The organism is Kitasatospora sp. NPDC097605, assembly GCF_040302725.1.
Classification (GTDB): domain Bacteria; phylum Actinomycetota; class Actinomycetes; order Streptomycetales; family Streptomycetaceae; genus Kitasatospora.
Genome location: NZ_JBEOSF010000004.1, coordinates 227,087 through 340,863, shown reverse-complemented (window position 1 = coordinate 340,863; position 113,777 = coordinate 227,087). Strand labels below are relative to the sequence as shown.

The 113,777-nt window shown below is 74.6% G+C and carries 93 protein-coding genes and 1 pseudogene (2 of these 94 running past the window's edge); 44 read left to right on the top strand and 50 right to left on the bottom strand.

All coding sequences use genetic code 11. The features are described from left to right. Positions 1-312 carry the 3' end of a hypothetical protein gene (locus tag ABTX81_RS07050; RefSeq protein ID WP_350542174.1) on the top strand. It extends 471 nt beyond the left edge of the window, so 312 of the gene's 783 nt are visible here — the last part of the coding sequence; its start codon lies off the left edge, out of view; the stop codon is at positions 310-312. 24 nt (positions 313-336) lie between these two features. Here ABTX81_RS07050 and ABTX81_RS07045 read toward each other — a convergent pair whose 3' ends face one another. From ABTX81_RS07045 to ABTX81_RS07035, 3 genes are all read right to left on the bottom strand, one after another. After that, complete coding sequence (locus ABTX81_RS07045) at positions 337-813, bottom strand: ATP-binding protein (protein WP_350542172.1); 477 nt, start codon at positions 811-813, stop codon at positions 337-339. 128 nt (positions 814-941) lie between these two features. Continuing rightward, the gene (locus ABTX81_RS07040) at positions 942-1,337 is read right to left on the bottom strand and encodes an STAS domain-containing protein (protein ID WP_350542170.1); all 396 of its coding nucleotides are present in this window, start codon (positions 1,335-1,337) and stop codon (positions 942-944) included. Between the two features lie 116 nt (positions 1,338-1,453). Further along, positions 1,454-2,326: a SigB/SigF/SigG family RNA polymerase sigma factor gene (locus ABTX81_RS07035; RefSeq protein WP_502892716.1), complete on the bottom strand. Its 873-nt coding sequence runs from the start codon at positions 2,324-2,326 to the stop codon at positions 1,454-1,456. 262 nt (positions 2,327-2,588) lie between these two features. On the opposite strand from ABTX81_RS07035, the gene ABTX81_RS07030 reads away from it, so the two are divergent. Continuing rightward, the gene (locus tag ABTX81_RS07030) at positions 2,589-6,044 is read left to right on the top strand and encodes a HAMP domain-containing protein (protein WP_350542168.1); all 3,456 of its coding nucleotides are present in this window, start codon (positions 2,589-2,591) and stop codon (positions 6,042-6,044) included. A 32-nt stretch (positions 6,045-6,076) separates the two neighbouring features. Beyond that, entirely contained in the window at positions 6,077-8,572 is a 2,496-nt protein-coding gene (locus ABTX81_RS07025) for a SpoIIE family protein phosphatase (protein ID WP_350542166.1), read from the top strand. Between the two features lie 90 nt (positions 8,573-8,662). Here ABTX81_RS07025 and ABTX81_RS07020 read toward each other — a convergent pair whose 3' ends face one another. Both ABTX81_RS07020 and ABTX81_RS07015 read right to left on the bottom strand, forming a co-directional pair. Next, positions 8,663-9,760, bottom strand: coding sequence for a baeRF3 domain-containing protein (locus ABTX81_RS07020; RefSeq protein WP_350542164.1), 1,098 nt, complete (start codon positions 9,758-9,760; stop codon positions 8,663-8,665). A gap of 114 nt (positions 9,761-9,874) precedes the next feature. Further along, positions 9,875-10,375 (bottom strand): YfbM family protein, encoded by a 501-nt coding sequence (locus ABTX81_RS07015; RefSeq protein ID WP_350542162.1) that lies wholly within the window; start codon positions 10,373-10,375, stop codon positions 9,875-9,877. 151 nt (positions 10,376-10,526) lie between these two features. Between ABTX81_RS07015 and ABTX81_RS07010 the strand changes: the two genes are divergently transcribed. Further along, a complete protein-coding gene (locus ABTX81_RS07010; protein WP_350542160.1) occupies positions 10,527-10,865 on the top strand; it encodes a hypothetical protein in 339 nt (112 codons plus the stop codon). Here the strand turns inward: ABTX81_RS07010 and ABTX81_RS07005 are convergent. Then, complete coding sequence (locus ABTX81_RS07005; protein WP_350542158.1) at positions 10,823-11,302, bottom strand: flavin reductase family protein; 480 nt, start codon at positions 11,300-11,302, stop codon at positions 10,823-10,825. The two genes, ABTX81_RS07010 and ABTX81_RS07005, sit on opposite strands and share 43 nt — an antisense overlap. A gap of 228 nt (positions 11,303-11,530) precedes the next feature. Here ABTX81_RS07005 and ABTX81_RS07000 point away from each other — a divergent pair, with 228 nt between their 5' ends. Beyond that, positions 11,531-12,352, top strand: coding sequence for an alpha/beta fold hydrolase (locus tag ABTX81_RS07000; RefSeq protein ID WP_350542156.1), 822 nt, complete (start codon positions 11,531-11,533; stop codon positions 12,350-12,352). 216 nt (positions 12,353-12,568) lie between these two features. Here the strand turns inward: ABTX81_RS07000 and ABTX81_RS06995 are convergent, their stop codons facing one another. Beyond that, complete coding sequence (locus tag ABTX81_RS06995) at positions 12,569-12,820, bottom strand: hypothetical protein (protein ID WP_350542154.1); 252 nt, start codon at positions 12,818-12,820, stop codon at positions 12,569-12,571. A 53-nt stretch (positions 12,821-12,873) separates the two neighbouring features. After that, positions 12,874-13,362 carry an isochorismatase family protein gene (locus tag ABTX81_RS06990; RefSeq protein ID WP_350542152.1) on the bottom strand — a complete coding sequence of 163 codons (489 nt, stop codon included), beginning with the start codon at positions 13,360-13,362 and terminating at the stop codon, positions 12,874-12,876. A 213-nt stretch (positions 13,363-13,575) separates the two neighbouring features. On the opposite strand from ABTX81_RS06990, the gene ABTX81_RS06985 reads away from it, so the two are divergent. The 3 genes from ABTX81_RS06985 (at position 13,576) to ABTX81_RS06975 (ending at position 15,166) form a co-directional block, all read left to right on the top strand. Next, positions 13,576-13,989: a VOC family protein gene (locus tag ABTX81_RS06985; protein ID WP_350542150.1), complete on the top strand. Its 414-nt coding sequence runs from the start codon at positions 13,576-13,578 to the stop codon at positions 13,987-13,989. Between the two features lie 84 nt (positions 13,990-14,073). Continuing rightward, complete coding sequence (locus tag ABTX81_RS06980) at positions 14,074-14,730, top strand: hypothetical protein (RefSeq protein ID WP_350542148.1); 657 nt, start codon at positions 14,074-14,076, stop codon at positions 14,728-14,730. A gap of 67 nt (positions 14,731-14,797) precedes the next feature. Beyond that, positions 14,798-15,166 (top strand): cupin domain-containing protein, encoded by a 369-nt coding sequence (locus ABTX81_RS06975; protein ID WP_350542146.1) that lies wholly within the window; start codon positions 14,798-14,800, stop codon positions 15,164-15,166. Between the two features lie 16 nt (positions 15,167-15,182). Here the strand turns inward: ABTX81_RS06975 and ABTX81_RS06970 are convergent, their stop codons facing one another. Beyond that, positions 15,183-16,670, bottom strand: coding sequence for an FAD-dependent monooxygenase (locus ABTX81_RS06970; RefSeq protein WP_350542144.1), 1,488 nt, complete (start codon positions 16,668-16,670; stop codon positions 15,183-15,185). 96 nt (positions 16,671-16,766) lie between these two features. On the opposite strand from ABTX81_RS06970, the gene ABTX81_RS06965 reads away from it, so the two are divergent. The 3 genes from ABTX81_RS06965 to pntB all read left to right on the top strand — a co-directional run bounded on the left by ABTX81_RS06965 (position 16,767) and on the right by pntB (position 20,607). Further along, positions 16,767-17,420 carry a TetR family transcriptional regulator gene (locus ABTX81_RS06965; protein ID WP_350542142.1) on the top strand — a complete coding sequence of 218 codons (654 nt, stop codon included), beginning with the start codon at positions 16,767-16,769 and terminating at the stop codon, positions 17,418-17,420. A 155-nt stretch (positions 17,421-17,575) separates the two neighbouring features. After that, positions 17,576-19,144, top strand: a complete 1,569-nt coding sequence (locus ABTX81_RS06960) for a Re/Si-specific NAD(P)(+) transhydrogenase subunit alpha (RefSeq protein WP_350542250.1) — start codon at positions 17,576-17,578, stop codon at positions 19,142-19,144. 5 nt (positions 19,145-19,149) lie between these two features. Beyond that, positions 19,150-20,607, top strand: a complete 1,458-nt coding sequence (pntB, locus tag ABTX81_RS06955) for a Re/Si-specific NAD(P)(+) transhydrogenase subunit beta (protein WP_350542140.1) — start codon at positions 19,150-19,152, stop codon at positions 20,605-20,607. 70 nt (positions 20,608-20,677) lie between these two features. On the opposite strand, the gene ABTX81_RS06950 is transcribed toward pntB, so the two are convergent. Further along, complete coding sequence (locus ABTX81_RS06950) at positions 20,678-21,385, bottom strand: DUF3152 domain-containing protein (RefSeq protein WP_350542138.1); 708 nt, start codon at positions 21,383-21,385, stop codon at positions 20,678-20,680. Between the two features lie 162 nt (positions 21,386-21,547). Further along, positions 21,548-22,285: a class I SAM-dependent methyltransferase gene (locus ABTX81_RS06945; RefSeq protein WP_350542136.1), complete on the bottom strand. Its 738-nt coding sequence runs from the start codon at positions 22,283-22,285 to the stop codon at positions 21,548-21,550. A 284-nt stretch (positions 22,286-22,569) separates the two neighbouring features. On the opposite strand from ABTX81_RS06945, the gene ABTX81_RS06940 reads away from it, so the two are divergent. From ABTX81_RS06940 to ABTX81_RS06930, 3 genes are all read left to right on the top strand, one after another. Then, positions 22,570-23,781, top strand: coding sequence for an FHA domain-containing protein (locus ABTX81_RS06940; RefSeq protein ID WP_350542134.1), 1,212 nt, complete (start codon positions 22,570-22,572; stop codon positions 23,779-23,781). 31 nt (positions 23,782-23,812) lie between these two features. Then, positions 23,813-24,205: a hypothetical protein gene (locus ABTX81_RS06935; protein ID WP_350542132.1), complete on the top strand. Its 393-nt coding sequence runs from the start codon at positions 23,813-23,815 to the stop codon at positions 24,203-24,205. A gap of 81 nt (positions 24,206-24,286) precedes the next feature. Beyond that, complete coding sequence (locus tag ABTX81_RS06930) at positions 24,287-24,490, top strand: hypothetical protein (RefSeq protein WP_350542130.1); 204 nt, start codon at positions 24,287-24,289, stop codon at positions 24,488-24,490. Between the two features lie 185 nt (positions 24,491-24,675). Here ABTX81_RS06930 and ABTX81_RS06925 read toward each other — a convergent pair whose 3' ends face one another. After that, positions 24,676-26,955, bottom strand: a complete 2,280-nt coding sequence (locus tag ABTX81_RS06925; RefSeq protein WP_350542128.1) for an MMPL family transporter — start codon at positions 26,953-26,955, stop codon at positions 24,676-24,678. 174 nt (positions 26,956-27,129) lie between these two features. On the opposite strand from ABTX81_RS06925, the gene ABTX81_RS06920 reads away from it, so the two are divergent. Together ABTX81_RS06920 and ABTX81_RS06915 are read left to right on the top strand one after the other, a co-directional pair. Then, positions 27,130-28,302 (top strand): sensor histidine kinase, encoded by a 1,173-nt coding sequence (locus tag ABTX81_RS06920; protein WP_350542127.1) that lies wholly within the window; start codon positions 27,130-27,132, stop codon positions 28,300-28,302. After that, positions 28,277-28,939: a response regulator gene (locus ABTX81_RS06915; RefSeq protein WP_350542125.1), complete on the top strand. Its 663-nt coding sequence runs from the start codon at positions 28,277-28,279 to the stop codon at positions 28,937-28,939. The genes ABTX81_RS06920 and ABTX81_RS06915 overlap by 26 nt, the downstream gene beginning before the upstream one ends. 96 nt (positions 28,940-29,035) lie before the next feature. On the opposite strand, the gene ABTX81_RS06910 is transcribed toward ABTX81_RS06915, so the two are convergent. The 5 genes from ABTX81_RS06910 to ABTX81_RS06890 all read right to left on the bottom strand — a co-directional run bounded on the left by ABTX81_RS06910 (position 29,036) and on the right by ABTX81_RS06890 (position 36,621). Beyond that, positions 29,036-29,719, bottom strand: a complete 684-nt coding sequence (locus tag ABTX81_RS06910; RefSeq protein ID WP_350542123.1) for a pyridoxamine 5'-phosphate oxidase family protein — start codon at positions 29,717-29,719, stop codon at positions 29,036-29,038. A 191-nt stretch (positions 29,720-29,910) separates the two neighbouring features. Further along, a complete protein-coding gene (locus ABTX81_RS06905) occupies positions 29,911-31,887 on the bottom strand; it encodes an NHL repeat-containing protein (protein ID WP_350542121.1) in 1,977 nt (658 codons plus the stop codon). 184 nt (positions 31,888-32,071) lie between these two features. Beyond that, positions 32,072-33,271 (bottom strand): PP2C family protein-serine/threonine phosphatase, encoded by a 1,200-nt coding sequence (locus tag ABTX81_RS06900; protein WP_350542119.1) that lies wholly within the window; start codon positions 33,269-33,271, stop codon positions 32,072-32,074. 91 nt (positions 33,272-33,362) lie between these two features. Continuing rightward, positions 33,363-34,622: an MFS transporter gene (locus tag ABTX81_RS06895; RefSeq protein WP_350542117.1), complete on the bottom strand. Its 1,260-nt coding sequence runs from the start codon at positions 34,620-34,622 to the stop codon at positions 33,363-33,365. 163 nt (positions 34,623-34,785) lie between these two features. Beyond that, positions 34,786-36,621, bottom strand: coding sequence for a CocE/NonD family hydrolase (locus tag ABTX81_RS06890; protein ID WP_350542115.1), 1,836 nt, complete (start codon positions 36,619-36,621; stop codon positions 34,786-34,788). 354 nt (positions 36,622-36,975) lie between these two features. Here ABTX81_RS06890 and ABTX81_RS06885 point away from each other — a divergent pair, with 354 nt between their 5' ends. The 4 genes from ABTX81_RS06885 to pflA all read left to right on the top strand — a co-directional run bounded on the left by ABTX81_RS06885 (position 36,976) and on the right by pflA (position 43,824). After that, complete coding sequence (locus tag ABTX81_RS06885) at positions 36,976-37,836, top strand: universal stress protein (RefSeq protein ID WP_350542113.1); 861 nt, start codon at positions 36,976-36,978, stop codon at positions 37,834-37,836. 215 nt (positions 37,837-38,051) lie between these two features. Next, positions 38,052-40,700, top strand: a complete 2,649-nt coding sequence (adhE, locus tag ABTX81_RS06880; protein WP_350542111.1) for a bifunctional acetaldehyde-CoA/alcohol dehydrogenase — start codon at positions 38,052-38,054, stop codon at positions 40,698-40,700. Positions 40,701-40,726: 26 nt separating this feature from the next. Next, positions 40,727-43,003, top strand: coding sequence for a formate C-acetyltransferase (gene pflB, locus ABTX81_RS06875; RefSeq protein ID WP_350542109.1), 2,277 nt, complete (start codon positions 40,727-40,729; stop codon positions 43,001-43,003). A 65-nt stretch (positions 43,004-43,068) separates the two neighbouring features. After that, positions 43,069-43,824: a pyruvate formate-lyase-activating protein gene (gene pflA, locus ABTX81_RS06870; RefSeq protein WP_350542107.1), complete on the top strand. Its 756-nt coding sequence runs from the start codon at positions 43,069-43,071 to the stop codon at positions 43,822-43,824. Positions 43,825-43,988: 164 nt separating this feature from the next. Here pflA and ABTX81_RS06865 read toward each other — a convergent pair whose 3' ends face one another. Together ABTX81_RS06865 and ABTX81_RS06860 are read right to left on the bottom strand one after the other, a co-directional pair. Continuing rightward, positions 43,989-44,363, bottom strand: coding sequence for a VOC family protein (locus tag ABTX81_RS06865; RefSeq protein WP_350542105.1), 375 nt, complete (start codon positions 44,361-44,363; stop codon positions 43,989-43,991). Between the two features lie 119 nt (positions 44,364-44,482). Further along, a complete protein-coding gene (locus ABTX81_RS06860) occupies positions 44,483-45,418 on the bottom strand; it encodes a LysR family transcriptional regulator (RefSeq protein ID WP_350542103.1) in 936 nt (311 codons plus the stop codon). A gap of 127 nt (positions 45,419-45,545) precedes the next feature. On the opposite strand from ABTX81_RS06860, the gene ABTX81_RS06855 reads away from it, so the two are divergent. From ABTX81_RS06855 to ABTX81_RS06830, 6 genes are all read left to right on the top strand, one after another. Next, positions 45,546-46,847, top strand: coding sequence for an MFS transporter (locus tag ABTX81_RS06855; RefSeq protein WP_350542101.1), 1,302 nt, complete (start codon positions 45,546-45,548; stop codon positions 46,845-46,847). Next, positions 46,844-46,984, top strand: coding sequence for a hypothetical protein (locus ABTX81_RS06850; RefSeq protein WP_350542099.1), 141 nt, complete (start codon positions 46,844-46,846; stop codon positions 46,982-46,984). The genes ABTX81_RS06855 and ABTX81_RS06850 overlap by 4 nt, the downstream gene beginning before the upstream one ends. A gap of 191 nt (positions 46,985-47,175) precedes the next feature. Next, entirely contained in the window at positions 47,176-49,395 is a 2,220-nt protein-coding gene (locus ABTX81_RS06845) for an MMPL family transporter (RefSeq protein ID WP_350542097.1), read from the top strand. Positions 49,396-49,446: 51 nt separating this feature from the next. Next, positions 49,447-50,994, top strand: coding sequence for a streptophobe family protein (locus ABTX81_RS06840; protein ID WP_350542095.1), 1,548 nt, complete (start codon positions 49,447-49,449; stop codon positions 50,992-50,994). A 58-nt stretch (positions 50,995-51,052) separates the two neighbouring features. After that, complete coding sequence (locus ABTX81_RS06835; protein WP_350542093.1) at positions 51,053-51,796, top strand: response regulator transcription factor; 744 nt, start codon at positions 51,053-51,055, stop codon at positions 51,794-51,796. A gap of 23 nt (positions 51,797-51,819) precedes the next feature. Continuing rightward, a complete protein-coding gene (locus tag ABTX81_RS06830) occupies positions 51,820-53,352 on the top strand; it encodes a sensor histidine kinase (protein WP_350542091.1) in 1,533 nt (510 codons plus the stop codon). A 91-nt stretch (positions 53,353-53,443) separates the two neighbouring features. On the opposite strand, the gene ABTX81_RS39620 is transcribed toward ABTX81_RS06830, so the two are convergent. Further along, the gene (locus tag ABTX81_RS39620; RefSeq protein ID WP_502892715.1) at positions 53,444-55,081 is read right to left on the bottom strand and encodes a carbohydrate binding domain-containing protein; all 1,638 of its coding nucleotides are present in this window, start codon (positions 55,079-55,081) and stop codon (positions 53,444-53,446) included. Between the two features lie 271 nt (positions 55,082-55,352). Here ABTX81_RS39620 and ABTX81_RS06815 point away from each other — a divergent pair, with 271 nt between their 5' ends. The 4 genes from ABTX81_RS06815 to ABTX81_RS06800 all read left to right on the top strand — a co-directional run bounded on the left by ABTX81_RS06815 (position 55,353) and on the right by ABTX81_RS06800 (position 59,591). Then, positions 55,353-56,657 (top strand): hypothetical protein, encoded by a 1,305-nt coding sequence (locus ABTX81_RS06815; RefSeq protein WP_350542089.1) that lies wholly within the window; start codon positions 55,353-55,355, stop codon positions 56,655-56,657. A 10-nt stretch (positions 56,658-56,667) separates the two neighbouring features. Next, positions 56,668-57,960 carry a hypothetical protein gene (locus ABTX81_RS06810; RefSeq protein ID WP_350542087.1) on the top strand — a complete coding sequence of 431 codons (1,293 nt, stop codon included), beginning with the start codon at positions 56,668-56,670 and terminating at the stop codon, positions 57,958-57,960. Positions 57,961-58,080: 120 nt separating this feature from the next. Then, complete coding sequence (locus ABTX81_RS06805; protein WP_350542085.1) at positions 58,081-58,602, top strand: pyridoxamine 5'-phosphate oxidase family protein; 522 nt, start codon at positions 58,081-58,083, stop codon at positions 58,600-58,602. After that, complete coding sequence (locus ABTX81_RS06800; protein WP_350542083.1) at positions 58,599-59,591, top strand: ROK family protein; 993 nt, start codon at positions 58,599-58,601, stop codon at positions 59,589-59,591. Before ABTX81_RS06805 ends, ABTX81_RS06800 begins: the two co-directional genes overlap by 4 nt. A 4-nt stretch (positions 59,592-59,595) precedes the next feature. Here the strand turns inward: ABTX81_RS06800 and ABTX81_RS06795 are convergent, their stop codons facing one another. The 7 genes from ABTX81_RS06795 to ABTX81_RS06765 all read right to left on the bottom strand — a co-directional run bounded on the left by ABTX81_RS06795 (position 59,596) and on the right by ABTX81_RS06765 (position 68,369). After that, positions 59,596-61,119 carry a GMC oxidoreductase gene (locus tag ABTX81_RS06795; RefSeq protein WP_350542081.1) on the bottom strand — a complete coding sequence of 508 codons (1,524 nt, stop codon included), beginning with the start codon at positions 61,117-61,119 and terminating at the stop codon, positions 59,596-59,598. Further along, the gene (locus tag ABTX81_RS06790; RefSeq protein WP_350542079.1) at positions 61,116-62,597 is read right to left on the bottom strand and encodes an FAD-dependent oxidoreductase; all 1,482 of its coding nucleotides are present in this window, start codon (positions 62,595-62,597) and stop codon (positions 61,116-61,118) included. The genes ABTX81_RS06795 and ABTX81_RS06790 overlap by 4 nt, the downstream gene beginning before the upstream one ends. Continuing rightward, positions 62,594-63,022, bottom strand: a complete 429-nt coding sequence (locus ABTX81_RS06785; protein ID WP_350542077.1) for a hypothetical protein — start codon at positions 63,020-63,022, stop codon at positions 62,594-62,596. Before ABTX81_RS06785 ends, ABTX81_RS06790 begins: the two co-directional genes overlap by 4 nt. Then, entirely contained in the window at positions 63,019-64,449 is a 1,431-nt protein-coding gene (locus ABTX81_RS06780) for an aspartate aminotransferase family protein (protein WP_350542075.1), read from the bottom strand. The genes ABTX81_RS06785 and ABTX81_RS06780 overlap by 4 nt, the downstream gene beginning before the upstream one ends. Beyond that, positions 64,446-65,849 (bottom strand): NAD(P)/FAD-dependent oxidoreductase, encoded by a 1,404-nt coding sequence (locus tag ABTX81_RS06775; RefSeq protein ID WP_350542073.1) that lies wholly within the window; start codon positions 65,847-65,849, stop codon positions 64,446-64,448. Before ABTX81_RS06775 ends, ABTX81_RS06780 begins: the two co-directional genes overlap by 4 nt. Continuing rightward, on the bottom strand, positions 65,846-67,078 hold the full coding sequence (locus tag ABTX81_RS06770) for a DegT/DnrJ/EryC1/StrS family aminotransferase (protein WP_350542072.1): 1,233 nt from the start codon (positions 67,076-67,078) through the stop codon (positions 65,846-65,848). The genes ABTX81_RS06775 and ABTX81_RS06770 overlap by 4 nt, the downstream gene beginning before the upstream one ends. 61 nt (positions 67,079-67,139) lie before the next feature. Further along, positions 67,140-68,369 (bottom strand): GNAT family N-acetyltransferase, encoded by a 1,230-nt coding sequence (locus ABTX81_RS06765; protein WP_350542070.1) that lies wholly within the window; start codon positions 68,367-68,369, stop codon positions 67,140-67,142. On the opposite strand from ABTX81_RS06765, the gene ABTX81_RS06760 reads away from it, so the two are divergent. From ABTX81_RS06760 to ABTX81_RS06750, 3 genes are all read left to right on the top strand, one after another. Beyond that, the gene (locus ABTX81_RS06760; RefSeq protein ID WP_350542068.1) at positions 68,368-68,745 is read left to right on the top strand and encodes a hypothetical protein; all 378 of its coding nucleotides are present in this window, start codon (positions 68,368-68,370) and stop codon (positions 68,743-68,745) included. The genes ABTX81_RS06765 and ABTX81_RS06760 overlap by 2 nt on opposite strands. Next, positions 68,742-69,053: a hypothetical protein gene (locus ABTX81_RS06755; RefSeq protein ID WP_350542066.1), complete on the top strand. Its 312-nt coding sequence runs from the start codon at positions 68,742-68,744 to the stop codon at positions 69,051-69,053. The genes ABTX81_RS06760 and ABTX81_RS06755 overlap by 4 nt, the downstream gene beginning before the upstream one ends. A gap of 175 nt (positions 69,054-69,228) precedes the next feature. Next, on the top strand, positions 69,229-72,300 hold the full coding sequence (locus ABTX81_RS06750; protein WP_350542064.1) for a non-ribosomal peptide synthetase: 3,072 nt from the start codon (positions 69,229-69,231) through the stop codon (positions 72,298-72,300). A gap of 104 nt (positions 72,301-72,404) precedes the next feature. On the opposite strand, the gene ABTX81_RS06745 is transcribed toward ABTX81_RS06750, so the two are convergent. Continuing rightward, on the bottom strand, positions 72,405-73,346 hold the full coding sequence (locus tag ABTX81_RS06745) for a GlxA family transcriptional regulator (protein ID WP_350542062.1): 942 nt from the start codon (positions 73,344-73,346) through the stop codon (positions 72,405-72,407). A 71-nt stretch (positions 73,347-73,417) separates the two neighbouring features. On the opposite strand from ABTX81_RS06745, the gene ABTX81_RS06740 reads away from it, so the two are divergent. Together ABTX81_RS06740 and ABTX81_RS06735 are read left to right on the top strand one after the other, a co-directional pair. Then, positions 73,418-74,050 carry an HD domain-containing protein gene (locus ABTX81_RS06740; protein WP_350542060.1) on the top strand — a complete coding sequence of 211 codons (633 nt, stop codon included), beginning with the start codon at positions 73,418-73,420 and terminating at the stop codon, positions 74,048-74,050. A 294-nt stretch (positions 74,051-74,344) separates the two neighbouring features. Continuing rightward, positions 74,345-75,394: a polysaccharide pyruvyl transferase family protein gene (locus tag ABTX81_RS06735; protein WP_350542058.1), complete on the top strand. Its 1,050-nt coding sequence runs from the start codon at positions 74,345-74,347 to the stop codon at positions 75,392-75,394. A 6-nt stretch (positions 75,395-75,400) separates the two neighbouring features. Here ABTX81_RS06735 and ABTX81_RS06730 read toward each other — a convergent pair whose 3' ends face one another. Genes ABTX81_RS06730 through ABTX81_RS06720 form a run of 3 tightly spaced genes read right to left on the bottom strand, consistent with a single transcriptional unit; the run spans position 75,401 to position 79,517 of the window. Then, a complete protein-coding gene (locus tag ABTX81_RS06730; protein ID WP_350542056.1) occupies positions 75,401-76,354 on the bottom strand; it encodes an ROK family protein in 954 nt (317 codons plus the stop codon). A gap of 32 nt (positions 76,355-76,386) precedes the next feature. Next, positions 76,387-78,504, bottom strand: a complete 2,118-nt coding sequence (locus ABTX81_RS06725; protein ID WP_350542054.1) for a beta-galactosidase — start codon at positions 78,502-78,504, stop codon at positions 76,387-76,389. Then, the gene (locus ABTX81_RS06720; RefSeq protein ID WP_350542052.1) at positions 78,501-79,517 is read right to left on the bottom strand and encodes a zinc-dependent alcohol dehydrogenase; all 1,017 of its coding nucleotides are present in this window, start codon (positions 79,515-79,517) and stop codon (positions 78,501-78,503) included. The genes ABTX81_RS06725 and ABTX81_RS06720 overlap by 4 nt, the downstream gene beginning before the upstream one ends. 50 nt (positions 79,518-79,567) lie before the next feature. Here ABTX81_RS06720 and ABTX81_RS06715 point away from each other — a divergent pair, with 50 nt between their 5' ends. Beyond that, a complete protein-coding gene (locus ABTX81_RS06715) occupies positions 79,568-80,425 on the top strand; it encodes an SDR family oxidoreductase (RefSeq protein WP_350542051.1) in 858 nt (285 codons plus the stop codon). Here the strand turns inward: ABTX81_RS06715 and ABTX81_RS06710 are convergent. Genes ABTX81_RS06710 through ABTX81_RS06700 form a run of 3 tightly spaced genes read right to left on the bottom strand, consistent with a single transcriptional unit; the run spans position 80,414 to position 84,555 of the window. Then, positions 80,414-81,664, bottom strand: a complete 1,251-nt coding sequence (locus ABTX81_RS06710) for a hypothetical protein (protein WP_350542049.1) — start codon at positions 81,662-81,664, stop codon at positions 80,414-80,416. The genes ABTX81_RS06715 and ABTX81_RS06710 overlap by 12 nt on opposite strands. A gap of 9 nt (positions 81,665-81,673) precedes the next feature. Continuing rightward, positions 81,674-82,582, bottom strand: coding sequence for an inositol monophosphatase family protein (locus ABTX81_RS06705; protein WP_350542047.1), 909 nt, complete (start codon positions 82,580-82,582; stop codon positions 81,674-81,676). Next, positions 82,579-84,555, bottom strand: coding sequence for an aminotransferase class III-fold pyridoxal phosphate-dependent enzyme (locus ABTX81_RS06700; protein ID WP_350542045.1), 1,977 nt, complete (start codon positions 84,553-84,555; stop codon positions 82,579-82,581). The genes ABTX81_RS06705 and ABTX81_RS06700 overlap by 4 nt, the downstream gene beginning before the upstream one ends. Positions 84,556-84,885: 330 nt before the next feature. Here ABTX81_RS06700 and ABTX81_RS06695 point away from each other — a divergent pair, with 330 nt between their 5' ends. From ABTX81_RS06695 to ABTX81_RS06680, 4 genes are read left to right on the top strand one after another with little or no spacing between them, the layout of a single operon-like run. Continuing rightward, complete coding sequence (locus ABTX81_RS06695; RefSeq protein WP_350542043.1) at positions 84,886-85,728, top strand: PfkB family carbohydrate kinase; 843 nt, start codon at positions 84,886-84,888, stop codon at positions 85,726-85,728. Continuing rightward, positions 85,725-86,438: an HAD family hydrolase gene (locus ABTX81_RS06690; protein WP_350542041.1), complete on the top strand. Its 714-nt coding sequence runs from the start codon at positions 85,725-85,727 to the stop codon at positions 86,436-86,438. Before ABTX81_RS06695 ends, ABTX81_RS06690 begins: the two co-directional genes overlap by 4 nt. Continuing rightward, entirely contained in the window at positions 86,435-87,319 is an 885-nt protein-coding gene (locus ABTX81_RS06685) for a glycosyltransferase family 2 protein (protein ID WP_350542039.1), read from the top strand. The genes ABTX81_RS06690 and ABTX81_RS06685 overlap by 4 nt, the downstream gene beginning before the upstream one ends. 38 nt (positions 87,320-87,357) lie before the next feature. Next, on the top strand, positions 87,358-88,491 hold the full coding sequence (locus ABTX81_RS06680) for a MerR family transcriptional regulator (RefSeq protein ID WP_350542249.1): 1,134 nt from the start codon (positions 87,358-87,360) through the stop codon (positions 88,489-88,491). Between the two features lie 54 nt (positions 88,492-88,545). Here the strand turns inward: ABTX81_RS06680 and ABTX81_RS06675 are convergent, their stop codons facing one another. The 3 genes from ABTX81_RS06675 to ABTX81_RS06665 all read right to left on the bottom strand — a co-directional run bounded on the left by ABTX81_RS06675 (position 88,546) and on the right by ABTX81_RS06665 (position 95,687). Beyond that, positions 88,546-88,950: a peptidoglycan-binding domain-containing protein gene (locus ABTX81_RS06675; protein ID WP_350542037.1), complete on the bottom strand. Its 405-nt coding sequence runs from the start codon at positions 88,948-88,950 to the stop codon at positions 88,546-88,548. A 787-nt stretch (positions 88,951-89,737) separates the two neighbouring features. Then, a complete protein-coding gene (locus ABTX81_RS06670; RefSeq protein ID WP_350542035.1) occupies positions 89,738-90,775 on the bottom strand; it encodes a hypothetical protein in 1,038 nt (345 codons plus the stop codon). Between the two features lie 52 nt (positions 90,776-90,827). Beyond that, positions 90,828-95,687, bottom strand: coding sequence for an RHS repeat-associated core domain-containing protein (locus tag ABTX81_RS06665; RefSeq protein ID WP_350542033.1), 4,860 nt, complete (start codon positions 95,685-95,687; stop codon positions 90,828-90,830). Positions 95,688-95,945: 258 nt separating this feature from the next. Here ABTX81_RS06665 and ABTX81_RS06660 point away from each other — a divergent pair, with 258 nt between their 5' ends. Both ABTX81_RS06660 and ABTX81_RS06655 read left to right on the top strand, forming a co-directional pair. Further along, positions 95,946-97,184: a universal stress protein gene (locus ABTX81_RS06660; protein ID WP_350542031.1), complete on the top strand. Its 1,239-nt coding sequence runs from the start codon at positions 95,946-95,948 to the stop codon at positions 97,182-97,184. A 32-nt stretch (positions 97,185-97,216) separates the two neighbouring features. Beyond that, positions 97,217-98,089 carry a universal stress protein gene (locus ABTX81_RS06655; protein WP_350542029.1) on the top strand — a complete coding sequence of 291 codons (873 nt, stop codon included), beginning with the start codon at positions 97,217-97,219 and terminating at the stop codon, positions 98,087-98,089. A gap of 46 nt (positions 98,090-98,135) precedes the next feature. Here the strand turns inward: ABTX81_RS06655 and ABTX81_RS39615 are convergent. The 4 genes and pseudogenes from ABTX81_RS39615 to ABTX81_RS06640 all read right to left on the bottom strand — a co-directional run. Then, positions 98,136-98,279 (bottom strand): annotated as a pseudogene (locus ABTX81_RS39615) (ABC transporter ATP-binding protein); the annotation flags it as partial. Between the two features lie 174 nt (positions 98,280-98,453). Next, the gene (locus tag ABTX81_RS06650) at positions 98,454-99,413 is read right to left on the bottom strand and encodes a hypothetical protein (protein WP_350542027.1); all 960 of its coding nucleotides are present in this window, start codon (positions 99,411-99,413) and stop codon (positions 98,454-98,456) included. 61 nt (positions 99,414-99,474) lie between these two features. After that, positions 99,475-99,861: a DUF6508 domain-containing protein gene (locus ABTX81_RS06645; RefSeq protein ID WP_350542025.1), complete on the bottom strand. Its 387-nt coding sequence runs from the start codon at positions 99,859-99,861 to the stop codon at positions 99,475-99,477. After that, positions 99,854-101,044 carry a hypothetical protein gene (locus ABTX81_RS06640; RefSeq protein WP_350542023.1) on the bottom strand — a complete coding sequence of 397 codons (1,191 nt, stop codon included), beginning with the start codon at positions 101,042-101,044 and terminating at the stop codon, positions 99,854-99,856. Before ABTX81_RS06640 ends, ABTX81_RS06645 begins: the two co-directional genes overlap by 8 nt. Positions 101,045-101,399: 355 nt before the next feature. Between ABTX81_RS06640 and ABTX81_RS06635 the strand changes: the two genes are divergently transcribed. After that, the gene (locus ABTX81_RS06635; protein WP_350542021.1) at positions 101,400-102,101 is read left to right on the top strand and encodes an acetate uptake transporter family protein; all 702 of its coding nucleotides are present in this window, start codon (positions 101,400-101,402) and stop codon (positions 102,099-102,101) included. Between the two features lie 62 nt (positions 102,102-102,163). On the opposite strand, the gene ABTX81_RS06630 is transcribed toward ABTX81_RS06635, so the two are convergent. Next, complete coding sequence (locus tag ABTX81_RS06630; protein WP_350542019.1) at positions 102,164-102,718, bottom strand: Dps family protein; 555 nt, start codon at positions 102,716-102,718, stop codon at positions 102,164-102,166. Positions 102,719-102,939: 221 nt separating this feature from the next. On the opposite strand from ABTX81_RS06630, the gene ABTX81_RS06625 reads away from it, so the two are divergent. Then, on the top strand, positions 102,940-104,112 hold the full coding sequence (locus ABTX81_RS06625) for a low temperature requirement protein A (protein WP_350542018.1): 1,173 nt from the start codon (positions 102,940-102,942) through the stop codon (positions 104,110-104,112). Between the two features lie 19 nt (positions 104,113-104,131). Here ABTX81_RS06625 and ABTX81_RS06620 read toward each other — a convergent pair whose 3' ends face one another. From ABTX81_RS06620 to ABTX81_RS06585, 8 genes are all read right to left on the bottom strand, one after another. Next, positions 104,132-105,148, bottom strand: coding sequence for an AraC-like ligand-binding domain-containing protein (locus ABTX81_RS06620; protein ID WP_350542016.1), 1,017 nt, complete (start codon positions 105,146-105,148; stop codon positions 104,132-104,134). Positions 105,149-105,254: 106 nt separating this feature from the next. Then, positions 105,255-106,070: a carbohydrate ABC transporter permease gene (locus ABTX81_RS06615; RefSeq protein ID WP_350542014.1), complete on the bottom strand. Its 816-nt coding sequence runs from the start codon at positions 106,068-106,070 to the stop codon at positions 105,255-105,257. Positions 106,071-106,102: 32 nt separating this feature from the next. Next, positions 106,103-106,957: a carbohydrate ABC transporter permease gene (locus tag ABTX81_RS06610; RefSeq protein WP_502892718.1), complete on the bottom strand. Its 855-nt coding sequence runs from the start codon at positions 106,955-106,957 to the stop codon at positions 106,103-106,105. A gap of 34 nt (positions 106,958-106,991) precedes the next feature. Further along, complete coding sequence (locus tag ABTX81_RS06605; RefSeq protein ID WP_350542010.1) at positions 106,992-108,272, bottom strand: sugar ABC transporter substrate-binding protein; 1,281 nt, start codon at positions 108,270-108,272, stop codon at positions 106,992-106,994. Between the two features lie 114 nt (positions 108,273-108,386). Continuing rightward, positions 108,387-109,196, bottom strand: coding sequence for an alpha/beta fold hydrolase (locus ABTX81_RS06600; RefSeq protein ID WP_350542008.1), 810 nt, complete (start codon positions 109,194-109,196; stop codon positions 108,387-108,389). An 86-nt stretch (positions 109,197-109,282) separates the two neighbouring features. Beyond that, complete coding sequence (locus ABTX81_RS06595) at positions 109,283-112,027, bottom strand: helix-turn-helix transcriptional regulator (RefSeq protein WP_350542006.1); 2,745 nt, start codon at positions 112,025-112,027, stop codon at positions 109,283-109,285. A gap of 435 nt (positions 112,028-112,462) precedes the next feature. Beyond that, positions 112,463-113,083, bottom strand: a complete 621-nt coding sequence (locus ABTX81_RS06590; RefSeq protein ID WP_350542004.1) for a hypothetical protein — start codon at positions 113,081-113,083, stop codon at positions 112,463-112,465. Positions 113,084-113,136: 53 nt separating this feature from the next. Beyond that, positions 113,137-113,777, bottom strand: the final stretch of a protein-coding gene (locus ABTX81_RS06585) for a hypothetical protein (protein WP_350542003.1). It continues 1,594 nt past the right edge of the window; only the last 641 of its 2,235 coding nucleotides appear in the window; its start codon lies off the right edge, out of view; the stop codon is at positions 113,137-113,139.

The following is a 113,777-nucleotide window of genomic DNA, read 5'->3' as shown; positions in this document are numbered from 1 at the left end:
GTCGCCGAGCTCCGCGAGAGCCCGGACGTCCCGCCCGCCGACCTGCACAGCGTCCCCGGGCCCGACGGGATGGACGTCGAGGCCTGGCGCACCGTGGTCGCCGAGGGACTGGGTGTGCAGAAGCGGCTGCGGGGCGGCTACCGCGAGCTGGGGCTGCTGGCCCTGCGCGTGGCGCCGGGCTATCTCTCCGACCACGACTCCGAGGCGGTGCTGCATATGCTCGGCGAGGAGATCGGCAGCACCTGTGACGAGCTGCTGGCCTGCCGCCGCTACGCGCTGACCGGCGACGCCCGGGCGGTCGAGGGGCTCTGAGCCGGTGCGGCGGGCCCGGGGCGCTCAGTCGCCGCGCAGGAAGCGCGCGGTGTCGACCTCGGCCCAGATCGCCTTGCCCTGGGCGTGCGGCTCGGCGCCCCAGCGGTCGGCGGTCCGCTCGACGATGAACAGGCCGTGACCGCCGGGCAGCGCCGGATTGTGCGGCTGGCGCGGAGTGGGCATGACCGGACTGCGGTCGCTGACCTCGACCCGCAGCCGGGCCTCGGTGACGTCCAGGACCATCTCCAGCGGGCCGCCCCCGTGCAGCATCGCGTTGGCGACCAGCTCCGCCGCCAGCAGCACGACATCCTCGGCGACCTCGTCGCGGCGGCCGGCGGCGGCCGGGTACCAGTCGGCGAGCGCCCCGGCGGTGAACGTCCTGGCGTGGGCCACCGGCTTGGGGAGATCCGCGAGGGTCAGCCGGCGCCGCTGGCCGCCCGGGGGTGCCGCGGGTCCGGCCTGCTGGGGGTCTCCGTCCAGGGTTCCCCGGCTCAGCGTCATAGGAGGGCACCCTTTCGGATCGACGGCGTTTTCCGCATGGTCGGTTTCCCGGCGGTTCCGGAATTATGCCTGCCGCCGGGCCGGACAGCACCGGGCCGGCGCGTGTCCGGTCCGGCGGGCGTCCCGGCTCATTCCCGCAGGGCCGCGTCGACCGACTCGTGGATGGCGAACACCGTCCGCGCCCCGGTCAGGTCGAGGACCCTCATGACCGTGGCCGGAACGGCCGCCAGTCGCAGCTCGACGCCCGCCCGCTCCGCCGCCAGGCGGGTGCGCAGCAGGACGTTCAGGCCGGAGGAGTCGCAGAAGCCCACTCCCCGGAGGTCGATCACCACGGCCGCGGGCGCCTGGGCGACCAACGCGGCGAAGGCGTCGGCGGCCGGCGCCAGCGTCTCCACGTCGAGGTCTCCGGCGAGGGCGCAGACCACCGCGCCGTCGGGTCCGGAGCGGGTTTCCACCACCAGCTCCGGACGCGGTTGGGAGGCCGCCAGCACAGTCTCACCCCGGTCGTTGTCGGATGGCTTCATCGTCGTTCCCCTCCATGTCCGTGCCTTCCGACAATACGGAGATCACGCCCGTCGGCCAAGTGAGGGAGGGTGGGTCGGGGCTGTCGCACCCCTCGGAGCGGCACCGCGCGTCGCGGTCAGGCGGCTTCCATCCCCTGCCGCAGTTGTCGCAGCGTCCGGCTCAGCAGCCGGGAGACGTGCATCTGCGACAGGCCGAGGCGGGCGCCGATCTGGGACTGCGTCATGTCCTCGCAGAAGCGCATGGAGAGGATCAGCCGCTCGCGCTCCGGCAGGGCGGCCACCAGGGGCTTGAGCGCGACCAGGTCCTCCACGAGGTCGAGCTCGCGGTCGTCCTCGCCGAGGTGGTCGGCCAGAGCGCCGGGGCCGTCGCCCTCCTCGCCGCCGCCTTCCAGGGACCCCGCGGTGTGGCCGTTAGCCGCGGTCAGGCCCTCGACGACCTCCTCCTCGCTGATCCCGACGTGCTCGGCCAGCTCGGCCACGGTCGGGGCCCGGTCCAGGCGCTGCGAGAGCCGCTCCTGTGCCCTGGCCAGGGTGATGCGCAGTTCCTGGAGCCGGCGCGGGACGTGCACGGCCCAGGTGGTGTCGCGGAAGTGCCGCCGTATCTCGCCGAGCACGGTCGGCAGGGCGAAGGTGGTGAACTCCACGCCGACCTCGGGGTCGAAGCGGTCGATGGCCTTGATCAGGCCGAGCGCGCCGACCTGGAGGAGGTCCTCCTTGGGCTCGCGGTGCGAGTCGAAGCGGCGGATCGCGAACCGTACCAGGGAGAGGTTCATCTCCACCAGCGTGGAGCGGACGTAGGAGTACTCCCGGGTCCCCTCCTCCAGGGTCGCCAGGCGGCGCAGCAGCACCTTGGTGAGTTCGCGGGCGTCCGCGGGAGCGACCTCGCGGGGATCGTCCACGGCCGCCAGTTCGGGCGGCAGCAGGTCGCGAAGTCCGCTCGGGGACGACGCAACGGCGGAGACGAGCATGTCACCGGTGGTGGCCACCATGGGATTCCTTCCGTCGTGTCGGCACGGTCCTGCCCCCGCTACCCCGGATGCGCGAAAGGATGCAGTCGCCGTCTGTGAAGGTTTCGCGGAGGCTGCCGGACGGCACCGGAGCGGCGGGACGCTTGGAAGGTTGCCTCAGGCACCAACCGTTTTTCAACCGCCGTAAGGGGTGGGGTAGCCTCCCTGGCGGTACACACCGCGCGCCCGCGGACCGGTCCGCCGACTCGTTCCCGCGGTGCCCAGGATCGGAGGCGAGCATTCGATGGCCGGCCCCACCACGTTCCACGGCCCGCAGCACGACCGGGACGGAGGGCCCGACACCGAGCACGTGGGCGAGCCCGAACTGCGGCTGCTGCTCGCCGGGTTGACGGCGGTGCGGGACGGCGACTTCGGCACCGAGCTGCCGGCCGACGCCGACGGGCTGCTGGGCGAGATCGCCACCGTGTTCAACGGCATGGTCGACCAGCTGTCCCGGTTCACCTCCGAGGTGACCCGGGTCGCCCGGGAGGTCGGCACCGAGGGCCGGCTCGGCGGGCAGGCCCAGGTGCCGGGCGTGTCGGGCTCCTGGGCGGACCTCACCGACTCGGTCAACGCGATGGCCGGCAACCTCACCACCCAGGTGCGCGACATCGCCCAGGTGGCCACCGCGGTCGCCAAGGGCGACCTCTCGCAGAAGATCACCGTCGACGCCCGGGGCGAGATCCTGGAGCTGAAGAACACCGTCAACACGATGGTCGACCAGCTGTCGGCGTTCGCCGGCGAGGTCACCCGGGTCGCCCGCGAGGTCGGCACCGAGGGCATCCTCGGCGGCCAGGCCGACGTCAAGGGCGTCTCCGGCACCTGGCGAGACCTGACCGACTCGGTGAACTTCATGGCCGGCAACCTCACCGGCCAGGTGCGGGCGATCGCCCAGGTGGCCACCGCGGTGGCCGGCGGCGACCTCTCGCAGAAGATCACCGTCAACGCGCGCGGCGAGATCCTGGAGCTGAAGGAGACCATCAACACGATGGTCGACCAGCTCAGCTCCTTCGCCGACGAGGTCACCCGGGTGGCCCGCGAGGTCGGCTCCGAGGGGCGGCTCGGCGGCCAGGCCCAGGTGGACGGCGTCTCCGGCACCTGGAAGCGGCTGACCGAGAACGTCAACCGCCTCGCCGGCAATCTGACCCGGCAGGTGCGCGCCATCGCCGAGGTGACCAGCGCCGTCGCCGCCGGCGACCTCACCCGCTCGATCACCGTGGACGCCTCCGGCGAGGTCGCCGACCTCAAGGACAACGTCAACTTCATGGTCCAGTCGCTGCGCGAGACCACCCGCGCCAACGAGGAGCAGGACTGGCTGAAGACCAATCTGGCCCGCTTCTCGGCGCTGATGCAGGGCCGGCGCGACCTGGTGGTGGTCGCCGAGTCGGTGATGGACGAGCTCGCCCCGCTGGTCTCCGCGCAGTGCGGCGCCTTCTACCTCGCCGAGGAGGGCCCCGAGGGGACGGTGCTGCAACTCGTCGGCTCCTACGCGTTCCCCGACGGCGAGCGCCCGACCCGCTTCCGGCTGGGCGAGTCGTTCGTCGGCCAGGCGGCGCGCAGCCGGCGGACCATCACCGTCGACTCGCTGCCGACCGGCTACCTGGCCGCCTCCTCCGGGCTCGGCCGCACCGGCTCGCTGTCCCTGGTGGTGCTGCCGATCATGGTCGAGGAGCAGGTCCTCGGCGTCATAGAACTGGCCTCCGTGCAGCCGTTCACCCAGGTCCACCGGGACTTCCTGGAACAGCTGATGGAGACCATCGGCGTCAATGTCAACACCATCATCGCCAACGCCCGAACGGATGAACTGCTCGGCGAGTCCCAGCGGCTCACCGCCGAACTCCAGGCCCGCTCGGAGGAGTTGCAGGCCCGCCAGGAGGAGCTCCAGGCCTCCAACGCGGAGCTGGAGGAGAAGGCCGAGCTGCTCGCCGCGCAGAACCGCGACATCGAGGCCAAGAACCTGCAGATCGAGCAGGCCCGCCAGGAGCTGGAGGACCGCGCCCACCAGGTCTCGCTGGCCTCCACCTACAAGAGCGAGTTCCTGGCCAACATGAGCCACGAGCTGCGCACCCCGCTCAACAGCCTGCTCATCCTGGCCCAGCTGCTCGCCCAGAACCCCACCCGCAACCTCACCGCCAAGCAGGTCGAGTACGCCGGCATCATCCACTCGGCCGGCTCCGACCTGCTCCAGCTGATCAACGACATCCTCGACCTGTCCAAGGTCGAGGCGGGCAAGATGGACGTCAACGTCGAGGCGGTGCCGCTGCGCGCGCTGCTCGACTACGTCGAGGCCACCTTCCGCCCGATGACCGGCCAGAAGAACCTCGCCTTCGCCGTCCAGACGGTCGACGGCGTGCCCGCCGAACTCGCCACCGACGACTACCGGTTGCGCCAGGTGCTGCGCAACCTGCTGTCCAACGCGGTCAAGTTCACCGAGCAGGGCCGGATCGAGCTGCGCATCGAGCCGGCCGCCGCGGCCGAACTCCCCGACGGCGTCCGGCGCGACGGCCCGGTGCTCGCCTTCCGGGTGAGCGACACCGGCATCGGCATCGCGCCCCAGCACCTGGAGACCGTCTTCGGCGCCTTCCAGCAGGCCGACGGCACCACCAGCCGCAAGTACGGCGGAACCGGCCTCGGCCTGTCCATCAGCCGGGAGATCGCCTACCTGCTCGGCGGCGCGATCACCGTGGAGAGCACCCTCGGCCGGGGCAGCACCTTCACCCTCTACCTGCCCGCCGCCCGGCCCGACGCGGCCGCCGCCGGCACCGATGGCGCGCCGCGCCGCGCGCCCGGCCGCGTCCCGGAGCCGTCCGGGGACGCGGACCGGCACCCCGACGACCGGACGGCCGCCGACGGGCCGCGCCGCCTGCTCGTGGTGGAGGGCCGGCCGAACGGGCTGCTGTCCCTGGTGGCGGAGAACGCCGTGGCCGACCTCGCCCGCTACGCCGGCGCGCGGCGCCAGGTGGAGATCGTCACCGCGGTCGGCGCCCAGGAGGCCGCCACCGCGCTGGCCACCTCCCCGTGCCACTGCGTCGTCCTCGAACTGGACCTGCCCGACGGCACCGCGGCGCGGTTCCTGGAGGAGATGGAGCGCGACCCGGCGCTGCACGCCGTCCCGGTGCTGGCGCACCACAACCGGGGCGTCGGCGCGCAGGACGAGCAGGCCGTCCACCGGGACGGCGGGCGCCCGCTGGAGTTCCTGTCCAGCCTGGACGAGCTGCGCGAACGCGTCGCGCTGCACATGAGCGCCGACCGGCCGGGTGCCGTGCTGCCGCTGGTGCGCGGCACCGGGCGGGACGCCTCCTGGAGCCCGCAGGCCGATCCGACGCTGGCCGGGCGCACCGCGCTGGTGGTGGACGACGACGACCGCAACCTCTACGCGCTCACCAGCATCCTGGAGCTGCACGGCCTCCGGGTGCTCCAGGCGGAGAACGGGCGGGCGGCGCTGGAGGCACTGGCCGCCCACCCCGGGATCGACGTCATCCTGATGGACGTGATGATGCCGGAGATGGACGGGTACACGGCCACTGCGGCGATCCGCGCGATGCCCGAGCACGAGGGGCTGCCGATCATCGCCGTGACGGCGAAGGCGATGATCGGCGACCGGGAGAAGAGCCTGGCCTCGGGCGCCAGCGACTACATCACCAAGCCGGTCGAGGCGGCCGAGGTGATCGGCCGCATCCGGCACCACCTGACCCGGTAGTCCACCCACCGCCCGACCCCCAGGAGTCCGCCGTGCAGCAGCCGCAGGATCCCCCGACCACGGAACGTCCCGCGCCGTCCGAGGACGGCGCCGCGCGGGTCGGGCCGCAGCGCGGGCCCTCCCGGGACGTCGGCCCGGCGGGCGGGGAGGCGACGGCGGTCGGCCGGCTGGCCGGCACCGTGGAGCGGCTGCGGCTGGAGCTGGAGCGCGCCCAGGCGCACTCGGCGGGCCGGGCCGTGGTCGAGATGGGCGTCGGCGTGCTGGTCGAGCGGCTGCGCTGCGGGCCCACCGAGGCCGCCGGGCAGCTGGAGAGCCTCGCCGAGCAGGCCGGGGTGTCGACCCTGGCGCTCGCCGCCGACCTGGTCAACCAGGCCGCGGCGGACCAGATCTCGGCGCTCGCCCGCGCCTTCGTGGAGGAGGCGGCCGTCCCCTCGGAGCAGCCCGGGCAAGCGGCTCGGCCGCGGCAGCCGGAGCACCCGGCCGAGCCGGTGGCGGTGCGGCTGCGGAGCACGGAGGCGGACGCCCTGGCGGGCGGCGATCCCGCGGCGGCGGCCCGCGCCATGCTGGACCACGCGCTGCGCCCCCTCGGCGTGGCGGCCGTCGCGGTCTGGGCGGCCCATCCCGACCTCTCGCTGTCGCTGGCCGGCAGCGCCGGCTTCCAGGAGGAGGAGGCCCGCCGCTGGCGCCATGTGCCGCCCGGTGTGCCGACCCCGGCCCGCCGCGCCCTGGACGAGCGGGCGGCGGTCGGCTACCCGACGCTCGCCGAGGCCTCGCTGCCCTCGGTCGGCCAGCACGAGGTCCGCGGCGGCCGGCTGGCCGTCCCGGCGGGCAAGGGCGGGCGGCTGATCGGCGTCCTGGAGCTCTGCTGGCACGAACGGCTGCCCGAGCAGTCCCAGCCGCTGCAACGACAGTTCGAGGCGCTGGCCGAGGTGGCCGCCGCCACCCTGGAGGCCGGCGGCGGGCGCGAGCCGCACCCGCCGGAGGCCGCCGACACCCGCTTCGAGGAGCTGCGCCGGCTGACCGACGGCCTGCTCGACCCGTGCATGGTGCTGCGGGTCGCGCCGGACGGCGACGACCTGCCGCCGCTGTTCGTGATCCGGCACGTCAACCCGGCCTTCGTCGACTTCGCCGGCCGGCCCACCGGCGCGATCGTCGGCGCCCGGCTGCTGGAGGCCTACCCGCTGGCGGCCGAGGAGGGCGGCCTGGCCGAGAAGGTCGAGCACGTCTTCGCCACCGGGGAGCCGTTCCGCACCCCGGCCCTGCGGCTGGCCGCGCTGGTCGACGGGGTGCCGCTGGTCACCCGGGCGCAGGTGAGCATCAGCCGCCACGGCGACCACCTGGCGGTGGTCTGGCGCCTGGACGACGGCACCCCCCGGGTGGCCCGGCTGCTCCAGCACGCGCAGCGCCTCGGGCGGATCGGCGGTTTCGAGGAGGACCTGCGCACCCGGCGGATCGCCTGGAACGACACCCTGTTCGAGCTGCACGGGCTGCCGTCCGGCGCCCCGCCGATCGCCCTCGACCAGCTCCCCGACCACGCCCACCCGGACGACCGGCACGCCCTCGGGCGGTTCCTGCGCACCCTGCTGCACCACCACCGCCCGGCGTCCACCGCCTTCCGGCTGCAGCGCCCCGACGGCGTCACCCGGCACATCAGGGTCGTCGCCGAGCCGGTGCACGAGCCCGGCAGTGGACTGCGCACCGTGCGCGGCGCCTACCAGGACATCTCCGCCCAGCACTGGACGGAGGTCGCGCTCGCCGCCACCCGCGACCAGCTCGCCCAGAGCGAGCAGCAGGCGGCCGAGCGCAGCCGGCTCGCCCTGCAGCTCCAGCACGCGATCATGCCCCCGGCGCGCGGCCCGCTGGACCTGCCGGACCTGCGGGTCGGGGTGCGCTACCGCCCGGCCGAGAAGGGCCACCTGGTCGGCGGCGACTGGTACGACGCGCTGCCGCTGCCCTCGGGGGACGTGCTGCTGTGCGTGGGCGACGTCGCCGGCCACGGCATCGAGGCCGCCACCGGGATGGTCGCCCTGCGCAACGCGCTGCGGGGCCTGGCCGCCACCGGGGCGGGGCCGGCCCAGCTGCTGGGCTGGCTGAACAGCGTCACCCACCACCTGACCGACAACGTCACCGCCACCGCCGTCTGCGGCCTCTACCGGCCCGGGTCGCGCCGCCTGCGCTGGGCGCGCGCCGGGCACCCGCCGCCGGTGCTGCTGCGCGGCGCGCGGGCGACCACGCTGCCGCAGCTGGGCGGCATCCTGCTGGGCGCCGTCGACCAGGCCGAATACGAGGAGGGCGAGCTGGTCCTGGCGCCGGGCGACGAGCTGGTGATGTACACCGACGGGCTGATCGAGCGGCGCGACGAGTCCGTCCAGGCGTCGCTGGCGGGCCTGATGGCGCTCGCCGAGCAGGCCTGCGGCACGGCGGCCGCGGGCGCGGACGGCCTGGAGGAGCACCTGGACCACCTGCTGCGCTACAGCAACGCGGACACGGACGACGACACCTGCCTGGTCGGGATCGCCGTCCGGTAGCCCCCGCCCCGGAACATGACGGCGCGCCGGGCGGGATGCCCGGCGCGCCGTCATGTCCGGCCGTCCGGTCGCCCGGCCGGCCGCGGGGCGTCAGTAGCGCAGCACGGCGGCGATCCGTCCGGCGTCGGAGAGGGTGCCGTCGGGCACGAAGCTGACCTGGCCGCCGGTGTCGAGGGTGCGCTCGACGACCTCGTCCACGATGTCCTCGCGCGCGCCGGGCTCCTCGGCCGCCGCCGGGACCAGGTGCTCGCCGTCGTCGCGGACGGTGGTGCGGAAGTTCTCCTCGACCACCAGCCGGGCGAGCCGCCCGTCACCGGCCGCCCGCCAGACCTCGTCCAGGCCGGCGGCGAAGGTCTGGCGGCCGCGCGAGGCGTCGAGCTGGACGAGGGCCTCGGTGGTCTCGCGCTCGGCGTGGGCGCGGACGGCGGGCTCGACCGCCTTGCGGACCGCCTCGGCGTCCGCCTGGGCGAGACCGCCGTGCGACAGCTGCTCGGTGGCCTCCTTGGCGATCGGGCCGACGGCGTCCAGCAGGGCGAGCGCGGCGGCCTCGCCGGTCACGTAGAGCGGGCGGCGGTCGGCGGCGAGCAGCTTGCCGACCGCCGTGTCGGCCTGCCGCAGGAAGGTCTTGGTCTCCTCGTCGCGGAAGGTGCTGGGGGTGTCGCCGATCTGCTCCTGCCGCTCGGGGTCGGGGTTGTCGAAGACCCGCACCAGCGGGAAGCCGTGGTCGCGGTCCTCGGTGACCCGCGCCTGGTCGCCGCCCCACAGCACCACCCGGTCGGCGGCGACCGCGAGCACCCAGTAGGGGCGCTCGGCGGCCTGGGCGGCGACCAGGTTGCGGGTGAGGAAGGTGTCCGACAGCACCACCCGGGCGGGCGCGCGGCGTCCGAGCGACCAGACCTGGTGCTCGCCCGGGGCGGCGAGGATCGCCAGGCCGTCCTCGGCGTGCACCAGGTCGACCTCGGTGAGGGCCCGGTCGAGCTGCTCCAGCACGTCGATCCGGTCCGCGCGGGAGACCTCGGGGTCGGCCTGGACCTTCTCCTTGGCCTCGGCCAGCAGGTTGCGCAGCCGGACCGGGTCCTGGGCGTTGTCCGGCTCCCGGCGGTGCGTGGGCATCAGGATGGACACCGCCGGGTACGGCCTCGGCCGGCGCAGCTCGGCGAGGACGGCGGGGCTGAGGGCGCGCTGCATGGAGACCCTTTCCGAAGGCGGCTCGGCCTTCTTGCGTGGACACGCTGGCCCGGGACTGCTCCCGAATGTCCTCAATGTACCGATATGCCTCCCGGCCCGCCGCCCGTCGTCCGGTCACTCGATCCAGACCAGCACCCCGTGCCGACGGGTCGCCACCGCCCGGAGGAAGTCCGCCAGGGCGCGGTACTCGGACGTCACCAGGTGCAGCGACTCCTCCTCCCTCCACAGGCTCCTCGGGTACACCCCCGCCGCGGCGAGGTCCGCCCCCGCGACCCCCTCGGTCAGCTCCCCCGGCCCGAGCAGCGCGAGCGCCCCGGCGGCCAGCCGGACCCGCTCCGCGGTGATCAGCGACGGCGGCCCGTAGCCCCAGTCCCCCGCGCCCGGCAGCTCCCGCTCGCCGTGCACCAGGTCGACCGGGAACTCCCGGCGCCGGAGCAGGAAGTCCAGCGCCTGCCACGCCTTCCCGGTCTCGTGCAGTCGCGCCCAACCGCCCGTCCGCGCCCCGTCGTCCGCCTCGTCCAGCTCCTCGACGAACGCCCGCACCCACTCCGGCTCCCGCGCCGCCCGCTCCAACTCCCCGGCGCCGAGCCGGAGGTACCGCCCGATCATGCTCATGGGCGGAGCCTAGGGTGCGCCGCCGACAACCCGCCCGACGCCCGCCACCGGGAGCGTGGCCCGGCGGGGCGGCCGCGTCCTGCGGCTGACGACTGATCATGTACCGTACAGTCGCGCACCGCAGCGGAGCGCGCGTCCGAAGGGGGAACAGGTGAAGGTCCGTGTCGCGGCGGGGCTGGCGGCCACCCGGGTCCAGGGCGCCGACCGGCTGGTGGCCCCGAAGAAGGCCGGCTGCCGGGTGGAGCTGCTGCACAACGGCGAGAGCGGCAACCTCGGCACCGCCGTGAGGAGCGCGCTCACCGGCACGCTCGACCTGGCGGCCCGCTGCCAGGGCACCGCGCCGAACGCCGACGGCACCACCCGCACCATCGGCATCCACTCTCAGGACCAGCGGCCACCGCACCGCCTGGTGAGCCGGGCCGCCCGGACCGGCGGCGCGCGCCGGGGTCAGGCCGGGTGGCCGGCGTCGATGCCGGAGACGTCGCGGTAGGAGAGCACGGGCACGGCGCCCACCGGCGGGGCGCCGACGGCCACCGGGGCCAGCAGCAGGCCGGTGTGGTCGCCCCAGTCGGCGCAGTCCAGCACCCGGCCGACGAACCACGCGGGGGCCTCCGCGAGCACCGGCACGCCGTACGGCCCGTGGTACCACTCGACGCCCGCGAACTTGTCGGTGTCGTCGCCGCTGCGCCCGCCGAACAGAGTGGCCAGCCCGTGCCCGTACGGCAGGAGGTGGACGCCGAGCGCGTCCGCCGCGAGGGCCGCGTCGTAGGTGTGGTTGGCCTTGGAGATCCACACCACGAACCGCGCGGGGGCGATCGAGCACTGGCCCGCGAACCCGACCAGGCACCCCGCCGGCGGCGGCCCGGGCGCGGTGACCACGTACACCGGATAGTCCAGCAGGGCCGTGAACGTGTCGAAATCGCCCATGCCACCAGCCTAGGAACGGGCCCGGCGGTTCGCATCCGGCCGGTTCCCCCGCCACCGGGGGAGCTGCCCCGGACCGCACTGCACTTGCCTGACGGTGCACGGAAGGCGCCGTGGCCGTGCCACCGGCCGTTCGGCCGGTCATGCTGGGAGTCAGCCGGCCGGAACGCCCACGATCGCGTCCCCGGCCCGACATCCTCCCTGCTCAACGAGCACGACCGAAAGGCCGTCATGCCCTTCATCACCCTCTCCGACGGTTCGCAGAAGTTCTACAAGGACTGGGGCACCGGACGGCCCGTCGTCCTGTCGCACGGCTGGCCGCTGAACGCCGACGCCTGGGAGAACCAGGCCGTGGCCCTCGCCTCGGCCGGCTTCCGGGTCATCGCCCACGACCGGCGCGGCCACGGCCGCTCCACCCAGACGTGGGACGGCAACCACATGGACCAGTACGCCGACGACCTGGCGGAGCTGCTCGACCAGCTCGACCTCACCGACGCGGTGCTGGTCGGCCACTCCACCGGCGGCGGCGAGGTCGCCCGCTACCTCGGCCGGCACGGGAGCGCCCGGGTCCGCAAGGCCGTGCTGCTGGGCGCCGTCCCGCCGCTCATGCTGCGCACCGACGACAACCCCGAGGGCACCCCGCTCTCCGTCTTCGACGGCATCCGCGCGGGTGTCGCCACCGACCGGTCGCAGTTCTACTACGACCTGAGCGAGGCCTTCTTCGGCTTCAACCGCCCCGGCGCCGCGACCTCCGAGGGCAAGCGCCGCGAGTTCTGGCTGCAGGGCATGCAGGCCGGTCTGAAGAACGCCCTCGACTGCGTCGCGGCGTTCTCGGAGACCGACTTCACCGAGGACCTCAAGAAGATCGACATCCCGGTGCTGGTCGCCCACGGCGACGACGACCAGATCGTCCCGATCGCGGCCGCCGCCGAGAAGTCCGTCAAGCTGCTCCCCCAGGGCACCCTGAAGGTCTACCCGGGCGCGCCGCACGGCCTGGTCGGCGCCTACGAGGCCGAGTTCACCAAGGACCTCGTCGCGTTCGTGGCCTCCTGAACCACCTGTCCCCGTCCGGCCCCGGCCGTCCGGCGGTCTCACCGCCGCCGTACGGCCGGGGCTCCGGCGCGCCCGCGTCACCCGTGGCCGCGGATCGCGCGGCGCGGCCGGGGTTCCCCGGTTCCCGGCCCCGCTGACGGTGACGCGGTCGCCGAACGTCCGGGCGCCGCCGCCGAGCGTGTGCGCCGGCCCCCTCCCCCGCGCCGGGCGGCGGGGTCAGCGGCCCGCCAGGCGCTCCGCCAGGGCCCGTACGGCCTCGGAGCCGCTCGCCCCCAGGTGGTCGAGCAGCGCCAGCACCGCCGCGTACTCCCCGCGGCCCAGGGTCACCGGGTCGCCCTCGGTGGCCAGCCCGGCCCCGATCGCGGCCTCGGCGGCCTCGTCGAGGACCGGCCCGGTCGACAGCCGGCCGGCCTGGACCACCCGGCCCGAGATGTGCACCGTGCCCGCGATGCTGTTGGTGACGTCCATCGTCGCTTCCCTCCTGATGAATCGTGATCGCCTCGGACCCACGGCGTGGATGCCTACCGGTGGTCCTGCGTCGTGGTGACCCGGCCGAAGCGCGGGAAGGTCCTCGCCACCGCGAAGTCGTGTTCCTCCGCGGCCGTGGCCGACATGGCGTCGGCGACGAACTCGACCCGGTAGCCGAGATCGCTCGCGGCCCTGGCGGTGGACTCCACGCCCATGGTGGTGACCAGTCCGCCCAGGACGACCGTGTCGACGCCCAGTTCCCGCAGCCGGGCGTCGAGGTCCGTGGTCGCGAACGCGCCGATGCTGCGCTTCACCAGGACGACGTCGCCCTGCTCCACCAGGCCGGGCGCGAAGTCGCTGCCCGGCGGCTGCTCGGCGACGTTCGGCCGGTCGACGCGGATCTGGACCACCGGCCGCCCCTGCGCGCGGAAGGCCTCGGCCAGCTCGCGGCATCGTTTCAGCACCTCGTCACCCGTGTGCGGGGCGAGGGGCAGCGCGATGATGCGCGGCATCAGATCGATCAACACCAGAGCGGTTGTCATACCGCCCGACCTTAGGACCTGTTCCGCGAGCTGTCCTGGAAAGGTGTCCAGGAGAGCCTCATCGCCTGCCCGGCCAGGGCGGCGGGGCCGACGGGGCCGGCGCCGACGGTCCGGCCGATGCCGAGCACATGGGTCGCCGGGGCGTCGAACGGCGCCCGGGCGCCGTTTTCCCTACGCTACGGAACGGACATTCCCCCACGAAAGGGATCACCCATGCCCTCCATCCTGAACCCCTACATCAACTTCACCGGCGATGCCCGGCCGGCCCTGGAGTTCTACCGGGACGCCTTCGGCGGCGAGTTGAACCTCAACACCTACGGCGAGTTCGGCGCCGGGGACGGCCCGGGCGCCGACCGGATCATGCACGGCATGCTGACGACCACCGCCGGCTTCACGCTGATGGCCGCCGACACCCCGCCCGGCATGCCGTACACGGCCGGCAACAACATCTCGGTCTCCGTCAGCGGCGACGACGACGCCGAGCTGCGCGGCTACTGGGAGCGGCTCTCCGGCGACGGCACCGTACTGGTCCCCCTGGAGCGGCAGATGTGGGGCGATGTCTTCGGCATGTGCACCGACCGCTTCGGCATCACCTGGCTGGTCAACATCAACCAGCCGCGCACCTGAGGCCCGCCGCCCCCGCCGCCCGACCCGGCGGCGGGGGCGGCCCGGCCGGGGCCGCTGACAGTGCCGCGTGGCACAGTTCCGCCCATGAACATCACGACCACACTGCACAGTTGGGACGAGTCCGTCGCCCTCTTCGAGCGCCGCGCACTGCCCGAGGACTCGTACGAGAACCTCTACGAGGAGGAGTACGACGTCCACGCCGGCGACCTCGCGATCGAAGGGCACTTCGACCTCGACGCCGCCGACCTGGAGGGCACCGGCTACATCGTCGACGGCGACCTCACCGTCGGCGGCGCGATCCTCAACATCGACGACGGCTGCCCCGCCCTGATCGTCCTCGGCGACCTGCGGGCCGCCGCCGTCTACCTGGAGGGCGACGCCAAGCTCCTGGTCCGCGGGGACGTCCGGGTCGGTGCCTTCGTCGGCAACATGACCGAGAAGCTGGTGATGATCAACGGCGATCTGCGCGCCCAGGTCACCATCCTGTCCTCCGAGTTCGGCCCGGACCTGATCGGCGGCACCCTGCACGGCCCGGTGCTCGCGCCCCCGTACCTGGCACCCGACCCGGACGCCGCGCCGGTCGCCCCCGAGAGCGTGCTCGTGCCCGAGGTGCTGCGCACCGAGGGCGAGGACGACAGCGACGAGCTGCGCCACTTCGACACCCCCGGCGTCCACGGCGGCCGGCTGCTGGAGCGGATCGAGGCCGGCCTTCCGGTCACCCTGGCCGGACCGCGGGGCTGACGACCCGTCCGTCCGTGGGGGCGCCGCCCCCGCGGACCCGGTCCGGACGGATGCGATGATGTCCGGCATGACGGATGCGGAGGCCCTCGGCGAGGGCGTGGTCCTGGACGCGTTGCTGCGGGAGGCCGCCGCCGACCGGGCCGGGGCGCTGTGGCGGCTGACCGGGGCGGAGCGCCAACTGGACGCCAACGTGGTGCGGCTGCGACCGGAGGCGGCCGTCGCCGAGCACGTCGAACCGGACCTGGACGTGCTGCTGCTGGGCATCGCCGGCCGGGGCACGCTGCGCTGCGGCGGCGTCGCGCAGCCGCTGGAGCCGGGCGTGCTGCGGGTGGTGCCGCGCGGCGCCGCGCGCGGCGTCTCGGCGGGGCCGGAGGGTGTCGTCTACCTGACGGTCCACCGCCGGCGGCCGGGCATGGCCATCCGCCCCCGCCCCTGACGCCCGGCCACCACCCTCAGGAACCGAGCCCGCCCAGGTACCCGAGCACCGCGCCGCCGTCGTCCGGCCGGGCGGTGAGGGCGAGGTGGTTGTCCGGCCGGACCAGGACCAGGGCGTCGCCGGTGATCCCGTACGCCCGGCGGACCGCGCCGTCGGGGTCGTCGAGCGGCACCGGGCGGACGTGGCCGGGCAGCGGCAGGCCGCCCAGCGCGGGGCGGGCGCCCGGGCCGAGGCCGAGCAGGGTGAAGTGGTCACCGGCGAAGCGGTCGAAGAGCCGGGCCGGGGCGCCGTCGGGCCCGGGGCAGCGGCTGTCCGGTGCCCGGTCCCCGGCCCGTACGGGGCCGCCGAGGCGGTCGGCGGCCAGGCTGCTCCAGCGGTAGGTCATCGCGAGGCCGGTGAGGTCGCCGACCCGCCCGGCCTCGACGCCGACGCCCGGGGTGACGCTCCCCTCGGTGACGGCCGCCATTCCGGCGCTGGTGACATCGAGCGTCCAGGCGGCGATCGGCAGCCGCTCCTCCTGGTAGGTGTCGAGCAGGGCCGGGCCGGCGAGGCCGCGCAGCACGTACCCGAGCTTCCAGGCGAGGTTCCAGGCGTCCTGGATCCCGGTGTTCATGCCGAGCCCGCCCGCCGTCGGATGGACGTGCGCGCAGTCGCCGGCCAGGAAGACCCGCCCCTCGCGGTAGCGCTCGGCCATCCGGACGTTGACCCGCCAGGTGGACAGCCAGGTGGCGTTGCGCAGCCGCAGGTCCGCGCGCCCGGTGTGCAGGGCGGCCAGCCGCTGGAAGCTCTCCAGCGACGGGGCCACCGGCCGGCCGTCGGCGCCGCTCTCCGGGCTCGACTGCAGCTGCCAGCGGCGGGTGCCGGTGAACGGGCAGAGCATGAACGCGCCCCGCGGCCCGAACCACTGGTGCCAGGCGGCCGGGTCCAGCCCCTCGACCTCCACGTCCCCGCAGACCATCACCGGCTCCGGGTCGCCCTCGCCGACGAACGGGATGCCGAGCAGCTTGCGCACCGTGGAGCGCCCGCCGTCACAGGCCACCAGGTACTCGGCGGTGATCCGTCCGCCGTCGGCGAGCCGGGCCTCCACCCCGGCGCCGTCCTGGCGGAGGTCCACCAGTTCGGTGCCGCGCTCGACCCGCACCCCGTTCTCGGCGAGCCGCTCGCGCAGCAGCCGTTCGACCCGCGTCTGCGGCAGCCACAGGCTCGCCGGGTACGGGGTGGTGACGGTGGGCCGGGCCCCGGCGAACGGCTCGGTCTCGTTGACGAACGCGCCGTCGAAGTACTTGCGGAACGGCAGATGGGTGCGGCCCGCGGCCGCCAGCCGCTCGCCGAGGCCGAGGTCGGCGAGCACCTCCAGACTGCGCGGGTTGAGCGTCTTGCCGCGCGAGCCGGTGGGGAACTCCCCCGCCCGGTCGATCACCCGGACCGCCACGCCCTGCCGGGCCAGCCCGCACGCCAGGGTCAGTCCGGTCGGTCCCGCCCCCACGATCACCACGGTCGCCATGTGTCTCGCCCCTTCCGGTCGGATACCCCTCCATGGAACAGCAACCGAGCAACGAACGCAACCGAGTAACAAACATTCCTGAGTTATGCTTGCCCCATGAAGCCGACCGAGCACACCACCGAGCACGACAGCGACCCGGGCCTGCGGACCCTGAAGAAGCAGCGCACCCGCCAGGCCATCGCCAACACCGCCATCTCCCTCTTCCTCAGCCGGGGCTTCGACGAGGTCTCGGTGGCCGAGATCGCCGCCGCCGCCGAGGTCTCCAAGCCCACCCTGTTCCGGTACTTCGCCAGCAAGGAGGAGCTGGTCCTGCACCGCTTCGCCGACCACCTGGGCGAGGCCGGACGGGTGGTGCGGGACCGGCCCGCCGGCGTCACCCCGCTGGACGCGCTGGAGCGCCACCGCCTGGACGGGCTGGCGGAGCACGATCCCAGCACCGGGATGACCGCCCACCCCCAGTCGATCGCCTTCCTCCGGCTGGTCTACGAGACCCCCAGCCTCTCCGCCCACCTGGTGGAGTACCTGGCCGCCGACACCCGCGCGCTCGCCGAGGCCCTGGACCCGGACGGCGGCCTGGCCGCCCGGCTGCTCGCCGCCCAGTACGTGGCCGTCCGCCAGGTGCTGGCCCGCGCCGTCTGGACCCGGCTCGCCGACGGCCAGGACGTCGAGGAGGTCGGCCGGATCGCCGCCGACGAGACCGCCACGGCCTTCGCCCTGCTGCGCGACGGGGCCGCCGCCCGGGGATTCTGAGCCCGGCCGGACACGAACCGGTGAAGCAGGTCACGGCCACGCCCCGTCGCCACGCGGGGCCGTGGCGGGTAGGTTCCTGCCTCCGAGGGAGCGAGACTCCCTGGGAAGGCGGATCCCGCCGTCAAACGGTTTCTCCGATGAGAGAGGCACGAATGATGACCGCACAGGGCTCCACGCACCACCCACCCCAGCGCATCGGCGTGGTCGCCGAGTCGACCCCCGGGGAGACCCGGGTCGCCGCGACACCCTCGACGGTCCGGGGCATCCTGGCCCTCGGCTACCGGGTCGTGGTCGAGTCCGGGGCCGGCGAGGCCTCCGGCTTCACCGACCTGGCCTACACCGAGGCCGGCGCGGAGACCGGCGACGCCTGGGCGGCCGACGTCGTCCTCAAGGTCAACGCCCCCTCGACCGCCGAGCTCGCCCGGCTGCGCGACGGCGCCACCCTGATCGGCCTGCTCGCCCCGGCGCAGCGGCCCGAGCTGCTGGCCGCGCTGGCGGCGCGCCCGGTCACCGCGCTCGCGCTGGACGCGGTGCCGCGGATCTCGCGCGCCCAGTCGATGGACGTGCTCAGCTCGATGGCCAACATCGCCGGATACCGGGCGGTGATCGAGGCCGCCCATGTGTTCGGGCGGTTCTTCACCGGCCAGGTGACGGCCGCCGGCAAGGTCCCCCCGGCGAAGGTCCTGGTGGCCGGGGCCGGGGTGGCCGGGCTCGCCGCGATCGGCGCCGCCTCCAGCCTGGGGGCGGTCGTCCGCGCGACCGACCCGCGGCCCGAGGTGGCCGACCAGGTGCGGTCGCTGGGCGGCGAGTACCTGGCGGTCGACGTCGCCCAGGAGGCGAGCGCCGACGGGTACGCCAAGGCGACCTCGGCCGACTACGACCGCGCGGCGGCCGAGCTCTACCACGCGCAGGCGCGGGACGTGGACATCGTGGTCACCACCGCGCTGATCCCCGGCCGGCCGGCCCCGCGCCTGCTCACGGCGGCGGACGTGGCGGCGATGAAACCGGGCAGCGTCATCGTCGACATGGCCGCCGCGCAGGGCGGCAACGTCGAGGGCACGGTCGCCGGCCGGACGGTGGTCACCGGCAACGGCGTCACCATCATCGGCTACACCGACCTCGCCTCCCGGCTGCCGGCCCAGGCCTCGCAACTGTTCGGCACCAACCTGGCCAACCTGCTGAAGCTGCTGACCCCCGGCCAGGACGGCCGGCTGGTGCTGGACTTCGAGGACGTGGTGCAGCGGGCGGTGACGGTGGCCCGCGCGGGCGAGGTCACCTGGCCGCCGCCGCCCGTGGCGGTCTCCGCCGCGCCCGCCCCCGCGGCCGCGCCCGCCGCGCCCCCCGCCGGGCCGAAGCGGCCCCGGCTCACCCCGGCCGCGCGGTTCGGCCTGATCGGCGCCGGGATGCTGGCGATGTTCCTGCTGGTCGCCTACGCCCCGGCCCAGCTCGCCCGGAACTTCACGGTGTTCGCCCTGGCCGTGGTGATCGGCTACTACGTGATCGGCAAGGTCCACCACGCCCTGCACACCCCGCTGATGTCGGTCACCAACGCGATCTCCGGGATCGTGGTGGTCGGCGCCCTGCTGCAGATCGGGCACGAGCGCGCCCTGGTCACCGTGCTGGCCTTCGTGGCGCTGCTGCTGACGAGCGTCAACATCTTCGGCGGCTTCGCCGTCACCCGCCGCATGCTGAGCATGTTCTCGACGTCCCCCGAAAGGCGCTGAGGCCGATGACCGCCACCACGTCAGCCCACGCCGCCGACCTGGTCGCCGCCCTGCTGTTCATCCTCAGCCTGGCGGGGCTCTCCCAGCACCGCACCTCGCGCGCCGGTGTCGGCTACGGCATCGCCGGCATGGCCCTCGCCCTGGTCGCCACCATCGTGGTGGCGGCGCAGAGCATCACCGCGGGCGCCGTCGCCCTGATCGTCCTCGCGATGGCGCTGGGCGCGGTGATCGGCCTGTGGCGGGCGCGGCAGGTCGAGATGACGCAGATGCCGGAGCTGATCGCCGTCCTGCACAGCTTCGTCGGCCTGGCCGCGGTGCTGGTCGGCTGGAACAGCTATCTGGAGGTCGAGGCGCACGGCTCGGCCCAGACCGCCGTCTCCGGCGACCTGCTGGGGATCCACCACGCCGAGGTGTTCATCGGCATCTTCATCGGCGCCGTCACCTTCACCGGCTCGATCGTCGCCTTCCTCAAGCTGTCCGCGCGGATCGCCTCGCGTCCGCTGATGCTGCCCGGCAAGAACGCGCTGAACATCGGCGCGCTGGGCGCGTTCGCGGCGCTGACGGTCTGGTTCACGGTCAGCCCGGGCCTCGGCCTGATGATCGCGGTGACGGTGCTGGCCCTCGTGCTGGGCTGGCACCTGGTCGCCTCGATCGGCGGCGGCGACATGCCGGTGGTCGTCTCCATGCTCAACAGCTACTCCGGCTGGGCCGCCGCGGCCGCCGGGTTCCTGCTCGACAACAACCTGCTCATCGTCACCGGCGCGCTGGTCGGCTCCTCGGGTGCCTATCTGTCGTACATCATGTGCCGGGCGATGAACCGCTCCTTCCTCTCCGTCATCGCCGGCGGCTTCGGCATCGAGGCGCCGTCGGGCGGCGGCGAGGAGCAGGGCGAGCACCGGGAGATCCGCGCCGAGGAGGCGGCCCGGCAGCTGGCGCAGGCCAAGTCGGTGGTCATCACGCCCGGCTACGGCATGGCGGTGGCGCAGGCGCAGCACCCGGTCGCGGAGCTCACCCGGCGGCTGCGCGAGCGCGGGGTGGAGGTGCGCTTCGGCGTGCACCCGGTCGCCGGGCGGCTGCCGGGGCACATGAACGTGCTGCTCGCCGAGGCGAAGGTGCCCTACGACATCGTCCTGGAGATGGACGAGATCAACGACGACCTCGCCGCCACCGGTGTCGTCCTGGTCATCGGCGCCAACGACACCGTCAACCCGGCCGCGATGGACGACCCCGCCAGTCCGATCGCGGGCATGCCGGTGCTGCGGGTCTGGGAGGCGGAGCAGGTGATCGTCTTCAAGCGGTCGATGGCCTCCGGCTACGCGGGGGTGCAGAACCCGCTCTTCTTCCGGGAGAACACCGCGATGCTGTTCGGCGACGCCAGGCAGAGCGTCGAGGACATCCTGCGCGCCCTGGACGCCGACCTCCCGGCGGGCGCGTCCCCGGCCGCCGACCGGGCCGGGGTGTAGCGGCGCGCGGACGGGTGTGCGGGAAGGTCCGCCGGGCGGGGCATCGGCCCGGCGGACCGTCCGGCGGGGGTCACGGCAGGGGTGTGGCCGCCGCGACCGGCGGGCCGGTGAGCAGGGTGCCGTCCTCGCCGTACGGGCGGCCGTTCGGCACGCAGCCGTGCAGGCCCTTGATCTGCTGCATCATCACCGGCGCGGGCGCCCCCGGAGCGGGGCAGTCGACGTGCCACTGCCCGAGGATGTGCCCGACCTCGTGGTTGACGGCGAGGGCGTGGTACTCCTCGGGCTGTCCGACGTAGAACTCCGACAGCTCGGTCCAGCGCTTGAGGTTGATGACCACCTGGCGGTTGGCCGCGCAGTTCACCCAGCCGCCGGTGTCCAGCCCGTACTGGCCGCAGATCCGGTCGGTGGACGCCGGGGTGGCGAGGTAGACGGTGAAGTCCACCGGGTCGGCGGCCACCCGCTGGAACGACCAGGCGCCGCCCGCCGCCCAGCCGCGCCGGACGTCCCCGAGGACCTTGTCCACCTCGGCGGCGAACTGGTCCGGGCCGATCTTCAGCCCGTCCTCCGCCCGCACCTTGTACCGGTACAGCTTCTCCCCGGTGCCGAACCGCTCGGAGCCGCCGGCCGCCGTCGTGAACGCCAGCGGCTTCGATCCCGGCGACCCGGCGGCCCACGGCTTCCACCACAGCAGGCCCGCCGTCACGGCGGCCACCACCGCCAGCGCGACCGCCGCGTACCCGGGACGGTCACCGAGGACGCCGAGGCGCGGGGCCCTCACCCGCTCCTCCGGGCGAGGGCGCCGGGTATCGCGGCGCCGGCGGGCGGCGCGGGGACACGGAACGGTGGGGCGGGCAGCAGAACAGTCACATCGGGAACGACGCGCGGATGCCCCCTCCCGGTTCACCGGACGCCGCCGACGAGCCGCCCGGCGCGGGGCGGCTCAGGCCGGCCGGGCGCCGTCCGGGGCCACGGCCACCCAGTGCGCCGGCAGCTCGATCCGCTCGCCCCCGGGAGTGAACTCCGTGGTGGCCAGCGGCAGTTCACCGGAGTCGAGGACGGTGAGACCGGACGCCCGGAGCAGGGCGCCGAAGGCCGCGTCGGCGACCTCGGCGGGGGCCAGGCCGTGCGCGAACACCGGGCGCAGCTTCGCGGGCGGGCCGGCCGGGTCGCGGGCGAGCGCGCCCAGGACGCCCTTGGCCGCCTCGGAGAGCTCGACCAGGAAGGCCCGGCCGCGGTCGCCGAGCAGGGTGGCGACGGCCTCGGCGACCTTGCGGCGGTCGGCCGGCTCGCTCTGGTGGATCACCCCGCGCAGGTAGACGTTGGCGTCGCCGAGGCGGTCGTGCAGCGCCCGGACGGCCGCCGGATCGGTGGCGTCCAGCTGGAGGTACCCGGCCCGCTCCGCCGGGTCCGAGCGCCGGGCGAGCCCGACGGCGGCCGCGGACAGGTCGGCGCCGAGGACGCGGGCGAAGCGCTCGGCGAGGAAGCGGGTCTGGGTGCCGTTGCCGCAGCCGAGGTCGACGACCGGCAGCTCCGGGTCGGCCAGGTGGGGGGCGAACAGCGCGAGGTGTCGCTCGGCGGTCAGGGCGGGCTCCGCGTCCCAGATCACCGCCCCCTCGCCCTCGGGCGCGTCCCGCCAGAAGCCCTCCCAGGCGTCCCGGTACCGGTTCGTCACGCTCATGGGAGACCTCCCGGTTCGTCACGCTCAGTACGGGCATCGTACCGCTGTGTCGGTGCTCCGCGCGGCCCGGACCCGCCCTCCGGGCCGTCAGCCGCCGACAGGGGCCGGGAACGGCCCGGGTTCCGGCCACCGGACGGCCGGAAAGGGCCGGACGGGGCTGTGCTCCGGGCCCGAAGTGGCCTTTACTGGAAGTGAACGCATTCGAGCCGGCGGGCGGCGAAGCGTTTCACCGCCCCCGGCGGCCCACCGGTTCCACCGGTCGCACCCCGGTAGGAGGTCGCGCCATGAGCCCGCCCTCACAGGATCAGGCCTTACCTCGGCTGATCGTCGACGGCCCGGACCGAGTCCGCGGCCAGGCGTACGTACTCGACCACGAGCCGTTACTCGTCGGCCGGGACGCCACCTGCGGGCTGCAACTGGTGCACCCGCTGCTCAGCCGTCGGCACGCCGTGGTGTGGTGGGCCGGCGGGCACGCCACCGTCGAGGACCTGAGCTCCACCAACGGCACCCGGCTGAACGGGCACCGGGTGCTGGGCCAGGAGATCCTCCGCGGTGGGGACGTCCTCCGCTTCGGCCCGCTGGAGGCGCACTACGAGGAGCCGGCGGACGCGGTGACCGCGGTGGCCGGCCCGGACAGCGGCACCCGGGAGTCGGAACCGGAGCCGGAGCCCGCCACACTGATCACGAAGGAGCGGCCCCCGGAGCCCCGGCACGTCGGCGCGGGCGCCCCTACGCCGGTGCCCGCGCTGGCACTGGACGAGAGCGCCGCACGGGAGAAGACCCCGTACGGGACCGCCGGCGACCAGCCGCCCGCACCGGCCTGGCCCGGGCCCGCCGCCCCGCCGAAGCCGCCCGCCCCGCCTCCGCCGCACCGCGCGGCGGCGCCCGCCGCGGCGCTGCCCCTGCTGGACGTCCCATCGCCGAACGCGCCGCCGAACGCCGGGCCGTCCTCGCCACCGCCCTCCCCGCCGCCCTCCCCGCCGAGCGCGACGCCCGGCGCGCCGCGGTACGGGGCGGAACCCCGGTTCGACGTCGACCGGCAGGTGGCCGAGGGCAACCTCAACAACGTCGGCGGCCACCAGTACAACGCGGCGTCCCACTTCGAGATCGACGACCAGATCGCGGAGAACCTCAGCAACATCGGCCGGGACCAGGTCAACTACATCTACCGGGACGACCACCTGGAAGTGGCCCGTCGCGAGACCTTCTTCCGCAAGCTCGCCGTCCTCAAGACGACGTCCCGGCACGTGCTGCTCTGGGGCCTCGCGCTCGCCCTGCTCGGCAGCGCCTTCCTCGGCTGGGAGGGCTCGTACCCGGACGCGCTCAGCGAGCGGATCCAGTCCATCGCGCACACCGCCAGCATCGCGGTCGGGCTGACCGGGGCGGTGCTGCTGGTCGGCGGCGGCGCGGTGCTGATCAGGACCGTGGTCCGGCAGCGCCGGTACGAGCGGGACGAGGAGCGCCGGCTCAACCCGCGCCCGTCGCCGTCCGGCTGAGGCGGCCCGGGCCCCTGGCGAAGGGAGCGTCATGGTCTTCAACATCGGCAGCCAGCAGGGCGGCGTCGTCAACAACGTCGCCGGCGACCAGACCGTCCACGGAGGCCAGCGCGGCCGGCTCACGGCGGACGGACGGGACGTGCGGGAGCTGGTCGGCGAACTCCGCACGGCCGTGGACCGGGCCCCGCTGCCCCCGGCGGTGGCCCCCGAGGTCCACTCCGAGCTCGACGCGCTGGACACCGAGGTCACCCGGCCGGAGCCGGACCGCGAGGCGGTGGCGGGCCGGCTCACCCGGGTCACCCGGATGCTCAGCTCGGCCGGCGCGCTGGTGGCCGCCGGCACCGGCCTGATCGGACCGCTCTCGGCGCTGGCCGGCTGGCTCGGCACCCTGGGCCGCCCGATCCTCCAGGCCCTCGGCGTCTGACCCCCGGCCCGGACGCGCCTCGCCCCGCCACCCGGCCCACACCGGGTGGCGGGGCGCTCCGGCGGCGGGAACAGTCGAGACATGACACAGACACCGTGGGTCGAGGCCAGGATCCTGTTCACCTCCGTCAGCGAGGGCGGGCACGCCGCCGACCAGGGCAAGGCCCGCCTCAACGAGCAGGGCTGGGTGGACCTCAAGCAGGACGGCGGGGGCTTCACCACCTACCCTCCGGAGCAGGTCTTCCGGATCCTCTGGCTGTCCGACCCCTGGGCCGCGGAGCAGTAGCCGTGCGGAAGCCGGACGCCGGGCCCCGGTGCCCTCGCCCATGGGTGATCAACAAGCTCTGGGTGATCAGCAAGTTCGAGGCACGGCGAGGCATCGCCACCCGATGCGACGAGACTCCGGGCAGCTCCCCCGCGCCGTAGGTGACGCGCCGAGGTGCCGGACGCCAAGGGCGGGCGGGAGCCGGGTCAACGGTCGACCAGCCGTGGACGAGGGGCCTCGCCCGTGGATTCCACGTCGGTGCCGTCGGCGGCGTCGATGCCGACCGGGCCTCGGGGAAGTGTCCGGTCCAGCCACCTCGGCAGCCACCAGTTGGCCCGGCCGAGGAGTGTCATGGTCGCCGGTACCAGCACCATGCGGACGACCGTGGCGTCGATGAAGATCGCGGTGGCCAGGCCGAGCCCGAACATCTTGGTGGAGGGGTCGTCGGCGACGGCGAAGGACAGGAAGACCGCCACCATGATGAGGGCGGCCGAGGTGATGATCCGGGCGGTGCCCGAGACACCCTCGACGATCGCCGTGCCGTTGTCGCCGGTGCGCAGGTACTCCTCGCGTACGCGGGAGAGGAGGAACACCTCGTAGTCCATCGACAGGCCGAACAGGATGGCGAAGAGGAACATCGGGATGAACGACACGATCGGAACCGTCGCTTCCAGCCCGATGAGTGCGCCTCCCCAGCCCCACTGGAAGACCACGACCATGAGGCCGTAGGCCGCGCCGATGCTCAGCAGGTTCAGCAGTACCGCCTTGAGCGGTACGAGTACCGAGCGGAAGACCAGCATCAGCAGCAGGAACGACAGCGCCAGCACGGCGGCGACGAACACCGGCAGGCGTTGGCTGGTGCGTCGGCCCACATCGGACAGGCTCGCGGCGGCGCCGCCGACGTGGGCCCTGGCCGTGCCGTGCCCGATCGCCGTGGGCAGTACCTCGGTGCGCAGCCGGGCGATGGTCTCGGCCGTGGCCTTCTCCTGCGGGCTGGTGGCCGGGAACACCACGAGGGTCGCGATGCCGGTGGCCCGATCGATGTGCGGCGGCGCGACGGATGCGATGCCCGGGTCCGCCGCGACCGTGGCGACGAGACGGTCCAGCACTCCCGGATCACCCGCGGGGTCCGCCGCGATGACGAGGGGACCGTTGGTGCCCGGGCCGAACCCCTCGGCGACGAGGTCGTACGCGCGGCGCTCGGTACGGCTCTGAGGCAGCGACCCGTCGTCGGGCAGGCCGACGCGCAGGCCGAGCACGGGCAGCGTCGCCGTCAGCAGCAGCCCCGCCGCGCCGACCGCGTACGGCACCGGGTGCCGGCTGACGTGCCCGATCCAGCGCCGCCACCCGGCGGCGGGGACGGCGCCCGCCCCGGTGTCCCGCCCGCGGCCGAATCGGCCCGGCCGCCCCGCCCGCAGGGCCCGGGCGATCCGACCGGCCCGGCCCAGACGCGGGCCGGCCGCGCCCAGGAAGGCCGGCAGCAGCGTCACCGACGCCAGCACCATGGTCAGGACGACGATCGAGACGGCAAGGCCGCCCACCGTCATGAACGGCACGTTCGCGACCGCCATGCCGAGGATCGACACGACGACGGTGCCGCCGGCGAAGACCACGGGCCGCCCCGCCGTGGCCACCGCCCGTCCGGCCGCCTCGCGCGGATCGAGCCCGCGCGCGAGGTACTCCCGGTGCCTGGCGAGCACGAACAGCGCGTAGTCGATGCCCACTCCGAGCCCGACCATGCTGCCCAGGACCGGTGCGAAGGTGGGGACGTCCGTCACCCCCGCCAGTACCGTCATCGTGGCGACCCCGACGGTCAGCCCGAAGACCGCCATGCCGATCGGCAGCGCGGCGGCGACGAGCGAACCGAAGGCCAGGAACAGGATCGCGGCCGCGGCGAGAAGGCCGATCAGCTCGCTGACGCCGCCGTCGGGGTCGGAGAACGCGTAGAAGAGGTTCCCGCCCATCTCGATGCGCAGGGGCAGTTCGGCGCGCAGCCGGTCACCGAGCTCGACGAGGGCGTCGAGGTCCTCGGCCGACAGCCGGCTCTGGTCGGGATACTGCACCCGGACGACCGCGATCCGCCCGTCGGCCGAGACGAGGCCGCCGCGCACGGCGGTGTCCCCGCCCGTGTCGAGGGCCCCCGCCGGGTCGCTCGTGCCGAGCACGTGCGGCAGCCGCTCCACCTCGGCCCGCAGCCGCGTGAGAGCGGTCCGCGCGCTGTCGTCGGCGAAGAACGTCGTTCCGTCGCCGAGGGGGGTGACGACCACCTGGGCGGTCATCCCCTCCTGGCCGGTGCCTGCCCGCTCGATCAGTTCCGCGGCCCGTCGGGAGTCCAGTCCCGGAGCGGTCATCGAGTCCGCGGTCCGCCCGCCGACGGCGACGGCGGCGAGGACGGCGAGCGTGCCGGCGATCAGCCATGCCGCGATCACCCGCCAGGGATGGCGGGCGGCGCTTGCGCCCAGGCGCAACAGGGCTTTCGAGAGCATCGGGTCCTCCAACCACCTCGTCGGCCGTCCTTGTACGGCCGCCGATGCCGAGGCTCGTCGCCACGGCGCTCCGCGGCATCGGCCCGCGGGCCGCGGATCCGTCGGCCCCGGGGAGGAGTGACGACCCGTCCTTTCGGCCGATGCGCGGCACGCCGCTGTCCCTAGGCTGAGTACGTGCTGCGAGACGACCTGCGAACCCTGTGGAACGAACCCCGGCCGCCCGCCGCGCCCGCCCGGGTGCGGCGGGACTGGGCGCTGCTCGCCGCGGGCCTCGCCGGTGTGGCGCTGGAGGCCGCCCTGCGCGAGGACGTCGTGTGGCGGCCGGTGGCGGTGGTGTCCGCCGTATGGCTGTGCCTGCTGCCCCTGTGGCGCCGGACCCGCCCGCTGGCGACGGTGACGCTGGCGTTCGGCTCGGTGAGCCTGCTTCCGGTGGCCTCGCTCGTCGCCGGACCGCGCGAGCCCGTCGGCCTGTACACCGGCGCGGTCGTGCTCGTGCTGGTGTACGCGCTGCCCCGGTGGGGATCGGGACGGGAGATCGTGCTGGGCGGCGCGGTGATCCTCGCGGTCGGCGCGCTGTGTGTCGCCACGGACGGGACCCCGGTCGTCGAACAGGTCGTGGGCTTCGTCTTCCTGCTGCTGCCCGGCGTGGTCGGGGCTGCCGTGCGCTTCCGGGTGACCGCTCGCGAGCGGCAGTTGGAGCAGGTGCGCTCCCGCGAGCGCGAGCGGCTCGCCCGGGAACTGCACGACACGGTGGCCCACCACGTGTCGGCCATGGTGATCATCGCTCAGGCGGGCCGGGTGCTCGCGGGCACCGACCCGTCCGCCGCCGTCGGGGCGCTGGAGGGGGTCGAGGAGGAAGGGGCTCGCACGCTGGAGGAAATGCGCGCCATGGTCGCCGCGCTGCGCGACCGCGGGATCGGCGCCGAGCTGGCGCCGCCTGCCGGTGTCGCGGATCTGGAGCGCCTGGTGCGCACCCCGGGTGGTCGCCTCAGGGTCGACCTGGGGCTCGACGGCGAGCTGGACGCGCTGCCCCCGGCCGTGGACGCGGCCGTCTACCGGATCGTGCAGGAGTCGGTGACCAACGCGCTGCGCCATGCGGTCGACGCGACCGAGGTCGTCGTCCACGTCGCCGCGGAACGGCACACGGTGCGGGTGAGCGTGCGGGACAACGGCCGGCGCACCGGCCGGGGGCGCGACGGATACGGACTCACCGGATTGCGCGAGCGCGCGACGCTGCTCGGCGGCACACTACGAGCCGGCCCGGGTACCGACCGGGGCTGGCATGTCGACGCCGAACTGCCGAGAGCGAGGAACGAGAGCGGTGTCCATTCGCGTCCTGGTCGCTGACGACCAGACGATCATCCGCACCGGGTTGCGGATCATGCTGAACGCCCAGCCCGGCATCGAGGTGGTCGGCGAGGCCGCAGACGGCCGGGAGGCGGTCCGGCTGGCCCGCGAACTGCGCCCCGACGTCTGTCTGTTCGACATCCGCATGCCCGTGCTCGACGGACTCGAGGCCACCCGGCTGGTCGCCGGCCAGGGCGTCGCCGACCCGCTGGCCGTGGTCGTCATCACCACGTTCGACCTCGACGAGTACGTCTACGGCGCGATGCGTGCCGGCGCCCGCGGATTCCTCCTCAAGGACACGGGACCGGACCTGCTGGCCCAGGCCGTACGGTCGGCGTCCAGCGGTGAGGCGCTCATCGCGCCCAGCGTCACCGTCCGTCTGCTCCAGGCGTTCGCCGACCTGCCCGCCGGACGGCCCCTGGCCCAGCCGGTCTCCCCCGTCACCGCCCGCGAGGAGCAGGTGCTCCTCGCCGTCGCCCGCGGGCTGACCAACACCGAGATCGCCGATGCGCTGCACATCAGCCTCAGCACGGTGAAGACGCATCTGGCCAGCCTGATGGCCAAGCTCGGCGCCCGCAACCGGGTCGAGATCGCGATGTGGGCCTACGAAACGCGCCGGATCCTCCCCGGAACCTGAGCCGGGCACCGGCCGTGTCCCATGCGTCCTGGATCGAAGGCCTCACCAGGACCGCCCGAGGATCACGACTCGATACGCGCCCTGGCGCGGACGCGCTCAGCCGGCCCCGAGGCGGCGGCCGGTGACCTCGTCCGGGGTGACGCGCACCCAGAGCGGGCGGTCGCCGCCCGCCCAGGGTGTCGAGCCGGGCAGCCGGGTCAGCCGGCGCTCCTCCTCGGGGTCGTCGACGTGGTGCGCCGCGCCGAGCATCAGCACGCTCCAGCCCTCGATCAGCCGGTCGTCGATGTGATCGGCCTGGAAGGAGACGGGCGAACCGTCCGCCGCCGCCGCGGCGCTGTGGGGCGAGGTGTGGTAGACGACCGTCCGGCCGTCGACGGCGTAGTTCACCGGGTAGACGGTGGGCGCCGGCGTGCCGGGCAGGCCCACCCGGCCGACCCCGTGGGTGCCCAGCAGGAGCCAGCACTCCGGTTCGGAGAGGTGCAGCAGCAGCGGCCTCGGCGCCCCCGGCGGGGGCTGCGACTGCCCCGGCGGGGCGTCCGTGCGGCCCTCCAGGAGCTCCGCCCAGGTCATCCGGAGCGCGGCCGCGATCCGGACGAACCCGGCCGGATCGAAGGCCGGGCCCGCCTCCAGCAGGTGCCGGAAGTAGGCGGGCGACATGGCCGCCTGGTGGGCCAGGGCCCGGTCGTCCAGGCCCAGCTGGTCGCGGTGCTCGGCGATCCGGCGGGCCACCTCGGCGGCGTCCGCCCGCCGGACGGCGTCGAGGTCGGGGGTGCGGTTCATGGGTCGGCTCCTCGGCTCACGGTCCCCGCGGGGTCACGCTCTCCGCGTTCCGCCCTCCCCTCGGACGCTCCCGCTCGCAGGATCCCCCTCGCAGGATCCCCGGCCGGGGCCCGGTCGGCGAGGGGCGTGGGCCGTTCGGCCCTGCGCCCGACGCCGGCCGGCACCCGCACCGCGCCGGGCCGGGCCGTCGGTCAGGGCCGGCCGGGTCCGCCGAGCTTCGGGGCCGGGACCGGCGCGGCGGCGCCGACCAGCACAACCAGCTCATGGCCGCCCGGGTTGGTCTGGACGGGGACGGTGCGCCAGTTGTTGACCAGCCAGACGTTGCCCGAGGGGTCGATCTGCAGGCCGGTGTTCCGCTCCAGCCCGTCGCTCGGATAGCCGGTGTCCGGCGGGGAGATCGGCTGTCCGGTCCGGAAGCCGGGCGGGCAGGCGGTGAGGTCGGTGCCGCACAGCCGGGCCACCCGGTGGCCGCCGAAGTTCGCCACCCAGACGGTGTCCTCCCCGTCGACGGCGATGCCCCAGGGCAGGAACAGGCCGCCGTTGGCGAAGGGTTCGGGGGCCGGGGTGCCGTCGGGCCCGATCAGGGTGACCGAGGCGCCCGGGCGCGGGCCGCTGTCGCCGCCGACGGCGGCGTCCGCCAGCTCGGCCGCCGTGCCGTCCCCGCACGGCACCGGCAGGATGCCGCTGTTGCTGACCCAGGCGTTGCCCCGGCTGTCGGTGGCGACGGCGAGCGGACGGCGCAGGCCGCCGCCGGTGACGGTCCGCTCCGGGGTGCCGTCGGGGGCCAGCAGCTGGACGCTGTCGCTGCCGTTGCCGGTGGCCCAGAGCCGTCCGGCGGGGTCGACCGCGGCGCCGAAGGGCTTGTGCAGGCCGGGGGTGGGCACCTCCCGGGCGCGGGTGGCGTCGCCGTCCGGGATCCTGGTCACGCTGTCCCCGCCGCAGTTGGCCACCCAGACGGTGCCGGCCCGGTCGGCGGCCATGCCCTGGGGCTGGGCGATGCCGCCCCGGCGCCAGCCGTCGGGCGGGGAGAGCGGGGTGCCGTCCGGGGCGAACTGCGAGACGCTGCGCTCCAGCGGCGTCGGGTCGATCGGGCAGCCGGAGCCCTGGAAGCCGAAGTTGCCGACCCAGGCGCTGCCCCGGGCGTCGACGGTGACGCCGAAGCCGGCGCCGTACACGCCGCCGCCGCGGAAGGGCGCGCCGGGGGCGTCGCGGCCGGTGGGGGTGAACTTGAGCACCGTGTCGCCGCCGCAGACCGGGACGGCCGGGTCGGCGCCGTAGCGGTAGTTGTTGGTGACCCAGGCGTTGCCGTCCCGGTCGAAGGCGAGGTTGCCGGGGCCGTCGAGTTCCCGGCCATCGCCGGCGTAGCGCAGGGCGACGGTCCAGGCGGCCGGGGCGGCGGGCAGCGCGGGGCGGTAGCCCGGGGTGGTGGCGGCGAGCTCGAAGAGGGCGGCGGCGTTGTGGCCGGGGTCGTGGGCGATGTCCACGGCGGCCCGCAGGGTGTCCCGGGGCCGGGCGCGGCCGGGGCGGCGGGCCAGGTCGAACAGCCGGTCGCAGGAGTCACCGGTGACGCAGGCGGCGAGCAGGTTGGCGAGGGTGTTGAACGCGGCCAGGGTGGACGTCTGCGCACCGTTGGGCGGGGCGGCGAGCGTCGCGGCGATGCCGCCGGTGCCGGTGTCGGCGAGGTTGTGCGCGACGGCGGCGGCGTTCGGCAGTCCGGGGTCGGTGCCGGAGATGCCGGCCGGGCCGGTGAAGCGGGCCAGGGCGTAGGCGACGGCGATGGTGGTCCGCTCGTTGACGACGAGTTCGGGCGGGGCGTCGGCACCGCTGAGCACGGCCGCGAGCACCACCGGGCCGTGCTGCGGCCCCCGCTCCCCGGCGCGCGGCAGGTCGGCGAGCACATAGAGCACGGCGCGCGGGTCGTCCGGACGGCGGTAGTCGAGGCCGAACCGCCCGTCCTTCCCGCTGCGGGCGCGGGCCAGCACCCGCGGCGCGGCGCCCGACCCGTCCCCCGCCTGGTAGAGCGTCACCTCGGCACCGCCGAGCGGAGTGTCACCGCTGCGCACCACCCCGCACTGGTCGACCGGATCGGACGACACCGCATGGGACGGCCCGGCGGCGAGCTGGGCCAGGAGGGCGGCGGTCAGCAGGACGCCGCGGCGTCGGCGCATGGGCGGGGCTCCGTTCGGTCGCAGGAGGTCGCGGGACGCGGTCGGCCGCTCCGCCCTCGCCGGGCACGGGCAGGGACGGGGCCGCCGCCCTCCTGCCTGCCACATCCCCGGGCCGCCCGCGCGCGACCGGCCGCAGGACGCGTCCGAAATTGCCCGGTACGGCCGAGGCGCCGCCCGGCCGGTCTCAGCGACCGGGCCGGTGCGGGTGCCACTCCGCCAGCAGGATGGTGGCGTCGTCGCGCAACTCGTGGTCCTGGTGCGTGACCAGGGCGTGGATCAGCTGGCGCAGGGCCTCCGGGGCGGGTTCTCCGCCGGCCATGTGCTGGACGAGGGTGTCGGCCAGCCGTTGTTCGCCGAAGAGTTCACCGGAGGCCGAGCGGGCCTCGGTGACGCCGTCGGTGTGGACCAGGACCCGGTCGCCGGGCTGGAGCCTGGCGTGGTGCACGGCCTGCGGCGCGTCCTCGTGGAAGCCGAGCCCGAGCGGCAGCTCGGCCCGGCGCAGCAGGGCGTCCGGGACGATGCGGCGGTCGCGGACGAGCAGCGGCGCGGGGTGGCCGCGGTTGACCCAGGACAGCTCGCCGGTGGCCGTGTCGAGGTCGGCGACCACCGCGGTCAGCAGCCGGTCGGGGATCCACCGGGCCAGCGTGCGGTCGATGGCCCGGACGATGTCGGCCAGACCGCCGCCGGCCCGCCGGGTGGAGCGGCAGGCCGCCAGCGCGACCGAACTGGCACCGCCGGAGGCGAGGTCGTGGCCCATCGCGTCGAACACCGACAGGTGCAGGTGCCCGCGCGCCACCGCGTGGTCGAAGGCGTCCCCGCCCACGTCGTAGGCCGGTTCGAGGACGGCGCTGGAGGTGACGTCCCTGGTGCCGATGGTGCGTGGCGGCAGGAACGCCCAGAGCAGCTCGGCCTGCAGGCTCATCCGGTGCCTGCGCCCGACCTCGACGATGATGTCGCTGTAGGCGCTCTTCGACACCGCCAGCAGGGCGACGAGGGAGGCGAGCGCCTCATAGCGGGCGATCGCGCCCTCGTCCCGAGCCTGCCCTTCGATCCGCAGGACACCGATCCGCTCGACCCCGTCGACCAGGGGGTACCAGCCGACGGCGGGCGATCCGGTGGAGAGCTGGGTGCGCTGCAGCCGGTAGGCGCGGCCGCCCAGCGTCCCCTCGATGTCGACATCGCCCTCGGATCCGCCCTCCCCGGCCCCGGGGAGCGGAACGAGGTGCCGCTGCTGGACGTCGGCGAGGAGGATCCGCGCTCCCTCGGCGCCGAGCCCGCGGACCGCCTCCTCCACCAGCCCGGGCAGCTCCGCCGGCCCGTGCGCCCGTGAGCGCGTCAGCAACCGGGCCAGCACACCGCCCAGCACCGCGTCGTCACCGCTCACCGCCACCCACCTCCCGTCGGTCCGGCGTCTACCCACCCTCGACCCGAACGTGCGGGGCCGCCAGCGGGGAGGCCGCCTCCCGGGACGCCGGTCAGCGGCTCCTGGCGGTGGCGGCGACGGCCGGGAGGACGGCGAGGGCGAGGAGGCCGCAGGTGAGGGAGAGGGCGGCGTAGCCGACGGCGGAGACGACGATGCCGGAGGCCAGGCCGCCGGTCGCGCCCGCGATGGCGATCGCGACGTCCACCGTGCCCTGGGTCCGGGCGCGGGTGGCGAGGGGCGCGGCGTCGGTGATCATCGCGGTGCCGGAGACCAGGCCCAGGTTCCAGCCGAGGCCGAGCAGGGCGAGCGCGAGGGCGAGCAGGACGACGGAGTCGGCGGGCGCGGCGGCGGCGACCAGGCCGGCGGTGAGGAGGGTGAGGCCGGAGGCGGCGGCGACGGCGGTGGGGCCGTGCCGGTCGACCAGCCAGCCGGTCAGCGGGGAGGGCAGGTACATGGCGCCGACGTGGACGGCGATGACCAGGCCGGAGGCGGCGGTGCCGTGGCCGTGGTCGTGCATGTGGACGGGCGTCATCGTCATGATCGCGACCATCACGAGCTGGGTGAGGATCATCGTCAGCGCGCCCAGCATCAGCGTGGGCCGGCGGACCTGGTCCGGCCCGGTCGCGGCGGCCGCGGTGTCCCCCGCGCCCCGCTCCGCGCGCTGGAGCTCGCGGGCGAGCAGCAGGGGGTCGGGGCGCAGCCGGCGGGCGAGCACCAGGGCGGCCAGGGCGTAGGCGGCGCCGGCGAGCAGGAACGGTCCGGCGAGGGCGGGGATGCCGAGGTGCTCGGCGAGGGTCCCGGTGGGGGCGGCGAGGTTGGGGCCGACGACGCCGCCGAGGGTGGTGGCCACCAGGACGGTGGAGACGGCCCGGGCACGGCGGGCGGGGTCGGCGAGGTCGGCGCCGGCGTAGCGGGCCTGGAGGTTGGTGGCCGTGCCCGCGCCGTAGACGAACAGGGCGAGGAAGAGCAGGACGGGGTTGTCGAGGGCGGCGGCGGCGATGACGCCGGCGCTGCCGACGGCGCCGGTCAGATAGCCCGCGGCCAGGCCCGGCCGACGGCCCCTGGCCTGGGAGAGCCGGCCGACCGCGACGGCGGCGAGGGCCGATCCGGCGGTGAACAGCGCGCTGGGCAGCCCGGCGAGGTCGGTGGAGCCGAGCATGTCCTGGGCGAGCAGCGCCCCGACGGTGATGCCGGCGGCCAGGCCGGCGCCGCTGAGGATCTGGCTGGTGACCAGCACGGTGAGGGTGCGGCGCTGCGCCTCGGCGCGGGTGGGTGTGCCGGCGGTGGGGGCGCGGCCGGTGGTGCTGGTCACGGGGTCGTTCTGCTTTCCGGTGCGACGGCGGGGGCTGCCGGCCGGCGAGGTCGTGGTCGCCGACGAGCAGCCCCCACCGTAGGACGCCCACGGAGCATCACGGTAGTGGATCATGGCCTATGGAGCCATAAGCAACGGCTATGGCCCGGTGCGAGCGGCGCGCTCAGCCGAGGGGCAGCTCCAGGGCGGCCTCCTGTCCGGTCTGCGAGCTGACGGTGGTGGTCGTCACGACAGGGCGGTCCATGTTGGCGTAGGAGTACAGCGGGTCGCGGCCGTGGACGGCCAGGGCGAGCCGGTGGCCGGCCGGCAGATCGTAGGACGTGGCCTGGAGACGCCAGCTGACGGTGGCGTTGACGTTGGGGGTCAGGTCGGTGGCGGTGTACGGCTCGTGGGTGATGATCCGCGCGCTGCCGTCCGGCGCGATGTCGAACAGGTATGCGACCAGGGTGGCGGCGGAGACCTCGCTGCGCACGCTCAGCCGGACGGTGGCGGCGCCGCGGATCCGGCGGGCTACTTTGCCCGAGCCGGAGAGCGGGTCGGTCGACCAGAGCAGCAGCCGCGAGCGGTCGAACGCCGCCGGGTGGTAGGGCTTGGGGTTGCCGAACCACTCCTTCTGCCCGGTCTCCATGATCTTGTCCACGGCGACGGCCTCGGTCAGCAGGCCCGCGTCGAAGTCCCGTGACCAGCCGGCGGCCGGCTTGTCGGACAGCGTGCCGTCCCCGGAACCGTTGCCGCCGGTGAGGTACCAGGCCTCGGTTCCGGTGGTGAAGTCGTCCCACCGCGCCAGCGCTTCGCGGCACGCCGGAACGGTGATCAGCTTGCTGCCGCCGGGGATGGGGAGGGTCTGGTAGGTGAACATGGACTGGGCCTTCACCTCCGTCCACTCCGGCACGCCGTTGGCGGCGTCCAGCAGGTAGTGGTCCAGCCACTCGTAGGCCTCCCGCATCGGCACCCGGATGCCCGGGAACGGCAGGCCGCTCAGCAGGCCGGTCAGGCCGGGGCCCTCGGGGGCACCGTGGTCGCCGATCCACAGGTTCAGCCGCTTGGGCACCGTCAGCCGCTGGAAGGTCTCGATCACCGGATTGACCGGGAACAGGGTCTCGTGCCAGGTGTTGGAGATGAAGGTCGGGATGCCGCGGGCGTTGGTGAGGTCCACGTACGTCTGCGGGGAGCGCTCGGTGCCCCAGGCGACCACGGCGTCCAGGTTCCGGCCGGCCAGGAAGTCCTTGAGGATGTCCTGGGTCGCCCGGTCGAACTTCTCCTCCATCGGGCCGCCGGTGAAGTCGATCAGCAGCCGGACGGCCTCCAGGTGCCGGGTGCCGTTGTCGTAGAGGCTGGTGGCGAGGTTGCCCCAGGTGCTCCCCGCGACGACGACCGCGACGCGGTCCTGCGGGTCGTGCGCGGCCACCAGCTGGCTGATCCCGGAGCCGTAGGAGAGGCCGAGGAAGCCGATCCGGGAGGGGCTGAAGTACTCCTCCGCGTAGTCGATCACCACCGAGCCGTCGGTCCGGTCCTTCTCCCCGGCGACGTCGACGAAGCCCTCGGAGGTGGAGAGCCACCCCGGGATGCCGATGCCGCGTGGCGAGTAGGCCAGCACGTGGTAGCCGCGCCGGGCGAGGGTGAGGTAGGCGAAGAGGAACGGCAGCCACCCGTAGGGGTTCCAGCCGGCGGGCACGATCACGACGGGGTGCGGGTTGCCGTCGTTCAGCTTGATGGTGAGCGCGGACAGCCGGATGTCACCGTCGTCGTCGGCGCCACCGGGCACGGTGACGCCGGTGACGTCGACCGCGCTGGCCTGCCGGACCTCGGCGGCCAACTCCGCCAGCTCCGCGGGGAGTTCGACACCGGGCTCGCCCCGCAGGGCGGCCAGCAGCGCCCGGGCCAGATCGGCGACCGACTCGCTGGGCGTGAGGCCGGGGCCCCAGATGCCGTTCGTCGCGATGTCGATGAGCGTCGCGTCGGTGATCGACGCGATCGGGTCCCCACTGGCAGTGGTCATACGAGCCGTCCTCTCCGTAACGGAGGCGAATCCCGGCGGGGCCGGACCGGAACCGGGCGTGGACCGGTCCCGCTCCGTCGGGGGGCACCCGGAGACGGGCGCCACCCGGCATCCTGATCACCAGCGTCCGAACAAAACGGACTTGACGCCAGGTTCGCCCGAAAGAGGAGGAATCCCAGCACCACATTGACGCCGGCCGGGGCCGGAAGGACGCCCCCAGCAGGGACCTTCGGCGCCCGGATGGGGCTGCTCGGACCCTGGGACCGGGCACCGGGCGGGCGGGACGCTGGAAGCCGGACGGGACCGCAGCACACCGGTGTCGCGGATCGCCCGGGGACCGGGGAGGTCGCACGCATGGCGCACAACGTGACGGTGGGGATCGACGGTTCGGCGCCCAGCGCGGCGGCGGCCGACTGGGCCGCCCGCGAGGCCCGCCGCCGGGGGCTCGCGCTGCGGATGATCCATGTGGCGGGGACCGAGGCCGACGCGCTGGAGCGCGACCTCGGCGGCGGCACGGCGCTGCCCGGGCGGGTGGCCGACCTCTGCGACGGGATCGCCGCCGCGCTGCCCGACCTGGAGGTGACCTGCGAGGTCCAGCCCGGCCACCCGGCGTACACCCTGGCCGCCGCGAGCGGACGGGCCGAGCTGCTGGTGCTGGGCTCGCGCGGCCTCGGCGGGTTCACCGGGCTGCTGGTCGGCTCGGTCGGGCTGCGGACCGCCGCCCGGTCGCAGTGCCCCGTGGTCCTGGTCCGCGCCGAGGCGGAGCAGGGCGGCCGCACGCCCGGCGACGTGGTGGTGGGCGTGGAGAGCGACCAGCCGTGCGACGCCGTCCTGGAGTTCGCCTTCCAGCAGGCCGCCGACCACGGCGTCGGCGTGCGGGCGCTGGAGAGCCGGACCACCTCCCACGACGGCTACGCGACGCGGGCACCCGTCGAGCAGGCGGAGATCCGCGAGGCGATGGCCGCCGCCGAGCAGCTGCGGCTGTGGGACGCGCTGGCCCGCTGGCGGGAGAAGTTCCCGCAGGTCCCGGTGGCGGCCGAGGTGTGCCCCTGGAGCCCGAGCCGGCTGCTGGTGGAGGCCTCCCACGACGCGTCCCTGGTGGTGGTCGGCCGGCGCACGGTCGAGCACCCGCTGACCGGCCCGCACCTCGGCCCGGTGGCCCAGTCGGTGCTGCACCACGCGCACGCCCCGGTCGCGGTCGTCCCGCACGCCTGAACCCGCACGACCGAACCGGCACGCCTGAACCCGCACGCCTGAACCCGCACGACCGACGCCGCCCCGGCGGGACCGACCGCCTTCCGCGGCAGGGACCTTCGGACCCCGGAGAGGTCCCGTTGGGCGGATGCCCGCCCCACCCCCGCGCGAGCACCCTGGAATCGAAGGCGCCCGCGGCGCCCGATGTCGGACGATGACCCGAAAGGCAGTCCCGCATGTCGACCCGCCCGAAGCACGAAGCGAAGCCGTCGCCCACGAGCGTCGCCCCCGCCCCGCCCGCCGCCGTCGACCGCCTGGTCGCCCGCGCCCTCACGGCCCTTGAGGAGTACGGTTCCTTCACCCAGGAGCAGGTCGACCACATCGTCAAGAAGGCGTCCCTGGCGGCGCTGGCCCGGCACACCGGCCTCGCGGCGCTGGCGGTGGAGGAGACCGGGCGGGGCCTGTTCGAGGACAAGGCCGTCAAGAACGTCTTCGCCTGCGAGAACGTCACCCATGTGATGGCCCGGACGAAGACCGTCGGGGTGGTGCGCCGGGACGAGATCGACGGCATCGTGGAGATCGCCGAGCCGGTCGGCGTGGTCGCGGGCATCACCCCGGTCACCAACCCCACCTCCACCACGATCTTCAAGGCGCTGCTCGCGCTCAAGACCCGCAACCCCATCGTCTTCGCCTTCCACCCGGCGGCGCAGCGCTGTTCGGCCGAGGCGGCCCGGATCGTGCGCGACGCGGCGGTGGCGGCCGGGGCGCCGGCGCACTGCGTCCAGTGGATCGAGGAGCCGTCGATGGCGGCCACCGACGCGCTGATGCGCCACCCCGGGGTGGCGACCATCCTCGCCACCGGCGGCAACGCGATGGTGCGGGCGGCGTACAGCTGCGGCAAGCCCGCCCTGGGCGTCGGCGCGGGCAATGTGCCGGCGTACGTCGAGCGGAGCGCGGACCTGCGGCGGGCGGTGAACGACATCGTGCTGTCGAAGACCTTCGACAACGGCATGATCTGCGCCTCCGAGCAGGCGGTGATCCTGGACGCGGAGATCCGCGACGCCGCGCTCGCGGAGTTCCGCAAGCTGAAGGCGCACCACGCGAGCGCCGAGGAGAAGGCGCTGCTGGAGCGGCACCTGTTCGGCGTGGGCGACGGCGCCTCGTGCGCGGGCGCCAGGCTGAACCCCGAGGTGGTGGGCCGCACGGCCGCCGAGGTCGCGGCGGCGGCCGGCTTCGAGGTGCCGGCCGACACCTCGGTCCTCCTGGCCGACTGCGAGCGGGTCGGTCCGGCCGAGCCGCTCACCCGGGAGAAGCTCTGCCCGGTGCTCGCCGTGCTGACCGCGGGCTCCCGCCGGGAGGGCGTCGAACTGGCCGCCGCGATGGTGGAGTTCGACGGGCTCGGGCACTCGGCGGCGGTGCACACCGAGGACGCGGCGTTCACCGAGGAGTTCGGGCACGCCGTCAAGGCCTGCCGGATCATCTGGAACGCGCCCGGTTCGCAGGGCGGCATCGGCGACGTCTACAACGCGTTCACGCCCTCGCTGACCCTGGGTTGCGGCAGCTACGGGCACAACTCGGTGGCGGGCAACGTCTCGGCCCTGAACCTGGTGAACATCAAGCGGATCGGGCGGCGCAACACCAACATGCAGTGGTTCAAGGTCCCGCCGAAGATCTTCTTCGAGCGCAACTCCGTCAAGTACCTGGCGAGCATGCCGAACGCGCACCGGATCGTCGTGGTCACCGACCACACCATGGTGGCGATCGGCCACCTGGAGCGGATCCGGAACGTGCTGGACCGGCGCCGGGAGCCGGTCGAGGTGCGGGTGGTCGACTACGTCGAGCCCAACCCGAGCATCGACACGGTGCGCCGGGGCGCGGAGCTGATGCGGGAGTTCGAGCCGGACACCGTCATCGCGCTGGGCGGCGGCTCGCCGATGGACGCGGCCAAGGTGATGTGGCTGATGTACGAGCACCCCGAGGTGGAGTTCGCGGACCTCAAGGAGAAGTTCTTCGACATCCGCAAGCGCGCTTTCACCTTCCCCGACCTGGGCGAGAAGGCCAAGCTGGTGTGCATCCCGACCACGTCGGGCACCGGCAGCGAGGTCACCCCGTTCGCGGTGATCACCGACACGGCCACCGGCCAGAAGTACCCGCTCGCCGACTACGCGCTCACCCCGACCGTGGCCATCGTCGATCCGGCGCTCACCACCCGGCTGCCGGCCCATGTCACCGCCGACACCGGCTTCGACGCCCTCACCCACTGCATCGAGACCTATGTCTCGGTCTACGCCAACGACTTCACCGACGGCCTGGCCCTGCAGGGCATCCGGCTGGTCTTCGAGAACCTGGAGCGGGCGGTGACCGCCGGTCCGGAGGACCCGGAGGCCAGGGAGCGGATGCACAACGCCGGGACGATCGCCGGCATGGCCTTCGGCTCGGCCTTCCTGGGCGCCGTGCACGCCATGGCGCACACCCTGGGCGCCACCTTCCACGTCGCCCACGGGCGGACCAACGCGCTGCTGCTGCCGCACGTGATCCGCTGGAACGGCTCGGCCCCGGCGAAGGTCACCGGCTGGCCCAAGTACCGGAGCTATGCGGCCCCGGAGCGCTACCAGGCGATCGCCCGGACGCTCGGCCTGCCGGCCGCGACCCCGGAGCAGGGCGTCGAATCGCTCGCGGCGGCGGTCGAGGAGCTGCGCGACAGGGTCGGCATCCCCCGGAGCTTCAAGGACGCGGGGGTCAACGAGGAGGCCTTCCTGGCGGCGCTGCCGCAGCAGGCGATGAACGCCTACGAGGACCAGTGCGCCCCCGCCAACCCCCGGATGCCGCTGCTCGCCGACATGCAGCGGCTGATGCGCCAGGCCTACTACGGCGACCAGGCCTGAGGGCCTGGGAAAGGGAGACAACCGAGATGACCACCTCGCAGCAGACGCCCACCGCCACCGCACCGGCCGGCGCCTGGGACGGCTTCACCCCCGGCCGCTGGCAGGACACCATCGACGTGCGCGACTTCGTCCAGCGCAACTACACCCCGTACGAGGGCGACGCCGCCTTCCTGGCCGGCCCCACCGAGCGGACCCTCGCGGTCTGGCGCCGGATCACCGAGCGCTTCCCCGAGGAGCGGGCCAAGGGCGTGCACGACGTCGCCCACGACATCCCGTCCACCATCACCGCGCACGCGCCCGGCTGGATCGACCGGGACCGGGAGCTGATCGTCGGGCTGCAGACCGACGCCCCGCTCAAGCGCGCGATCATGCCCAACGGCGGCTGGCGGATGGTCGCCGGCGCGCTGAAGACCTACGGCTACCCGGTCGACCCGGGGCTGGAGAAGGTCTTCACCGAGTACCGCAAGACCCACAACGCCGGGGTGTTCGACGCCTACACCCCGGAGATCCGGGCCGCCCGCAAGGCCGGTGTCGTCACCGGCCTGCCCGACGCCTACGGCCGCGGCCGGATCATCGGCGACTACCGCCGGGTCGCCCTCTACGGGGTCGACCGGCTGGTCGCGGCGAAGCTCGCCGAGAAGGCGGAGCTGGACGCCGCCCCCACCGACCCGGCCCGGGTGGAGGAGGTGATCCGCGGGCGCGAGGAACTCGCCGAGCAGATCCGGGCGCTGGGCGAGCTCAAGGAGATGGCCTCGGCCTACGGCTACGACCTCTCCGGCCCGGCCGGCACCGGCCGGGAGGCGGTGCAGTGGCTGTACTTCGCCTACCTGGCGGCGGTGAAGGAGCAGAACGGCGCGGCCATGTCGCTCGGCCGCACCTCCACCTTCCTCGACGTCTACCTGCAGCGCGACCTCGCCGCCGGGCTGCTGACCGAGGAACAGGCCCAGGAGCTGATCGACGACTTCGTCATCAAGCTGCGGATCGTCCGCTTCCTGCGCACCCCCGAGTACGACGAGCTGTTCTCCGGCGACCCGACCTGGGTCACCGAGTCGATCGGCGGGATGGGCGCGGACGGCCGAACCCTGGTCACCCGGACCTCCTTCCGCTATCTGCAGACCCTCTACAACCTGGGCCCGGCGCCCGAACCGAACCTGACCGTCTTCTGGTCGCCGCAACTACCCGGGGGCTTCAAGGAGTTCTGCGCCCAGGTGTCGATCGACACCTCCTCGGTGCAGTACGAGTCGGACGAGCTGATGCGCCCGCGCTTCGGCGACGACACCGCGATCGCCTGCTGCGTCTCCGCGATGGCGGTCGGCAAGCAGATGCAGTTCTTCGGCGCCCGGGTCAACCTCGCCAAGACGCTGCTCTACGCGATCAACGGCGGCCGGGACGAGAAGTCCGGCGAGCAGGTCGGCCCCGCCACCGGCGCGATCACCTCGGAGGTGCTCGGCTACGACGAGGTGTGGGCACGCTTCGACGAGCAGCTGGAGTGGCTGGCCGGGACGTACGTCCACGCGCTCAACGTCATCCACTACATGCACGACAAGTACGCCTACGAGCGCCTGGAGATGGCGCTGCACGACCGGGACGTGCGGCGCACCATGGCCTGCGGCATCGCCGGTCTCGCGGTGGCGGCCGACTCGCTGTCGGCGATCAAGTACGCCGAGGTGACCCCGGTGCGGGACGCCACCGGGCTGGCCGTCGACTACCGGATCGAGGGCGAGTACCCGGCGTACGGCAACAACGACGACCGCGCGGACGCGATCGCGGTGCGCCTGGTCGAGGAGTTCATGCGCAAGGTGCGCAAGCACCCGACCTACCGGGGCGCCGAGCACACCCAGTCGGTGCTCACCATCACCTCCAACGTGGTGTACGGCAAGAAGACCGGCAACACCCCGGACGGCCGCCGGGCCGGCGAGCCGTTCTCCCCCGGCGCCAACCCGATGAACGGCCGGGACCGGCACGGCTACGTCGCCAGCGCGCTGTCGGTCGCCAAGCTCCCGTACGCGGACGCCGAGGACGGCATCTCGCTCACCCACACCGTCGCCCCGGACGCGCTCGGCCGCACGCCGCAGGAGCGGATCGCCAACCTGGCCGGCGTGCTGGACGGCTACACGGCGGTCGGCGGCTTCCACATGAACGTCAACGTCCTGAACCGGGACACCCTGCTGGACGCGATGGCGCACCCGGAGAAGTACCCGCAGCTGACCATCCGGGTCAGCGGCTACGCGGTCAACTTCGTCCGGCTCACCCGCGAGCAGCAGCTCGACGTGGTCAACCGCACCTTCCACGACGCGCTGTAGGCCGCGTCCGCGCGCCGCCGGCACCCCGGGGTGCCGGCGGCGCACCACCGGAGAAGGAGAACCCCATGGCCGACCACGCCCCCACCGCGCCGGTGACCGGCAGGCTGCACTCCTGGGACCTGTCCACCGGCGTCGACGGCCCCGGCACCCGCTTCGTCGCCTTCCTGGCCGGCTGCCCGCTGCGCTGCCAGTACTGCCACAACCCCGACACCCGCTACCTGGCCGACGGCCGCGAGGTCACCGCCGGGGAGGTCGTCCGGGAGGCCGCCAGGTGCACCGACTTCATCCGGGCCTCCGGCGGCGGCGCGACCGTCAGCGGCGGCGAGCCGCTGCTCCAGCCCGCCCTCACCGGCGAGCTGCTGCACCGGTTCAAGCACGAGCTCGGGCTGCACACCGCGCTGGACACCTCCGGCTACCTCGGCGCCCGCGCCGGCGACGCCCTGCTGGCCGACACCGACCTGGTGCTGCTCGACATCAAGTCCTGGGACCGCGCGCTGTACCGCCGGGTGACCGGCCGGGACCTGTCCCCCACCCTGGACTTCGCCCGGCGGCTGGCCGGCCTCGGCACCGAGGTGCACCTCCGCTTCGTCCTCGTCCCCGGCCTCACCGACCCCGCCGCCAACGTCGAGGGCGTCGCCGCCTTCGCCGCCTCGCTCGGCAACGTCACCCGCGTCGACGTGCTGCCCTTCCACAAGCTCGGCGCCGCCAAGTGGAGCGCCCTCGGCCTCGACTTCCCGCTCGCCGGCACCCCGGTCCCGACCACCGACCAGACCGCCGCGGCCCGCGCCGTGTTCACCGCCCACGGCCTGTACACCGTCTGACGCGGAGCCGGTGGGCCGGACGGCGGTCCGTCACCCGCTGGTCGGCGAGCGGACGTGGACCCGCCACCCGTCGGCGCCGGGGTGCCCGGGAGGAGGTCGGTGCCGCTGTCGTCGAACAGGGCCGTGCGACCGCTGTCGGCGGCGAACGGGCTGCGCCTCGCCGCTCAGACGGGCGGGACCCGGCTGCGCAGCAGGCAGAAGACATTGCCCTCGGGGTCCGCGAGGACGTGCCGGCTCTCCTCGCCGCTCTGGCCGACGTCGGCGGCGCGGGCGCCGAGGGCGAGCAGTCGCTCCAGTTCGGCGGCCTGGTCGCGGTCGGTGGCGTTGACGTCGAGGTGCAGGGGCAGCTTCCCGGGCCGGGGGTCGGTACCGGGGCTGAGGATCAGGGTGGGCTGCGGGCCCCCGCCGGGCGGCCCGATCTCGATGCTGCCGTCCTCCTCCCGGCCGAGTTCGACGTAGCCGAGCACCTCGCCCCAGAAGGCGGCGAGGCGCCCGGGGTCGGCGCAGTCGAGGACCAGCTCGGTGATGCGGCATGCCATGCCCGCCAGCCTACGGGCGTGGCACGGGAGTTGACCGGTTCCGCCGCGCGACCCGCCCGGGGGCGACAGCCGTGACGGCTTCCGTACCGACCGCGGGCCGAGGGTGGCATGCCGGACCGTCAGTGCGGGAGCACCCAGTCCGGCCGCCAGGTGCCGGGGGCGTCGTGGCCGGGCGAGGCGGTGGCGAGGTGGTCGCGGAGGGCGGTGAGGGCCGGGTGGGGGTTGTCGCGGTGCCAGAGGAGGGAGTGCGGGTAGACGGGCGCGGGGTCGGTCACCGGGATCAGGCGCAGGCCGTGGCCGGCGGGCCAGACCAGGCGGGTCAGGCCGCCCATGAAGGTGGCCAGCGCCGGGGTGTCGGCGACGGTGTCGAGGAGGGCGTCGGAGCCGAAGTTGGGGCCGGTCGCCTCGATGGTGAGGCCGAACCCGGCGACCAGGTCCTCGTAGTAGGCGGCCCACTCGGAGCCGGGCAGCAGACCGGGCATCCAGATCCGGTGCCCGGCGAGCTCGGCGAGGGTCACCGACCGGGCGTCCGCCAGCGCGTGCCCGGGGCCGGTGAGCAGGTGGAGGGGCTCGTCGGCCACCCGGACGGACGCGATGTCCTCGGGGAGGGGCCGGCCGGGCACGGCGACGGCCCGGAAGGACGCGTCGATCGTTCCGGAGCGGATGGCGTCGACGGCGGCCTCGATCTCCAGCAGCATCACCACGTCCAGCTCGGTCCCGGGGTGCGCGCGGTGGAAGTCGCGCAGCAGGCCGGAGCCCGCGCCGCGGGAGCTGAGCACATCGACGCGCAGCGGCCGGCGGCCGGCGTGCACGGAGGCCACCGCGCGCTCGGCGACCCGCAGCAGTTCGCGCGCGTGCGGCAGGAAGGCCTGCCCGTCGATGGTGAGTTCGGCGCCGCGCGGGGTGCGGCTGAACAGTCGCACCCCGAGGTCGCGCTCCAGCGCGGCGACGCGCTTGGAGACGGCCTGCTGGGTGACCGACAGGTCGGCGGCGGCCCGCTGGAACTGGCCCGACCCGGCGACGGCGGCGAAGGTGCGTACGGCTTCGAGGTCCATGGCGGACCACCTTAGTGGACAACCAATGGTTGTGGACGATGGGTGATCCGGTTGTTTGACCTGTGGTTCTCCGAGCCGATTGGCTCTCCGCTGACAACGATTGTTTGTAGCGGGGAGGGTGCTCGGCGTGACGGGCAGGAGAGCGCTGGGCCGGCGGTTCGGCTGGCTGTGGGCGGCGTACGCGGCGAGCGCCTACGGGTCGGGGCTGGGGTTCGGGGCGCTGCCGCTGATCGCCGTGCTGGTGGTGCACGCCGGTCCCGCCGAGGTGTCGGCGCTGTCGGCGGTGGGGCCCGCGGTGGGCGCGCTGATCGCGCTGCCGCTGGCGCCGTGGGTGGAGTTCCGGCGCAAGCGGCCGGTGATGATCGCGGCGGACCTGGTGCGGTGCGCGGCCATGGCGTCGGTCCCGCTCGCCTACGCCCTCGGGCGGCTCGGCTTCGTCCAGCTGCTGGTGGTCTCCGCCGTGGTCGCCGCTGCCAAGATCGCGTTCGGCGCGGCCGTCGGCGCCTATCTGAAGACGCTGGTCCGACCGGAGGACCTGCTGGTGGCCAACGCGCGGTTCGAGTCCACGAACTGGAGCTCCATCGCGGTCGGGCCGCCGCTGGGCGGGGCGGCGATCGGCCTGTTCGGGCCGGTCATCACGGTGGTGGCGGACGCGGCCGGCTATCTGCTGTCGGCGCTGGGCATCACCGCGATCCGCGACCACGAGGAGGCACCGGCACCGCGCCCGGCCGACGGGAGCGGAAGCGGAAGCGGGACCGGAAGCGGGGGCGGGGGCAGGATCAGGGCGGGCGCGGTGCTCGACGGCTGGCGGCACATCATGGGAGACCCCGGTCTGCGGGCGCTCTGCCTCAACGCCATGCTCGTCTCCGGTCTGATCATGGCCACCGAACCGCTGCTGGCGGTGCTGCTGCTCGGCCCGCTCGGCTTCGAGCCCTGGCAGTACGGCCTGGCCTTCGCCGCCCCCTGCCTCGGCGGGCTGATCGGCTCCCGGCTGGCCCGCCGCGTGGTGGCCCGGCACGGCCGGCACCGGGTGTTCCGGGTGGTCGGCACACTACGCGCCGTCTGGCTGATCGGCCTGGCCTTCGTGCGCCCCGGGGTGGCCGGCCTCGTCACCGTGATCGCCGTCGAGCTGGCGATCATCGTCCACATGAGCCTGTACAACCCGGTGCTCGCCACCTATCGGCTCGAACGCACGCCCCAGCGACTCGTCGCCCGCACCCTGACGGCCTGGTCGATCGCCCAGCAGACCGCCGTCGCCGTGCTCACCGCGCTCGGCGGACTGCTCGCCGGCGTCACCGGCCCCCGCACCGCCATCGCGGTCGCGGGCGTGCTCATCCTGGCGAGCCCGCTGCTGCTGCCGCACCGCGCCCGGACGCCGCAGACCGAACCGGAACCGTCCCCCGTCCGGTACGAGGAGGATCCCGTATGAGCACCGCGCTGCGGTCCGACGGCGTCGCCGAGCCCGACCCCGAGGTCCCCGACGTCCCGCCCCGCCGGGTCCTGCCCGCCCGGGCGCGCCTCGTCGGCGGCGGCGGCGAACCGCCCGCCCTGCTCCGGCGCGGCTGACCCGCTGCTTCACAGAGCCTCCTGTGAATATCGGCCGGCCGGGCGGGAGCCGCCCTGGTCCGGTCGTGGCGGGCAGAGGGCGGCGGGCGGAGTTCTCAGAGGGCTCACAGATTCTCTTCGGGGGCGGTCAGAGAGGGCTGACAGCTTCGGTGCGGTCTTCCGATCCGCCTCGAACCGATGTGGAGCCCTCTGTGGCCACGTTCCTTTCCCGACTCGGCCGGTTCTCCTTCCGGAGGCACTGGCTGGTCGCCCTGCTGTGGGTGGGACTGCTGCTGGGAGCGGGGGTGCTCGCCGCACGCGCGCCCGCCCCGCCGCCCAATGACTTCTCGATGCCCGGCACCCAGGCGCAGCAGGCCTACGACGTGCTGGCGGAGGACTTCCCGGAGCTGAACGCCGACGGCGCGACGGCCCGGGTGGTCTTCCGGGCGCAGGACGGCAAGGTCACCGACGCCGGGGCCCGGGAGGCGATCGGGGAGACGGTCCGCTCGCTCGGCGCCGACCCGCAGGTCGTCCGGGTCACCGACCCGTTCACCGCCCGGTCGGTGAGCGAGGACGGCTCCACCGCGTACGCGCAGGTCTCCTACGGGGTGCCCGCGTCGAAGCTGGAGGACGGCTCGCGCGACGCGCTGATGGCGACCGTGGACCGGGCTCGTACCCCGGAGCTGTCCGTCGAGGTCGGCGGCAACGCCGTCAACGCCACGCCCGGCGGGCACTCCTCGGAGGCCCTGGGCCTGGCGGTGGCGGCCGTGGTGCTGGTCGTCACGTTCGGCTCGCTGCTGGCGGCCGGGCTTCCGCTGCTCACCGCCGTCCTCGGGGTGGGCATCGGCGGACTGGCCATCCGGGTGCTGGCCGAACCGCTCGGACTGGGCTCGACGACGACCGGGCTCGCCACCATGATCGGTCTGGCCGTCGGCATCGACTACGCGCTGTTCGTGGTCTCCCGCTACCGCGCCGAGCTCGCCCGGGGGCGCGACCGCACCGAGGCGGCCGGCCACGCGGTGGGGACGGCGGGGTCGGCGGTGGTGTTCGCCGGCCTGACCGTGGTGATCGCCCTCGCTGGCCTGTCCGTGGTGGGGATCCCGCTGCTGACCCAAATGGGCCTCGCCGCGGCCGGCACGGTCGTGCTGGCGGTACTGATCGCCGTCCCCCTGATTCCCGCCCTGCTCGGCATCTGCGGCCGGCGGATCGGGGCACCCCGCCGGCGGGGCCGCAAGGCGGACGGCGACGGGCCGCGCGCGGCGGGGCTCGGCGTGCGCTGGGCCCGGTTCGTGATGCGGCGCCCGGCGGCCGTCCTGCTGGGCGGGGTCGTGCTGCTCGGAGGGGTCGCCGTTCCGGCGGCCTCCCTGGAGATGGGGCTGCCGGGCGACGACAGCAAGCCCGCCTCGACCACCCAGCGCCGCGCCTACGACCTGGTCGCCGAGGGCTTCGGCCCCGGCTACAACGGGCCGCTGACCGTGGTCGTCCAGGCGGACGGCGGCGCCGAGGCCGCGGCGCGGGACGTCGCCGAGCGGATCCGCGGCCGGGCCGACGTGGTCGCGGTCGGGCAGCCGAGGCTGAGCGGGTCCGGCGGCACCGCGGTCCTGACCGTCGTCCCGGTCACCTCGCCGAGCAGCGCGGAGACCGCCGAGCTGGTGCACGCGCTGCGTGATCCGGCGCTCGCCGGGGAGAGCGGTGCCCGGGTGCTCGTCGCCGGGTCGACCGCGATGAACGTGGACGTCTCGCAGAAGCTGTCCGACGCGCTGCTCCCCTACCTGGCGCTCGTGGTCGGCCTGGCGTTCCTGCTGCTGATCGCCGTCTTCCGGTCGCTGCTCGTCCCGCTCAAGGCCGCGCTGGGCTTCCTGCTGTCGGTGCTGGCCGGGCTGGGCGCGGTGGTCGCGGTGTTCCAGTGGGGCTGGCTCGGCGGGCTGGTCGGTGTCGCCGAGCCGGGGCCGGTGATGTCGATGATGCCGATCTTCATGGTCGGCGTCGTCTTCGGCCTCGCCATGGACTACGAGGTGTTCCTGGTGACCCGGATGCGCGAGGCGTATGTGCACGGGCAGGCGCCGCGGCAGGCCGTGGTCAGCGGGTTCGAGCACAGCGCCCGGGTGGTGACGGCCGCGGCGGTGATCATGATCGCGGTGTTCGGCTCGTTCATGGGCTCGGACGAGCAGATGCTCAAGACCATCGGCTTCGGCCTCGCCGCGGCCGTCCTGCTCGACGCGTTCGTCGTCCGGATGGCGATCGTCCCGGCCGTGCTGGCGCTGCTCGGCCGCCGCGCCTGGAGCCTGCCCCGCTGGCTGGACCGGGTGCTTCCCGACCTCGACGTCGAGGGTGAGCGCCTCGGGCGCGCCCCCGGGCCGGCGGGGGCCTCCGAGGCGCCGCCCGCCCTCGAACCCGCGCCGGGCACCGCCGGCCGTACGCCCGCCGGCTGAGCCGTCCGCCCGCTCCGACCGTCCCCGCCGACCGCCCACAGGAGGCCGCTCGTGTCCGCCACCCGGACCCGCCCCGCCGCACCACGCCCCGCTCCCGCCCGCGCGCTCTGGCGCAACGCCCTCGAAGGCGCGCTGGCCACCCTGGCCGCCGCGGTGGCGATGGCCGCCGCCGCCTGGGCGGCGCTCACCCTGCTCGGCGCCGGCGCGATCGCTCCCGCCGCCCGGCTGGTGCCGACCGTGATGGGCATGGCCTTCGGCGGCGGGATCACGCTGACGACGGCTCCCTCCACCGACGCCGGTGAGGGGGACGGCGGGGACGCGCTCGGCGGCCTCGGCGGGCTGCTCGGCGGCGGCGGTGGCCTGGACCTCGGCCTGACCGGCACGGTCTCGATGATGCCGCTGACGGTGACCTTCCTGGGCACGGCCGTCCTGGCACTGGGCTTCTTCCGGCCCCTGTACCGGCGGCCGCAGCCGGCCTCGGAGCTGCTCTGGGCCCGGTTCGGCGGCGCGCTGGCGGCCGCGGCGGTGGTCTTCCCGCTGCTGGCCGGGTCCGCGCACGGGACGGCGAAGCTGCCCGAGGGCGTGACGGAACGGTTCGGCAAGGGCGGTGGCGGAGGCGGCTTCGGCGGGTTCGGCGGAGGCGGCTTCGGCGGGTTCGGCGGTGACGGGGGCGGCCTCGCCGACTCGCTGTCCTCGGTGGCCTTCGGCACCGATGTCGCGGTGACCGTCTTCTTCGGCCTGCTCTGGGTCTGCGTCGTCCTCGGCATCGGCTGCGTCGCGGCCCGGCGCACGACGCTCTCGCGCCACCTCGCCCTCGGGCAGGGGCGGACATCGTGGCACGGCGTCACGTCCGCGCTGAGCGGGATCGCGGCCGTGCTGTGCTGCTCGGTCCTGGCCCTCGCCCTGCTGGCCGGTCTCGCCGCCCTGAGCGGCCGCGAGCAGGCCGCCAAGGCGGCGGGGGCCCTGCTGCTGATCGGCCCGAACCTGCTCGTGGTGCTGCTCACCGCCGGGCTGGGCACGCCGTGGGGGGCGGGGATGCAGCGCGTCAGGCCGACCGGCGGCGGGATGTTCGGCGGGTTCGGCGCAGGCGGCGAGGACGGCGGGGCGGGAGCGGACCGGTCCGTCGACCTCACCGGCTGGTCGGGCGCCGGCGTCCCGCTCTGGCTGGTCGGCCTGCTGTTCGCGGCGGTCCTGGCGGTGCTCGCCGGCTACTTCGCGGCGGCCCGGACCCCCGCGCGCACCCGCAAGGAGGAGGCGCAGGCCGTCTTCGGCCGGAACACCGAGATCGCCATGCGGCTGGGGATCGCGGTCGGCCTGCCGGTCCTCCTGCTGCCACTGGCGGCCCGGGCGTCGCTGGGCATCGGCATCAGCGTGATGGGCCGGGAGATGGGCGGCGTGACCGCCGGCCTCGACGGGAGCCCGGGGCTGTCCGCGCTCGCCGCGGTCGTCCTGGCCTCCGCCGCCGGCTACGGCGGCATCCGCCTCCAGCAGCGGCGGGCCCGGCGCCGGGACACCGCGGCGGCCGCTCCCGCGCCGGTCACCGCCCGGGTCCTGGCCCGCTCGGGCTCCTCCCGGGGCTCCTCCGGCCCGGCGTCCTGAGCATGTGATGCTGGGAGGACCCCACTCAGCCCAGTCCGTGAAGGCGGCAATCCACACCATGGCGGTACCGACCCCCCCGGCCCGACCCACGGGTGAGCGACCGGACCACCTGCTCGTCGTCGACGACGAGCCCACCGTCCGGGAACTGCTGCGCACCGCGCTGCGCTACGCCGGCTTCGACGTCGACGCGGCCGGCACCGGGCGGGAGGCGCTCGACCTCGCCGCCCGGCGCACCCCCGACCTCGTCCTGCTCGACGTCATGCTCCCCGACATGGACGGCTTCGAGGTGATCGGCCGCCTGCGCGCCCAGCCCCGGGCGCACCACCCCGGGCGCGGCGGCGACGTGCCGGTGCTCTTCGTCACCGCCCGCGAGGACCGGCAGGCGCTGCTGCACGGCCTGCGGATCGGCGGCGACGACTACCTCACCAAGCCGTTCGACCTGGAGGAGCTGATCGCCCGGATCCACGCCGTGCTGCGGCGCACCCGGGGCGAGCAGACGGTCCGGCTCACCGTCGGCGACCTGGAGCTCGAACCGGACGGCCACCATGTGACCAGGGCGGGGCAGAGCGTGCGGCTGTCCCCGACCGAGTTCCGGCTGCTGCACTTCCTGATGACCAACGCCGGACGGATCATGTCCAAGAACCAGATCCTGCAGAGCGTGTGGGAGTACGACTTCGGCGGCGACGCCGGCATCGTCGACACCTACATCAGCTACCTGCGGCGCAAGGTCGACGGGGGCGAGCCCAAGCTCATCCACACCGTGCGCGGGGTCGGCTACGTGCTGCGCGGGCCCCGGTCGTGACGCCGGCTCCGACGCCCGCGCCGGTGCGGCGCTTCCCGCGCGCGCTCCGGCGCGGGCTGAGCGGCCTGTCGCTCCGCACCCGTCTGCTCTGCCTCTCCATCGCCCTGGTCGCCGTCGGCCTGCTCGGCACCGGCGTGCTGGTCGCCGGCGCGCTGCACGGCTACCTCCAGGACCGCGTCGACGACCGGCTGGTGCTGACCGGGCAGATCGCCGCCCACCTCTCCCCGCCCGCCGGCACCGGCACCCCGACCGGTGTGCAGGCCCTCGGCGTCCTCGGCGAGACGACCGTGACCTACCTCGACGACGACGGCGCCCTCCGCCGGGCGTTCGACGTGAGCCCCGCGCCGCCCGGCGGCGGCCCCGACCTGCCGCGGCTGGACCGGGCGGCCGTCGTCGCCCACGGCGGCCGCCCCTTCACCGTGCCCTCGCAGCAGGACGACCGCGCCTGGCGGGTCGTCGCCCTCACCCAGCCGGCCCAGCTCATCGCGCCGGACCCGCCCGCCACCCGGGGCACCGTCGTCGTGGCGACCGCGCTCGACGAGGTCGACCGCACCGTGGCCAAGACCCGCAACCTCTCCCTGACCATGGGGACCGCGCTGCTGGCGGTGCTGGCCGCCGTCGGCTGGTTCGCCGTCCGCTCGGGCCTGCGCCCGCTGACCCGGATCGAGGAGACCGCGACCGCGATCGCCGACGGCGACTACTCCCGTCGGGTCCCCGAACTGGCCGCCCCGCACACCGAGGTGGGGCACCTGGCGGCCTGCCTCAACCAGATGCTCGGCCAGATCGACACGGCGTTCCGGGCCCGCTCGGAGGCCGAGTCACGGACCCGGCGCTTCTTCGCCGACGCCAGCCACGAGCTCCGCACCCCGCTGGTCGGCATCAAGGGCTACGCCGACCTCTACCGGATGGGCGCGCTCTCCACCCGCGAGGACCTCGACCGGACGATGACCCGGATCGCCGCGGAGTCCACCCGCCTCGCCCGGCTGGTCGAGGAGATGTTCCTGCTCGCCCGCCTCGACGAGGACGCCCACCACCCGGCGGGCGGCCCCGGCGCGGAACCGGCCTTCGCCCTGGACCTCGCGCCCATGGACCTGCGCACGCTGGCCGCCGACGCCCTGCGCGACGTCCGCGCGCTGGACAAGACCCGCCCGGTCACCCTCACCGGCCCCGGCGGCGGCAAGCCGTCCAACGCCCCCGCCGTCGCCGACGAGGCCCGGCTGCGCCAGGTCGTCACCAATCTGATCGGCAACGCCGTCACCCACACCCCGCCCGGCACCCCGCTGCGGATCGGCGTCGGCACGGTCGGGGACCACGCCGTCCTGGAGGTCGCCGACCAGGGCCCCGGCCTCACCCCCGCCGAGCGCGAACGGGTCTTCGACCGCTTCTACCGCACCGACGACTCCCGCGACCGCACCACCGGCGGCTCCGGCCTCGGCCTCGCCATCGCCCGGGCCCTGGTCGCCGCCCAGGGCGGGCGGATCACCCTGGACACCGCCCCCGGCCGGGGCTGCACCTTCCACGTCCTGCTGCCGCTGCCCGCCCCGGCCCGGCGGTGAGAGCGGGCGCGGCAGGGCCCCGGGTCCGCCGATGGCGGGTTCCCGGGGCCCTGCTTCACGCGTCGGTCAGGTCAGCTCGGTCAGCTCGGCATCAACGGCCCTGGAGGGACTTGGCGTTGTCGCCGAAGGACCAGCCCTTGGAGCCGTCCCAGTTGATCGACCAGGTCATCAGGCCCTTCAGCTGGCCGCTGAAGGCACCCCAGGACTGGCTGACCAGGCTCGGCGCCATGTAGCCGCCGCCGGCGCCGGGCTGGGCCGGCAGGCCGGGGACCTGCTTGTCGTAGGGCACCTTGATGGTGGTGCCCTGGATGGTCAGGCCGTTGTTCAGGCAGGTGGTCTGGGCGGTGAAGCCCTGGACGGTGCCGGCCTGGTAGGAGTCACCGGAGCAGCCGTACATGCTGCCGTTGTAGTACTGCATGTTCAGCCACCACAGGCGGCCGTTGTCGACGTACTTCTTGATGATCGGCAGGTAGGAGCCCCAGATCGAGCCGTAGGTGACGCTGCCGCCGGTGACGTACGCGGTCTCGGGGGCCATCGTCAGGCCGAAGCCGGCCGGCATCTGGGCGAGCACGCCGTCGATGATGCGGATCAGGTTGCTCTGCGAGGCGGACAGCGTGTTGATGTTGCCGCTGCCGGAGAGGCCGGTCTCGATGTCGATGTCGATGCCGTCGAAGTTGTACTTCTTCAGGATCGGGACGACGGTCGCCACGAACTTGTCGGCGACGGTGCTGGAGCTGAGGTCGATGCCCGCGGCGGCGCCGCCGATCGACATCAGGATCGTCGCGCCGGCGGCCTTGGCCTGGCACATCTCGGCGGGGGTCGAGACCTTGACGCCGGCGTCCATGCCGTCCTCCCACAGGACGGTGCCGTCCGAGAGGATCACGGGGAAGGCGGCGTTGATGACGTTGTAGCCGTGCGCGGCCATCCGGCTGTCCGTGATGGGGGTCCAGCCCATGCCCGGGTGGACGCCGTTGGAGGCGCCGTCCCAGTTCTCCCAGTAGCCCTGGAGGACCTTGCCCGCGGGCTTGGGCTTCGTCGGGCAGGTGGAGCCCGGCGGGGTGGTGGGCGGCGTGGTGGGAGGCGTCGTCGGCGGGGTGGTCGGCGGCGTCGTGGGAGGCGTCGTCGGCGGGGTGGTGGGCGGGGTGGTGGGCGGCGTGGTCGGCGGAGTGGTGGTGCCGCCGGGGCCGGCGAGCTCCACGTCGTCCGCGAAGAACGCGGGCTGCCCGTACCAGCCGTGCAGGAAGACGCTCACCGAGGTGGTGTTCGCCCCGGTGGAGAACGAGACGCTGAGCTTGTTGTACGACGCGCTGCTCGCCGTCCAGGTGGACGTCGAACCGGTGAGGCCGGTGCCGGTGGCGCCCAGGTAGATGTAGCTGCCCTGGACGTAGGCGCTCAGCGTGTACTGGGAGTTGGGCTGCACGCTGATGGTCTGGGTGCACTGGCCGGTGTCCTGGCCGGTCGGCGTCACCTGGAGCGCCGAGGTGCCGCCGTGCACCGGGCTGCCGACGGTCGCGCCGACGCCGCCGGCGCAGTTCCAGTCGGAGAGCCCGTTCTCGAAACCGGGGTTGGCGACCAGGTTGGGGGTGGCGGCCCCGGCCGTGACGGTACCGGCCACGGCGATTCCGGCACCGACGACGACGGCCGCGCTCAGCGCGGCGAGGGAGCGCCGCGCGAGGCTCGCTCCGGGCTGGGTGCCGAGGGTCCGGTGCGTCTGCGCTGCGCGTTCCACGACCGCACGCTGCGGCTGTGGGGTACGCGACCTCCGACGGAACATGCTGTGCTCGCTTCCCGCCGGGCGTCATGGACATGAGCGTCGCTGTGGGGGCGCGACGCCCGGCTCTGGGTGGGGACATGTGGGGATGTGCCGGTCCGGATCGTAGGAGCGACGGCAAGGCCCGTCAATAGGTCTGGACCAATGCCTACTTGGAGCGGAGTAGCGGTACCACTACCCTCGGTGCGCCATCCGGGCGTTCCACCAGTTGAGGGGCGGGATCCCGCGCATGGCTGACGGCATCGGGGCCGGTGGTGACGGTTGGTCGGGAATGGACGAGGAGTTCACCAGGAAGGTGGCGACGGTTGGCGCGACGGCGGAGGGGCGGGCGCTCGCCGCCACCCAGACGGTAGGCGACCCGGCCGCCGGCAGGGCGCGACCGCTCGGGCTCCCGCTGCGGCTGCGGCCGGGCCTGCGCGAGGAGTTGGCGGCCTTCACCGCCGCCTACCACCGGATGGTCGAGGCCGTCGTGGCCGCCTGGGAGCACGATCCCCGGCTGCGCGAGGTGCTCACCCTCCCGGAGGCGCTGCGCGCCCAGGCGGCGGCCGCCCGCGACACCCGGGTGCATCTGCTGCGGCTCGACCTGCTGCCCCAACCGGACGGCCGGCTGGGCGTGTTGGAGACCAACGCCAACGGCCCGGGCGGACTGGCCGTGGTCGGCCTGGCCCGGGCCGCCTGGCGGCCGCTGCTCACCCGGCACGGCATCGGCCTGCCCCGCCCGCTGCCCGCCGACGACGCCGCGTGGACCGGCCGCTGGCTGCTCGACCTCGCCGAGCGGGAGAGCGGCCAACGGCCCGATGCCATGGCGCTGTTGTATCCGCACCGGGCCGACCGCAACGCCGTCCGGTCCTACGACGACGGTCTGCGCACCCTCGGCGTCCGCGTCCTGCACGCCGACCCGCGCGAGTTGCGCACCGGGCCGGACGGCGGCGCGACCCTGGACGGAGAGCCGGTCCGGCACGCCTACGCCAAGATCAGCATGCGGGACCTCGGTCAGCTGGCCGGCGAGCTGGGCCCGTACCTGCGGGCCGTGCGCGAGCGCGCGCTGTTCGTCCAGAACGGCCTGCGCGCCCGCGTGATCGGCGACAACAAGCTCTGCCTCGCCGTCCTCTCCGACCCGCGCTTCGCCGACCTCTTCGACCCGGCCGACCACCGGCTCGTCCGGCCGGCCGTCCCCTGGTCGCGCAACCTCGCGCTCTGCGACGCCCCGACCGTGCGCCGGATCACCCGCGAGCGCGAACGGTACGTCCTCAAGAGCCCGTTGGACGCCAACGGCCGCGGCGTGGTGGTCGGCCCGGAGACGGGCGGGGCCGCCTGGGCGGAGGCCGTCGGCCACGCCGCGTCCGGGGGCTGGCTGGTCCAGGAGTACCTGCCGAGTCCGCGGCTGCGCGGCGGCCCCGAGGGACCGCCCGTCCACCACGACCTGGCGCTCGGCGCCGTGGACGGCCGGCTGGTCTCCGCCTTCGTCCGCACCGGCCACGAGGCGCGGCTCAACGTCGCCCGCAGCGGCCGCCTCCACCCGCTCTACCTCTGAGGACCGGACGATGGACGACCTCCCGCTCCTCGACCCCGCCCGCGATCTGACCACCGATTCGGGCGCGACTGCGCGTCCCCGGCACGCGGCGCTGCTGAGGGCGCACGCCACGGTCTGCCGGGCGGTGGATGAGGGGATCACCCCGGCATCCGCGCGGCCCCTGCCGGTGGCCCCGGCCATCAGCGTCCTGCACCCGGAGGCCGAGCCGGTCCTGCGGCAGCGGGTCCTCACCGCCGTCGAGTGTCTCCAGCGGATCGTGCGGGCCTATCCCGAGAACCCGGCCCTCCAGCGCTTCCTGGCAGTGCCGCCGGTCCTGCACCGCTGGATCGTCCGTCACAGGCGCCCGGAGTCCCTGACCGTGGACTTCTGCCGGCTGGACCTGTTCGGTGACCGGCTGGGCACCGTACGCGTCCTGGAGTTCAACGCCAGCAGCCCGGGCGGCGTGATCGAGTGCGGCACCCTGGCCCGGCTCTGGCGCCGGACGCCCGAGATCGGCGCGCTCCTCGACGAATGGCGGGTGCCCGCCGGCCGTTTCGAGGACGAGGACTGGTTCACCTCCTGGCTGCTCGCCCACGGCCGGGCCCGCGGCCTGACCGAGGAACAGACCCGGCACATCGGCGTCTACCGCACCGCCGGCAGGAACCCCGATCCGCACCTGATCGCCGAGCAGTTCCGGCGCGGCGGCCGGACGACGGTCACGCGCCTTCCGTCGGACTACTCGCCCGGGGACGGCGCGCGGCTGGGCTACCTCAAACACATCCCGGCCGATCCGGCCCCCGTCCACGGCTGGGACCGGTTCTGCGCGGCGGTGACCGACGGCGACCTCGTCATCCCCAACGTCCTCGCCCAGCGGTGGGTGGCGGAGAACAAGCTCTGCCTGGCGGTCCTGTCCGATCCCCGCTTCGAGCACCTGTTCCCGCCCGCCGATCGCGCGACCCTGCGGACCATCGTGCCGTGGAGCCGGAAGCTCGGCGACGGCATCACCGTCGCGCAGGCGGTCGCCGAGCGCACCCGGCTGGTCCTCAAGGCCCCCTACGGGTACTTCGGCAACAGCGTGCGCCTCGGGTGCGAGCACCGCCCGGAGGACTGGGCCGAGCTGGTGGGCTCGCCACGGCACCGGGGCTGGCTGGTCCAGGAACGGGTCGCCCCCGCCACCGTCGGCGCCCTGACCCGGGACCTGTGCGTCGCCGTCCTCGACCACACCGTCCTCGGCTACTTCAGCCGGGTCAGCCGCAGCAGTGTCGTCAACGTCGCCCGGGAGGGCGCGGTGCAGACCGTCCTCAGCCCGTTTCCCGCGCCATGACGGCGCGGCCCTCTACTGACCAACGCCGGGCGTCGGTACAGTGAGGACGCGAAGAACCGGCGTCCCGGCGCCCGGCCGCTGGACGCCCGGTGGAGCAACCGACACCGAACCGGAGGCACTGTGCCCAGCTCGGACGACGAACTCTGCACCACCGCACGCGAACTCCTCCGTTCCACCCGCTACCTGACCCTCGGCACCGCCTCGCCGGACGCCGTCCCGTGGGTGGCCCCGGTGGCCCACGCCTGGGACGACGAGGACCGCTTCTACTGGCAGTCGGGCCTGGACACCCTCCACTCGCGCAACATCGCGGCCAACCCGGTGGTCTCGCTGACGATCTACGACTCCAACCCGGCCGGCGGGGGCGGCGACGCCCTCTACGCGCTGGCGCGGGCCGAGGTGCTGGAGGGCGAGGACCTGGCCGAGGGCTGCGACCTGTACTACCGGCGGCGCTACCCGGACGAGGCGGCGCGGGCCCGCCGCTTCCGCCCGCCGCAGGACTTCGACGGGGACGCCCCGATCCGGATCTACCGCGCGAAGGTCACCGCCTACTCGATGCTCTCCCCCGACGGCCACCCGGTCCACGGCGACGAGGTCAACCACCGCGTCGTCATCCCGTTCAGCACCAAGCAGCTCGCCGAGTGAGTCCGCGCACGAGTCCGGCCGACGACGGTGCCGTCCTCGGCGTGGACCTGGGCGGCACCGTCGTCAAGGCCGCCCTGTTCGGCCCGGACGGCACCACGCTGGCCACCACCCGCCGGCCCACCGGGGCCAAGCGGGGGGCCGAGGCCGTGATCGGGACCCTGCTGGACGTTGTCTCCGAATCGCAGGCCGACGCCGAGGAGCGCGGCACGCCGGTCCGCGCGGTCGGCGTGGCCAGCTGCGGGATCGTCGACGAGCGGGCGGGCGTCGCCGTCTTCTCGGCCTCCTTCGGCTGGCGGGACGTGCCGCTGCGCGCCCTGGTGGCCGAGCACGCGGGCGTGCCGGTGGCGCTCGGGCACGACGTACGGGCCGGCGGCATCGCCGAGGCCAGGCTCGGCGCGGGCCGCGGCCACGAGGTGTTCCTCTTCGTGCCGATCGGCACCGGCGTCGGCGCCGCCGTGATGATCGGCGGCAAGCCGTTCGGCGGGGCGCACTGGCAGGCGGGCGAGCTCGGGCACCTGATCGTGCGACCGGGCGGCGAGTCGTGCGGGTGCGGGCAGCTCGGCTGCGTCTCCACCATCGTGGGCGGACCGGCCGTGCTGCGCCACTACCGCGAGCTGGCCGGCACCGGCCCCGACGGGCCGGCGGACGCCGCCGAAGTCGCCGCACTGGCCCGCAAGGGCGATTCCGACGCGGTCCGGGTCTGGTCCGAGGCGGTCGACGTACTGGCCGAGTCGCTGGCCGTCGCCGTCACCCTCTTCGACCCCTCCGCCATCGTCCTCGGCGGCGGCCTGGCGGGCGCCGGCGAATTGCTCTTCACCCCGCTGCGCGAACGCCTGGCCGCCCGGCTGGCCTTCCAGGTCATGCCGGAGCTCCGCCACGCCGAACTCGCCTACGAGGCCGGCTGCCTGGGCGCCGGCCTGCTGGCCCGCGACCTGCTGGCCCGCGACCTGCCGGAGACGGGCCGGCAGGCCGCGGACCGGACCGGCTAGCGGATCAGACCAGCACTCCCCCGGCGATCCGGAAGGCGTTGGCGGCGATGGTCAGGGCCGGGTTGACCGCCGCCGACGAGCAGAAGACCGAGGCGTCCGCCACCCAGAGGTTGTCGTGCTCGTGGGTGCGGCCGCCCGGGTCGACCACGCTGGTGGCCGGGTCGGTGCCCATCACGGCCGTGCCGCACTGGTGGGAGTTGACCTCGATGCCCATCCGCCGGGTGAACACCAGCGGGTAGCCGGCCGCGCGCAGCGAGCGGGTGGTGCGCCGGACCAGTTCCCGGTGGGCGCCGAGGTTGTTGGGCCGCCAGTGCACGGTGATCCGGCCCGCGCCGTCCAGGACGACCCGGTTGTCCGGGGTCGGCAGGTCCTCGCTGGTCAGGTAGAGGTCGAGGCTGCGGTTCGTGACGAAGCGGCGGACGGCGGCGGGCACGTTGGGCCGGGCCGCGCGCACCATGGGCTCCTGGAGCTTGCCGAGCATCTGGACGTTGCCGAGCGGGGCGCGGCCGCCCCGGGCGAGGTACCAGTCGTTCAGGCCCAGGGTCTTCTGGAAGACCGCCCGGTTGCGGCGGGCGGGATCGGCGGCGACCAGGAAGGTGCTGTTGTGCACCATGTAGTTGCGCCCGACCCGGCCCGAGCCGTTGGCCAGGCCCGAACGCAGCAGCAGCGCCGCGGTGTTGACGGCGCCGCAGGCGAGCACGAAGCGTTCGGCGCGGATCGTCAGCTCCTTGCCGTCCCGGGTCGCCACGGCGTGCGTCACCCGTCCGCCGGCGTCGGCGTACAGCCGGCCGACCAGGGTGCGGGTGAGCAGCCGGACGCCGGCGGCCAGGGCGGGGCGCAGCGCCCGGACGTCGGCGTCGCTCTTGGCGCCGAGCAGGCAGGGGAAGCTGTCGCAGGTGCCGCAGCGCACGCAGTCGCCGCCCTCGCGCAGGTCGATGCCGGTCGGCAGGTGGAAGGGGCGCAGTCCCTGGCCGCGCAGGCGGTGGGCGAGGTCGGCGACGGCCTCCTCGTGCTCGACGGCGGGGTGGGGGTAGTCGGTGGAGCGCCAGGGGTCGGTGGGGTCCTCGCCGCGGGTGCCGTGCACCCGGTAGAGGTCCTCGGCCCGGCCGTAGTGGGGTTCCAGGTCGGCGTAGCCGACCGGCCAGCCGGGTGCGTCTCCCTCGGCGTGGGCGACCGGGCCGAAGTCGGTCTCGCGGAAGCGCGGGAGGGTGGCGCCGTAGACCTTGGTGTTGCCGCCGACGTAGTAGTGGACGCCGGGCCGGAAGGGCTGTCCCTGGGCGTCCTGCCACTGGTCGCCGTTGCGGTAGCGGCCTTGGACGAACACGGCTTCGGGGTTCCAGTTCTGCTGTTCGCGCGGCAGGAAGTCGCCGCGTTCGACGACCAGGATCCGTGCTCCGGAGTCGCGCAGGGCGTAGGCGAGGGTGGCGCCGCCCATGCCGGAGCCGAGGATCGCGAGGTCGCAGGTCACCTCCGGTCCGTCCGGTTCGATCAGGCCCGGGGGCCGGTGCGGTGCTCGGTCGTGCGTCATCCTGTTTTCTCCCGTCGGGTGGGGTACAGCAGGCGTTCGGTGATCTCGTGGGCGAAGGCCATCACGGTGCCCTGGGGGCTGATCCCGGTCGCGCCGGGGAGCACCGAGGCGTCACAGAGGTGGAGGTTGTCGAAGCCGTAGGGCCGGCCGAGGGGGTCGCAGAGTCCGCCGCCCTCCGGCGCGCCCATCGGGCAGGAGGCCATGGCGTGGACGGAGACCAGCGGCCAGTCGGCGAGGTCGCTGCGTTCGGCGCACTGCCGGGCCTCGTCCTCGGTGCGCAGCGGCGGGCCCGGGAACGGCGGGTGGACCTCGGTGGCGCCGGCGGCGAGCAGCAGGCGGGCGGTGCGGTGCAGCGCGGCGCGCAGCAGGCGGCCGTCGGCGGCGGTGATCCGGTGGCGCAGCAGGGTCCGGTCGCCGGGCAGAGCGGTGACGGCGACCGGTCCGTCCACCCGGACCTGGGCGGTGAACAGGGCGACCCGGTCGAGGTCCGCGAGCAGGGTGTTGACGGTGTCCGGGTGGTGGCCGACGAGCGCGGCCGCGAGGGCGCCGGGGGTGAGGTTGGCGGGCATCACCAGCAGGCCCTGGTGCTGGAAGTGCTGGAGCTGGGCGGTGAAGATGGTGCCGCGGGTGGCCCGGACGGGCTCGCGGAAGCGGGCGACGACCTTGAGGTTGACGTGCACGGCGGTGTGCCGGCCGGCCCGGCGGCGGTGGATGCCGCTGCGCTGGAGCAGGGCGGGGCTGCCGATCGGCCCGGCGGCGAGCACGACGGTGCGCGGGCGGTAGCTGACCGGTTCGCCGTCGGGGCCCAGGGCGTGCACCTCGGTGACGGTCCGGCCGCGGTGGCCCAGTCTCAGCACCCGGGTGCGGGGGTGGATGCGGGCGCCGTGGCGTTCGGCGGCGGGCAGGTAGCTGAGCAGCATGCTCTGTTTGGCGCCGGAGGGGCAGCCGGTCGGGCAGCGGTTGGCGTGCGAGCAGCCGGGGGCGGCGCGGCGGGCCGTGGCCCAGTGCCAGCCGAGCCGGTCGGCGCCGTCGGCGAGCAGCCGGGAGTCGCGGTTGCCGTCGCCGGGGTGCTGGGCGGCGACGCCGAGGCGGCGGGTGATCTCGCGCAGGTGGCGGTCCAGGTCGGTGCGGCGGTAGCCGTCGGTGCCGGCCCGGTCGGCCCAGCGGTCGAGCAGGTCGGCGGGCGGTTCCCAGAGCAGGCCGCCGTTGACGACGGTGGTGCCGCCGACGCAGCAGCCCTCGCCGAAGGCGATGACGGGCCGGCCGTGGATGGGGGCCAGTCCGGCGTGGCGGTAGAGGCGGCGGAGGTTCTGCGCGGGGGTGGAGGCGGCGATCTCGGCGGTGGTCACCCGGGGGCCCTCTTCGAGGACGACGGTGCGGCGGCCGGCCCGGGCCAGGCCGAGGGCGGCGACGCTGCCGCCGGCGCCGGAGCCGATCACCAGGGCGTCGCAGTCGACCGTGCGGGCGGCCCGGCTCATCGGGAGACCCTCCGGTCGGCGGTCCTGGGCGCGGGCCGGTGCCGCGGGGCGCCGGGGGCGCCGGGGGCGCCGGGCCGTTCGACGAGGACGGCGGTGACCGTGCCGGTGGCGGTGGCGGCGTCGAGCCCGCTGTACAGCGCGAGGGTCTCGGCCGTCCGTACCGCCATGCCGAGCAGCGGCAGCCGCTCGACCCGGCGGAGCCCGGCCAGCAGGGCGGCGGGCGGGGCGGTGGCGGGGCGGCGGCCGGTCAGCAGCAGCAGCGCGGGCGGGACCAGGCGCAGGGCCAGGGTGAGGCCGGCCCGGTAGTGCGGGGCGAGCCGGCCGAGGCTGCCGAGGACGTGGGCGCGGGCCGCCGCGCGGGCACCCGGCTCGCGCAGCGCGGGGTAGCGCAGCGCCCAGGTCCGCAGGAGCAGGTCGACGCTCATGGCCGGAGCCTCCCGGCGGCCAGGTCCCTGGCGAGCCGGCCGAGCAGGCGGGCCGGGCCCTGGTCGAGCACCTCGTCGAGGGCCCGCAGGAAGGTCTCGGCCTCGGGTTCCCCGGCGACCAGCGGCGGGGCGACGATCAGCGGCAGGCCGTGGTTGGAGCCGAAGAAGGTGAGCACGCCGTGGTCGCGGTAGAGGGCGGCGATCACCGCGCCGGTGATCAGTTTGGTCCGCAGCCGGGGGTCGCCCCCGAGTGCTGCCGGGAGCAGCGGCAGCAGTCGGTCGAGCGAGGCCGGTCCGGCCTTGAGGAAGACGCCGTGCAGGGCGCCGCTTCCGGCGGTGGAGGCGACCAGGGCGGGGTGCCGGCGGGCGATGTCGCGCAGGCCCGGTTCCAGGACGGCGCCGAGTTTGCGGGCGCGCCCCGGGTAGTCGTCCTCGACGGCGACGGCGACGGCCTCCAGCGCGGTGGCGGTCTCCTCGCCGAAGCCGTAGTAGGTGGTGCTGTGCAGGGTGGCGTCCCGGAGGTTGTCGTAGGCGCGGCGGAAGACGGGTTCGCGGGCCACGTAGCCGGCGATGGAGGCCTTGCCGCCGCCGAAGGACTTGGACATCGTCACGACGTCGGGGACCAGCCCGGGGTGGTGCATGAAGTGGAACAGCGCGCCGGTGCGGCCCCAGCCGGTGTACACCTCGTCGAAGACCAGCACGATGTCCCGCTCGGTGCACAGCCGGCGCACCTCGCGCAGGAACTCCCCCGGGCTCTCGCGCAGGCTGGAGGCGCTGAACGGCTCCAGGACCACCGCGTAGACGTCGCTGGCCCCGTCGAGCGCCCGGTGCCGTTCCAGGGCGAGGGCGAAGGAGTCGGGGTCGCCGTAGCCGAAGAAGTCGGTGCCGGGGATCCGGGGGTAGTCGAAGTGGAGTTCGGGCGAGGCGGTGAGGCTTCCCGCGCCGAGCAGTTTGCCGTGGAAGGAGATGTCGGTGTGCAGCACGGTGCCGCGCCGGCCGCCGTGGTACTTGTAGGCGAGTTTGACGGCGCCTTCGACCGCCTCCGCGCCGGAGTTGGGGAAGTAGCTGATGTTCAGGTCGCCGGGGAGCAGCCGGGCGAGGTTGTGGCTGAGGGCGGCGACGTAGGGCGAGAGGTAGTTCTTGTGGACCTCCATCCGGCCCTGTTCGGCGAAGCGCCGGCGGGCGGCGAGGATCCTCGGGTGGTTGTGGCCGTGGTTGAGGACGCCGATGCCGCCGGTGAAGTCGAGGACGCGCCGTCCGTCGCGCAGGGTGATCCAGCAGCCCTCGGCGCTCTCGGCCAGGTCGTGCCCGAAGCCGAACGCGCCGACCAGGGAGACCTGGCCGCGGCTGACGAAGCTCCGGTAGAGCGCGTGCACCTGTTCCTCGGTCAGGTTCTCGGCGGCCGCGATGTCCAGCAGGTCGTTCATACCGCCTCCTCGGTCGGTGCGGTGCGGAGCCCCGCGCGCTCGCGGGTGCGGATCCGGTCCGCGATCAGCCGTCCGGCGCTCCGGCCGTGCCGCACGGCGTAGTTGGTGCCGCGGTCCTCGGGGAAGACCTGCGCCATGCTCGACATGTAGAGGCCGGGCACGGCGCACTCGGTTTCGGGGACGCGCCGGGAGTAGCCGGGGGTGATCACCGGCTGGGCGTGCTCGGCCCGCCAGACGTGGTAGCCCCGCACCCAGTCCTCGCCGAACCGGGGGAACATCCGGCGCAGGTGGGGCAGGCTGTGCCGGTAGACCTGCTCGTCGCTCATCCGGTACAGCTCGGCGTCGACCGGGAGGTACTTCGAGAGGTAGACCAGGTGCCGGCCGCCGTAGCGGTCCGGGGTGTCGAGGTTGGTGTGCTCGATGACGCCGACGTAGGGGAACGCCGGGTCGGTGACGTTGAGCCAGTAGGTGTCGGACAGCGCCCGGCGGTTCTCCAGGACCAGGCAGAGGTTGGCGAGGTAGGGGACGGAGCGCAGCCGGCGCACCAGCCCCGGCAGGGCGGGGTGGGCGCCGGCGGCGCCGTCCAGCATGCCGGCCAGCAGTCCGGGGGCGGTGGTGACCAGCACCCGGGGGGCGCGCAGGGTGTGCCCGCCGGTCCGGACACCGGTGACGCCGCGCTCGCCGACCAGCACCGCGTCCACGGGGCTGCCGGTGCGCACCTCCACCCCGAGCCGCTGGAGCCGGTCGCGCCAGGCGTCCAGCAGGGCGCCGGAGCCGCCCCGCAGGTAGTGCAGCACCTCGCGCCCGGAGCGGGAGCGGCTGCCGCCGCGCAGGTGCAGCTTGGTCCACATCCAGGTGGCGCCGACCTGGGAGGCGTAGGAGCCGAACTTGCCCTCCAGCAGGGGGCGCCAGACCACTTCGAAGGCCCGGCGCCCGCCCAGCTGGACCAGCCACTGCTCGGCGGTGAGCGACTCCAGCTCCCGCCAGTGCCGCACCCGGCCGGCCCGCAGCGCCGACAGACCGAGCCGCAGCCGGTCGGCCGGCGGGAGCGGGGCGAAGCGCAGCACGTCGAGCGGGCTGGAGAGGCGGTAGACCGCGTTGGCGTGGTAGACGCCGGTGCTGGTGGGGTGGCGTTCGATCAGGTCGGCGCAGCCGAGGTCGGCGCAGAGCCGGAAGATCTCCCGGTCGGAGTCGAACCAGTGGTGGTAGAACCGCTCCAGCTCCCGGTCGCCGACCGGGAAGGTGGCGGCCAGGCCGCCGATCCGGTCGGCGGCCTCGACGACCCGGCAGCGCAGGCCGGCCAGGGCGAGTTCGTGCGCGGCGGCCAGGCCGGTGAAGCCGGCGCCGACCACGATCACGTCGGCGTCCACGGCGTCGGGTGCCAGGTCGGCGGCGGTCACCGGCCCAGCACTCCGGCCACGGCGGTGGTGAACCGTTCGGCGACGGCGCCGACGTCGGCCGGGGTGCTGCGCGCGGTCAGTCCGAAGTCGGCGCCCAGGTAGGTGTCGGTGAGGCCGACGGTCAGCGCGAGGGTGCGGGCGAGTACGGCGTCGGTCCGCGGCAGCGCGCCGGCCCGGTAGTCGTGCCGCAGCTTGGGCGGCCGGCGGAACGGGCTCGGGCGGGCGTCGCCCGCCATCAGGGCGGCGAATTCGGGCAGGCCGCCGTAGTAGTGCTTGGGCGAGTGGAGCAGGGTGCGGGTGCCGAGCTCCTTGGCGACGGCGTCGGCGTCGGCCGCGTCGTCGAAGAGGTACACCAGCAGGGTCGCGCAGTCGCCGTCGGCGTCGTGCAGCGGGCGCGGGCGCAGGCCGTCGCGGGCCGGGATCGCGGCGGACAGTGCCCGGGCGAGGGTCCGGTTGTGGTCCAGGACGGCGTCCAGGCGGCCGAGTTGGGCACGGGCCACGGCGGCGGTGAACGCGTTCATCCGCAGGTTGAGGCCGAACAGCGGGTCGCCGTCGCCGGTCTCCTGCCCGTAGGGGAACCAGCCGTGGTGGTGGAAGGAGTACGACCGCTGGAAGACGTGCTCGTCGGGGGTGAGCAGGAAGCCGCCGTCGCCGCCGGTGATCACCTTGAAGATGTTGGTCGAGAAGGCGCCGGCCTGCCCGAAGGTGCCGACGGGACGGCCCCGGTAGGTCGCCCCGCAGGCCTGGGCGGCGTCCTCCAGCAGGTACAGCCCGTGGTCGTCGGCGATCTGCCCGAGGGCCGTCAGGTCGCAGGGCGCGCCGAGCATGTGGATCGGCATGATCGCCCTGGTGCGCGGGGTGATCCGGGCCAGCACGTCGGCCGGGTCGAGGGTCAGCGTGTCGTCGATCTCGGCGATCACCGGGGTGGCGCCGGCGAAGACCACGGCCGAGACGGAGGCGGTGTAGAGGTAGCCGGGCACGATGACCTCGTCGCCCGGGCCGATGCCGAGCGCGGCGAGGGCGGCCAGCAGGGCGGAGGTGCCGCTGTTGACGGCCAGGCAGTGCGGGCTCGCGAAACGCGCGGACAGCTCCTGCTCCAGGCGGCGGACCTGGTCGTCCACACCGGGTGGGCGGGAGTGCGCGTCGGAGGTGGCGAGCCAGGCGTCGACGACGTCGAGGAGGTTGCGGCGCTCCTCGGCGCCGAAGTACGCGTATCCGGGACCAGGCATGAGGCTCCTAGGGCGGGCGTCGGTCGGTGGTCGGTCGGATGTCGGAGAGCCGGCGTCGGCGTCAGAAGACGATGGGGCAGAACGGCGCCGGGTCGTGCCGGAACGCGGTGGCGGCGGCCCGCGCGGCGCCCGGGCGCAGCTCGCGCACCAGACCCGCCCGGGCGAGCTGCACCAGCGAGGTGCCGCCGAGGTGCAGCGCGCCCAGCTCGCGGACCGTCAGTTCCAGGTCGGCCGCTGCGGTGGTGGGCCGGCACTCGCCGCCCTCGGGGCCGGTGCGCAGCCGGAAGCGCCGCTCGTTCCACGGGCAGAGCGGGTCGGTGACGTCGAGGACGAGGTCGGTCTCGGTGGCGTAGCCCCGCTGCTCCAGCGCCCGGTCCACGTCCACCAGCCGGACGTGCAGCTGGTCGCGGAGGACGGGCGCGGCGCTGCGGGGGTCGGTGAGCAGGGCGAGCACCGGGTCGTCCACCGGCCGGTCGGCGACCACGCTGCCGGCGAGGTCGACGTCGAGCAGGGCGCGCCACAGCGCCGCGTGGGAGCCGGGGTCACGGGCGAACAGCTCGCGCACCGACACCTCGTAGCGCGGTACCGAGTCCTCCCAGGCCGCGGTCAGCCGGTAGAGGGCGTAGCCGGACGGCTCGCCGTCGTCCTCGGCCACCATGCAGAGCAGCCGTCCGGATCCGCCCCGGTGGTCGGGCAGGTCCAGGACGGCGCGGGCGGCCCAGGCCGCGTTGCGGGCGAGCGTCCCGGGGCGCTCCCGGAGGCACCGCGCGTGGACGGCCGCGAGCGCGGCGCTGTGCTCCTCCGGCGCGCCGATCCGCACGGTCCGGTCGCCGCCGTCCAGCCGCAGCTCACGGGCGTGCCGGTGGATCCGCACCTTGGCGGCCTGGCTGGCGAGGCCGAAGCCGAAGCGGCCGTAGATCCCGGCCTCGGTGGTGTTGAGGGCGGCCACCGGCTCGGCGCCGCCCTCGTGCAGGGTGTGCAGCACCCGGCGCACCATGGCGCTCATCACGCCGCGCCGCCGGAACTCGGGCGCGACGCTGACGTAGCCGAGGCCGGCCACCGCCCGGGGGCCGCCCGGCAGGGTCATCTCCAGCGAGTAGACGGCGCAGGTCCCGCTGGTGCGGCCGGCGGTCCGGGCGACCAGCGAACGCTTGGGCTCGAAGACCGACGCGGCCGAGGCGTGGTAGTCCGCGGAGTGCCCGTAGCCCCCGTACGCCAGCTCCACGACCGGAGCGACATCCTCCCAGGAATCCGCGGCGGATATCTCGGCAGCGGCAGAGAATTCAGGCATGCTGATCACGCTCTCCTCGCATACTGAAGATTTCTGGAATTCAGATCATGACGGACCGGAATGTGAGACGGCGCGTTTCCAGAGACTGGTGGACCAGCGCACACGGGGGTCCGATGACCGGACCACGTCAGAAGCCACAGGTATAGCACGCTCGAACCATGTGACGTCAAGGATGCGGAAGAGCAGTGTTGTTGATCGGAAAAGCACGCTGATCGATTTCCGCAACCGGAATTCAATGGTTCGCATTCAGCGCTCTTGTGATCAATGGAAGATTCACTCAGACTCGGCTGCGGCGGATGATCCCTGGTGCTACCGGCGATCCATTCTGATCCGCCCCCTGCCCATTTCTCTGATCACCGCGAGGAGACAGGTATGAGCAACCCCAGGTTCATCGCCGGCAACACGGCCGTCGCCGACTGGCAGCAGCACGTCGAGGAGGACAACGGCACCGGCATCTACATCGACGTCGACACCTCGGCCGGCAACTTCGCCGAGACGCCGGTGTACACCGCCAACCTCTGCGGCCGCGACTCGATGTGGACGACCACCGGCGGCAACACCATCTACACCCCGACCGCCAAGGGCTTCCGGATCTACGTGCGCTGGCAGGACGGCCGTCCGCTGACGGTCGAGTACGCCGTGAGCCACGGCTGGTACATCAGCTGGGTGGCGACCGAGGTCTGAGACCCGTCGCGGTCCCGTTGAGGCTCTGACCCGCTCCCGGGCCGGCCGGCGCCCGCACCTGCTGCGGCCGTGGGCCGGCCCGGTCGCGCTGGGCCCGTTCCCCACCGGGCCCGCCCCGCCCCGTTCCCGCCTCCGTCCCCTCTCCTCGTCCTTGTCCAGCAACCAAGGGAGATCCATGCGAGCCCCGACCGAGCGGCAACTGGGCCAGTACTGCGGCGACACCGTCCCCCACCACCCCGGCGCCACCGCGTGGAACCTCATCGAGGCGGCGGCCGCCCGCACCCCCGAGGCCGTCGCGGTCGAGCATCCCGGCGGCGCCCTGACCTACCGCGGACTCCTGGACCGGGTCGGCGCCCTGACCGCCCGGCTGGCCCGCGCCGGGCTGCGCCGGGGCGACGTCGTCCCGCTGGTGATGGCCGGCGGGCCCGAACTGCTGGTCGCCATGCTCGCCGTGATGCGCTCCGCTGCGGTGTTCGTCCCGCTGGACGAGCAGTGGCCCGGCCCGCGCCTGCGCGCCATGGTGGACGCCTGCGCGCCCGCCGTGGTCCTGCTCTCCCCCGGCGCCGCGCCGGGCGGCTGGAGCGTCCCGGCCCTCGCCGTCGACCCGGTGTCCGCGCCGGCTCCCGGAACCGTGGAATCCCACCTCGCGCTGCCGACGCCCGAACCGCCGACGCCCGAACCGCCGACGCCCGCGCCGCCCCGTCCGGAGGAACTCGCCTACGGCTTCTACACCTCCGGCTCCACCGGCACCCCCAAGTGCGCCCTCAACCTGCACAGCGGCCTGGCGAACCGGCTGCTCGCCATGGGCCGCCGGTTCGGCACGTCCCCGCGGAACGTGGTGCTGCAGAACAGCCGGCACACCTTCGACTCCTCCCTGTGGCAGCTGCTCTGGCCGCTCACCTGCGGCAGCCGGGTCGTCATCCCCCGCCCCCACGACATCCTCGACCTGACCGCGACCGTCGAGGTGATCGCGCGCCACCGCGTCACGATGACCGACTTCGTCCCCACCATCCTCACCGCCCTCGTCGAACTGCTCGACTCCCGCCCCGAGTTGGTGCCCGACCTGGCGAGCCTGCGGATGCTGCTGGTCGGCGGCGAGGAGATCGCCCCGGAGAGCGTGCGCGCCCTGCGCAAGCTCCTCCCGGACCTGCGGGTGACCAACACCTTCGGCCCCACCGAGGCCTCGATCGGCTCCGTCTTCCACGAGCTGACGCCCCAGGACGGCGTTCCCGTGCCGATCGGCCGGCCGATCGACAACACCTGGGCGATCGTGCTCGACGAGCACGGCCGGCCGGCCCCCGACGGGGAGATCGGCGAGATCTGCATCGGCGGCGCCTGCCTGGGCGCCGGCTACCTCGGCGACCCCGAGCGCACCGCCCTGGCCTTCGTCGACAACCCCTTCACCGGGCTCCCCGGCGAGCGGATGTACCGCACCGGCGATCTCGGCCACTACGGCGCGGACGGGCTGCTCTACTTCGACGGCCGGCGCGACCAGCAGGTGAAGATCGGCGGCGTGCGGGTGGAGCTCTCCGAGATCGAGCACGCGATCGCCTCGCACCCCTCGGTGCGCGAGGCCAAGGTGCTGGTCGGCGAGCAGGGCGGCGGGCAGCACCTGGCCGCCTTCGTCACCCTGCGCGGCGAGCTGACCAAGGGCCAGCTCAAGTCGCACATCCGCGCGCTGCTGCCGGCGGAACTCATCCCCAAGCGCTTCGTCCGGCTCGACGCCGTCCCGGTGAACGGCAACGGGAAGACCGACCGCAAGGCCCTCGCCGAACTTCTGGAAACCCGCGCGACGCCGGACCCCCACGGCTGGGGCGCCGCCGGGAGCAGCACCGAGCGCGCCCTCGCCGAGCTGTGGAACGCCCTGCTGCCGGAGCCCGTCACCAGCCCCGACGCCGACTTCTTCGACAGCGGGGGCGACTCGCTGCGCGCCCAGCGGCTCGCCCTCGCGGTGTCGGCCCGCTTCGACACCCCGCTCTCGATCCGGGACATCGTGCACGCGCCGACCATCGCGCTCCAGGCCGCCGCGCTCGACGGCGGCCGCGCCCTGCCCGCCGTCCCGCCCGTCTCCGCCGCCTCCGCCACCGACCTGACGCTGCCCGCCGACATCCGGCCGGCCGGCACCCCGTCCGGCCCGCCCCGGCAGGTGCTGCTCACCGGCGCGACCGGCTTCGTCGGCGCCCAGCTGCTGCGCGACCTGCTGGACGGGACCGACGCCACCGTGCACTGCCTGGTCCGCGCCGACGGACCGTCCGCCGCCCGCCGCCGGGTGGCGGACGCCCTGCACCGGTACGGCCTCTGGTCCGAGCGGACCGGCCACCGCATCCACGCGGTACCCGGCGATCTGACCGGCCCCCGGCTCGGCCTCGCCCCGGCCGACCACCTCCGGCTGGCCGAGCAGATCGACACCGCGGTGCACGCCGGCGCCATGGTCAACCTGGTGCGCGGCTACCGCGCCCACCGCCGCACCAATGTGACCGGCACCGTCGAACTGCTCCGGCTCGCCGCCACCGGCCGGCCCACCATGGTGCACTTCGTCTCCACCCTCGCCGCCTGCCCGGGCGAGCCGGACGCCGGCGCCCCGGTCCCCGAGCTCCCGGTCCCCGCCGGCCACACCCCCGACACCGGCTACGGGCAGTCCAAACGGGTCGCCGAGCACCTGGTCCAGCTCGCCGCCGACCGCGGCCTGGCGGTCGCGGTGCACCGGCTCGGCGAGGTGATGCCGGCCACCGGCACCGGGATCCCCAACCCCGGCTCGCGGGTCGAGCTGCTCATCCGGGCCTGCCTGCGGGTCGGCGCCTACTTCACCAGCGACCTGAGCACCGACTACACCCCGGTCGACCACGTCGGACGGCTGCTGGTCGCCGCCGTCACCCACCGCCGGCCCGGCTACTTCCACCTGCTGCGCCCCGGCCCGCTGCCGCTCGACGACCTGCTCGGCGCCTTCGGGTCCGCCTTCGGCCTGCGCGAGGTCGAGTACCGCGACTTCTGGCAGGCCGTCCACCGGGCGGCCGCCGCCGAACCCGACGACCGCCCGCTCGCGGGGGCGCTGGCCCTGCTCCCAGTGCCGACCACCCGCCCCGAGCGCTCACCGATGGCCTTCGAGGACGCCGCCGCCCGCTTCAGCACCACCCGCGCCGCCCACCTCGCCGCCCTCGCCGCCGCCCACCCCGCCGTCCCGTCCAACCGCGACGGCCTGCACCGCTACGTCGCCTACCACGCCGCCCGCACCGGCCACCGGACCTGACCGCGCTCCGGTCGCGCCGCGGCCGCCCGGGCGGTCACGCTTGCCGCGGTACGTACACCCGGACCACAACGAGGAGGACGCCGTGCGACCCACCGCGACCGGGCCTACGCGCGGAAGGTGGAGCGGTACTCCGCGGGCGAGGTGCCGACGTGGCGGTGGAAGGCCGCGCGGAAGGCGGCGGGGCTGCCGAGGCCGCTGAGGCGGGCGATCTGTTCGACGGGGGTGGTGGTGCTCTCCAGGAGTTCGCGGGCCCAGTCGATGCGGGCGGCGGTCAGCCAGGCCATCGGCGAGGTGTCCGTCTCCTGCTGGAAGCGGCGGATGAAGGTCCGGCGGGACATGTGGGCGCGGCGGGCCAGCTCGTCGACGCTCTGCCGGAGGGCGAGGTTGTCGAGCATCCAGGCGCGCAGCGGCGCGAGGTCGTCCCCGCCCGCGGCCGGCCGGAGGCGCTCGATGAACTGTGCCTGGCCGCCGTGGCGTCGGGGCGGGGCGACGAGGGCCCGGGCACGGGCGTTGGCGGCGGCCGCGCCGTAGTCGCGCCGGATGATGTGCAGGCAGAGGTCGACGCCGGCGGTCACGCCGGCGGAGGTGAGGATGTCGCCGTCGTCGACGTAGAGCCGGTTCGGCCGCACGTCGATCCGGGGGTACCGGCGCTGCAGGGCGGCGGCGTCCCGCCAGTGGGTCGTCGCGGGCCGCCCGTCCAGCAGCCCGGCGGCCGCCAGCGCGAACGCCCCCGTGCAGATGGACACCAGCCGCGCGCCACCCGCGTACGCCGCGCGGATCGCCGACAGCGCCGCGGCGGACGGCGGGGTCTCCGGGTCCCGGTAGCCGGGGACGACGACGGTGTCGGCGTCCCCCAGGGCCTCCAGCCCGGCCTCCGTGGCGACGGTGAACCCGCCGCTGTCCACCGGTCCGGCGGACGGATCGGTGCAGACGGTGACCCGGTAGTGCGGGTCCGGGCCGAAGGCCTGCACGGGAATACCGAGGTCGAGCGGGAGGACCCCGGGAAGCGCCAGCACCGTGACCCGGTGCTCATCGTCGGCCGACATGGCACGATCCTAGCGACACCCGGTCCGCGTGCCACTGTCGGGGGCCGGCGTCGGCTTCGTAGCCTGCGGGCATGGACTTCTCACTCGACCTCCCGACCGGCCCGCTGGCCGACGCCGTCCTGACCGCCGTGCGCACCTCCGAGACCCCGCCGGTGGCCAACCACAGCGTGCGCAGCTTCCTCTTCGCCCAGCTCGTCGCCGCCCACGAGGGCTGCCTGGAGGACGCCGCGTACGACCGCGACCTGCTGTTCGCCGCGACCGTGATGCACGATCTGGGCGCCGGCGACCTCGCCCGGGGCGAGGCCCGGTTCGAGGTGGAGGGCGCGGACCTGGCCGCCGACCTGCTGCGGCGCCACCACGTCCCCGAGGCGGACGTCGACCGGGTGTGGGAGGCGATCGCCCTGCACACCTCGCCCGGCATCACCGAGCGCCGCGGTCTGCTCTGCTACCTCACCCGCGAGGGCGTGGGCATCGACTTCGGGCGCCGGGCGGAGCTCGTCGCCGGGTGGGCGCCGCGGATCCACGCCGCCCACCCCCGGCTGTCCATGGTCCGCTCCCTCGTCGACGCGATCGTGGAACGCGCGGCCCGCTCGGAGGCGGCCGCTTCCCGCTACACGATCGGCGGCGAGCTGCTCCGCGAGCGCCGGGCCCACGGGGTGACCGAACTGGAGCGCGCCGCCGCGTCCTCGCCCTGGGGCGAGTAGGGGTCGGCCACCGGGGGCTGGCCCGCGCGGGTGGACACCGGGGCGCGCGGTCGCGGTGCGGCCGGGCGGCCCGGCGCCGGGCTGGTAGAAGCGGATGGTGATCCGCCACAGGGAACTGATCGTCGAGGATGTCGGAAGCGAACCGGCCGTGACCGGTTGGCAGTTGCCGGCAGCCGTCCGGGCCGGGACGGAACCGCCGTCGACGCGGCCGCGCCGCGGGGCCTGCGAGCAGTGCCTGCGGACCATGATCACAGCGAGCCGGTACCGTCCGGCGGCCCCGCGGGCGGTGGCGCGGTGACCGGGGTCGGCCGGTGGGCCGACAACCGGCGCCGACTCGCGGAGACCCTCGGCGAGTTGGTCGAGCCGTCGAGCCGCTGCGCGCTGCTGGGCTTCCCGTACTACGCCAACGTCGGCGACAGCGCCATCTGGCTGGGGGTGCGCACGCTGCTGGCCGAACTGGGCGCCGAGGTCGTCTACACCGCCGACCACCACGACTTCAGCGAGGCGACGCTCGCCGAACGGCTGCCGAGCGGCACCATCCTGCTCACCGGCGGCGGCAACCTGGGCGACCTGTGGCCGAGCCACCAGCGGATGCGCGAACGCGTGATCGGCGCCTTCCCCGGGCACCGGATCGTCCAGCTGCCGCAGTCCGTCCACTTCGGCGACCCGGCCGGCCTCGCCCGGGCCCGGGCGGTCTTCGACGCGCACCCCGATCTGATCCTGCTGCTGCGCGACCAGCCGAGCCTGCGCGCGGCCCGCGCGGCGTTCCGCGCCCCCACCGCGCTCGCCCCGGACTGCGCCTTCGCGATGACCGGCCTGCCCCGCCTCGGGCAGCCCGAGCGGCGGATCCTGTGGCTGCGGCGCGGTGACCACGAGTCGGCCGCCCCCGGCGAGCCGCAGCCGGACGCCGAGGTGCACCGGACGGACTGGACCGCGCAGGAGGGCGCCGACGCGAGCTGGAGCGCCGCGGCCCGGAGCGTCCGGCGGCGGCTGGACAAGGCCTCGGCCCAGGTCCGCGCGACGGCGAGCGACCGCGCGGTCGCCGAACTCGCGGACGCCCAGGACCACCATGCCCGGCTGCAGCTCCAGCGCGGCTGCCGGCTGCTCGGCAGCGCCTCGGCGGTGGTCACCGACCGGCTGCACGGCCATCTGCTGAGCCTGCTGCTCGGCCTGCCGCACGTGGTGATCGACGACCGGCACGGCAAGATCAGCGGCTACTGGCAGACCTGGGGGCATGACCGGCACCGCGTCGCCCGGCGGGCGCCGGACGCCGAGCAGGCGCTGCGGGCCGCCACCGAGCTGCTGGACGATCCGGCCACGCCCCGGCCGGCCCGCGGCCGCTGACCGTTGTCAGCGCCGGCAGTCGATCGCCAGCAGTGCCGCGCCGATCGCGCCGGCGTCCCCGGCGAAGCGGGCGGCGAGCACGGGCACGGGCGGGCGGTCGCCGGGCGCGTACAGCCGGCGCGCGAACTCGGCGCGCGCCGGTGCGAGCAACAGGTCCCCCGCGGCGACCGGTCCGCCGCCGACGATCATCACAGCGGGATCGAAGACATTGGCCAGGGCGGCCAGGCCGACGCCGGTGAGCGTTCCCACCCGGTCCAGGATCGCCCGCGCCTGCTCGTCGCCGCCGCTGGCGGCCTCGGTGACGACCGCGCCCGCGTCCGGCCCGCCCTCGCCGAGCAGGCGGGCCAGCGGTGACGCCGGCCGGGCCGCCGCCTCCTGCCGTCCGCGCCGCCCGATCGCGGCGCCGGACGCCGCCTCGCCCCAGCACCCGAGGCGGCCGCACTCGCAGAGCGGGCCCCCGGGCTCGACGGTCAGATGGCTGGCCTCGGCGGCGAAGCCGTGCGCGCCGTGCAGCAGCCGTCCGCCCACCACCACGCCGCACCCCAGACCCGTGCCCAGCGTCACCAGCACCAGGTGGTCGTGCCCGCGCCCCGCGCCGAGCCGGTACTCGGCCCACGCGGCGGCGTTGGCGTCGTTGTCCGTCACCACCGGAAGCCGCACGGCCTCCTCGATCAGCTCCCGCAGGGGCGCCCGGGCGAACTCCAGCCCGGGCGCGAAGGCCAGCGCCCCGGTCCGGGCGTCGACCATCCCCGGCAGGCCGACGCCGACGGCGGCCACCCGCTCGCCGCCCACGCGCGCGACCAGGCCGGCGATGGCCGCGACCAGGTCGTCCGCCGTCCGGCGCGGCGTGGCGCAGCGTGCGCGCGCCGACACCTCGCCGTCGGCCGTCAGCCGCACCGCCGCGGTCTTGGTGGCGCCGACGTCGATGCCGACCGCCTCGGCCGGCTGCGGCGCGGTCATGACCCCTCCGGAAGGAACACCTTGCGGCGCGGTCATGACCCCTCCGGAAGGAACACCCGCGCCTCGCCGTGCGGCGCGGAGGTCCGCACCGCGAAGCCGTCCGGCGTGCGGACGGCCGACAGGTCGCACGGCCGGTCGGAACTCAGCAGGTCGCCGCCCACCTGGACCCGGACCGGCACCCGGGCGCCGGTGCGCTCGTTCAGCCCCTTGACGTAGCACCCGCCGAGCCGGCCGTGCGTCACCTGGACGACGGCGCAGCCGCCGCCGGCCAGGTCGGCGGCGACGGGGTGCTCCCCGCAGGCGGCGCGTGCCCGCAGCGGGGCGTCCGTGCGGTTGAAGAGGAAGACGAGCGTCTCGCCGGGGTCCTCGCCGGTCCTGCGCAGTTCGAGCCACGGCCCCGGCCGCGCCCGCACGGGCGGGTCGCGGCGCTCCTCCAGCCAGGTCTCGACGGCCGCGCCGAGGGGCCGCCCGTCGAGCGCCAGGACGCCGGTCCGGTGCCGCCGGGCCGCGTCCGCCAGCTCGGCGCAGGGGTTCAAGTCCTCGTCCAGGGCGGGTGGTTCGCCCACCAGGAGCAGCGCTCCGCCCTGCTCGGCGAACGAGGCGAGCCGCCGCTGCAGGGCCCGTTCCATGAAGCGGCCGGACGGGGCGACCAGCGGCCCCGCCGAGGGGTCGGGGGTCGCCCGGCCGGAGAGTTCCGTCAGCCGGAAGGGCAGGTTGCGCCGCAGGCAGTGCGCGGCGAAGGGCAACAGGGTGCGCTCGGCCGAGGGCACCGGCCGCTGCCCGTTCCGTGCCCAGTCCCAGGCGCCGATCGCGGCGTACGGCGGATGGACGCCCCAACGCACGCCGGGCTCCGGCCGGGAGAGGGCCAGCGCCTCCTGCCGGCCGGTCAGGAAGTGGGTCAGCACCCGCAGCGCGGCGAACGCCGGGCCGGGACCCGCGTCGAGCCGGATCGGGGCGGCGTCCCCGTACGGCGGCTCGAACGGCACGGGGTCGCCGGCCGTCCGCGCCAGCCAGGCGCGGTCCACCGCGAGGTGCGGGCCCCAGCCCTCGGTGGCGCAGGCGGGGTAGACGCTGACGCCGGTCGCCCCGCAGGCCACGCCGAGCAGGGTGTGATGGACCGGCACCACCGGGAAGGCGCAGCCCGGGTCCGCCCAGCCGAGGCCCCAGTTCTCCTCGATGTTGGGGCCCGGTCCGGCCTTGGCCGCGAGGACGTAGTCGAGCAGGGCCTCCTCGTCCGTGAGCACGTCGCCCGTCCAGCTGGTGTAGGCGCGGGGCAGCGCGGTGGGCGCGCCGACCCGGTTCCGGGCGAGCCAGGCGTCATGGCGTCCGGCGGCCCGGCCGGGGAGGCGGTCGGCCCCGGCGGGCGGCGCGCAGGTGGTGAAGACGGGGAGGTCCGGCCCGAGCGCCTCGGCCCAGCCCGCCATCCCGGCGGCGAGCACCTCGGCGGACCACCTGCCCCAGCTGACCTGGGAGCGGAGCTCCTGGGCGGACGGCCGGCCCTCCGCCCGGGTGGGTGGCGCCGTGCCGGGGGCGAAGCGGGCGAAGCCGTCGGCGCCCGGCGTGGCGTAGTCGAGCGCGTCGATCGGCAGGGCGCTCTCCCCGTAGTGCCCCTCGTTGCCGATCTGGGCGGCGACCACCGGTCCGCGCGGGTGGGCGAACGGGCGCAGGAACCGGCCGACGGCGCGCAGCCAGTCCGCGGCGTCGGCGAGGAACCCCGGGTCCAGGACCGAGGGCAGGGTGAACTGCTGGCAGGGCAGCGGCCGGCCGTCGGCGGACCGGGCGGCGGGCCGCCGCGGGTCGAGGGTGGGGCTGACCCGGTCGGGCAGCCCGCCGAAGGGCAGTTCGGCGTGGACGTAGGGGCCGGGCTTCAGCACCGCGAGCAGCCCGGCGGCCGCGGTCAGCTCCAGGAAGCCGGCCAGGTCGCGGTTGCCGTCCCCGTCGAAGCACCACCGCCGCCCGTCGTCCTCGGCGACCTCGTGGTGCCGCCAGGGGACGTAGCTGGTCACCACCTCGATGCCGGCCCCGCGCATCGCCGCCAGCTTGGCCGCCCAGCGGTCGGGGCGGTCCCGGTAGTAGGGGTACTCGCCCGTGATCAGGAACCGGGGCCGCCCGTCCAGCCAGAGCGTCCCGTCGACGAAGCGGGCCCTCACGGGTCGAGCCCTTCGCCGGTGGCGAGCAGGACCTTCATCGCGCGGTAGCCGGCCGCCGGCGCGAGGGCCAGCATCGCCAGGGCCTCGGCGTAGCGTTCGAGCGGCAGCACATGGGTCACCAGGTCGTCGAGCGGCAGCTCCCGGGCGAGGTCCACCGCCAGCGCGAAGTCCGCCGGCCGGTACGGCCCCGCCCCGACCAGCCGGATCCCCCTGGTCACCAGGGCCCGCAGCGGCACGGTGGCGACGCCGGCCTCCTTCTCCCCCATCACCACCACGGTGCCGCCGGGCGCCACGGCGCCGAGCAGGTCCCCCGGCAGCGATCCGGTGGTGTCGATCACCACATCGGGCCGCCCCGCCCCGGCCGCCTCCTCCGCGGCGAGCACCCGCACCGTGCGCGGCAGCAGCCGCCGGGCGAGGTCCACCCGGCCGGGGTCGCGCTCGGCCAGCGTGACCCCGGCGCCGCGCCGGGCCAGCACCAGCGCGCAGAGCGCACCGATCGGACCGGCGCCGACGACCAGCACCCGGTCGTCCCACCGCGGCCGGGCCGCCGCCAGGTTGTTCAGCACGCAGGCGAGCGGTTCCACCAGGGCCCCGCGCCGGTAGGACACCGAGGCGGGCAGCCGGTGGACGAAGCGCTCGGGCACCACGGCGAAGTCGGCCATCGTCCCGTCCCGGTCGACGCCGACCTCCCGGCCCGCCTTCTGACCGCAGTGGGCCGGCAGCCCGCGACGGCAGGGAGCGCACCGGTCGCAGTGGTAGGTCGGGTTGACCACCACCCGGTCGCCCGGCGCCACCGAGCCGACGCCGGACCCGACGGCGGCCACCGCGCCGACCGCCTCGTGCCCCAGCACCACCCCCCGCCGCGCGGGGAACTCCCCCAGCAGGATCGCCCGGTCCGTGCCGCAGATCCCGGTGGCCGCCACCCTGACCAGGACCTCGTCCGCCCCGAAGGAGGGGACCGCGCGATCGTGGATGCCCGGCAGGCCCACGTCCTCGAACACGACGGCCTTCATCTGCGGCCTCCCACCTGATCGTTCCTCAACGGGCGCCTAGAGTGTCCGGTATGACCCCGTTCTCGCGGCCACGCGGGTGGCCGCCACCGCCGGACTCCCGGCTGCGGATCCTGCTGCTCGGCGCGTCGGGGTTCGTGGGCGGCGGCCTGTGGAGCTACCTGGCGCCGCGTCACGAGGTGGTCGGCAGCTACGCCACCCGGCCGGTCCCGGGACTGGTCCGGCTGGACCTGCGGGACGAACGCCGGCTGGCGGCCCTGGCGGCCGACGGCTTCGACCTCGTCCTGCACGCGGCCGGCCTGGTCCCCCTGGAGGCCGCCGAGGCCGACCCGGCCCTCGCCCACCGCCTCAACGTCCGCCCCGTCGAGGTCCTGCTGGACGCCGTGCGCGGCTCGGCCACCAAGCTGGTGCTGCTCTCCAGCGACAACGTCTTCGACGGCACCCGACCCCAGTACACCGAGGCCGACGCCCGGTCCCCCGTCAACGTCTACGGGCGGACCAAGGTGGCGGCCGAGGACCTGCTGCTCGCCGAGGGCGGGCACCTGGTCGTGCGGATCCCCCTCGTCTTCGGGCGCGGCCCCTGGGCGAACACCTTCCTGGCCCGCCTGGCCGGTCCGACCACCGCCGCCCGTACGGACCTGGTCTGCGCCCCCGTCTACCTCCCGAGCGTCGGCCCGGCGCTGGCCCGGCTCTGGGACCGCACCGGTGTCGTGCACTACGGCGGCGGCGACGTGGTGACCCGCTTCGAGCTGATGTCCGGGGTCCAGCGGGCCCTGGCCCTGCCGACCCGGGTGGTGCCCACCGAGGGCGGCTCCGGCTGCCGCCGCCCGCCGCGGCTGGTGCTGCGCAGCACCCGGCACGGCCTGCTCGGCCCCGGTCTCGACGAAGCGCTCGCCCATCTATCGTCCTAGGTCGGCCACCAGGGCCAGGTGGCCGGTGGCGTCCACGCCGCCGGGGCGGGCGAGTTGCGCGGCGAGGTCGTTGATCAGCAGGGTGCCGATCAGGTAGTGGCCGAGGGCGAGTTCGGCGGGCGTGGAGTTCCGGCCCCGCAGATCGGGCTTGGGCTTGCGGTCCGACAGCCGGCACGGCGCCTCCGCCAGGACGTGCAGGTCGTGGGTGAGCAGCAGCCGCTCCCACCAGCCGGGGTCGTCGCGGAACAGGGCGGACAGGCCGGGGTGGGCGGCCAGCCGGGGCAGGAACCCGTGGATCGCCGCGCGGTAGCCCGGAAACACCGGCTGCCGGAAGCCGACCCGGTAGCCGTGCTTCGAGCCGCGCACCGCGAAGCCGGTGCGCAGCGCGGGATCCCAGACGGTGAGGCTGAACAGCGTCTTCGCCAGGTCGTAGACCGGGTCCCACGGCTCGACGGAGCCGCGCGGGTCGATCAGCCGGAACTCCGCCGCCGGCGCGTCGGGGCGGGCGGACAGCAGCACATTGCGGGTGTTGGCGTCCCCGTGGGCGGGGGCCATCAGCCGGGCGGGCGTCAACCGCGCGAGCCGGCCCGTCAGCCGCCCCGCCAGCCGGCCCAGGACCAGCTGCGGGGCCTCGCAGGGCACGCCGTTGACCGTGAACCGCTCGGCGGTCATCAGCTCCGCCGGCAGCGCCCGGGCCAGCACGGGCAGCCGCCGCAGGAACCGGCCCACGACGACGTCCGCCAGGTAGCCGGCCGGGGTGGGGTGGGAGCGCGCGGCGTACCCGTCCAGGACCAGGGCCTGGACCAGGGCGGTGTAGCGGCGGAAGAACTCCCCGGCGCCGTGCGCCGACGCCCGCAGGGGCGCCGCCAGGTCGGCGGAATCGTAGTACGGCGTCGTGCAGGCCGACCAGCCGTCACCGTCGAGGACGTGGACGACCGGCAGGTAGTGCGCCGCCAGCCGGGGCGCCAGGGTGCGCAGCAGCTCGATCTGGCACAGCTTGCGGCGGAAGGACACCAGGTCGTGGCCGTCCACGGCGCCCGGTGCGGGCACCAGGACCTTGACCACCAGCCGCTCGCCGGCCGCGCCGGTGGCCCGGTGGACCCGGGCGGGCGATCCGCCGTCCAGGATCTCGTCCCCGGGGGTGAGCCCGAGGGTGTCGGCGACGGCCGCCAGGGCCGCCGCCCCGGTCCACCCGCCGGGCGGGCGGGCGGCGGTGACGAGCCGGTGCTCGGTCGGCACGGCGGCCTCCTACCAGCGGATCGAGTCGATCAGCGCGGCGTGCAGCTGCGGGGTGCAGGCGGCGATGCACGAGCGCTGGTTCAGCGGGCCGATGTCCAGCAGCAGGGTGTCGTGCAGCGGCTTGCCGTAGGCGTCGGTGATGGTGACCCCGGCGCGTTCGGCCAGGTACACGGAGGCCGCGATGTCGTACGGGAACAGGTGCAGCACGCTCCCGTGGCCGACCCGGCGGAAGTCCGCCTCGGTCCCGGGGCGGTCGCGCAGCAGCCGGTTGCCGATGTCGACGTAGGCGTCCATCTGTCCGGTGACGATCCGGGAGATGGAGAAGGAGGCGCTGTTGAACACGTACACGCCGCCGGTGTTGGCCGAGGCGTCGATCAGGTGGCCGTAGGCGCCGGTCATCAGCTGGGCCGGGTGGCCGTTGAACTCCAGTGACCAGAACATCCGCTCCGGATCGGCGGTGGCGGACAGCCGGGGCACCGGGACGGCGTAGCCGCCGGACTCGATGCCGCTCCCCCGGTCGTCGGCGTACATCCAGTGGCCGGTCTTGATCTCCTGGAGCATCGCGCAGTGGATGTCGCCGATGGTGGGCTCGTCGCCGAACGGGGCGGCGGCGATGGAGACGCAGGCCATCTCCAGGTCGGCGGCGGCGCCGCGGGTGCCGTCGATGGGGTCGATGATCAGCACCTGCTCGGGCGCCCGGCCGATGGTGCGCAGCCCCTCGCTCTCGGTGTAGACGGCCACTGGCTCGCCGCGCTCGCGCAGGAAGTCCCAGGCGGCCCGTTCGGCGAGCACGTCGACGGGGAACTCGGCGTCGCCGCCCTTGGCGGTCCCCGCCACGTAGCGGCTGCCGACCTCGTGGAGGCCGTCGCGCACGGCCGTCCGGATCCGTCCGGACAGCTCCTGGACGAGGCCCCTCATGACGGGACCTCCAGGAAGAGTCGTTCCAGCAGGTCGCACATCTCGTCCGCCTCCTGACGGGTCATCACCAGCGCCGGGCGGACCTTCAGCACATTGCCGTGCCCGTACAGCGAGGTGCGCAGCAGCAGTCCGTGGTCGAGGCCGCGTTCGGCGAGGTGGTTGGTGAGCCGGGGGTCGGGGCGGCCGTCCCGGTCCACGATGTCGATGCCGATCATCAGGCCGACGCCGCGGACCTCCCGGACGAACGGCACCTTGGCGGCGAGGTCGCGCAGCCGGGCGAGCACGTGCGCGCCGACCTCGCGCACGTTCTCCAGGAAGCCGGGGCGGCCGATGATCTCCACGGTCTTCAGGGCGGCCGCGGCGGCCAGCACATTGCCGCCGAAGGTCGAGTTGATGTGGTGGCCCTCGACGCCGGTCAGCCGCTCCTCGGTCAGGATGCCGGCGATGGGCATCCCGGCGCCGCCGAGGCCCTTGCCGAAGGTCATCATGTGCGGGGCGACGCCGAAGTGGTCGGCGGCGAACATCCGGCCGGTGCGCCCGAACCCGGTCTGGATCTCGTCGAAGACCAGCACGATGCCGCGCTCCTCGCACAGCTCCTTGAGCGCCCGCAGGTAGCCGTCCGGCGGGACGACGTTGCCGCCGTTGCCGCTGATCGGCTCCAGCACCACGCAGGCCACCCGGCCGGTGCTGGCGTAGTCGATGAAGTCGTTGATCCGCTCGACGCAGAGCAGACCGCAGGTGGCCCGCTCCTGCCGGTAGAAGCAGCGCAGGCAGTGCGGGTCGGGCACGTGCACGACGCCGGGCAGGTGCGAGGGGAAGGGGGTGCGCCGGAAGGCGGCGCCGGAGGCACCGATCATGCCGAGGGTCTGGCCGAGGTGCCCGCGGAAGAGCGTGACCACGTCGGACTTCCCGGTGTGCACCTGGGCGATCTTGACAGCGCTCTCATTGGCGTCCGAGCCGCTGGCCGACTTCAGGTGCACCCGGGTGAGGTTCGCCGGGGAGACCTCGGCCAGCTTGGCCACCAGCGCGTTCAGCGGCTCGGTCTGGAACTTGGAGGTGACGTGGATCAGCCGGCCGGCCTGTTCGCGGACCACCTCGACGATCTCGGGGTGGGCATAGCCGAGGCTCAGGTTGAACGTCCCCGAGGAGCAGTCGAGATAGCGCCGGCCGTCCTCGCCGTAGAGGTGGACGCCCTCGCCGCCGGCCACCCGGAGGTCGTCCGGCCGGTAGTAGTAGTGCTTCAGGGCGGCTCCGGCGTCCCCGCCGGACGGGGCCTTCGGTGCAGCGGCGCGTGCCGCGGGGCTGGCCTGGCGCATCGGCTTTCCTCCGACGATTCCTGACAGATCGACCTGCTCGAACGATTCGAAACGCAGATCCGCCTCGTCGAGATCGAGTGCGGCGGTCATCGCGTTCGGTATCGCGACGCAGCGGATTCCGGCCCGTTTCGCGGCGCGCACGCCGCTGGGCGAATCCTCGAACGCCACCGCCCGCTCGGCGGGAATTCCGAGCGAGGCCAGTGCCGCGACATAGAGGTTCGGTTCCGGCTTCGCGCTGGCCCGGTTGCCGTCGGCGCACTGCACGGTGCTCCACCCGTCGGCGAGGCCGCATTGCCGCGCGTACCGGGAGACCCATTCCCGGGTGGAGTTGCTGACGATCCCCCGGGAGATCCCCAGGGCGTCGACCGCGCCCAGCACCCGGTGCACACCGGGCCTGCCGCACAGCCCGCCGAGCAGCTCGCGCTGGCGGCGACGGACCCGCCGCTGCAGTTCCCGGCGGTCCGCCGTGCAGCCGGTGGCCCGTTCGAGCCGGGTCCACAACTCGGACCCGATGGTGCCGACGAGCGACGACCACACCTCGGCCGGGAGCCGGTGGCCGAATTCCTGGAAGACCTCCGCGTGAGCGCGGAATATCTCGGCCTCCGGATCCCACAGCGTCCCGTCGAAATCGAAAAGAATCGCATCCACGTCCTTCACGCGTACACCTCCGTCGAGCGGCGGCGGACGGCCGCGCGGCCAGGGTTTGGTGCACCGAGCGTCCATCATCGCCCGGCCCATCCGGTCCCGCCATTCATGGTTCGTCGACGTACCCACGATCGGCGCACGGCTCGCTGCGCGCCCGGGAGGACGGTGGTCGACTGGGAGCGACACCGGTCGGCGAACGGCCGGAGCGAGAGTCGAGGAGCGATGGACGAAGACATCCGCCGCCCCGCCGCCACGGCGGCTCCCCCGGGCGGTCCAGCGGACGCTTCAGCGGGCGGTCCGGCCGACGGTCCGGCCGGCGGTCCACGGCCGCGGGTGGCCGTGGTGGGCCACGTCGAGTGGACGACGATCGCCGGGCTCGACCAGGTGCCCGCCGCCGGCGAGGTGATCCACGCCGACCCGCTCTGGCAGGGCCCGGCCGGCGGCGGCGCGGTCGCGGCCGTCCGGCTGGCCGAACTGGCCGGCGGCTGCACCTTCTTCACCGCGCTCGGCGAGGACGACGCCGGACGGCGCTCACGGGCCGAGCTCGAACACCGCGCCGTCCGGGTGCTGGCCGCGGCCCGCTCCGGCCCCACCCGCACGGCGGTGAGCATGGTCGACCGTTCGGGTGAACGCACCACCGTCACCCTGGGCGAACGCCTGCAACCGGCCGCCGCGGACCCCTTCGACTGGGGGCGGCTGGTCTCCTTCGACGCGGTGTTCTTCACCGCCGGGGACGCCGCCCTGCTGCGCCTGGCCCGGCGGGCCGGGGTGCTGGTGGTGACGGCGCGTGAGTTCGCCACCGTGCTGGAGTCCGGAGTGCGGGTCGACGCGCTGGTGGGCAGCGGCTGCGACCCGGCCGAGCGCTGCGATCCGGCGCTGCTGCGCAGCCTGCCGGATCTGGTGGTCAGCACCGAGGGCCGGCACGGCGGGGTGTTCACCCGCTGCGGCCAGCCCCCTCGGCGCTTCCGGCCCGCCCACGCGCCGGGCCCGCTGGTGGACACCTACGGGGTCGGGGACAACTTCGCGGCCGTCCTCACCTACGCGCTCGCCACCGGCTCCGGCACGGCCGACGCGCTGGACCTCGCCGCCCGGCACGGCGCGGCCTGCACCGCCCGGCGCGGCCCGTTCGCGGCCGCGCCCCCCGCGGCCGGACCCGCCGCCCGGCGACGGGCGGTGCGGGTGTGAAGCGGCTCCTCCTCCTGTGGGACATCGACGGCACGCTGATCGACGGCGACCACATCGGCGCGGCGGTGTACCCGGCCGCCTTCGAACGCCTCACCGGCCGCCCGGCGCTGCACCGCGTCACCACCGCCGGCCGCACCGAACTCGACATCATGGACGAGCTGTTCGCCCGGCACGGCGTCGGCGGGATCGCACCGGAGCTGGTCACCGCCGAGCTGGCCGCCCAGCTGGGCCGGCGGGCCGCCGAACTGCGCACCGCCGGACGGGCCCTGCCCGGCGCCGTCGAGGCCCTGCGGGCGATGGAAGCACGGGCCGACGTCGCCCAGTCCGTGCTGACCGGGAACCTGCGGGCCAACGCCGAACTCAAGCTGCGAACGTTCGGGCTGGCGGGATTCATGGACTTCCCGGTCGGCGCGTACGGCGGCGACGCGCGCGAGCGGGCCGCCCTCGTCCCGGTGGCCCGGCGGCGGGCGGCGGCCGCGTACGGCCACGCGTTCGCCGCCGACCGCACCGTGCTGATCGGCGACACCCCGAGGGACGTGCACGCGGGACGGACCGGCGGGGCGCGGGTGATCGCCGTCGCCTCGGGCGCGAGCAGCGCCGCCGAGCTGCGCGAGGCGGGGGCGGACGCGGTGCTGGCGGACCTCCGCGACACCGCCGCGCTGATCCGCGCCGTCGAGGAGACGGCGCCGGCCGCGCGGAGCTCCGGATGACCGGCGGCGCCCGTCCGGTGGGCCTGGTCTCGGTCGTCATCCCGGCGCGCAACGCCGAACGGACGATCGCCACCCAGCTGGAGGCGCTCTGCGGGCAGACCTATCCGGACCCGTGGGAGGTGATCGTCGTCGAGAACGGATCGAGCGACGGCACCCGTCCGCTCCTGCGGTCCTGGCAGCGGCGGATGCCCCGGCTGCGGGTGGCCGTCGCCGACGCCCCCGGCGTCAACCGGGCGCGCAACCTCGGCTGCCGGCGCGCCGGCGGCGAGTTCGTGCTGCTCTGCGACGCGGACGACGTGGCGGCCCCCGGCTGGGTGGCCGGCCTGGTCGACGTGCTGCGGACCAGCCCGGCCGCCGGCGGCGCCCTGGAACGCCGCCTGCTCAACGGCCCGGTGGCCCTCGCCGCACGCCCGCCGAAGAAGGCCCCCGCCCTGCTCGACAGCTTCGGCTTCCTGCCCTACCCGGCGGGCGCCAACTGCGGCTTCCACAAGGAGCTGTGGAGCAGCCTGGGCGGCTTCGACGAGAGCTACCACGGCGGCGGGGACGACACCGAGTTCTTCTGGCGCGCCCAACTCGCCGGCTACCGGCTGGAATTCGCTCCGCACGCGGTCGTCCACTACCGGCACCGCGGCGACACCCGGGCCATCGTCCGCCAGGCCTACGGCTACGGGCGCTCGCACCCCAAGCTCTACCGCGAGTTCGCCGGCGCCGGCATGCCGTCCTCCCGGCTGGGCGAGGCCGCCGCCGCCTGGTGGCAACTCCTGCGGCAGGCCCCCGACCTGCTCGCCGCCGAGGACCGCCGCGCCGCCCTGCTGGCCCAACTCGCCCTACGCGCCGGCCGCATGACCGGCAGCGCCCGCCACCGGCGCTGCTACCTCTGACCCGCCGGGCGAGCGCCCCTTGACCCTCACGCGGCGTGATGCGCCAGGGTGGGGGCGTGGAAGAGCACCTGACCGTGGGACGCGTGGCCGAGCTGGCCGGGGTGAGCGTCCGCACGCTGCATCACTATGACGAGATCGGCCTCGTACGGTCGTCCGGGCGGACCGAGGCCGGGTACCGGGCCTATTCGCCGGACGACGTGGAACGGCTGCGGGAGGTGCTCGCCTACCGGCGGCTGGGCTTCGGGCTGCGGGAGGTCGCGGACCTGGTCGACGACCCGGCCACCGACGCGGTCGCCCACCTGCGCCGGCTGCGCGGCCTGCTGCTGGAACAGCGCGACCGGGCCACCGCGACGGTGACGGCCATCGACCGGGAACTGGAGGCCCGCGCGAAGGGGGTCAGGACCACGCCGGAGGAGCAACTGAAGGTGTTCGGCGCGCGGTTGTACGAGACCATCGGCGCCGCGTACCCGGCCACCCGGCGCACCGAGCCGCGGATCGCCGCACGGGTCTGGGAGGCGCTCGGGGACGCCCGGACGGTGCTGAACGTCGGGGCCGGCACCGGCTCCTACGAGCCCGCCGACCGCGAGGTCACCGCGGTCGAGCCGTCGGCGGTGATGCGGGCGCTGCGCCCGGCGGGCGCAGCGCCGTGCGTGGCCGCCGACGCGGAGCGCCTCCCGTTCGCCGACCGGTCCTTCGACGCCGCGATGGCCTTCAGCACCGTCCACCACTGGCGGGACCCGCTCGCCGGGCTGCGCGAGCTGCGGCGGGTGGCCCGGCGCGTGGTGGTGTTCACCCATGACGCCAGTGCCGCGGGCTGGCGCCGGCGGTTCTGGCTCACCCGCGACTACCTGCCGGAGGTCGCCGGCCTGGTCGCCGACCGGCCCCCGGTGGACCGGCTGGCCCACGCGATCGGGGCGCGGATGGAGCCGGTGCTCATTCCGTGGGACTGCGCCGACGGGTTCTTCGAGGCCTACTGGCGCCGGCCCGAGGCGTACCTGGAGGAGCACGTGCGCCGCGCGGTCTCGGTCTGGACGAGGGTCGGGCCGCAGGCCGAGCGGCGGGCGGTGGAGAGCCTCCGGGAGGATCTCGCCTCGGGCCGCTGGGCCGAGCGCAACGGCGACCTCACCGGGCTCGACGCGGCCGAGCTGGGCCTGCGCCTGCTGGTGGCCTGAACCGCTGGCGGTGGGAAGCCGGTCCGCCCGGCTTCCCACCACCGCCGGTCCGGATCAGCCGTGGGTCGGCAGCACGTTGTAGCAGTTGCCCAGCGGCACGCCGTACTTGGTGGTGATGTTGCCGTTGCGGGAGATGGCGTACTGGAGCGCGCTCCAGAGCCGGTCGCCGGTGTCCGGGCCGACGACACCGTCCGCGGACAGGCCGGAGTCGGCCTGGAGCTGCTTGACCTGCTTCAGCGTGTCCGGGCCGAAGTCGCCGTCGACGGTGGAGACGTAGGCGTTGCTCCAGGTCGCCCAGTTGATGCCCACCTGCACGCAGTAGACCTGGAAGCCGACCTGGCCCTGCGTGATGTAGGAGGCGCCGGTGGCCGCGTCCGCGGTGCCGGCCGAGGCGGTGAGGGCGGCGCCGCACACGGCGGCGGTGGCCAGAGCGGTGGTCAGGTGCTTGCGGATACCCATGGACTGGCTCCCTTGTGACGCCCGCCGCCGGACATGCGGACGGAACGGGCGGGTGATGATGGACGGTGACCGGCGCGCAGCGGCGGCGGGCGACCCGCCCCGGCGCTGCCGGCGTGACCCATTCTGGAGCCGCCGCCCGGGCCCGTCCCCCGGGAGCCCGTCTCAACTTCCCCTTCCGCCCGTCGACCGCCCGCTCCCACCGCTCTGACCAGCCACGTCTCCATCACCCCGCAAGATCGTGAGACGGCGGCCCCGGCTCCTGGGACATCCCCGGGGCCGGCGGTCCGGCCCCGGACGTGGCGCCACCCGGACGGGTGGGATTCCACCGAGTACCTGACAGGGGTCGAGGCCACTGACACCATGGCCCCCACGCCGATGAGTTGGGGGCCCTCATGGTGGAACATCTGGAGCCGGCGGATCCGGCCCGGGTCGGGCCGGACAGCGCGGTGCTGGCCGCGAACGGCCCCTGTCTCACCGGTTTCGGCCTCTCCCGGCGCATCCTGCTGGCGCTGGGGTGGCAGGGACCGCCGGTGGCGGAGGCGGACGACAGCGGCGCTGGCGTTCGCGGTCTCCGGGAGCGATCACCCCGGGCCGGAGGCGGCCGCCGCCACCACCGAGCAGGGCGTCGCCGGCCTGTGGAGCCTGGACGTCGAGGCCGCCGCCCGGTGGATCTGCCGGACCACCGCCGGCGCCCTCGACGAGAGGCAGTGGGGCCGCTATGTGCAGCAGCTCCCGTACTCCCCGCCCTGCCCGGGAACATGACCGGACGGCGAGCGGGCCCCGCCGGCTACGGCTTGCTGTCGTAGAGGCTGAGCCCGCCGATGATCTCCGCCCCGTCCACCCAGAACTTGCCCGAGTTGCCGTACCGGTCGTACGCGACGATCTCCGGCGTCCACCACGCGTGCCAGTTCGTCATCGGCCCGTTCGGGATGTGCCAGCCGTTGCCGCCGGTGGTGGAGTGCACCCAGGTGAAGCACAGGTAGCGCTCGGGGTAGCTCCGGTCGTAGATCCTCGCGTAGTCGCACCACAGGTTTCCGTCGGGGAAGTCGACGACCTCCCCGAGGCTGTGCCCGTCGTACGGGTCGTAGTACACGGAGTCGTGCGGCTCCTGGGGCCAGACATAGCCGCCGTAGAAGTTCGAGCGGTCGTCGTCGGCCGGGATGTGGCCGGAGAAGAATCCCTCGAAGCCGTCCTGGTTGGAGTAGTTCGACACCGAGAAGGTGACGAAGTAGTTCTGCGAGGACTTCAACGACAGGTAGTAGTTCCAGGCGTCCGTCGTCACGTACTGCTTGTTGCCGCCGTCCACGGTCGTCGTCCGTGCGTAGTCCCAGGTGACGTCGCCCTTCCGGTACGCCACGGCCGTCAGAGGGTTGAGCGTGACGCTGTCGTTGTACGTGCCGTTCAGGGAGCTCGTGACGGTGTCGTCCGACTCGGTCTTGACCAGGACGCCGATCGATTTCGCGTTCGACACCCCGGACCCGCAGTACACGTAGAAGGTGACCTGCTGGATCCCGCCTTCCGTCGCGGAGACCTCGGAGTGTTCGCCGGAGGACCCGGGGGTCGCGGCGAACTTGCCCGGGGATTCCGTGTAGGACCAGTCCGACCCCCAGTTCCAGGCGAGCTTCGCCTGGGTGACGTAGTCGATGAGCCAGATCCGCGAGAACAGGTACTTGGGGTCGACCTCGATGGGGTCCGCGTTCTCGTCGGTCGGCTCGATGTTGACCGTCACGGCGATCCGGTTCCGGCCGTTCGCGTAGATGTCGCAGTTCTTGCCGCCGCTCTCGAGTACGACCGAGAGGCTCGACACGCTCGTCCAGGTGGGCATGCTTGGTCTCCTTCGTCCGGGTGAGGTGGTGTGGCGCTGCGCTGTGGTCGTCTCACAGGGCCGTGTGGTACCTGGCCACGTTGGACGAGTACGAGTAAGTGGCGTCCAGCCCGAGGAACTGCCGGACCGCGTCGTCGTTGCGGCTGTAGCAGAAGGCGGCGATGATCTCGCGGCTGTCGTCCCCCCGGAGGATCTCCCCGATCCGAGTGGACGACAGGTCAGGGGTGTTGTGCACGTACACATGCTCCGACCAGGCGCTCCTGGTCGCACCGGTCCGCATCTTGCCGGTCATCGTGGTCTTCTTCACCCCGAGGTCCTGGAAGAAGAACCGTTCGTCCCTGGACTTCGCGGTCCTCAGCCCGAGCGGGGTGCCGTGCGTTCCGCTGAGGATGTCGACCGTCTTCCTGCGGTTCACCGCTTCCTCGGCGATCTTCCTGACCATCTCGCCGGTCACCGGGTCCTGGCTGACCCACACCTTCGCGCCATTGACGTTCTCCACGGGAAAGAACGCCGCAGGGGTGCGCGCGGGCAGGACGACCGGCCGGGCATGGACCGCGGGGTCGGTCTTGGCGAGCTTCGCCTCCAGCCCGGGATCCGTGCTCAGCTGTTCCTCCCCCGCGCGCACGGCGTCCTCGGCGAGGCCGGCACCGCGCCGGGCTCCGAGGCGGGCCAGGGCCGCGCCGCCCTCGGCCAGTCCGGCCGCTCCGGTGCCGAGCGAGACCCAGCCGAGCACGGCCGACGCCTTGGGCGAGGCGGTTTCGAGCGCGCCGCTCGCGATGGCGGTGACATCGGAGGCGACGCCGAGGGCACCGACGACGAGCGTGGTCGCGGAGGCGGCGCTGAGCGCGGCCAGGACGCCGCCGGCGGCGACGATCGCCATCCCGCCGGTGACCGCGGCCAGGGCCAGGCCCGCGATGCCCAGGCCGATGCCGAGCCAGGCCTGCCAGCTCAGGTGGCCCGAGGGGTCGATCCGGTTGACGGGGTCGCCCTCGCAGTACGCGTAGGGGTTGATGCCGCCCGCGCCGAAGGGGCTGAGGGTGTCGGGGCTGTTGAACCGCAGGGTGACGGGGTTGTAGACGCGGGTGCCGTTGCCCAGGTGGTAGACGCCGGTGCCGGGGTCGGCCGGCTGGCCGGTGAAGCCCGGGATGCTGGCGGCGGTCCCGCCGGGGCCCTGCCCGTAGGCGGTGTAGGCGTACTGCTCCTGTTCCCCGGCGGTCGCCGCCAGTTGGACGGTCCGGGCGCCGTCCGTCATGAGCAGCCGGGCCCGCCCGTCGCGGACCTGCGCCACGCAGGTGCCGTCGCCGAGGTGCAGCAGACGGGCCGGCCGGCCGTCCTCGGTCACGGCGGCGAGGGATTCGCCGCGGTAGTGCAGCACGTCGGTGCGCCCGGCCGTCCGCCGGGTGAGCAGCCGGTCGAGCGGGTCGTAGCCGTACTGGTTCGCCGGGCCCGCCGCCAGGAGGCGGCCGAGGGCGTCGTAGGCGAGGGCGCGCCCGGCCTCGTCGGTGGTGAGGCGTCCGGCGGCGTCGTAGCCCAGTGTGATGCGGGGCGGGAGCTTCGCGCCGGTGTGGGTGATGCCGGTGAGCCGGCAGGGGTCGGCCGGGTCCTCGAACAGGTAGGTCGCGGTGTCCGAGCCGTCGGTGAACCGGGACCGGCACGAGGTGACGTTGCCGAAGGCGTCATGGGTGAACGTCTGTGCGGTGACCCGGTTGCCCTGGGCGTCCGTCGGCGGGGCCGGTCCGTCGCAGGTGTAGGAGGTGAGCCGGTTGCGGCTGTCGTAGCCGAAGGTCTCGTCGCGCAGCCGGTCCGCGCCGGCGGTGGCCGTCCGGCGGCCGAGCAGGCCGTTGTCCTGCCACTGCTGGGTGAGCGACCAGGTACGGCCCTGGCTGTCGCGCGTCGAGCGGGCCACCTCGCGGCCGAAGTCGTCCAGGGTGAGCGTGGTGGTCAGGGCGTACCCGGAGGCCTGGTCCCGGGCGGTCCACGAGGCCGGACGGCCGGCGGCGTCGTAGGTCAGCGACACCGCCATGGCCGGGTCGGTGATGCCGGTGATCCGGCCGTGGGCGTCCCGGGTGGTCTGCCGGGTGGCTCCGTCGACCCCCGTGTAGCCGCTCTCCAGGCCGCCCGGGGTGAAGGCCCAGCGCGCGACGGCGTCGGATCCGCCGCGGGTGGTGGTCTCGGTGCGCGGCAGGCCCGCGGGGGTGTAGTCGCGGGTGATGGTGACGCCGGCCTCCTGCGCGCTCGTCAGGAAGCCGGTGACCGGGTCGTGGCCGAGGGTCTGGGTGAGCGGGCCGGCCTGGACCCGGGAGACGGCGTTGTCCAGCTGGGGGACGAACGTGTACGTGATCTGCTGCCGGTCGGGCGCGACGACCTGGGTCGGGAGCGGGTCGCTGTCCTGGGCGTACCGGAAGGACCAGGTACGGCCGCCGGAGCCGGTGGCGGTCGGCCGGCCCAGGCCGTCGAAGGCCTGCGTGCCGTAGGGGGTTCCGCCGACGACGAGCCCCGTGGCCAGGTCGGCGGAGGAGAACGGCGCGAACGAGCGGAGGGTGACCGTGCCGTCCGGCAGGAGGGTGCGGGCGAGCCGGCCCCGGTCGTCGTAGTCGAAGGACGTGGTGTTCCCCGCCTCGTCGGTCGCGCGGCGCACCCGGCCCCAGCCGTCGCGGTCCAGCACGCGGTGACCGGCGGGCCGCCCCTTGCGGTCGAACCGCTCCGTCCGGACCGGCTCGCCCCGGGTGTTGAAGGTGGTCACCTCCGTTCCGGTGGCCGGGCTGCCGCCGCCCAGCCGCTGGACCGTGGTGGTCAGCGCGATCGGATCGGTCCGGGCGAGCCGGCCGGTGCCGTCGCTGCAGGCGGTGGCCGATACCTGGCCCCAGTCGTCATAGGTCAGGGTCTCGGTGAGTTCGGCCGTCCGGCCGTCGGCGTCGGGCAGGTAGTGCGACACCGTGGCCGTGCGGCCCTCATCGTCGTAGCCCAGCCGCTGGACGGTGTACCAGGTGCCGTCGCCGCCGGCGTACCGGTGCTCGGCGCGGACCGGCCGGCCCGCGCCGTCGTGGCTCGCGCGCGACTGGTTGCCGAGCGCGTCGGTGGACGTCGTCACGAACGGGGCGGAGGTGGCCACCTCGTAGCCGTGGGTCTCGCGCGCCTCGTACGGGGTGCCCGGGTTGACGGTGCGGGCCAGCGTGCGTCCGAGGCCGTCGTAGGTCATGGTGACCTCGTTGCCCTGCGGGTCGGTGGCCGACCAGAGGCGGCCGGTGAACCGTGAACGCCGCTGGGAGCGGGTGACCGTCAGCCGGTCGTGGGTCGTCAGCCGGTGGGTCTGGAGCAGCGCCTCGCCGTCCGACCAGAAGGTGAAGGTGTGGGAGGCGGTGTAGGAGGCGCCGCCCTCGCCGTGCGGGTACTCGGTCCGGTCCAGCCCGGTGATGCGGCCGAACTCGGCGCCCGAGGTGCTGTAGGCGACGTCCTCGCGCTGCAGGAGCCGGTCGTCGACGTAGCGCCGCTCCGCGGACTTCACCACCGCGGTGGGGACCCTCGCGTCCGGCGTCGGGTACGCGGTGTAGGCGTAGGACGTCCGGTGGACGGGCGTGGGGAAGCCGGTGTCCGGCGGCGTGTGGGCGACGGTCTTGAGCCAACGGGTGAACCCGTACGGATCGGGCGGGCAGTCGGCGCCGCTCCCGCCCTTCGGGTAGTACTCCCAGTCGGTCCGGGTGCCGTCGGGGGCGGTCCGGCTCCGCGGGTTGCCCGCGTCGTCGAAGTCGGTGGCGGTGACCTCGCTGCGGGTGCGGCCCTGCGGGTCGGTCCAGGTGACCGTCTGCGTGGTCGGGAGCTGGAACCGGTCGTCCTGCTGCTCGAACCTCCGGCCGACCACCGCGTAGTAGTCGGTCCTGACGTGCCGGGAGTAGCCGTTGCGGCTGGTCGTCTCGTCCGTCTGGAGGTGGTAGTTGTTGTAGGCGCGGGTGATCCTGGTGGTCACGCCCCCGCTGGTCACCGACTCGGTCGAACCGTACGCGTAGCTGCTCAGGACCCCGTACAGGCTGTCGTGGTCGGCGTCCCAGGCGGCTCCGGTGTGGCCGCCGAGGAAGTTGTTGTCGGTGTAGGCGTAGTCCACCTCGACCGGCGGCTGCCCGGCGCCCGGCTTGCGGAGGTGACGCGTCACATAGGGCAGGGCCGGCAGCCGGGCGGAGGCCGGGAACTGGTGGCCCGTGCTGCCCTGGGAGTAGGTGACCGTCTCCGACATCCCGCCGGGCATGCTCACCCCGGTGATCCATGAACCCCAGATCCCCTGCGGCCCCACCGGGGTGTTGGTGAGGTTCCACACCAGTGGCGCGTCCGGGCCCGGCCCGAAGTGCCGCACGGTCGCCAACAGGCCGTTCTGGAAGAGCAGTTCCACGCGGTAGCCCTCGGACCGCCCGGGCAGCACGGTCAGGGTCGCCTTCGCGGTCCCGGCGTAGTCCACGGTCAGCAGGGTGTCGCTCGCGTCCGCGACTGCCGTGAGGCGCGGCACCGGCCCGTTGCGGTCCCAGGTCAGCGCCAGCGCGTGCCCGGCGGGCGTCAGCAGCGCGCTGGGCACCTTGAGGCCCTTCCGCGGCCCGGTCAGCACCTCCACATCGCCGGACTTGTGCACCAGGCGGTACGCGTTCCCGTCCACGGTGCAGCGGAGCGTGTCGAGCTTCTTCTGCAGCGGGATCACGCTGGTGGAGGTCTCCTGGACCTTGTAGCGCTCGCCGGAGGACAGCGCCAGCAGCCGGTTGTCCGTGTCGTAGGTGGTCAGCCCCAGCGAGACGCCCCGGCCCAGTCCCGCGTCGGTGCCGTCGAGCGGCGAGTAGCTCAGGACCAGGGGCAGCGACGGCCCGAGATTGCGGTTGCCGACCAGCATTCCCAGTCCGATGCGGACGTTGAACAGGCCGGTCCGGGGATCCACTCCCCCGGACACCGTGCTCCCGAAGTTTCCGGCCTGCGTGAAGAACGACGGCGTTGCACCCATGGTGAGGCTCCCGGTAGAGGCGGACGGGACCGAGCCTCCCACCACCCTGACGCACCGTCAGCCGCCATGGTTCGGGAACCCCCAGAATGGCCGGTTCCCGGTGGACGCGTCGCACCACGGGACCGATCGCCGCCCCGGACACCCTGCAGCCCCAGGTGAACCGCTGTGCGGTGCGGGCAACTGGCTTCACTGGTAATGCTCTGCCCTGCCCGGACCTGGACCGAGAGCCGTGACGGCGGGGCGAGCTGGACGGACGTCTCGGCCGATCTGCCCGACGTCCCCGCCACCTCGGTGAAGATCCTGCCCGACGGCGGACTGGCCCCCGGCACCACCGGCTGGAGCGTCCTCGGCCGCGACCTGCCGACCACCGCGGTGCAGCAGCTGAAGACCGGCCCCGACGGCCGGCTCTACGCCGCCACCTCCGGGCGCGGCACCTGGGCCTTCGACCTGCGCTGCCGGGCGGGGCGGACGGTGGTGCCATGGAGGGGTGGAACGAAACCGCGCGCCCGCCGCCACGACCGGCGTCGGGCCGAGCGGTGTGGAGGAACCATGACAGCCCCGACCCCGGGCCACGCGAGCCGTCCGATCGTCCTCGGTGTGGACAGCGACCCCGGCCCCCTGGCCACTGCCTGGGCCGCCGACGCGGCCGACCGCCGCGGACTCCCGCTGCGGCTGGTCCACGCCGTCCCGTCGGTGGCCCGCGAATTCCGCCCGTCCGACGAGGGCCGCTACCACAAGGCGCTGCGCGAACGCGCCGACGAGGCGCTCGACCGCGCCGCCGCGGACGCCCGGGCCCGCCGTCCCGGCCTGGCGATCACCACCGTGGTCGAGGAGGACATCCCGGCGCCGGCGCTCTGCCGGGAGTCGGCGCGCGCCTCGCTGGTGGTCCTCGGCACCCGGCGGCTGAGCCGGGTCGCGGAGGTGCTGAGCCTCGCCTCGGTGACCGTCCCGGTCAGCGCCCAGGCCCGCTGCCCGGTGGTCGTCGTCCCCGGACCGGAGCACAGCACCCAGGACCCGCCGTACGTGGTGGTCGGCGTGGACGACAGCCCCGCCGCCGCCGACGCCGTCCGCTTCGCCCTCGGCCTGGCGGCGGAACGGGGGGCCGTCCTGCGCGCCGTCCGGGTCCGCCAGCGCGCCCCGTTCGACCGGACCGATCCGCTCACCGTCGAGGCGGAACTCCGGCGGTCGATGGTCGAGCGCACCGCGGACCCGCACGCCCTGCACCCCGAGGTCCGGCTCACCCACGAGGTGCTGCACGGGCACCCCGTCGAGGAACTGGCGCGGGCGTCCGAGCACGCGCTCGCCGTGGTGGTCGGACGGCGGGGCGACGGCGGGTTCACCGGCATGCGGATGGGCTCCGTCCCGCACGGGCTGCTGCGGCGCGCCCGCTGCCCCGTCGTCACCGTCCCGATGCCGCCGGACGACGGGCGCTGATCCTCTCCCGTCCTCTCCCGGAGGAGGTCACCGTGAACGGACCCGTGGCGAACGAACCGGTCGTCGTCGGCTTCGACGGCTCGCCCGAGAGCCTCGCCGCCACCGACTGGGCGGCACGCGAGGCACTGCGCCGCAAGCGGCCGCTGCACCTGCTCCAGGCCTGGCCCTGGCCGAAGACCGACGTGGTCGGCAGCGACGAGGTGATCAGCAAGAGCCGGCGGCGGCTGGCCGCCCGGGAGGCGGAGCTGCGGGCGGAACTCGCCGGCGTGGCGGTGACCTCGGCCCAGGTCTCCGAGGAGCCGGTCGAGGCCCTGGAGACGGCCGCCCGCACCGCCTGCCTGCTGGCGCTCGGCTCCCGGGGGCTGGGCACGGTGCACGGCTTCCTGGTCGGCTCGGTGAGCCACCAGGTGCTGCGGCGGGCGGCGTGCCCCGTCGTCCTGGTCCGGGCCGTCGCGGACCCGGCACCCGGTGCGGAGGGCCGGGAGGTCGTGGTGGGCGTCGATGTGCGGCACTCGTGCGACGGGCTGCTCGCCTTCGCCTTCGAGACCGCCGCCCTGCGCCGGGCGCCGCTGCGGATCGTGCACGGCTGGGAGCCGCCGACCGGCAGCGAGTACATGGCCTCCTCGGCGGTCGACGGCAGCGCGGGCGACCTGTCCGCCGTCGACCGGGACAGCCTGGACGCCCTGCTGGGGCCCTGGCGGCGCCGCTACCCGGAGGTCGACGCCAGGGCCGTGCTGGTGCACGCCGCGCCGGCCGACGCCCTGGTCGACGCCTCGGCGACGGCCGCGCTGGTGGTCGTGGGCCGGCGCGCCCGCCGGTGGCCGCTCGGCACCCACCTGGGTCCGGTCGGCCACGCCGCCGTCCACCACATCGGCTGCCCGGTCGCCGTCGTCCCGCACGACTGAGCAGCACACCCGCGAGCGGCAACCGACGAGAGGCACCCAGGGTGGTGGTCTTCCCCGCGCCGTTGGGCCCGAGCAGTCCGAACACCTCGCCCGCGCCGATGTCGAGGTCCAGGCCCTCGACGCCGACGCTCCGCCCGTACCGCTTGGTCAGCGATCTGAGCTCGATCACCGCCGTGCCCTCAGCGGACATGCTCCACCTCCCGTGGTGAGCGCGGCTCCATGGTTCCCCCACGACGCCGCCGCCAACCGATTGGCCCCGCCCCCACCCTGGCGCCTCCCCGGGCCCGGGCGCACGGGGCCGAACGGCCCTGCCCGGCGGGCCCCGGGCCCCGGATCGGCTCGGCGCCGACCGGGGCGGAGGCACCTACCGGCGACCGCCGGCGCTCAGTGCGGGGCGGGCGGCCACCAGGGCGGCCGTGCCGGTGACGGCGAAGAGCGCGAGCAGCGTGGTCACGGTGACGGTGTCGGGGGCGGTGACCGGCTGGGAGCGCAGCGCCTGCCAGGTCAGGGTGAGGACCAGGCCCAGGTAGGCCAGCGCGGTGATCCACATCAGCGCGACCCGCCGGCCGTCGGAGAGCCCGCTCGGCCTGGTCGCGAGCAGGAAGCCGATCAGCGGCAGCACCTGGAGCGCGTGGAGGCCGGCGAAGTGGGGGATCCGCAGATCGCCCCCGAGCGTGCTCCAGTCGGTGACGGGCAGTCCCGGGCCGCCGTCGGCGAGCCCCACGGTGTGCGCGCCGACGATCGGCAGCCCGTGGCCCTTCGCGGCGGCCGCGCGCTGCTGGGAGGTGGGCATCGTCATCAGGAACGCGACGGCCATGCCCAGCGCGCTCACCCCCGTGCCCAGGCGCAGCCCCCACGCGAACACCGGCGGCAGCACCCGCTGGCGCAGCAGCAGCACGACGGTGGCCAGGGCCATCGCCCAGGTGGCGACGATGAAGGCGGCCATCGTCATCCACACCGCGGTCGCCGTCGCGGTGCCGAAGTTGAAGTGGCTGGTGGTTCCGCTCGCCGCCGCGGCCGCGATCAGGGCCATCTCGACGGTCAGCGACACGGCGGTCACCCGGGAGACGAGCCGCACCGCGCGCTCGTGGCCGCGGACGAAGGTGAGCAGCCACAGCAGGGTGAGGGTGTAGATGCCGATCGACAGCGCGAAGCGGGCCGGCTTCGCCCAGGCGGGCTGGCCCGTGATCGACCGGGAGTCCGCGATCAGGCCCACCAGGGCGATGACCAGCATCAGGGCCATCAGCGCGGCGGTGCCGGCCAGCGGCCGGTTGACCGTCCACGCCCGCCGCGCCAGGTCCGAGGACCTGTCGACCCACACCATGTGCCGCCCTTTCCCAGTGCCGATGCGCCGGCCGGCCCTCGGGCCGCGCTCCCCGGCGGGCTCAGATCTCGCCGTTCTCCGCCAGCTCCTGGAGGCGGTCGACGACCGTGTCGAGGAGGCCGGTCGCCTCGATCTGTTCGAGGTGGCCGCCGACGAAGCGGCCGAGCCGCAGGTGCGCGGTGGCGATCCGGCGGAGGGTCCGGGTGTCGGCCGAGGCGATGAACTCGGGATCGAGGGTCCTGCCGTCCCGGTGCGGCTCCCAGTTCCTCCAGTCGAAGCCCTCCTCGGTCAGTCCGAGCATCGGGGCCTCGACGGCGAAGTGGTGGGCGCGGGTCATGCCCAGGGGGCGCGCGGGTGGGGCGGCCCCGCCCCGCCCCCGTCCGGCTTCCGGTGCCGGGCGGTACAGCGCGATGATCTCGCGGGCGGAGTCCTGGGTCAGCTCAGGCATGCTTCGGTCCTCCGCACCAGTCGGTCACGACTTCGTGGGCGTCGCAGTTCCACTGGTTCAGGTCCTCGTCGTGCGTGTAGCCGTCCACCCGGTAGGTGAGATCGCGGTGGTACAGCACTTCCCACTCGTCGGCGTGCTGCGAGTACGGCCAGACCTCGGCACCGGTGCCGCCCTTGCCGAGGAAGGTGGTCTGGACGTTCCCCGGCCAGGGGTCACCGCCGGCCGCCGCGCTCGTGAAGGCGGTGTTGGTGACGGGCCCGCCCGCCAGGTGATCGTCGAGCCGGCCCTTGCACATGTTCTCCCCGCGCGTGCAGTTCGACCCGTCGAAGACCGTCATGTTCGACAGCCCGGAGTCGATGGCCTCCACGAGCGGAAGCATCACCCGGTACTCCGGATCGGTGAACCCGTATCTGCGCAACGTCGTGTTGATCGCGTAGTAGTAGTTGGTCGTGTAGATGAAGACCGCCATGGCCTGACGGAGTGTCACCGAATCCGGCCGGCTGACGTGGGGGACCTTCGCCTTCGCGGCATCGACGTAGTCGCTGTACTTACCGGGCAGCTCCAGGTCGAACACGTCGGCGTAGTCGTTCTTGATCCCGGCGAAGCCGGGAGTCAGCTCCTTGCCGAGTTCCTCGGTCCGCGCCACGACGTTCACGGTGGTCAACGTCGCCGTGTTCGACGATCCGTAGTGCGCGCCCGCCCAGGCGACCGCCTCCAGCGCGTACTTCGCGTCCACCCTCCGATGTCCGCTGAGTACCAGGGGCACGGCGACGCTCACCGGGTCGGCGCCGTAGAAGCAGGCCAGCGCCCGGAAGACCGCCCCGGTGGAGTCCAGGGCGCAGGTGCGCGGATCCAGCGGCTCGAAGACCAGGACCCGCTTGAACCGGATCCCGGCCCCGCCGCCCGTCACCGGTCGGGAGATCCAGCAGGGCAGCCACGGCCGGTAGTCGGCGGCCTTGTCCTTCGCCAGGTCCTCGACGGAGACGCCGGCGGCGGACAGCGCCTCCACCAGGGACCCGGTGTCCTTCGGCGGGGTGTAATCGCCGGGCAGGCAGGAGACGACGAGGACGTCGACCGCGTCCTCGGGCGCCAGCTGCGTCAGGTCCCCCCAGAGGAACCTGACGGTGCGTTCGTCCTTTCCCGGATGGTCGAGGGTGAAGCTGTCGATCTCGGTCAGGGCCATGGTCGGTCCACCTCGGGAGCTGCTCGGGTACGCCACGAGGGCGGAGCCCCGGGGCGGTCGGGCCGTCGGACCCGCCCCCGGGGCCGTTCGCCCGCGCCATGGGTACCCGACCCGCCGGCCGCCATTCCCGATCGACCGCCGGTCCACTCGAACGAACGCACGGAACCATCGGGGGCCGAAAGGGGCGGGGCGGCGGTGGGCACGGGCGCGACAGTGCCCGTACACCGCGGGGCAAGTCATGGTTCGCCCCGATTCGTATGGTTTCGGCACGAGTTCGCCCGACGGCGGACCTGACGGCCGCCCGGTGGACGGCCGTCCCGAGGATGCGCAGCAGCGAGATCGAGGGAGCCCGGCGATGGTGGTCATGACGGCGGAGGAGCAGCGGGTGCGCGAGCCCGAACCGGACCTGCACTCCATGGCACGGATCCAGCTACGGCCCATCGCCTCGCCGATGCCGCTGGGCTTCTTCATGGTGGGCATCGCCTCCGCCGTGACCAGCAGCCTTCAGCTCGGTCTGATCGACGGCGCGCACCGGCAGGCGGTGGCGCTCACGGTCTTCTCCGCCTTCGTGCTCCAACTGCTGGTCAGCGTCCTCGCCTTCGGGGCCCGGGACGTCATCGCGGCGACGCTGATGGGCGGGTTCGCCGGGGCCTGGCTGGCCAACGGCCTGGTGTCGGCGACCGATGCCGGGGGCGGGGCGCGGGTGCTGGGGGTGATGAACCTGGCGTTCACGGTCTTCGCCGCCCTGATGGCCTCGGTGGCGCGGCCGAAGAAGGCGCTCTGGCTGCTCCTGCTGATCGCGACGCCGCGTTACTTCACCGCGGGCCTGTACGGCGTCACCGGCGAGGCCTGGCTGGGCCGCCTCACCGGAGCGCTCGGCATGCTCCTCGCGGCGGTGGCCATGTACGCGGCCTACGCCCTGATGCTGGAGGAGCTCCGCGGCCGGGAGGTGCTGCCGATCGGGCGCAGCGGTCCGGCCCACCTCGCCATGCACGCGGGGCTGGCCGGCCAGCTGCGCGGACTGGAGACCCAGGCGGGGGTGCGCCGGAGCCTGTAGCGGGCCCGGTTGCGCCGGCGGCACCGGGCCGGGCCTGCCGCGGCGGCAGGCCCGGCCCCCGGTCACGCCCCGGTGCCGGGGGTGACGACCAGGTGCTCGGCGAGGAACCAGACCTGGGTCTCGCCGGTGCGGATGATCTGGGAGACCAGGAGGTCCTGGGTGCCGTCGTCGCCGAGCGCCGCCGTGCGGGTGGCGGCGTCGCGGACGTCGGTGAGGATGGTCTCGTGCGCGTCGAGGAGCCGCGAGAGCATCGAGCGCACGTCCTCGGAGCCGTCCGGCGGGCGCGGCACGCCCGTGATCTCGGCGGCGTGGCGGGGGTCGCCGACGGCGACGCCGCCGAGGCTCTGCACCCGTTCGGCGAGCGCGTCGACCAGGTCGAGCTGCTCCTGGGCGTGCTTGTCGAAGAGCAGGTGCAGCTGGTAGGCCGTCGGTCCGCGCATGCCCCAGTGGCACTTCTTGTAGAGCGCGTACAGGAACTGGGTGTCCGCGAGCACGCGGTTGAGCCGCTGGCACGAGTACTGCCGGGCGTCGTGGGAGAGGGCGATCGGCAGCTGGGTGACGGTGCCGAACTCCTGGACCTCGGCACCGTGCTGGTGGAGGCGTGGCTGACTGGTCATGGAAGCTCCTGGGACATCGGGGCGGCCGGGGGTGGCCGCCGGTCACGAGGCTAGGAAGCCGTGGGCGCGGCGCTGTTCCGACGGCGCACCGGCTGCGGTCGGTCCGTGCACCCCGGGCGGCGGAGTTCGCTCCCGGGCCAGGGTCCGTGCGCCCGCGGACTCGGCCCGCCCGCCGGCCGTCCTAGCCTCGGGCCCGGAGAGCCGGCGGAGCGAGGAGAGGCATGAGCGTGAACGCGCGGACGGGCGCCGGACGGTGGCGCGCCATGACGGGCCGCGACCCCGCCGAGCCGCACCGGAGCGCCACCTCGCTGGAGCTCCTCCTCGACCTCTGCTTCGTCGTCGCGGTGGCACAGGCGTCCGCGAGCCTGCACGGGGCGCTGGCCGACGGCCGCTTCGCCACCGGGGTGCTGCGCTTCGCCGTCGTCTTCTTCGCCATCTGGTGGGCGTGGATGAACTTCACCTGGTTCGCCTCCGCCTACGACCCCGACGACGTCCCGTACCGGCTGACCGTGCTGGTGCAGATCGCCGGCTCGCTCGTGCTCGCCGCCGGGGTGCGCCGCGCCTTCGAGGACGGCGACCTGCGCGTCATCACGCTCGGGTACACCGTGCTGCGGACGGCGCTGGCCGCGCTCTGGCTGCGGGCCGCGCTGTCCGACCCGGCGCGGCGCAGGACCGCGCTGCGCTTCGCCGCCGGGGTGACGGCGTGCCAGCTCGGCTGGGTGGCCCTGCTCCTGGCGCCGGAGGCGGTGCGGCCGCCGGGGATCGCGGTGCTGGTCGTGGCCGAGGTGGCGGTCCCGGTGTGGGCGCAGTCCGCCGGGATGACCCCCTGGCATCCGCGCCACATCGCCGAGCGCTACGAGTCGTTCACCCTGATCGTGCTCGGCGAGTCCGTGGCGGCCGCCACCGTCGCCGTCCGCGACGCCTTCGACCGGCACCAGGGCACCGGTCCGCTGTACACGCTGGCGATGGGCGGGCTGCTCATGGCCTTCGCCATGTGGTGGCTGTACTACGCCCGCTCCGCGCACACCCTGCTCGCGACGACGCACCGGGAGCACCGCAGGAGGTTCCCCTGGGCCTACGGCCACTACCTGGTCTTCGCCGCGGCGACCGCCGAGGGTGCCGGCCTGGCGGCCTACGCCGACCACCTGACGCGTCACCCCGGGGCGTCGTCGGCCGCCGCCGGCGCCGCGGTGACCGTTCCGGCGGCCGTCTTCCTCCTCACGGTCTGGGCCGTGCACCTGCGGCCCCACCGGAGGCACCCGGCCGAACGGATCGTGTTCCCCGCCGCGGCGGTCGGCGTCCTGGCCGCTTCCTGGTCCCCCGCGCCCGCACTGCTCGCCGGTGTGCTCCTGGCGGGCGCGGGCGCGCTGGCCGGCCGGGACACCCGGCGGTGACGGCCCGGACCCGGCCGGCTCAGGCCTCGACCAGCCGCGCGGACGGCGGGCCGGCCGGCGCCGACTCCTGGATGCCGCGCCACTCGCGCGGGGCCATCCCGTAGGCGTCCCGGAACACCCGGCTGAAGTGCGCGGCGCTGGTGAAGCCCCAGCGGTGCGCCACCGCGGAGATCGTGGTGTTCCGGTGCAGCGCCAGGTCGTGCCGGCACTCCTTGAGGCGGCGCCGCTGGATCCACCGGCGGACCGTGGCGTCCTCGCCCTCGAACAGCTTGTGCAGATAGCGCAGGGAGATCTGATGGGCCCGGGCGATGGCCTCCGGGCTCAGCTCGGGGTCCGCGAGGTTCCGGTCGATGAACTCCTGGATCCGCAGCAGCAGGGCCCGGTCTCCCCCGGTCGAGTCGGCGGCGGTCCGGCCGAGCACCTCGTCGGCCAGCATGCCGAGCAGGTCCACGGTGTTGCGGGCCACCAGCTTGAGGGTGCGCGGCGGGAAGTCCCCGACGCCGTCCACCAGGCCGGCCAGCAGGGGCGCGAGCAGGCAGCCGAGCGGTGTGTCGGCGCCGAACCGGCGGGCGGTCACCTGGGCCGTCTCGGACTCGCTCAGGCCCAGGACGTCCCTCGGTAGCACCAGGGACTTCGTCCGGAAGGCCCGGGTGAAGTCCAGCCGGAAGGGGCGGGCCAGGTCGTGGACGACGAGGTCCCCGGGCCCCAGGTCCGCCTCCCGGCCGTCCTGCTCCAGGCGGGCGGTACCGGTCTCCAGCAGGGTGACCACCAGGTGGTCGCCCCGGCCGTCCGGTCCGACGCGCGGCCTCGGCCGCAGCGCGGACGGGCCCTCGCCCTCCACGGTGGCGGTCCGCAGCCGCCCGAGCGACGACGTCCGGACCGTGCCGGTGGACGGCTCGCCGGGGACGGTCAGGGGCACGGCGCCGAACGTCCGGGCCAGCGCCTCGTGCCAGGCCGCCCGCCCGCGGTGGGCGGGCGGCGCGTCGGTGCTGCGGTAGCCGCCGTGAGCGCGTCCCTCGTGGACATCCGGTGCCATGATCCCCGTCCTTCGGCCGGTGTGCCTTCCGCATCACCGTGCCAGCGGCCCCGGGCCGGGCGCATCACGTGAACACGCTAGATCGGGCGCCGGGGCCCGGTCCGCCTCACCGCAGGGCTCCGCTGGTGGCGCCGGCGGTGACGAAGCGCTGGGAGAGGACCAGCAGCAGCGCGGCGGGCAGGGACGCCAGGACCGAGGTCGCCATGACGGCGTTCCACTGGTCCGTGTGGGCCCCGAGGTACTCGTAGATGCCCAGGGTGATCGGCCGCACGGACGGCGTGCTGGTCAGGGTGAGCGCGAAGAGGAAGTCGCTCCAGGAGAAGAGGAAGGTGAAGACCGCGGCGGTGACCAGCGCGTTGGTGCTCAGCGGGAGCACCACGGACCGGAAGACGCGCAGCCGGCCGGCGCCGTCCATCCGGGCCGCCTCGATGATCTCCCCGGGGATGGTCCGCATGAAGGCGTGCAGGATGATGATCGCGAAGGGGACCCCGGCGGTGGAGTCGGCGAGGACCAGCCCCAGGTAGGAGTCGAGGAGCCCGAGGCCGGCGTAGGCGTCGTAGAGCGCGTCGGCCACCACGATGCCCGGCACCATCTGGGTGACCAGGACCGCGAGCAGCACCGCACGGGTGCCGCGGAGCGGGAACCGGGCCAGCGCGTGGGCGGCCGGCGCGGCGAGCCCGAGGCCGAGCACCACGCTGCCGAGCGACACCAGCAGGCTGGTGAGGAGGTTGCGCCCCTGCTCGCGCAGCGCGACGGCGTAGCCGCCGAAATCCGGATGGAGCGGGAACCAGCCTCCCCGCAGGGTGCTGCCCGCCGGCTGGAGGGAGGCGTTCACCATCCAGTAGACGGGGAACAGCATCAGCGCCAGCAGCACGATCCCGACGACGGTGGAGAGCGGGCCGCGGCCCCGGGCGCGTTTCACCGACAGCACCTCTCGTGCACGGACGGCACCTCTCAGAGGGCCCGGGCGCGGCGGTCGGCCCGCAGGTGGAGGAGGGCGAAGACGAACGAGACGCCGATGAGCACATTGCTCAGCACGGCGCCGCGGCCGAACTCGAACTGCTGGAAGGAGAGCTCGTAGGCCCGGGTGGCGAGGGTCTGGGTGGCGCCGGCCGGCCCGCCCCCGGTCACCACGAGGATGATGTCGAGCACCTTCAGCGTGTAGACCACGCCCAGCAGCAGCACCACGCGCGCCACGGGCCGCAGCAGCGGCCAGGTGAGGTGGCGGAACGTGGCCACCGGTCCGGCGCCGTCCAGCTTCGCCGCCTCGTACAGGGACGGCGGGATGTCCTGCAGCCCGCCGTACAGGATCGCGGTGGCGAAGGGGACGCCGACCCAGACGTTGACCAGGATCACCGACAGCAGCGCCTGCGAGGTGCCGGTGAGCCAGGGGACGCCGGTCGAGGAGAGGTGGAGTCCGCGCAGCACCGCGTTGACGACCCCCGTCTCGGGGTCGAGCATCCACCGCCACGTCGTCCCGGAGACCACCAGCGGCAGCAGCCAGGGCAGCAGCAGGAGCGAGCGCAGGACGCCGCCGAGCGGGAAGCCGCGCCGGAAGAACAGGGCGAGGGCCAGGCCGACGGCGAACTGCCCGAGGACGGAACCGGCGGTGAACAGCACCGTGGTCGGCAGGGCCTGGACGAAGGCGTCCGAGGAGAGCACCGTCGCGTAGTTCCGCAGCCCCACGAACGGGGCGGCGCCGGTGTAGAACGTCGTGGCCGAGTACTGCTGGAAGCTCATCACGGCGTTCCTGACCACGGGGTAGCCGAAGAACAGCAGCAGGTACGCCGCGGCGGGCAGGACGAACATCCACCGCGACAGCCGCGCCCAGGGGCCGGACCGGTCAGTCACCGGTCGCGATCCGCTGGGCCTGCCGGAGCGCTTCCTCGGGGGTCTGCCGCCCGGTCAGCGCGGACTGGATCGCGGTGTGGATCCCGGTCGCCGCCTTCGGCCACCGGACGCCGAGCTGCGCCGTGCGGGCCCGCGCGTTCGCCACGCCCTCGACGAAAACGGCCGCCGAGGGGTTGCGCCGCGCGTACTCGGCGGCGACGGCCGGGCGGGAGGGGACCGTCACGTGCTGGTCGGCCAGGGTGAGCATGTTCGAGGGCTCGGTGAGGCAGGCGAGGACCTGGGCGGCCTTCTCCTGCCGCTCCCTGGAGGAGCTCCGCGGGACCGTCCACACCTCACCGCCGAGCGGGGTGACCGGGGTCTGCCCCGCCCGGGGCACCGGGAGGGGGGCCACCGCCCAGTGCAGGCCCGGGTCCTGGTTCAGCGCGGGGATCCGCCACGGCCCGTTGATCATCATGGCCGTCCGGCCGGCGGCGAACTGGTCGTGGAGGTCGGCCTGCGTCCAGTTGAGCACCGACTTGGCCATCGAGCCGCTGTTCACCAGGTCGACCCAGAGCCGGAGCGCCTCGGCGGCCTGCGGGGTGTCCAGTTGCTTCTCGTCCCCGCCGTTGGACCACAGGAAGGGCAGGAACTGCCAGCTGCTCTCGAAGCCGGCGTTCGCGTCGACCGCCATGCCGTAGCGCCCGGGGCGGGTCAGCCGGGCCGCCGCCTCCTTCAGCTCGTCCCAGGTCCGCGGGACGGCGACGCCGGCCTCGGCGAGCATGTCCTCGTTGTAGAAGAGGGCGATCGTGCTGACGTAGGGCGCCAGCCCGTACACCTTCCCCTGGTAGCTGCCCGCGGTCAGGATGGGCTCGGCGAAGCCGCCGGTGTCGATGCCGTACTGGTCCAGCGGCGTCAGGGCGCCGGTCTGCGCGATCTGCTGCAGGTCGCCGTTGTCCAGCATCAGGAGGTCCGGCAGGGTCCGCGCCGAGGCCTGCTGCAGGACCTTGGGGACGAGCGACGCCCCCGGGACGCTGGTGTGCTCGACGCGGACGCCGGCCCGCTCCCCGCACGTGGAGAGCATCGCGTCCCACTGGGCGTGCTCGGTGCGGTCGGTGTAGTAGTCGAGCACCGTGAGGGAGGTGATCCCCTGGCCGGTGCCCCCGCCGGAGCCGGACCCGGTCCCGGCGGCGCAGCCGGTGGCGACGGTGACCAGGGCCATCAGGCCGGCCAGGCCTGCCAGGCCGGCCAGGCCGTTGGCGAAACGCCGCGTCGGCCGTGGGACCGGTGGAATCATGCTGGGTGCCTTGTCGAGTGACTGTGGGTGGCCGGGAACGGCCGCTGTCCGCGAGGATGGGACGCCCGTGACGTCACGCTGACCCAAACCGGTGTCTTCCGCTCGAAGCACATCTTAAACACCCCTGGTGGGCCCCTCGCGCGGGGTGTCCGGGAACCACCAGAGCGGGCGTCGTCCCAGGCCGGCGGCCTCCCGGATCATCCCCGCCACGGCCTCGGGCCGAGACAGCGCGACCGCGTGCGAGCCGTCCAGCAGGTGCTCGGTGGCCGCCATGCGCTGCGCCATGAAGCGCTGGGCGGTCGGGTTGACGACCCGGTCGGCGGTCGCGATGGCGTACCAGGACGGCCTGGCGGCCCAGGCCGGCGGGCCCGATCGGCCGGCCAGCGCGGCGCACGCGATCGGGCGCTGCGCGGCGGCCAGCAGCCGCTGCTCGCCGGGCGGCAGATCGGCGGCGTAGACGTGCGGGAACAGCTCCGCGCGGATGGACAGCCCGCGCCGCGACCGGACGTCGGCGGCCGGCACGCCGGTGGCCCGCGCATCGGTGACGAGCGCGTCGATGACCAGCGCGTCGGCCACCGGCGCCGGGGCGAAACGGTTCACCACGTCCAGGACGCACTCGCCGGCGTCGAGGCCGAAGCCCGCGACGTAGCAGAGCGCCACCACGTTGTCCGCGTCGGCGGCGGCCCGGGTGATGACCGCGCCGCCGTAGTCGTGGCCGACCAGCACGACGGGACCGTCGAGGCCGCGCAGCACACCGGCGATCCGGGCGGCGTCGTGCGCCAGACCGCGCAGCGGGTTGGCGGGGGCGCGGACGGTCAGCCCGTCCGCGCGGAGCAGCGCGCCGACCCCCGCCCAGAGCGCGGTGTCCGCGAACGCGCCGTGCACCAGCACGACGGTGGGCGGCAAGGGGCTGGATCGGTGCACGCCGGCGACCTCCGACTCGGTGGTGGGTCCCCAGCCAAGCGCGCCCGGCCGGGACTGCGCATCGCGTAGACATACCAGAAATCCGCTCAGTCGTCGGGCAGGGTCAGCACCAGGGTGGCGAGCTGAACCCGGGAGTTGACCGACAGCTTGCGGAAGGCCGACGTCAGATGGGTGTTGACGGTGTGCGGGGAGAGGAAGAGCAGCTCGGCGGCCGACCGGTTGGTGTGGCCCTGGGCGACCAGGCGCGCGACCTTCCGCTCCGAGGCGGTGAGGGCCTGCCACCCCTGGACGGGACGCGGGCCGGCCGCCGCCCGCCGCCCGCCGGCGCCCGCGCTGCCCAGCGCGCGCTGCACCCGGGCCGCCGCGGCGTGGCCGCCCGACGCGGCGTAGGTGTCCCGGGCGAACGTCAGCGCGGCCACCGCCTCCCGGGTCCGGCCCGCCGCCAGCAGCGCGCGCCCCAGGTCCGCGGAGGCGTCGGCGCGCACCAGCGGACGGGGGCTCGCGGCAAGCAGTTCCACGCCGTCCTCAAGCAGCGCGGGATCCTCCTTCACCAGCCCGAGGGCCTGCGCCGCGAGGCCCGTGGCGGTCGGCACGGCGGGGTTGCGCTCCGCGTGGGCGGTGGCCTGGGCGGCCAGGTCCTCGGCGAGCTCCCGCTCCCCGCCGCGCAGCGCCAGGCGGGTGGCGAGGGCCACCGAGTCGCGCAGGATCCGCCAGCGCATGAACGGGCCCTCCCGCTGCACCAGCCGGATCCGCTCGACGGCGCGCCCGAGGTCCCCGTCGGCCGCGGCGTGGAGCGCCTCCAGGAAGCGCACCGCGGCGGTGTTGCCCGCGTTCGGCTTGGCCGCCAGCCGTTCGCGCGCGGCGGCCAGGTGGTCCGTCGCCGCCTGCCGCTCGCCGCGCAGCAACGCGATCCGGGAGCGCAGCACCCGGCCGTTCACCTGCTGCACGGAGATCCGCACCTCGGTCTCCAGGCGCTCCATGGTCACGAGGTCGGCCTCGGCGTCGTCGAGCCGGCCGAGCCCCAGGTCGTGCTGGCCCTGGGCCCACGCCGTCATCGCCTGACGGGCCGTCCTGGCCTCCGTCGCCCGCTGGAGCAGCCGGCCGCCGGACCCGAAGTCGTCCAGGTGCAGGTGCGCAACGACCTCCTCCGGCAGGAAGGCCCGGTCGAGGGCGCTCAGCGCGGCGAAGCGCTCCAGCGCGAGCGCGCCCGCCCCCGCGTTCTGCGCGATCTCGCCGAGCGCGGACAGGGCCAGGACGTGCGCCTCCCGGTCGCCGGCGGCGGTGGCGGCGCGCAGCGCGCTCTCGCCCGCCTCACGCGCCGTGACCAGGTCGGGCTCCCGGGACAGGGCCAGGGTGCGCAGGGCGGCCAGTCGCGCCGCGACCTCCGGGGCGGCGCCGCCCGTGGCGAGCGCGGCCTCGGTCCGGCGGCGCAGTTCGGCGGCCAGGTCCAGCTCCCAGAGCGTGCCGCCGAGGGCGGCCTGCAGCCGGCCGAACACCTCCAGCGGCGGCCGCTCGGCCAGCAGGCGGTCGCCCGCCGCCAGGGCCTCCCGGCTGCGGCCGGCCCGGGTCAGGCAGCGCACGGCCTGCTCGCCGACGGCGAACCGCAGCGGACGCGCCGGGGGGACGAGTTCCAGGGCGCGCGTCATCAGGTCGGCCGCGAGGTCCGGCGTGACCGGCAGCACGTCGTCGGCCGCGCGCCGCAGCAGCGTCACCGCCTCCTCGTCCCCGGACAGGGCTCCCCGGAGGATGTGCGGCACCGCGTCGATCGGCTGCTGACCCGCCGCGACCAGGCCGCGGGCGGCCTCCCGGTGCAGCGCCTTGCGGGCCGACGGCGGGATGTCGGCGTAGACCGCCTGGCGCAGCAGGTCGTGGCGGAACACCAGCCGGTCGCCGTCGTCGTCCAGCAGTCCGGCGCGCAGGGCCTCCTCCAGCGCCGGAATCAGCGCGGTGGCGGGCCGGCCGCAGAGCGCGGCGGCGGCGTCGAAGCCGAAGCCGCGGCCCAGGACGGCTCCCATCTGGAGGAAGCGCAGGGTGTCGGGCTGCAGCGACCGGAGTCTGCCGCGCACGCCGACCACCAGCCCCGGGGGCACCGGCTGGTCCGACGCCCCGGCGGTGCGCAGGCCCACCAGCATCTCGACGGCCAGGAACGGGTTCCCGCCCGCGCCGTCGAGGAGTTCCCGCACCCGTCCGTCGACCGCCGCCCCGAGGGTGTCGCCGGCCAGCTGGCCGATGGCCGCGCCGGACAGCGGCCCCAGCGGGACGGTGACCGTCGGCAGGTCGCCGGCCGCAGCCGCGACGATCTCCTCCGCCGGACCGGCGGGCTCGCGCCGGCCGGTCAGCAGCCACAGCACCGGCGAGGTCCGCAGCCGGGTCGGCAGCTGCTGCAGGGCGAACCGGCTCAGCGCGTCGGCCCACTGGACGTCGTCCAGCCCGACCAGGACCGGCACACCGCCCGCCCGCGCCTCGATCGCCTCCGCGAGCCGCTCCACCAGCCAGATCCGCTGATCGTGGTTGCGGGCGAGGTCGGCGAAGTCGTCCCCGGACAGCAGCGGCCGGTCCCCGTGCAGCACACAGGTGGCCAACGACGACAGCGGCACGATGTGATGCAGCTCGTCGGCCCGCCCGACCCCGACCGAGAACCCCGCCGCCCCGGCCCTGGACACCGCCTCGGCGAGCAGCGTGCTCTTCCCGATCCCCGGCTCCCCCTGGATCAGGGCCAGCCCGCCGCTCCCGGTCCGGGCCACCGAGGCGATCAGCGCATCGAGCTCCGCGAGTTCCCCCTCCCGCCCGCGCAGCCCCCTGCGGGACAGCGCACCGCCCGTTCCCGCCATCTACGACCCGCCCCGTCCGCACTCACCCTTCCGCGCAATTCCCCGGAGAGTCTACCCACCCCGCACCACCGCCCTGACCTGGGCATTCACGGCCTATACGATCTAAAAGCCTTGCGTCGTGGTCAATCCATCGGACCACCGGCATCATCGGCGCGAGCTCGTGGAGGACGGCGTGGATCACTCTGAGCGGGGCTGACCTCGGACTCCCGGTCGGCGCACATGAGTGCCTGCACACCGGGCGCTACGGCTCGAGTCTGCGGGCCTCCATATCCTGGGCATTGCGCTGGAGGAGGTACTCGATCTCGTCGGGCGCATGGTGCATCCGGGCCTGGCGCCAAGCGCTGTCGAAATCGAACGGGGATCGGCTGAGCCGCTGAAGCCGGAGCGCCCGCAGGGTCGTGAGCGGGGCGAGCAGGACCCGCCACAGGGCGCCCCTCATCGGGCCCGTCCGCCCGTGGCCGCCCGGTCCGGCGGCGCGGTGGCCGCCTTCAGGGCTTCGACGGAGTGCTGTAGCAGGATTTGCATGGCCTCGTGCCGGGTCTCCAGGTCCTGGAATCCGGCGCCGACCGCCTCCCACTGCTCCAGGAGCGGGTGCCACCAGGTGTTGCAGGACTTGATCGCGCGTGAGAGCCGTTGGAGGTCAGCCACCCGGGAGTCGTCCGGGAACTCGCGCGTGCGCTCGATGTGGTCGAGCACCACGAGGTCCGGGTGATCGTAGAGGGCCACCTTGAGGAACTCCAGCCGTCTGATCCGTTCGGTGTCGGCCCGCCGGCCATCAAGGGTCTCCTGCGCGGTGACCGGCAGTCGAAGGGTGAACCTCGCGGACAGCAGCCGGTAGTACGGGCTGCGCCAAAGATCCGGCGCACCGAGCACCGCGTTGAGGGTGTCCTCGGCCCCGGGTACATCGTCAGGTTGGAGCCCTGCGGTCACTTTTGCGGCGGCGGTGCGGAGGTCGCTACGGACCTGCTCCGCGAGATTGGCCCGCCGCCGAAGGGCGGGCCGCCAGGTCAGGGTGAAGGTCGCCTCGAACGACACGCCCTGTTCGGCGCTGGGCAACTGGCACGGCCGCGGGCACCCCGTGGTGTGGGCGGCCCGCAGCCACGGCCACCTCATCGAGCGGGACCGTCGAGCGCGAAGACCTTGTGGAGCGGGGCGCTGACCAAGTGCTGGTAGAAGTCCTCGGCGATATCGACTCCCTGTGCCGTGACGGTGCCCGTGAGTGCCTGCATCAGGTCCATCCCTGCCTGGAGCATCCGGTGTCCGCGGAGCGGCACGAGCAGTTGCTCGCGCAGCTCCACGTAGCTCTCGGAGTCGACGTCGCCCGCGCAGGAGCGAATCCAGCCGGTGATCCGCGGGATGGTCTCGGGTGCGGTCTCCGGGCTGCCGAGCAACTCCGCCAAGGCCTGCTGGACATCGATGTCCGACAGGTCTGCAGACAGCAACCACGGCAGCCCCGGGGTGTCCACCGACATCAGAGCGAGGAATGCCAGGCTCCCGCTCCGGGGCGAGCTCTTCCGCTGCTGCCAGGTCCGAACCTCGGTGACCAGACGGGCCCGGCCGGCTGGACGGCGGGCAAGCTCGTCGAAGGCCGTGAGCACGCTCTGCCGGACGACCGGGTCAGTGGTCGTGTGCGCCACCCGCCGAAGCCGGACGACCGCCATCTTCCCAGCGGCGGGGCCGGCCTCGGGGTCGACCAGAACCAGGCGACAAGTGGAGACCACGGTGGGCGCGCTGCCGTTGGTATCGGCCC

Excerpts from the sequence above, each read along its gene's own strand:
- ABTX81_RS06630 (WP_350542019.1), bottom strand. The coding sequence starts at position 102,718 with ATGACCAGTCAGCCACGCCTCCACCAGCACGGTGCCGAGGTCCAGGAG.
- ABTX81_RS06650 (WP_350542027.1), bottom strand. The coding sequence starts at position 99,413 with ATGGTGTGGGTCGACAGGTCCTCGGACCTGGCGCGGCGGGCGTGGACG.
- ABTX81_RS06945 (WP_350542136.1), bottom strand. The coding sequence starts at position 22,285 with ATGAGCGTGACGAACCGGTACCGGGACGCCTGGGAGGGCTTCTGGCGG.
- ABTX81_RS06625 (WP_350542018.1), top strand. The coding sequence starts at position 102,940 with ATGAGCGTGAACGCGCGGACGGGCGCCGGACGGTGGCGCGCCATGACG.
- ABTX81_RS07000 (WP_350542156.1), top strand. The coding sequence starts at position 11,531 with ATGCCCTTCATCACCCTCTCCGACGGTTCGCAGAAGTTCTACAAGGAC.
- ABTX81_RS06810 (WP_350542087.1), top strand. The coding sequence starts at position 56,668 with ATGGACGACCTCCCGCTCCTCGACCCCGCCCGCGATCTGACCACCGAT.
- ABTX81_RS07020 (WP_350542164.1), bottom strand. The coding sequence starts at position 9,760 with ATGCAGCGCGCCCTCAGCCCCGCCGTCCTCGCCGAGCTGCGCCGGCCG.
- ABTX81_RS06910 (WP_350542123.1), bottom strand. The coding sequence starts at position 29,719 with ATGAACCGCACCCCCGACCTCGACGCCGTCCGGCGGGCGGACGCCGCC.
- ABTX81_RS07045 (WP_350542172.1), bottom strand. The coding sequence starts at position 813 with ATGACGCTGAGCCGGGGAACCCTGGACGGAGACCCCCAGCAGGCCGGA.
- ABTX81_RS06765 (WP_350542070.1), bottom strand. The coding sequence starts at position 68,369 with ATGCCTGAATTCTCTGCCGCTGCCGAGATATCCGCCGCGGATTCCTGG.
- ABTX81_RS06850 (WP_350542099.1), top strand. The coding sequence starts at position 46,844 with ATGAGCACCGCGCTGCGGTCCGACGGCGTCGCCGAGCCCGACCCCGAG.
- ABTX81_RS06745 (WP_350542062.1), bottom strand. The coding sequence starts at position 73,346 with ATGTCGGCCGACGATGAGCACCGGGTCACGGTGCTGGCGCTTCCCGGG.
- ABTX81_RS07035 (WP_502892716.1), bottom strand. The coding sequence starts at position 2,326 with ATGGTGGCCACCACCGGTGACATGCTCGTCTCCGCCGTTGCGTCGTCC.
- ABTX81_RS06640 (WP_350542023.1), bottom strand. The coding sequence starts at position 101,044 with ATGGCCCTGACCGAGATCGACAGCTTCACCCTCGACCATCCGGGAAAG.
- ABTX81_RS06795 (WP_350542081.1), bottom strand. The coding sequence starts at position 61,119 with ATGACGCACGACCGAGCACCGCACCGGCCCCCGGGCCTGATCGAACCG.
- ABTX81_RS06990 (WP_350542152.1), bottom strand. The coding sequence starts at position 13,362 with ATGACAACCGCTCTGGTGTTGATCGATCTGATGCCGCGCATCATCGCG.
- ABTX81_RS06785 (WP_350542077.1), bottom strand. The coding sequence starts at position 63,022 with ATGAGCGTCGACCTGCTCCTGCGGACCTGGGCGCTGCGCTACCCCGCG.
- ABTX81_RS06865 (WP_350542105.1), bottom strand. The coding sequence starts at position 44,363 with ATGGCATGCCGCATCACCGAGCTGGTCCTCGACTGCGCCGACCCCGGG.
- ABTX81_RS06960 (WP_350542250.1), top strand. The coding sequence starts at position 17,576 with ATGACCGCACAGGGCTCCACGCACCACCCACCCCAGCGCATCGGCGTG.
- ABTX81_RS06935 (WP_350542132.1), top strand. The coding sequence starts at position 23,813 with ATGGTCTTCAACATCGGCAGCCAGCAGGGCGGCGTCGTCAACAACGTC.
- ABTX81_RS06940 (WP_350542134.1), top strand. The coding sequence starts at position 22,570 with ATGAGCCCGCCCTCACAGGATCAGGCCTTACCTCGGCTGATCGTCGAC.
- pntB (WP_350542140.1), top strand. The coding sequence starts at position 19,150 with ATGACCGCCACCACGTCAGCCCACGCCGCCGACCTGGTCGCCGCCCTG.
- ABTX81_RS06905 (WP_350542121.1), bottom strand. The coding sequence starts at position 31,887 with ATGCGCCGACGCCGCGGCGTCCTGCTGACCGCCGCCCTCCTGGCCCAG.
- ABTX81_RS06620 (WP_350542016.1), bottom strand. The coding sequence starts at position 105,148 with ATGGCACCGGATGTCCACGAGGGACGCGCTCACGGCGGCTACCGCAGC.
- ABTX81_RS06995 (WP_350542154.1), bottom strand. The coding sequence starts at position 12,820 with ATGGACGTCACCAACAGCATCGCGGGCACGGTGCACATCTCGGGCCGG.
- ABTX81_RS06860 (WP_350542103.1), bottom strand. The coding sequence starts at position 45,418 with ATGGACCTCGAAGCCGTACGCACCTTCGCCGCCGTCGCCGGGTCGGGC.
- ABTX81_RS06645 (WP_350542025.1), bottom strand. The coding sequence starts at position 99,861 with ATGCCTGAGCTGACCCAGGACTCCGCCCGCGAGATCATCGCGCTGTAC.
- ABTX81_RS07005 (WP_350542158.1), bottom strand. The coding sequence starts at position 11,302 with ATGGGCGATTTCGACACGTTCACGGCCCTGCTGGACTATCCGGTGTAC.
- ABTX81_RS07040 (WP_350542170.1), bottom strand. The coding sequence starts at position 1,337 with ATGAAGCCATCCGACAACGACCGGGGTGAGACTGTGCTGGCGGCCTCC.
- ABTX81_RS06925 (WP_350542128.1), bottom strand. The coding sequence starts at position 26,955 with ATGCTCTCGAAAGCCCTGTTGCGCCTGGGCGCAAGCGCCGCCCGCCAT.
- ABTX81_RS06760 (WP_350542068.1), top strand. The coding sequence starts at position 68,368 with ATGCTGATCACGCTCTCCTCGCATACTGAAGATTTCTGGAATTCAGAT.
- ABTX81_RS06635 (WP_350542021.1), top strand. The coding sequence starts at position 101,400 with ATGGTGGTCATGACGGCGGAGGAGCAGCGGGTGCGCGAGCCCGAACCG.
- ABTX81_RS06815 (WP_350542089.1), top strand. The coding sequence starts at position 55,353 with ATGGCTGACGGCATCGGGGCCGGTGGTGACGGTTGGTCGGGAATGGAC.
- ABTX81_RS06755 (WP_350542066.1), top strand. The coding sequence starts at position 68,742 with ATGAGCAACCCCAGGTTCATCGCCGGCAACACGGCCGTCGCCGACTGG.
- ABTX81_RS06680 (WP_350542249.1), top strand. The coding sequence starts at position 87,358 with ATGCGCCAGGGTGGGGGCGTGGAAGAGCACCTGACCGTGGGACGCGTG.
- ABTX81_RS06660 (WP_350542031.1), top strand. The coding sequence starts at position 95,946 with ATGCTCTGCCCTGCCCGGACCTGGACCGAGAGCCGTGACGGCGGGGCG.
- ABTX81_RS06780 (WP_350542075.1), bottom strand. The coding sequence starts at position 64,449 with ATGAACGACCTGCTGGACATCGCGGCCGCCGAGAACCTGACCGAGGAA.
- adhE (WP_350542111.1), top strand. The coding sequence starts at position 38,052 with ATGTCGACCCGCCCGAAGCACGAAGCGAAGCCGTCGCCCACGAGCGTC.
- ABTX81_RS06730 (WP_350542056.1), bottom strand. The coding sequence starts at position 76,354 with ATGACCGCGCCGCAGCCGGCCGAGGCGGTCGGCATCGACGTCGGCGCC.
- ABTX81_RS07030 (WP_350542168.1), top strand. The coding sequence starts at position 2,589 with ATGGCCGGCCCCACCACGTTCCACGGCCCGCAGCACGACCGGGACGGA.
- ABTX81_RS06970 (WP_350542144.1), bottom strand. The coding sequence starts at position 16,670 with ATGGCGACCGTGGTGATCGTGGGGGCGGGACCGACCGGACTGACCCTG.
- ABTX81_RS06720 (WP_350542052.1), bottom strand. The coding sequence starts at position 79,517 with ATGAAGGCCGTCGTGTTCGAGGACGTGGGCCTGCCGGGCATCCACGAT.
- ABTX81_RS06595 (WP_350542006.1), bottom strand. The coding sequence starts at position 112,027 with ATGGCGGGAACGGGCGGTGCGCTGTCCCGCAGGGGGCTGCGCGGGCGG.
- ABTX81_RS06750 (WP_350542064.1), top strand. The coding sequence starts at position 69,229 with ATGCGAGCCCCGACCGAGCGGCAACTGGGCCAGTACTGCGGCGACACC.
- pflB (WP_350542109.1), top strand. The coding sequence starts at position 40,727 with ATGACCACCTCGCAGCAGACGCCCACCGCCACCGCACCGGCCGGCGCC.
- ABTX81_RS06790 (WP_350542079.1), bottom strand. The coding sequence starts at position 62,597 with ATGAGCCGGGCCGCCCGCACGGTCGACTGCGACGCCCTGGTGATCGGC.
- ABTX81_RS06930 (WP_350542130.1), top strand. The coding sequence starts at position 24,287 with ATGACACAGACACCGTGGGTCGAGGCCAGGATCCTGTTCACCTCCGTC.
- ABTX81_RS06715 (WP_350542051.1), top strand. The coding sequence starts at position 79,568 with ATGACCCCGTTCTCGCGGCCACGCGGGTGGCCGCCACCGCCGGACTCC.
- ABTX81_RS06890 (WP_350542115.1), bottom strand. The coding sequence starts at position 36,621 with ATGACCACTGCCAGTGGGGACCCGATCGCGTCGATCACCGACGCGACG.
- ABTX81_RS06605 (WP_350542010.1), bottom strand. The coding sequence starts at position 108,272 with ATGATTCCACCGGTCCCACGGCCGACGCGGCGTTTCGCCAACGGCCTG.
- ABTX81_RS06985 (WP_350542150.1), top strand. The coding sequence starts at position 13,576 with ATGCCCTCCATCCTGAACCCCTACATCAACTTCACCGGCGATGCCCGG.
- pflA (WP_350542107.1), top strand. The coding sequence starts at position 43,069 with ATGGCCGACCACGCCCCCACCGCGCCGGTGACCGGCAGGCTGCACTCC.
- ABTX81_RS06685 (WP_350542039.1), top strand. The coding sequence starts at position 86,435 with ATGACCGGCGGCGCCCGTCCGGTGGGCCTGGTCTCGGTCGTCATCCCG.
- ABTX81_RS06770 (WP_350542072.1), bottom strand. The coding sequence starts at position 67,078 with ATGCCTGGTCCCGGATACGCGTACTTCGGCGCCGAGGAGCGCCGCAAC.
- ABTX81_RS06885 (WP_350542113.1), top strand. The coding sequence starts at position 36,976 with ATGGCGCACAACGTGACGGTGGGGATCGACGGTTCGGCGCCCAGCGCG.
- ABTX81_RS06980 (WP_350542148.1), top strand. The coding sequence starts at position 14,074 with ATGAACATCACGACCACACTGCACAGTTGGGACGAGTCCGTCGCCCTC.
- ABTX81_RS06965 (WP_350542142.1), top strand. The coding sequence starts at position 16,767 with ATGAAGCCGACCGAGCACACCACCGAGCACGACAGCGACCCGGGCCTG.
- ABTX81_RS07015 (WP_350542162.1), bottom strand. The coding sequence starts at position 10,375 with ATGAGCATGATCGGGCGGTACCTCCGGCTCGGCGCCGGGGAGTTGGAG.
- ABTX81_RS06705 (WP_350542047.1), bottom strand. The coding sequence starts at position 82,582 with ATGAGGGGCCTCGTCCAGGAGCTGTCCGGACGGATCCGGACGGCCGTG.
- ABTX81_RS06610 (WP_502892718.1), bottom strand. The coding sequence starts at position 106,957 with ATGTTCGTCCTGCCCGCCGCGGCGTACCTGCTGCTGTTCTTCGGCTAC.
- ABTX81_RS06670 (WP_350542035.1), bottom strand. The coding sequence starts at position 90,775 with ATGCCCACCTGGACGAGCGTGTCGAGCCTCTCGGTCGTACTCGAGAGC.
- ABTX81_RS06675 (WP_350542037.1), bottom strand. The coding sequence starts at position 88,950 with ATGGGTATCCGCAAGCACCTGACCACCGCTCTGGCCACCGCCGCCGTG.
- ABTX81_RS06975 (WP_350542146.1), top strand. The coding sequence starts at position 14,798 with ATGACGGATGCGGAGGCCCTCGGCGAGGGCGTGGTCCTGGACGCGTTG.
- ABTX81_RS06835 (WP_350542093.1), top strand. The coding sequence starts at position 51,053 with ATGGCGGTACCGACCCCCCCGGCCCGACCCACGGGTGAGCGACCGGAC.
- ABTX81_RS06740 (WP_350542060.1), top strand. The coding sequence starts at position 73,418 with ATGGACTTCTCACTCGACCTCCCGACCGGCCCGCTGGCCGACGCCGTC.